The 99,990-nt window shown below is 68.4% G+C and carries 110 protein-coding genes, 3 tRNA genes and 1 other RNA gene; 57 read left to right on the top strand and 57 right to left on the bottom strand.

The window, feature by feature from the left end; all coding sequences use genetic code 11:
* On the top strand, positions 1 to 496 hold a 496-nt coding region (locus ACK4SE_RS11840), incomplete at its 5' end, for a hypothetical protein (protein ID WP_409692840.1).
* A gap of 213 nt (positions 497 to 709) precedes the next feature.
* Here the strand turns inward: ACK4SE_RS11840 and ACK4SE_RS11835 are convergent.
* Positions 710 to 1,168 carry a hypothetical protein gene (locus ACK4SE_RS11835; RefSeq protein ID WP_409692838.1) on the bottom strand — a complete coding sequence of 153 codons (459 nt, stop codon included), beginning with the start codon at positions 1,166 to 1,168 and terminating at the stop codon, positions 710 to 712.
* Positions 1,169 to 1,341: 173 nt separating this feature from the next.
* Between ACK4SE_RS11835 and ACK4SE_RS11830 the strand changes: the two genes are divergently transcribed.
* Entirely contained in the window at positions 1,342 to 1,980 is a 639-nt protein-coding gene (locus ACK4SE_RS11830) for a DedA family protein (RefSeq protein WP_409692835.1), read from the top strand.
* 13 nt (positions 1,981 to 1,993) lie between these two features.
* Here ACK4SE_RS11830 and ACK4SE_RS11825 read toward each other — a convergent pair whose 3' ends face one another.
* From ACK4SE_RS11825 to ACK4SE_RS11810, 4 genes are all read right to left on the bottom strand, one after another.
* Complete coding sequence (locus ACK4SE_RS11825; RefSeq protein WP_409692832.1) at positions 1,994 to 2,383, bottom strand: RidA family protein; 390 nt, start codon at positions 2,381 to 2,383, stop codon at positions 1,994 to 1,996.
* 4 nt (positions 2,384 to 2,387) lie between these two features.
* Positions 2,388 to 3,998 (bottom strand): M28 family peptidase, encoded by a 1,611-nt coding sequence (locus ACK4SE_RS11820; RefSeq protein WP_409692828.1) that lies wholly within the window; start codon positions 3,996 to 3,998, stop codon positions 2,388 to 2,390.
* A 53-nt stretch (positions 3,999 to 4,051) separates the two neighbouring features.
* The gene (locus tag ACK4SE_RS11815; RefSeq protein ID WP_409692826.1) at positions 4,052 to 5,755 is read right to left on the bottom strand and encodes a M28 family metallopeptidase; all 1,704 of its coding nucleotides are present in this window, start codon (positions 5,753 to 5,755) and stop codon (positions 4,052 to 4,054) included.
* A gap of 288 nt (positions 5,756 to 6,043) precedes the next feature.
* Entirely contained in the window at positions 6,044 to 6,829 is a 786-nt protein-coding gene (locus ACK4SE_RS11810) for a thiazole synthase (protein ID WP_409692823.1), read from the bottom strand.
* A gap of 789 nt (positions 6,830 to 7,618) precedes the next feature.
* Here ACK4SE_RS11810 and ACK4SE_RS11805 point away from each other — a divergent pair.
* Entirely contained in the window at positions 7,619 to 8,545 is a 927-nt protein-coding gene (locus ACK4SE_RS11805; protein WP_409692820.1) for an NAD(P)H-dependent flavin oxidoreductase, read from the top strand.
* A gap of 38 nt (positions 8,546 to 8,583) precedes the next feature.
* On the top strand, positions 8,584 to 9,297 hold the full coding sequence (locus tag ACK4SE_RS11800; protein WP_409692817.1) for a TorF family putative porin: 714 nt from the start codon (positions 8,584 to 8,586) through the stop codon (positions 9,295 to 9,297).
* A gap of 15 nt (positions 9,298 to 9,312) precedes the next feature.
* On the opposite strand, the gene ACK4SE_RS11795 is transcribed toward ACK4SE_RS11800, so the two are convergent.
* From ACK4SE_RS11795 to ACK4SE_RS11785, 3 genes are all read right to left on the bottom strand, one after another.
* Positions 9,313 to 9,486 carry a DUF1328 family protein gene (locus ACK4SE_RS11795; RefSeq protein WP_409692814.1) on the bottom strand — a complete coding sequence of 58 codons (174 nt, stop codon included), beginning with the start codon at positions 9,484 to 9,486 and terminating at the stop codon, positions 9,313 to 9,315.
* Between the two features lie 88 nt (positions 9,487 to 9,574).
* Positions 9,575 to 12,106 carry a DNA ligase D gene (gene ligD, locus ACK4SE_RS11790; RefSeq protein WP_409692812.1) on the bottom strand — a complete coding sequence of 844 codons (2,532 nt, stop codon included), beginning with the start codon at positions 12,104 to 12,106 and terminating at the stop codon, positions 9,575 to 9,577.
* Positions 12,107 to 12,183: 77 nt separating this feature from the next.
* Positions 12,184 to 12,257, bottom strand: a tRNA-Gln gene (locus tag ACK4SE_RS11785).
* Positions 12,258 to 12,413: 156 nt separating this feature from the next.
* On the opposite strand from ACK4SE_RS11785, the gene ACK4SE_RS11780 reads away from it, so the two are divergent.
* Positions 12,414 to 12,490 (top strand) — tRNA-Pro (locus tag ACK4SE_RS11780).
* A gap of 61 nt (positions 12,491 to 12,551) precedes the next feature.
* On the opposite strand, the gene ilvC is transcribed toward ACK4SE_RS11780, so the two are convergent.
* Positions 12,552 to 13,568: a ketol-acid reductoisomerase gene (ilvC, locus tag ACK4SE_RS11775; protein ID WP_409692810.1), complete on the bottom strand. Its 1,017-nt coding sequence runs from the start codon at positions 13,566 to 13,568 to the stop codon at positions 12,552 to 12,554.
* Here ilvC and ACK4SE_RS11770 point away from each other — a divergent pair.
* Both ACK4SE_RS11770 and ACK4SE_RS11765 read left to right on the top strand, forming a co-directional pair.
* Complete coding sequence (locus tag ACK4SE_RS11770; protein WP_409692808.1) at positions 13,567 to 14,109, top strand: DUF924 family protein; 543 nt, start codon at positions 13,567 to 13,569, stop codon at positions 14,107 to 14,109. The genes ilvC and ACK4SE_RS11770 overlap by 2 nt on opposite strands.
* A 590-nt stretch (positions 14,110 to 14,699) precedes the next feature.
* On the top strand, positions 14,700 to 16,454 hold the full coding sequence (locus tag ACK4SE_RS11765) for an ATP-binding protein (RefSeq protein ID WP_409692806.1): 1,755 nt from the start codon (positions 14,700 to 14,702) through the stop codon (positions 16,452 to 16,454).
* Positions 16,455 to 16,457: 3 nt separating this feature from the next.
* On the opposite strand, the gene ACK4SE_RS11760 is transcribed toward ACK4SE_RS11765, so the two are convergent.
* Complete coding sequence (locus tag ACK4SE_RS11760; RefSeq protein WP_409692804.1) at positions 16,458 to 16,829, bottom strand: hypothetical protein; 372 nt, start codon at positions 16,827 to 16,829, stop codon at positions 16,458 to 16,460.
* Positions 16,830 to 16,891: 62 nt separating this feature from the next.
* Between ACK4SE_RS11760 and ACK4SE_RS11755 the strand changes: the two genes are divergently transcribed.
* The 5 genes from ACK4SE_RS11755 to ACK4SE_RS11735 are packed head-to-tail and all read left to right on the top strand — an operon-like array spanning position 16,892 to position 19,432.
* Positions 16,892 to 17,755 carry a thymidylate synthase gene (locus tag ACK4SE_RS11755; protein WP_409692801.1) on the top strand — a complete coding sequence of 288 codons (864 nt, stop codon included), beginning with the start codon at positions 16,892 to 16,894 and terminating at the stop codon, positions 17,753 to 17,755.
* A gap of 13 nt (positions 17,756 to 17,768) precedes the next feature.
* Positions 17,769 to 17,993: a DUF2188 domain-containing protein gene (locus ACK4SE_RS11750; protein ID WP_409692798.1), complete on the top strand. Its 225-nt coding sequence runs from the start codon at positions 17,769 to 17,771 to the stop codon at positions 17,991 to 17,993.
* 11 nt (positions 17,994 to 18,004) lie between these two features.
* Positions 18,005 to 18,622, top strand: coding sequence for a hypothetical protein (locus ACK4SE_RS11745; RefSeq protein WP_409692796.1), 618 nt, complete (start codon positions 18,005 to 18,007; stop codon positions 18,620 to 18,622).
* Positions 18,619 to 18,921 (top strand): phosphoribosyl-ATP pyrophosphohydrolase, encoded by a 303-nt coding sequence (locus tag ACK4SE_RS11740; protein WP_409692794.1) that lies wholly within the window; start codon positions 18,619 to 18,621, stop codon positions 18,919 to 18,921. The genes ACK4SE_RS11745 and ACK4SE_RS11740 overlap by 4 nt, the downstream gene beginning before the upstream one ends.
* A gap of 1 nt (position 18,922) precedes the next feature.
* Positions 18,923 to 19,432, top strand: coding sequence for a dihydrofolate reductase (locus ACK4SE_RS11735; RefSeq protein ID WP_409692791.1), 510 nt, complete (start codon positions 18,923 to 18,925; stop codon positions 19,430 to 19,432).
* 3 nt (positions 19,433 to 19,435) lie between these two features.
* Here ACK4SE_RS11735 and ACK4SE_RS11730 read toward each other — a convergent pair whose 3' ends face one another.
* Positions 19,436 to 19,759, bottom strand: a complete 324-nt coding sequence (locus ACK4SE_RS11730; protein WP_409692789.1) for a hypothetical protein — start codon at positions 19,757 to 19,759, stop codon at positions 19,436 to 19,438.
* 213 nt (positions 19,760 to 19,972) lie between these two features.
* Entirely contained in the window at positions 19,973 to 21,070 is a 1,098-nt protein-coding gene (locus tag ACK4SE_RS11725; RefSeq protein WP_409692786.1) for an NADH:flavin oxidoreductase, read from the bottom strand.
* Positions 21,071 to 21,268: 198 nt separating this feature from the next.
* On the opposite strand from ACK4SE_RS11725, the gene ACK4SE_RS11720 reads away from it, so the two are divergent.
* Positions 21,269 to 21,781: a hypothetical protein gene (locus tag ACK4SE_RS11720; RefSeq protein ID WP_409692784.1), complete on the top strand. Its 513-nt coding sequence runs from the start codon at positions 21,269 to 21,271 to the stop codon at positions 21,779 to 21,781.
* A gap of 1 nt (position 21,782) precedes the next feature.
* Here ACK4SE_RS11720 and ACK4SE_RS11715 read toward each other — a convergent pair whose 3' ends face one another.
* Positions 21,783 to 22,853: an Mrp/NBP35 family ATP-binding protein gene (locus tag ACK4SE_RS11715; protein ID WP_409692781.1), complete on the bottom strand. Its 1,071-nt coding sequence runs from the start codon at positions 22,851 to 22,853 to the stop codon at positions 21,783 to 21,785.
* Positions 22,854 to 22,905: 52 nt separating this feature from the next.
* Between ACK4SE_RS11715 and miaA the strand changes: the two genes are divergently transcribed.
* Entirely contained in the window at positions 22,906 to 23,802 is an 897-nt protein-coding gene (miaA, locus tag ACK4SE_RS11710; protein WP_409692778.1) for a tRNA (adenosine(37)-N6)-dimethylallyltransferase MiaA, read from the top strand.
* On the opposite strand, the gene ACK4SE_RS11705 is transcribed toward miaA, so the two are convergent.
* Positions 23,803 to 24,912, bottom strand: coding sequence for a sialidase family protein (locus ACK4SE_RS11705; protein ID WP_409692775.1), 1,110 nt, complete (start codon positions 24,910 to 24,912; stop codon positions 23,803 to 23,805).
* 130 nt (positions 24,913 to 25,042) lie between these two features.
* Between ACK4SE_RS11705 and ACK4SE_RS11700 the strand changes: the two genes are divergently transcribed.
* The 6 genes from ACK4SE_RS11700 (at position 25,043) to ACK4SE_RS11675 (ending at position 28,026) form a co-directional block, all read left to right on the top strand.
* Positions 25,043 to 25,360 carry an autorepressor SdpR family transcription factor gene (locus ACK4SE_RS11700; RefSeq protein WP_409692773.1) on the top strand — a complete coding sequence of 106 codons (318 nt, stop codon included), beginning with the start codon at positions 25,043 to 25,045 and terminating at the stop codon, positions 25,358 to 25,360.
* Positions 25,357 to 25,776, top strand: a complete 420-nt coding sequence (locus ACK4SE_RS11695; protein WP_409692770.1) for a hypothetical protein — start codon at positions 25,357 to 25,359, stop codon at positions 25,774 to 25,776. The genes ACK4SE_RS11700 and ACK4SE_RS11695 overlap by 4 nt, the downstream gene beginning before the upstream one ends.
* Before the next feature lie 10 nt (positions 25,777 to 25,786).
* Positions 25,787 to 26,152: a transfer-messenger RNA gene (gene ssrA / locus ACK4SE_RS11690) on the top strand.
* A gap of 90 nt (positions 26,153 to 26,242) precedes the next feature.
* The gene (locus ACK4SE_RS11685) at positions 26,243 to 26,716 is read left to right on the top strand and encodes an SspB family protein (RefSeq protein ID WP_409692768.1); all 474 of its coding nucleotides are present in this window, start codon (positions 26,243 to 26,245) and stop codon (positions 26,714 to 26,716) included.
* Between the two features lie 88 nt (positions 26,717 to 26,804).
* Complete coding sequence (locus ACK4SE_RS11680) at positions 26,805 to 27,548, top strand: C13 family peptidase (RefSeq protein WP_409692766.1); 744 nt, start codon at positions 26,805 to 26,807, stop codon at positions 27,546 to 27,548.
* A gap of 100 nt (positions 27,549 to 27,648) precedes the next feature.
* Positions 27,649 to 28,026: a GFA family protein gene (locus tag ACK4SE_RS11675; protein WP_409692764.1), complete on the top strand. Its 378-nt coding sequence runs from the start codon at positions 27,649 to 27,651 to the stop codon at positions 28,024 to 28,026.
* A gap of 6 nt (positions 28,027 to 28,032) precedes the next feature.
* Here the strand turns inward: ACK4SE_RS11675 and ACK4SE_RS11670 are convergent, their stop codons facing one another.
* A complete protein-coding gene (locus ACK4SE_RS11670; RefSeq protein ID WP_021696499.1) occupies positions 28,033 to 28,383 on the bottom strand; it encodes a RusA family crossover junction endodeoxyribonuclease in 351 nt (116 codons plus the stop codon).
* A gap of 79 nt (positions 28,384 to 28,462) precedes the next feature.
* Between ACK4SE_RS11670 and fumC the strand changes: the two genes are divergently transcribed.
* From fumC to ACK4SE_RS11650, 4 genes are read left to right on the top strand one after another with little or no spacing between them, the layout of a single operon-like run.
* The gene (gene fumC / locus ACK4SE_RS11665; protein ID WP_409692762.1) at positions 28,463 to 29,866 is read left to right on the top strand and encodes a class II fumarate hydratase; all 1,404 of its coding nucleotides are present in this window, start codon (positions 28,463 to 28,465) and stop codon (positions 29,864 to 29,866) included.
* 44 nt (positions 29,867 to 29,910) lie between these two features.
* The gene (locus ACK4SE_RS11660) at positions 29,911 to 30,159 is read left to right on the top strand and encodes a type II toxin-antitoxin system CcdA family antitoxin (RefSeq protein WP_292106233.1); all 249 of its coding nucleotides are present in this window, start codon (positions 29,911 to 29,913) and stop codon (positions 30,157 to 30,159) included.
* Positions 30,156 to 30,464, top strand: a complete 309-nt coding sequence (locus ACK4SE_RS11655; RefSeq protein WP_409692759.1) for a CcdB family protein — start codon at positions 30,156 to 30,158, stop codon at positions 30,462 to 30,464. The genes ACK4SE_RS11660 and ACK4SE_RS11655 overlap by 4 nt, the downstream gene beginning before the upstream one ends.
* A 4-nt stretch (positions 30,465 to 30,468) precedes the next feature.
* On the top strand, positions 30,469 to 30,651 hold the full coding sequence (locus ACK4SE_RS11650) for a DUF4169 family protein (protein WP_409692756.1): 183 nt from the start codon (positions 30,469 to 30,471) through the stop codon (positions 30,649 to 30,651).
* Here the strand turns inward: ACK4SE_RS11650 and ACK4SE_RS11645 are convergent.
* Positions 30,648 to 31,541 carry a DMT family transporter gene (locus ACK4SE_RS11645; protein ID WP_409692753.1) on the bottom strand — a complete coding sequence of 298 codons (894 nt, stop codon included), beginning with the start codon at positions 31,539 to 31,541 and terminating at the stop codon, positions 30,648 to 30,650. The two genes, ACK4SE_RS11650 and ACK4SE_RS11645, sit on opposite strands and share 4 nt — an antisense overlap.
* 137 nt (positions 31,542 to 31,678) lie before the next feature.
* Between ACK4SE_RS11645 and ACK4SE_RS11640 the strand changes: the two genes are divergently transcribed.
* Positions 31,679 to 32,086, top strand: a complete 408-nt coding sequence (locus ACK4SE_RS11640) for a YbaY family lipoprotein (protein WP_409692750.1) — start codon at positions 31,679 to 31,681, stop codon at positions 32,084 to 32,086.
* Positions 32,087 to 32,311, top strand: a complete 225-nt coding sequence (locus tag ACK4SE_RS11635) for a ribbon-helix-helix domain-containing protein (protein WP_409692747.1) — start codon at positions 32,087 to 32,089, stop codon at positions 32,309 to 32,311.
* Between the two features lie 50 nt (positions 32,312 to 32,361).
* On the opposite strand, the gene ACK4SE_RS11630 is transcribed toward ACK4SE_RS11635, so the two are convergent.
* Both ACK4SE_RS11630 and ACK4SE_RS11625 read right to left on the bottom strand, forming a co-directional pair.
* Positions 32,362 to 32,676 (bottom strand): hypothetical protein, encoded by a 315-nt coding sequence (locus tag ACK4SE_RS11630; RefSeq protein WP_409692744.1) that lies wholly within the window; start codon positions 32,674 to 32,676, stop codon positions 32,362 to 32,364.
* Positions 32,677 to 32,688: 12 nt separating this feature from the next.
* Positions 32,689 to 32,865, bottom strand: a complete 177-nt coding sequence (locus ACK4SE_RS11625; RefSeq protein WP_409692741.1) for a hypothetical protein — start codon at positions 32,863 to 32,865, stop codon at positions 32,689 to 32,691.
* A 138-nt stretch (positions 32,866 to 33,003) separates the two neighbouring features.
* Here ACK4SE_RS11625 and ACK4SE_RS11620 point away from each other — a divergent pair, with 138 nt between their 5' ends.
* Positions 33,004 to 35,334 carry an ATP-dependent helicase gene (locus tag ACK4SE_RS11620; protein ID WP_409692738.1) on the top strand — a complete coding sequence of 777 codons (2,331 nt, stop codon included), beginning with the start codon at positions 33,004 to 33,006 and terminating at the stop codon, positions 35,332 to 35,334.
* Here ACK4SE_RS11620 and ACK4SE_RS11615 read toward each other — a convergent pair whose 3' ends face one another.
* The gene (locus tag ACK4SE_RS11615; RefSeq protein WP_409692735.1) at positions 35,335 to 36,099 is read right to left on the bottom strand and encodes a hypothetical protein; all 765 of its coding nucleotides are present in this window, start codon (positions 36,097 to 36,099) and stop codon (positions 35,335 to 35,337) included.
* 40 nt (positions 36,100 to 36,139) lie between these two features.
* Between ACK4SE_RS11615 and ACK4SE_RS11610 the strand changes: the two genes are divergently transcribed.
* From ACK4SE_RS11610 to ACK4SE_RS11585, 6 genes are all read left to right on the top strand, one after another.
* Positions 36,140 to 36,472: a hypothetical protein gene (locus ACK4SE_RS11610; RefSeq protein WP_409692732.1), complete on the top strand. Its 333-nt coding sequence runs from the start codon at positions 36,140 to 36,142 to the stop codon at positions 36,470 to 36,472.
* Between the two features lie 254 nt (positions 36,473 to 36,726).
* Positions 36,727 to 38,016 carry an O-antigen ligase family protein gene (locus tag ACK4SE_RS11605; RefSeq protein WP_409692730.1) on the top strand — a complete coding sequence of 430 codons (1,290 nt, stop codon included), beginning with the start codon at positions 36,727 to 36,729 and terminating at the stop codon, positions 38,014 to 38,016.
* Positions 38,017 to 38,079: 63 nt separating this feature from the next.
* Complete coding sequence (parE, locus tag ACK4SE_RS11600; RefSeq protein WP_409692727.1) at positions 38,080 to 40,155, top strand: DNA topoisomerase IV subunit B; 2,076 nt, start codon at positions 38,080 to 38,082, stop codon at positions 40,153 to 40,155.
* 23 nt (positions 40,156 to 40,178) lie between these two features.
* Positions 40,179 to 40,394: an AbrB/MazE/SpoVT family DNA-binding domain-containing protein gene (locus ACK4SE_RS11595; RefSeq protein ID WP_409692724.1), complete on the top strand. Its 216-nt coding sequence runs from the start codon at positions 40,179 to 40,181 to the stop codon at positions 40,392 to 40,394.
* Complete coding sequence (locus tag ACK4SE_RS11590; protein WP_409692722.1) at positions 40,327 to 40,740, top strand: type II toxin-antitoxin system PemK/MazF family toxin; 414 nt, start codon at positions 40,327 to 40,329, stop codon at positions 40,738 to 40,740. Before ACK4SE_RS11595 ends, ACK4SE_RS11590 begins: the two co-directional genes overlap by 68 nt.
* Positions 40,737 to 41,600: an SMP-30/gluconolactonase/LRE family protein gene (locus ACK4SE_RS11585; protein WP_409692719.1), complete on the top strand. Its 864-nt coding sequence runs from the start codon at positions 40,737 to 40,739 to the stop codon at positions 41,598 to 41,600. Before ACK4SE_RS11590 ends, ACK4SE_RS11585 begins: the two co-directional genes overlap by 4 nt.
* Before the next feature lie 3 nt (positions 41,601 to 41,603).
* Here ACK4SE_RS11585 and ACK4SE_RS11580 read toward each other — a convergent pair whose 3' ends face one another.
* Positions 41,604 to 42,206 carry a hypothetical protein gene (locus tag ACK4SE_RS11580; RefSeq protein ID WP_409692716.1) on the bottom strand — a complete coding sequence of 201 codons (603 nt, stop codon included), beginning with the start codon at positions 42,204 to 42,206 and terminating at the stop codon, positions 41,604 to 41,606.
* Positions 42,207 to 42,359: 153 nt separating this feature from the next.
* Between ACK4SE_RS11580 and rpmG the strand changes: the two genes are divergently transcribed.
* Entirely contained in the window at positions 42,360 to 42,527 is a 168-nt protein-coding gene (rpmG, locus tag ACK4SE_RS11575; RefSeq protein ID WP_370235175.1) for a 50S ribosomal protein L33, read from the top strand.
* An 82-nt stretch (positions 42,528 to 42,609) separates the two neighbouring features.
* Here rpmG and ACK4SE_RS11570 read toward each other — a convergent pair whose 3' ends face one another.
* Both ACK4SE_RS11570 and ACK4SE_RS11565 read right to left on the bottom strand, forming a co-directional pair.
* Positions 42,610 to 43,971, bottom strand: coding sequence for a PleD family two-component system response regulator (locus ACK4SE_RS11570; RefSeq protein WP_409692713.1), 1,362 nt, complete (start codon positions 43,969 to 43,971; stop codon positions 42,610 to 42,612).
* 12 nt (positions 43,972 to 43,983) lie between these two features.
* The gene (locus ACK4SE_RS11565) at positions 43,984 to 44,349 is read right to left on the bottom strand and encodes a response regulator (protein WP_292105212.1); all 366 of its coding nucleotides are present in this window, start codon (positions 44,347 to 44,349) and stop codon (positions 43,984 to 43,986) included.
* A 129-nt stretch (positions 44,350 to 44,478) separates the two neighbouring features.
* On the opposite strand from ACK4SE_RS11565, the gene ACK4SE_RS11560 reads away from it, so the two are divergent.
* The 5 genes from ACK4SE_RS11560 to ACK4SE_RS11540 all read left to right on the top strand — a co-directional run bounded on the left by ACK4SE_RS11560 (position 44,479) and on the right by ACK4SE_RS11540 (position 47,979).
* Complete coding sequence (locus ACK4SE_RS11560; protein WP_409692853.1) at positions 44,479 to 45,774, top strand: DNA polymerase IV; 1,296 nt, start codon at positions 44,479 to 44,481, stop codon at positions 45,772 to 45,774.
* Entirely contained in the window at positions 45,771 to 46,229 is a 459-nt protein-coding gene (locus ACK4SE_RS11555; RefSeq protein WP_409692710.1) for a RidA family protein, read from the top strand. The genes ACK4SE_RS11560 and ACK4SE_RS11555 overlap by 4 nt, the downstream gene beginning before the upstream one ends.
* Positions 46,226 to 47,383 (top strand): GNAT family N-acetyltransferase, encoded by a 1,158-nt coding sequence (locus ACK4SE_RS11550; protein WP_409692708.1) that lies wholly within the window; start codon positions 46,226 to 46,228, stop codon positions 47,381 to 47,383. Before ACK4SE_RS11555 ends, ACK4SE_RS11550 begins: the two co-directional genes overlap by 4 nt.
* 32 nt (positions 47,384 to 47,415) lie before the next feature.
* Positions 47,416 to 47,853 (top strand): HIT family protein, encoded by a 438-nt coding sequence (locus ACK4SE_RS11545; RefSeq protein ID WP_409692705.1) that lies wholly within the window; start codon positions 47,416 to 47,418, stop codon positions 47,851 to 47,853.
* Positions 47,854 to 47,903: 50 nt separating this feature from the next.
* Positions 47,904 to 47,979, top strand: a tRNA-Thr gene (locus ACK4SE_RS11540).
* A gap of 10 nt (positions 47,980 to 47,989) precedes the next feature.
* Here the strand turns inward: ACK4SE_RS11540 and ACK4SE_RS11535 are convergent.
* The gene (locus ACK4SE_RS11535) at positions 47,990 to 48,151 is read right to left on the bottom strand and encodes a hypothetical protein (protein WP_409692702.1); all 162 of its coding nucleotides are present in this window, start codon (positions 48,149 to 48,151) and stop codon (positions 47,990 to 47,992) included.
* Positions 48,152 to 48,313: 162 nt separating this feature from the next.
* Between ACK4SE_RS11535 and ACK4SE_RS11530 the strand changes: the two genes are divergently transcribed.
* Entirely contained in the window at positions 48,314 to 48,817 is a 504-nt protein-coding gene (locus ACK4SE_RS11530) for a c-type cytochrome (RefSeq protein ID WP_409692699.1), read from the top strand.
* A gap of 51 nt (positions 48,818 to 48,868) precedes the next feature.
* Here the strand turns inward: ACK4SE_RS11530 and ACK4SE_RS11525 are convergent, their stop codons facing one another.
* The 4 genes from ACK4SE_RS11525 to ACK4SE_RS11510 form a co-directional block, all read right to left on the bottom strand.
* Complete coding sequence (locus tag ACK4SE_RS11525) at positions 48,869 to 52,012, bottom strand: efflux RND transporter permease subunit (RefSeq protein WP_409692850.1); 3,144 nt, start codon at positions 52,010 to 52,012, stop codon at positions 48,869 to 48,871.
* Positions 52,012 to 53,190, bottom strand: a complete 1,179-nt coding sequence (locus ACK4SE_RS11520; protein ID WP_409692697.1) for an efflux RND transporter periplasmic adaptor subunit — start codon at positions 53,188 to 53,190, stop codon at positions 52,012 to 52,014. Before ACK4SE_RS11520 ends, ACK4SE_RS11525 begins: the two co-directional genes overlap by 1 nt.
* An 86-nt stretch (positions 53,191 to 53,276) precedes the next feature.
* Positions 53,277 to 54,014 carry a hypothetical protein gene (locus ACK4SE_RS11515; RefSeq protein ID WP_409692694.1) on the bottom strand — a complete coding sequence of 246 codons (738 nt, stop codon included), beginning with the start codon at positions 54,012 to 54,014 and terminating at the stop codon, positions 53,277 to 53,279.
* An 11-nt stretch (positions 54,015 to 54,025) separates the two neighbouring features.
* Complete coding sequence (locus ACK4SE_RS11510) at positions 54,026 to 54,790, bottom strand: class II aldolase/adducin family protein (protein WP_409692691.1); 765 nt, start codon at positions 54,788 to 54,790, stop codon at positions 54,026 to 54,028.
* 149 nt (positions 54,791 to 54,939) lie between these two features.
* Here ACK4SE_RS11510 and ACK4SE_RS11505 point away from each other — a divergent pair, with 149 nt between their 5' ends.
* From ACK4SE_RS11505 to ACK4SE_RS11495, 3 genes are read left to right on the top strand one after another with little or no spacing between them, the layout of a single operon-like run.
* Positions 54,940 to 56,043: a DUF2336 domain-containing protein gene (locus ACK4SE_RS11505; protein WP_409692688.1), complete on the top strand. Its 1,104-nt coding sequence runs from the start codon at positions 54,940 to 54,942 to the stop codon at positions 56,041 to 56,043.
* 49 nt (positions 56,044 to 56,092) lie between these two features.
* Positions 56,093 to 56,872, top strand: coding sequence for an NAD kinase (locus ACK4SE_RS11500; protein ID WP_409692687.1), 780 nt, complete (start codon positions 56,093 to 56,095; stop codon positions 56,870 to 56,872).
* 60 nt (positions 56,873 to 56,932) lie between these two features.
* Entirely contained in the window at positions 56,933 to 57,409 is a 477-nt protein-coding gene (locus ACK4SE_RS11495) for an Hpt domain-containing protein (RefSeq protein ID WP_409692685.1), read from the top strand.
* 7 nt (positions 57,410 to 57,416) lie between these two features.
* Here the strand turns inward: ACK4SE_RS11495 and ACK4SE_RS11490 are convergent, their stop codons facing one another.
* Together ACK4SE_RS11490 and ACK4SE_RS11485 are read right to left on the bottom strand one after the other, a co-directional pair.
* Positions 57,417 to 58,556 (bottom strand): DUF2336 domain-containing protein, encoded by a 1,140-nt coding sequence (locus tag ACK4SE_RS11490; protein WP_409692683.1) that lies wholly within the window; start codon positions 58,554 to 58,556, stop codon positions 57,417 to 57,419.
* A gap of 95 nt (positions 58,557 to 58,651) precedes the next feature.
* Complete coding sequence (locus ACK4SE_RS11485) at positions 58,652 to 59,446, bottom strand: transglycosylase SLT domain-containing protein (protein WP_409692682.1); 795 nt, start codon at positions 59,444 to 59,446, stop codon at positions 58,652 to 58,654.
* Between the two features lie 270 nt (positions 59,447 to 59,716).
* Here ACK4SE_RS11485 and ACK4SE_RS11480 point away from each other — a divergent pair, with 270 nt between their 5' ends.
* Positions 59,717 to 60,442 carry a TonB family protein gene (locus tag ACK4SE_RS11480; RefSeq protein ID WP_409692679.1) on the top strand — a complete coding sequence of 242 codons (726 nt, stop codon included), beginning with the start codon at positions 59,717 to 59,719 and terminating at the stop codon, positions 60,440 to 60,442.
* Here ACK4SE_RS11480 and ACK4SE_RS11475 read toward each other — a convergent pair.
* Together ACK4SE_RS11475 and ACK4SE_RS11470 are read right to left on the bottom strand one after the other, a co-directional pair.
* Positions 60,439 to 61,446 (bottom strand): NAD(P)/FAD-dependent oxidoreductase, encoded by a 1,008-nt coding sequence (locus tag ACK4SE_RS11475; protein WP_409692677.1) that lies wholly within the window; start codon positions 61,444 to 61,446, stop codon positions 60,439 to 60,441. The genes ACK4SE_RS11480 and ACK4SE_RS11475 overlap by 4 nt on opposite strands.
* A gap of 35 nt (positions 61,447 to 61,481) precedes the next feature.
* Positions 61,482 to 63,317 carry a phosphoenolpyruvate carboxykinase (GTP) gene (locus tag ACK4SE_RS11470; RefSeq protein ID WP_409692848.1) on the bottom strand — a complete coding sequence of 612 codons (1,836 nt, stop codon included), beginning with the start codon at positions 63,315 to 63,317 and terminating at the stop codon, positions 61,482 to 61,484.
* A 225-nt stretch (positions 63,318 to 63,542) separates the two neighbouring features.
* Here ACK4SE_RS11470 and ACK4SE_RS11465 point away from each other — a divergent pair, with 225 nt between their 5' ends.
* On the top strand, positions 63,543 to 64,166 hold the full coding sequence (locus ACK4SE_RS11465) for a DUF938 domain-containing protein (RefSeq protein ID WP_409692674.1): 624 nt from the start codon (positions 63,543 to 63,545) through the stop codon (positions 64,164 to 64,166).
* On the opposite strand, the gene ACK4SE_RS11460 is transcribed toward ACK4SE_RS11465, so the two are convergent.
* Entirely contained in the window at positions 64,163 to 64,666 is a 504-nt protein-coding gene (locus tag ACK4SE_RS11460; RefSeq protein WP_409692672.1) for a hypothetical protein, read from the bottom strand. The genes ACK4SE_RS11465 and ACK4SE_RS11460 overlap by 4 nt on opposite strands.
* 246 nt (positions 64,667 to 64,912) lie before the next feature.
* Between ACK4SE_RS11460 and ACK4SE_RS11455 the strand changes: the two genes are divergently transcribed.
* The gene (locus tag ACK4SE_RS11455) at positions 64,913 to 65,686 is read left to right on the top strand and encodes a pseudouridine synthase (RefSeq protein WP_409692669.1); all 774 of its coding nucleotides are present in this window, start codon (positions 64,913 to 64,915) and stop codon (positions 65,684 to 65,686) included.
* Here ACK4SE_RS11455 and ACK4SE_RS11450 read toward each other — a convergent pair.
* The 9 genes from ACK4SE_RS11450 to pyrE all read right to left on the bottom strand — a co-directional run bounded on the left by ACK4SE_RS11450 (position 65,680) and on the right by pyrE (position 74,261).
* The gene (locus ACK4SE_RS11450) at positions 65,680 to 66,708 is read right to left on the bottom strand and encodes a M48 family metallopeptidase (protein ID WP_409692666.1); all 1,029 of its coding nucleotides are present in this window, start codon (positions 66,706 to 66,708) and stop codon (positions 65,680 to 65,682) included. The two genes, ACK4SE_RS11455 and ACK4SE_RS11450, sit on opposite strands and share 7 nt — an antisense overlap.
* A gap of 6 nt (positions 66,709 to 66,714) precedes the next feature.
* The gene (locus ACK4SE_RS11445; protein ID WP_409692664.1) at positions 66,715 to 67,284 is read right to left on the bottom strand and encodes a LemA family protein; all 570 of its coding nucleotides are present in this window, start codon (positions 67,282 to 67,284) and stop codon (positions 66,715 to 66,717) included.
* 99 nt (positions 67,285 to 67,383) lie between these two features.
* Positions 67,384 to 69,582: a DNA topoisomerase IV subunit A gene (gene parC / locus ACK4SE_RS11440; RefSeq protein ID WP_409692662.1), complete on the bottom strand. Its 2,199-nt coding sequence runs from the start codon at positions 69,580 to 69,582 to the stop codon at positions 67,384 to 67,386.
* 68 nt (positions 69,583 to 69,650) lie between these two features.
* Positions 69,651 to 70,601, bottom strand: a complete 951-nt coding sequence (gene era / locus ACK4SE_RS11435; protein WP_409692659.1) for a GTPase Era — start codon at positions 70,599 to 70,601, stop codon at positions 69,651 to 69,653.
* Positions 70,598 to 71,305 (bottom strand): ribonuclease III, encoded by a 708-nt coding sequence (gene rnc, locus ACK4SE_RS11430; protein WP_409692656.1) that lies wholly within the window; start codon positions 71,303 to 71,305, stop codon positions 70,598 to 70,600. The genes era and rnc overlap by 4 nt, the downstream gene beginning before the upstream one ends.
* Positions 71,306 to 71,309: 4 nt before the next feature.
* Positions 71,310 to 72,191 (bottom strand): signal peptidase I, encoded by an 882-nt coding sequence (gene lepB, locus ACK4SE_RS11425; protein WP_409692846.1) that lies wholly within the window; start codon positions 72,189 to 72,191, stop codon positions 71,310 to 71,312.
* A gap of 242 nt (positions 72,192 to 72,433) precedes the next feature.
* Complete coding sequence (acpS, locus tag ACK4SE_RS11420; RefSeq protein WP_409692653.1) at positions 72,434 to 72,859, bottom strand: holo-ACP synthase; 426 nt, start codon at positions 72,857 to 72,859, stop codon at positions 72,434 to 72,436.
* The gene (locus ACK4SE_RS11415) at positions 72,856 to 73,611 is read right to left on the bottom strand and encodes a pyridoxine 5'-phosphate synthase (protein WP_409692650.1); all 756 of its coding nucleotides are present in this window, start codon (positions 73,609 to 73,611) and stop codon (positions 72,856 to 72,858) included. Before ACK4SE_RS11415 ends, acpS begins: the two co-directional genes overlap by 4 nt.
* 62 nt (positions 73,612 to 73,673) lie before the next feature.
* Positions 73,674 to 74,261: an orotate phosphoribosyltransferase gene (pyrE, locus tag ACK4SE_RS11410; RefSeq protein ID WP_409692647.1), complete on the bottom strand. Its 588-nt coding sequence runs from the start codon at positions 74,259 to 74,261 to the stop codon at positions 73,674 to 73,676.
* A gap of 116 nt (positions 74,262 to 74,377) precedes the next feature.
* On the opposite strand from pyrE, the gene ACK4SE_RS11405 reads away from it, so the two are divergent.
* Positions 74,378 to 74,878: a hypothetical protein gene (locus ACK4SE_RS11405; RefSeq protein WP_409692644.1), complete on the top strand. Its 501-nt coding sequence runs from the start codon at positions 74,378 to 74,380 to the stop codon at positions 74,876 to 74,878.
* Between the two features lie 23 nt (positions 74,879 to 74,901).
* Here ACK4SE_RS11405 and ACK4SE_RS11400 read toward each other — a convergent pair whose 3' ends face one another.
* The 3 genes from ACK4SE_RS11400 to folK form a co-directional block, all read right to left on the bottom strand.
* A complete protein-coding gene (locus ACK4SE_RS11400) occupies positions 74,902 to 77,058 on the bottom strand; it encodes a RelA/SpoT family protein (protein WP_409692843.1) in 2,157 nt (718 codons plus the stop codon).
* Positions 77,059 to 77,180: 122 nt separating this feature from the next.
* Positions 77,181 to 77,540: a DNA-directed RNA polymerase subunit omega gene (gene rpoZ, locus ACK4SE_RS11395; protein ID WP_021698448.1), complete on the bottom strand. Its 360-nt coding sequence runs from the start codon at positions 77,538 to 77,540 to the stop codon at positions 77,181 to 77,183.
* 92 nt (positions 77,541 to 77,632) lie between these two features.
* Complete coding sequence (gene folK, locus ACK4SE_RS11390) at positions 77,633 to 78,187, bottom strand: 2-amino-4-hydroxy-6-hydroxymethyldihydropteridine diphosphokinase (RefSeq protein WP_409692641.1); 555 nt, start codon at positions 78,185 to 78,187, stop codon at positions 77,633 to 77,635.
* On the opposite strand from folK, the gene ACK4SE_RS11385 reads away from it, so the two are divergent.
* The 3 genes from ACK4SE_RS11385 to ACK4SE_RS11375 all read left to right on the top strand — a co-directional run bounded on the left by ACK4SE_RS11385 (position 78,186) and on the right by ACK4SE_RS11375 (position 79,622).
* Positions 78,186 to 78,725: an NYN domain-containing protein gene (locus tag ACK4SE_RS11385; RefSeq protein ID WP_409692638.1), complete on the top strand. Its 540-nt coding sequence runs from the start codon at positions 78,186 to 78,188 to the stop codon at positions 78,723 to 78,725. The two genes, folK and ACK4SE_RS11385, sit on opposite strands and share 2 nt — an antisense overlap.
* Positions 78,722 to 79,369, top strand: a complete 648-nt coding sequence (locus ACK4SE_RS11380) for a uracil-DNA glycosylase (protein WP_409692635.1) — start codon at positions 78,722 to 78,724, stop codon at positions 79,367 to 79,369. The genes ACK4SE_RS11385 and ACK4SE_RS11380 overlap by 4 nt, the downstream gene beginning before the upstream one ends.
* A 61-nt stretch (positions 79,370 to 79,430) precedes the next feature.
* Entirely contained in the window at positions 79,431 to 79,622 is a 192-nt protein-coding gene (locus ACK4SE_RS11375; protein WP_409692632.1) for a hypothetical protein, read from the top strand.
* 140 nt (positions 79,623 to 79,762) lie between these two features.
* On the opposite strand, the gene smpB is transcribed toward ACK4SE_RS11375, so the two are convergent.
* Together smpB and dapA are read right to left on the bottom strand one after the other, a co-directional pair.
* On the bottom strand, positions 79,763 to 80,227 hold the full coding sequence (gene smpB, locus ACK4SE_RS11370) for an SsrA-binding protein SmpB (protein ID WP_409692630.1): 465 nt from the start codon (positions 80,225 to 80,227) through the stop codon (positions 79,763 to 79,765).
* Positions 80,227 to 81,114 (bottom strand): 4-hydroxy-tetrahydrodipicolinate synthase, encoded by an 888-nt coding sequence (gene dapA / locus ACK4SE_RS11365; RefSeq protein WP_409692628.1) that lies wholly within the window; start codon positions 81,112 to 81,114, stop codon positions 80,227 to 80,229. The genes smpB and dapA overlap by 1 nt, the downstream gene beginning before the upstream one ends.
* 111 nt (positions 81,115 to 81,225) lie before the next feature.
* Between dapA and ACK4SE_RS11360 the strand changes: the two genes are divergently transcribed.
* Together ACK4SE_RS11360 and ACK4SE_RS11355 are read left to right on the top strand one after the other, a co-directional pair.
* On the top strand, positions 81,226 to 83,271 hold the full coding sequence (locus ACK4SE_RS11360) for a transglycosylase SLT domain-containing protein (protein WP_409692625.1): 2,046 nt from the start codon (positions 81,226 to 81,228) through the stop codon (positions 83,269 to 83,271).
* A gap of 147 nt (positions 83,272 to 83,418) precedes the next feature.
* The gene (locus ACK4SE_RS11355) at positions 83,419 to 84,633 is read left to right on the top strand and encodes a hypothetical protein (RefSeq protein WP_409692622.1); all 1,215 of its coding nucleotides are present in this window, start codon (positions 83,419 to 83,421) and stop codon (positions 84,631 to 84,633) included.
* Between the two features lie 127 nt (positions 84,634 to 84,760).
* Here the strand turns inward: ACK4SE_RS11355 and ACK4SE_RS11350 are convergent, their stop codons facing one another.
* On the bottom strand, positions 84,761 to 85,252 hold the full coding sequence (locus ACK4SE_RS11350; protein WP_409692619.1) for a CC0125/CC1285 family lipoprotein: 492 nt from the start codon (positions 85,250 to 85,252) through the stop codon (positions 84,761 to 84,763).
* Positions 85,253 to 85,330: 78 nt separating this feature from the next.
* On the opposite strand from ACK4SE_RS11350, the gene ACK4SE_RS11345 reads away from it, so the two are divergent.
* Positions 85,331 to 86,488, top strand: a complete 1,158-nt coding sequence (locus ACK4SE_RS11345; protein ID WP_409692617.1) for a bifunctional 2-C-methyl-D-erythritol 4-phosphate cytidylyltransferase/2-C-methyl-D-erythritol 2,4-cyclodiphosphate synthase — start codon at positions 85,331 to 85,333, stop codon at positions 86,486 to 86,488.
* Here the strand turns inward: ACK4SE_RS11345 and ACK4SE_RS11340 are convergent.
* Positions 86,454 to 88,751: a spermidine synthase gene (locus ACK4SE_RS11340; protein ID WP_409692614.1), complete on the bottom strand. Its 2,298-nt coding sequence runs from the start codon at positions 88,749 to 88,751 to the stop codon at positions 86,454 to 86,456. The two genes, ACK4SE_RS11345 and ACK4SE_RS11340, sit on opposite strands and share 35 nt — an antisense overlap.
* A 148-nt stretch (positions 88,752 to 88,899) precedes the next feature.
* Here ACK4SE_RS11340 and ACK4SE_RS11335 point away from each other — a divergent pair, with 148 nt between their 5' ends.
* A complete protein-coding gene (locus ACK4SE_RS11335) occupies positions 88,900 to 89,391 on the top strand; it encodes a CinA family protein (RefSeq protein WP_409692611.1) in 492 nt (163 codons plus the stop codon).
* Here the strand turns inward: ACK4SE_RS11335 and ACK4SE_RS11330 are convergent.
* Positions 89,363 to 89,998, bottom strand: a complete 636-nt coding sequence (locus ACK4SE_RS11330; RefSeq protein ID WP_409692608.1) for a hypothetical protein — start codon at positions 89,996 to 89,998, stop codon at positions 89,363 to 89,365. The two genes, ACK4SE_RS11335 and ACK4SE_RS11330, sit on opposite strands and share 29 nt — an antisense overlap.
* Between ACK4SE_RS11330 and ACK4SE_RS11325 the strand changes: the two genes are divergently transcribed.
* Positions 89,997 to 90,287: a sulfurtransferase TusA family protein gene (locus tag ACK4SE_RS11325; protein WP_409692605.1), complete on the top strand. Its 291-nt coding sequence runs from the start codon at positions 89,997 to 89,999 to the stop codon at positions 90,285 to 90,287. The two genes, ACK4SE_RS11330 and ACK4SE_RS11325, sit on opposite strands and share 2 nt — an antisense overlap.
* On the opposite strand, the gene ACK4SE_RS11320 is transcribed toward ACK4SE_RS11325, so the two are convergent.
* A complete protein-coding gene (locus tag ACK4SE_RS11320; RefSeq protein WP_409692603.1) occupies positions 90,253 to 91,179 on the bottom strand; it encodes a YihY/virulence factor BrkB family protein in 927 nt (308 codons plus the stop codon). The genes ACK4SE_RS11325 and ACK4SE_RS11320 overlap by 35 nt on opposite strands.
* A 269-nt stretch (positions 91,180 to 91,448) precedes the next feature.
* On the opposite strand from ACK4SE_RS11320, the gene ACK4SE_RS11315 reads away from it, so the two are divergent.
* A complete protein-coding gene (locus ACK4SE_RS11315; RefSeq protein WP_409692600.1) occupies positions 91,449 to 92,744 on the top strand; it encodes a diguanylate cyclase domain-containing protein in 1,296 nt (431 codons plus the stop codon).
* A 598-nt stretch (positions 92,745 to 93,342) separates the two neighbouring features.
* On the opposite strand, the gene phhA is transcribed toward ACK4SE_RS11315, so the two are convergent.
* Both phhA and hspQ read right to left on the bottom strand, forming a co-directional pair.
* A complete protein-coding gene (gene phhA / locus ACK4SE_RS11310) occupies positions 93,343 to 94,224 on the bottom strand; it encodes a phenylalanine 4-monooxygenase (protein ID WP_409692597.1) in 882 nt (293 codons plus the stop codon).
* A 59-nt stretch (positions 94,225 to 94,283) separates the two neighbouring features.
* Positions 94,284 to 94,589: a heat shock protein HspQ gene (hspQ, locus tag ACK4SE_RS11305; protein WP_409692595.1), complete on the bottom strand. Its 306-nt coding sequence runs from the start codon at positions 94,587 to 94,589 to the stop codon at positions 94,284 to 94,286.
* A 143-nt stretch (positions 94,590 to 94,732) separates the two neighbouring features.
* Here hspQ and ACK4SE_RS11300 point away from each other — a divergent pair, with 143 nt between their 5' ends.
* Positions 94,733 to 95,797: a Ppx/GppA phosphatase family protein gene (locus ACK4SE_RS11300; RefSeq protein WP_409692592.1), complete on the top strand. Its 1,065-nt coding sequence runs from the start codon at positions 94,733 to 94,735 to the stop codon at positions 95,795 to 95,797.
* Here ACK4SE_RS11300 and ACK4SE_RS11295 read toward each other — a convergent pair.
* The 5 genes from ACK4SE_RS11295 to ACK4SE_RS11275 form a co-directional block, all read right to left on the bottom strand.
* On the bottom strand, positions 95,794 to 96,672 hold the full coding sequence (locus ACK4SE_RS11295; RefSeq protein ID WP_409692589.1) for a peptidylprolyl isomerase: 879 nt from the start codon (positions 96,670 to 96,672) through the stop codon (positions 95,794 to 95,796). The two genes, ACK4SE_RS11300 and ACK4SE_RS11295, sit on opposite strands and share 4 nt — an antisense overlap.
* A gap of 14 nt (positions 96,673 to 96,686) precedes the next feature.
* A complete protein-coding gene (locus ACK4SE_RS11290; protein WP_409692586.1) occupies positions 96,687 to 97,535 on the bottom strand; it encodes a peptidylprolyl isomerase in 849 nt (282 codons plus the stop codon).
* Positions 97,532 to 98,017, bottom strand: coding sequence for a pantetheine-phosphate adenylyltransferase (gene coaD, locus ACK4SE_RS11285; RefSeq protein WP_409692584.1), 486 nt, complete (start codon positions 98,015 to 98,017; stop codon positions 97,532 to 97,534). The genes ACK4SE_RS11290 and coaD overlap by 4 nt, the downstream gene beginning before the upstream one ends.
* A 55-nt stretch (positions 98,018 to 98,072) precedes the next feature.
* Positions 98,073 to 98,885: an aminotransferase class IV gene (locus ACK4SE_RS11280; RefSeq protein ID WP_409692582.1), complete on the bottom strand. Its 813-nt coding sequence runs from the start codon at positions 98,883 to 98,885 to the stop codon at positions 98,073 to 98,075.
* 13 nt (positions 98,886 to 98,898) lie between these two features.
* Positions 98,899 to 99,990: DNA gyrase C-terminal beta-propeller domain-containing protein (locus ACK4SE_RS11275; protein WP_409692579.1), on the bottom strand; the 1,092-nt coding region annotated here is incomplete at its 5' end.

Raw genomic sequence — 99,990 nt, 5'->3', positions numbered from 1 at the left:
CCGCTATGAGGAAATGGAGGCCCGTGAAGCCCGCATGGAGCGCGAGGCCGCCGACCGCCGCGCGGCCGAAGCGGCGGCCAATGAGGAGCCCCTTGTCATCCCGCAAGCGCCCTCAGGCGCTATCCGGGACGTTGCACCCCCGTTGCACTGTTTTTCAGCCCCGGAGTCTCACCAACCGGCGCCTGACGACGACGATCGGATGGACGACGCCGATGACCCCGCCCGCGACCTGCTGCGCCTCAGCACCCAACTGGCCGCCGTCGCCCGACAGGTCGAAAAGGCCGCCCGCGAGGCGGAAGACAGACTCCGGTTGCACCGTTTTTCGCCTTCGGAGTCCAACGCCGCCCCCGAAACGAACGACAGGCTGACCCGCCTCGCCGCCGGGCTGGACGCCTTGTCCGGCCAGGCCGAACGCGCCCTCACGGACGAGGTCCTTGCACTGCAATTGCACTGTTTCTCGCGTCCGGAGTCTCACACCCCGGGACCGGAGCCGTGACCCGATAACCCCGTCACCCTCCGGCTTGACCGGAGGGTCCAGACGCGCCGACAGGGCCGGCAAACCACAATCGCCAGGGAATCTGGATTCCCCGGTCAAGCCGGGGAATGACGGAGGGGGGAGGTTGCCCGCCGTCCCGGCTCTCCGCTTCGCTCCGGCCGGGATGACAAGAGGGGGCGCTTCGCTTCAACCGCGATGACGGGGAGTCCCCGCTCAAGCCCCGTCCAGGGATTCCGCCGGGGCCGGACCGCAGCGCACCAGTTGCACCGGCTCGCCGCTCCGGTCCGCCCAGGTCAGGGTCAGGCGGTCCGCGACCACCCGCATGTTGACCTGCTCGCGGCTGGTCATGCCCTCGGCCTCGCAGGCCAGGCTGGCGTCATAGCTGTCGCCCCTCTGCTGGATGGCGGTGATGTCGCAGCGGTTCTCGTAGCCCTCGAAGCGCTCGGCCGTGATGCGGACGGGAACCTGATCGGTCGTGGCCGCTGTATTGCCGCACCACGCGGCTTGTGCGGCCCAGGTTCCCACGAAGGTCTCCGGCCCCTGGCCCGGCTGGATCGGCACGGTGGGATTGATGGTCGGCGCCTCGGTCACCGGCTCGGCCGGTTCGGTCGGCGGATTGGTCCGCTCTCCACACGCGGTCAGGGCCAGGGCGGCGGCGGTGAGCATCAGCATGTTTCTCATGGCGGACAGAACGCGCGCGCGCCCTGTTCGTTTCCGCAGGGGACCAGACCGCCGCACCTGCGACACACCGTCGCCCGGATTGTCACAATTCGGCTGTCGCTCTGTGGTCTGAGGGCCCAAATCGCCTATATCGGGCGCCTGTCCCCCACGCTCCGGAGTTGCTGTTGGAAGACCTGATCGCCGACCTGAACACGTTCGTGCAGGAGCACGTCATGTGGGCCGCCCCGATTCTGGGTCTGATCACCTTCGGCGAATCGCTGGTGTTCATCGGCGCCTTCTTCCCGGCCACGGCCCTGATGGTCACCGCCGGCGGCCTGATCGGCGCGGGCATCCTGAACCCGGTGCCGGTGCTGCTGTGGTGCATCGGCGGAGCGGTGGCGGGCGACGCCGTGTCCTACTGGATCGGCCGCCGCGTCGGCCCCAGCGCCTGGCGCCACCCCTGGCTGAAGAAGCACCGCCGCCCCCTGGCCCGGGCCCGGCTGTTCTTCCGCCACTATGGCGTGGCCTCCATCTTCCTGTGCCGCTTCATGGGCCCGGTGCGCGCCTTCGTGCCCCTGATCGCCGGCATGACGACCATGAACCAGACCAAATTCCAGCTGGCCAATTTCTTCTCGGCCGTGGTCTGGGTGCCGGTGATGATCGCTCCCGGCTGGCTGGTGGCCGCGGGCCTGACCCAGTTCGGCAGCCTCGACGACCACCTGCACACCATCGGCATCGTCGCCACGGTCGCCCTGGTCGTCACCGCCGCCACCCTGATCGCCTGGAAGCTGATCAGCCGCAAACTGATCCGCGAAGGGGCCTAGAGCCGATTTTGGGCTAGGCCGCCGCCACCGCCTCGATCTCCACCAGCCAGGCCTCGTCGAAGATGCCGGTGATGATGACGGTCAGGGCGGGCTGGCGATGCTCCAGCACCTCCAGCCGCACGGCCCGGTTCTCCAGCGCATACGCCCGGTCCGACAGGAAGGTCGTGACCTTGACCAGATTATCCAGCGTCATGTCCGCCGCCCGCAGTTGCGCCTCGATATTGGCCCAGCACTGGCGGCACTGTTCGGTGAAGTCCGGCGACAGGCCGCCGTCCGGCCCGACCGGGATCTGGCCGGACAGGTACAGCCAGCGGGTCGCGCCCGTCACCTCCACCGCCTGCGGATAGCCGCCCTGCACAGGCGGCGAGCCGTCGCCGGTCATGGGGGTCAGGCGCGCCGCCATGGCCCTACTCCCGCGCCGCGTCGCTGCGGGCCCGCACCGGGCCGAACTCCGAGGCCGGCTTCCACCCGGGCCAGCGGTCGCTGTCCGCCAGGTCGACCGTCAGCCGGTACAGCAGGGTCAGGTTCTCCACCGCCGAGGTGAAGTCCAGGTCCGCGCTCCACTCGTCGCTGGGCTGGTGATAGTCGCTGCGGAACTTGGCCTGATAGGCCCGCAGGCCCACCTCGCGGCCGCCCTCGACCAGGTCCACCCCGTGCCACGGCATCAGGGCCGGCACTCCCGCCCGCGCGAAGGCGAAGTGGTCCGAGCGGAAATAGAAGCCCTGCTCCGGCTGGCCGTCGTCGGTGACATAGCGGCCTTCGGCCTCGGCCAGCGCCTGCAACTCGTCCTCCAGCGTGTTCTGGCCCAGCCCGAAGATGGGCAGGTCCCGGGTCGGCGCCGACAGGGGCAGCATGTCGATGTTGATGTTGGCGACCGTGGTCTCCAGCAGATAAACCGGATTGGCCGCATACCAGAACGCGCCCAGCAGGCCCTGCTCCTCGGCCGTCACGTGCAGGAACACGATCGACCGCTCGAACGGCCCGGCGGCCTTCAGCTCGCGCGCCATCTCCACCAGCCCGACGGTGCCCGAGGCGTTGTCCCAGGCGCCGTTGTAGATGTGGTCGCCCTCGCCGCCCTCGCCCACGCCCACATGGTCCCAGTGGGCCGAGAACACGATGGTCTCCTCCGGCCGCTCCGTCCCCGGAAGGCGGGCCAGCAGGTTCCATGACCGCTGGGTCTCCACCGTCTCCTCGGCGTCCACGTCCAGGGTCACGCCTTCCAGCGCCACGGCGCGGAAGGCCCCCCCGTCCACATCGCCAGTCAGGTCTTCAAGGCTACGCCCCGCCGCCTCGGCCCACTGGCCGAATGTCGCCGCCAGCACCGCGCCGGTGAACTCCAGGTCGTCATTGCCCGGCGACAGGGTGCGCTGGCGATCATTGAACTGGGCCCGCCGCGCCCATGCCGGCTCGTCCGCCGTGGCGTCCACCAGGGTCAGCACGCCCACGGCCCCGCGCCGGTAGGCTTCCGCCGCCTTGGCGGAGTCGCTGGCGTGAGCGGTGCGGTAGTCGCCGTTGAACAGCGCCCCGTCCGGCTCGCCCGCCATGACCACCACCACGGCGCCCTCGACGTCGATGTCGCCGTAGTCGTCCCAGTTCCGCTCCGGCGCATGGATGCCATAGCCGGCGAACACCACCGGCGCGCCGCTGACCTGGGCTCGCCCGTCATTGGACGCCGCCCGCAACAGGAGGCCCTCCGACAGCGCATGAACCGCCCCGCCCGCGCGCCAGGCCGCCGTCGCCGGGCGCACCGGGTCATAGCGGCTCAAGTCCACAGGCTGCAGCCACGCCCCGTCCGCCCCGCCGGGCTCCAGCCCCAGCATCTCGTAGCGCGCCTGCAGCCAGCCCAGGGTCAGGCCTTCGCCGATCTCGCCCGGATAGCGCCCGGCGAAGGCGTCGGCGCTGATGCTGCGCACGCCCTGCGACAGGCGCTCGGCGGAGAAGTCCTGGCCCTGCGCAGGCAGGGCGGCGAGCAGCAGGGCGGCGGCGGCCAAGCGGCCGGTGATCTGGAAGGGGGTCACGGACACTCTCTCGACAAGCGGGCGGCCGGTTCGACCCGGCCGCCCCTCACCTTCTACCGGCGCGCGGCGGCGCTTTCGGCCCGCACCGGACCGAACTCGGAGCCGGCGTTCCACTCGGGCCAGTCACGGCTGTTGGCCAGACGGGCGCCCACTTCGTACCAGATCTCCATGTCCTCGAGCATGCCCGCATAGTCGAAGTCCGGCGACCACTCGTCACCCGCCTGGTGATAGCGGGTGCGGCCGTATTCAGCCCGCGCGTCGATGCGCGGCTGGATCGGTTCGTCGCGGAAGGTGGCGCCCCCGCCCGCATAGATCATCGGCACGCCGCGCTTCACGAACGGGAAGTGGTCCGAGCGGAAATAGCCGCCCGCCTCGGGACGGGGATCGGGCGTCACGGTGCGGTTCAGCCCTGCGGCCGCCTGGGCCACATAGTCGTCCAGCTGCGACTGGCCGTGCCCCGTCACCGCGATGTCGGTGGTGCGGCCATAGACATTGGTGCTGTCGATATTGATGCCCGCCACCATGGTCTCGAGCGGATAGAGCGGATTGGCCGAATAGAACTCGGCCCCCAGCAGCCCGCTCTCCTCGGCGGTGAAGCCCATGAACACCACCGACCGCTCCGGGCGCGGCCCGGCGCCGAAGCGGCGCGCGATCTCGATGATCGCCGCGATGCCCGAGGCGTTGTCCACAGCGCCGTTGAACACCTCGCGCTGTCCGCTGGCGTCCGGCTCGCCCATGCCCAGGTGATCCCAGTGCCCGCCGTACAGGATGGTCTCGTCCGGCCGGGTCGATCCCCGCAGCACGCCGATCACATTGTCGGTGCGGATGGCCGACGACGCCACATTGAAGCTGACGTCCAGCCCCGCGTTCGCCAGCACCACCGGCTGGAAGTCGCGGCTGCGCGCGGCGACCTTGAGGGCCTCGAAGTCCTGACCGGCCCGCTGGAACAGCTCCACCGCCACGTCGCGCTGGATCCAGGCTTCCACCGGGATGCGCACCGCCTGAGGGTCTTCGTGCTGGATATCGAACTGCGGCCCGCCCCACGAGTTGCGCACCGTGGCCCAGCCGTAGGAGGCCGGCGCCGTCTCGTGCACGATCAGCACGCCCGCCGCGCCCCGCCGCGCCGCTTCCTCGTACTTGTAGGTCCAGCGACCGTAATAGGTCATGGCCCGGCCGCCGAAGGTGTTCAGCTCCGGCTGTTCGAAGTCCGCGTCATTGATCAGGACCACCAGCACCTTGCCGGCCACGTCCACGTCCTTGAAGTCGTCCCACTGACGCTCCGGCGCCGTGGTCCCGTAGCCCACGAACACCAGCTCCGCGTCCGCCAGATTGACCGCCCCGCCCTGCGCCGGACGTCGGGTCGAGATCGCCACCTGTTCGCCCTGGGTCATGGGCAGGATCCAGTCGCCCACGCTCAGGGCCGCCTGCACATTGGACGCCTCGAACCGGTTCAGGGTCACCGTCTGGGTCCAGCCGCCATTCTCGCCGCCGGGCGCCAGACCTGCGGCCCGGAACTGTTCGGTGATGTAGGCCACGGTCCGCTGCTCGCCCACTTCGCCCTGGCCGATGCCGCGGCCTTCGAAGCTGTCGTCCGCCATGGTGCGGATGTGATCGGACACCCGCTGGGCCTCGAACGCCACGGTCTCGGCGGAGGCGACGGACTGCGCCCCGTCGATGGTGGCGCAGGCGCCGAGCGAAAGCGGCAGGGCGAGCGCGGCGCTCGCCATCAGGACAGTGGCGAAACGGACAGGACGCATGAAGAACCTCGGGTGCGATTTCAGGATTGCGCGCACCCTATCCAGCGTATGTCGCGGTGTCGATGCACCAGCCCCCTCTCCCGCTGGGAGAGGGCTGCGCGCAGCGGAGAGCGAAGCGAGCCGCTCCTTCGCGCGCAGGGTGAGGGTCGTATGCGTCCTGGCGGAACACCGAACCCCGTCGTCGGATCGGCTCCGCCGCGCCTTCCTCCACCCCCGCGCCAGAACGAAGCCGCTTTCGCGCCTTCGTGCGCGGGTTCCCCCTTCTCCCACCGGGAGAAGGATCTGAAATCAGATCAACCCCGCCAGCGGCGACGACGGGTCCGCATACATCCGCTTCTTCATCCGTCCGGCCAGATAGGCCTCACGCCCGGCGATCACCGCGTGCTTCATGGCCCGGGCCATGCGGATCGGCTCGCGCGCCTCGGCGATGGCGGTGTTCATCAGCACCCCGTCGCAGCCCAGTTCCATGGCCACCGCCGCGTCCGAGGCCGTGCCCACGCCCGCGTCCACCAGCACTGGCACCGAGGACTGCTCCACGATCAGGTGAATGTTGATCGGGTTCTGCACCCCCAGCCCCGAGCCGATGGGCGCCCCCAGCGGCATGATCGCCACCGCCCCGGCGTCCTCCAGCTTGCGGGCATAGACCGGATCGTCGGTGCAATAGACCATCACCTCGAACCCCTCGGCCGTCAGCAGCTTCAGCGACCGCAGCGTCTCCTCCATGTCGGGGAACAGGGTCCGGGGATCCGACAGCACCTCCAGCTTGACCAGGGTCCAGCCGCCCGCCTCGCGCGCCAGCCGCAGGGTCCGCACCGCGTCCTCGCCGGTGAAACACCCGGCGGTGTTGGGCAGGTAGGTGTAGCGCGTCGGATCCAGAAAGTCGGTCAGCACCGGCTGGCCCGGATCGGTCAGGTTCACCCGCCGCACCGCCACGGTCACGATTTCGGCCCCCGCCGCCTCCGCCGCCGCGGCGTTGGTGGCGTAGTCCTTGTACTTGCCCGTCCCCACGATCAGGCGCGAGGAGAAGGTCCGTCCGGCGACGGTCCAGGTGTCGGTCTGTGCGGTCTGGGTCATGCCGGACACCTACGCATCCCCGGCTGTCCGGAAAAGGGCCTGTAACGCATTTTGCCCGGGCGGCGTGCGCCTCCCTTCTCCCCTTGCGGGAGAAGGTGTCATGCGGAGCATGACGGATGAGGGGTGAATCACGGTGTCGGCCGGTTTCACGCCGCACGCCCGCGGTTCGGTCTGTCGCGCGGAGCATTTGAACAAGCGCTCGTCGGAATGATCGGCGTTTCACCCCTCATCCGACCCGCTTCGCGGGCCACCTTCTCCAGCAAGGGGAGAAGGAAAATGGGGGACAAACCGCGCCCATATCCCCGCATTTTTCGAGGCCAATGCATTGGCGGACAAGGCTTCGCGAAAAATCTTCGTCCATTTTTCCGACCGCGTTCGCGGCGCCCGTATGCTTCTCCCATCCCGTCGCACGGGAGGGGCGCTCGGCCGGCGACCTTGCGGCGGCGGGCTGTGATCGAGCGGGACTGAGCGGCGGGGCGGATTACTCGCCGGGTCCAGGATGCGGAGCGCTGTCCGCACCTGCCCGTCCGGGGCCTAAACACCGGCTAGCGCCTAAGACGCGTGCCCACCGGGGGCTCCAGCCAAACGATTACGCGGGGCGTCAGCCTTCGTCGAAACGGTATTTGTCTATCCTTACACCGGGCGATGGCCCGGCGCCCCGCTCCCTTCCCGCTAACCCGTAACGACGGGCGCCTTGGCGTGCGCGCTGTTCTCCTGCACCGTCGCCGCGCATTGCTTTCCGCCGCGACACCCCGCTATGCGTAGCGAAACGAAACTCAGGAGACGCCCGTGGCCATTCCCGCTTCGCTGGACAAGAACCTCACCCTCCCCGTCATCGCCGCACCCATGTTTCTGGTGTCCGGTCCGGATCTGGTGGTCGAGACGTGCAACGCTGGCATGATCGGCACCTTCCCGTCCCTGAACCAGCGCACCACCGAGGGCTATCGGGACTGGCTTGTGGAGATCAAGGAGCGGTTGAAGCCCGACGCCGCCCCCTTCGGCGTCAACCACATCGTCCACCCCACCAACCCGCGCCTGATGGCCGACATGATGGTGTCGGTGGAGCATCAGGTGCCGCTGATCATCACCTCCCTGGGCGCGGTGCGCGACGTGGTGGATGCGGTGCACGGCTACGGCGGCGTGGTGTTCCACGACATCGCCAATGTGCGTCATGCGCGCAAGGCGGCCGAGGCGGGCGTCGACGGCCTGATCCTGGTGGCCAACGGCGCCGGCGGTCACGCCGGGGTGGTGAACCCCTTCGCCCTCGTCAACGAGGTGCGCTCCTTCTTCGACGGGACCATCATCCTGTCGGGCTGTCTCTCCACGGGCCAGGACGTGGCCGGCGCCCTGATGATGGGCGCCGACTTCGCCTACATGGGCACCCGCTTCATCGCCACGACCGAAAGCCTGGCCCAGCAGGAATACAAGCAGATGGTGGTGGACTCCGGCGCCTCGGACGTCACCTACACCCCGGCGGTGTCCGGCATTCCGGCCAATTTCCTCACCCCCTCGCTGGTCGCCAACGGCATCGATCCCAAGTCCCTGCCCGAGCACAAGCTGGACATGGGCGAGGAAGCGCGGGCCTGGAAAACGGTCTGGTCCGCGGGTCAGGGCGCGGGCGGGGTGCATGACATCCCGGCCACATCCGAATTAATCCGTAGACTGAATGACGAATTCGCGTCGGCGTGTGATGATTTCGCCCGAAAGCGGGGGTAAGGGCGGCGTCACACCGCCACCAGACCCAGAGTCGCCCGATGCTCCGTCGCCCCATGCTCCGCACCGCTCTTCTGGCCGCCGCCGTCGTCGGCCTGTCCGCCACCGCTGTCTCGGCCCAGGACGGCGGATTCAGCCTGCCTGACGGCTTCGGCGTGGAAATCGGCGCCGGCACCGACAACCGGGCCAAGGCCATCTCCAAGACCAGCGGGGATGCCTACGCCTACGGGATCGTGGACTGGGTCGCCAGCGACCAGTTCTATGTCTCGGGCTCGGTCGAGGGTGTGGATTCCAACGGGGCGGATTGGGAAACGAAGGTTCTGGTGGGCTGGACGCCGCAGGTCGCCGGCTTCGATCTGGACCTCAACGCCGCCCACAAGTGGCTGGTCGACCCCATCCCCGGCACGGACAACGGCGCCTGGGAGTTCACCGCCAATGTGTCGCGCTCCATCGGCCCGGCCAGCGCGCGGGTTCAGTACCAGTATTCGACGGACGCCCTCGGGCCGACCGGCAGCTTCAGCTGGGTCGAGGCCCGCCTGGGCTGGGAGTTCACCCCGCGCCTCGAAGGCACGGCGGCGGTGGGGCGCCGCGAACAGCGCAACAGCGTCGACTACACAGGCTGGAACGTCGGCGTGACCTACGCCCTGACCCCGAACCTGGATCTGGACGTCCGCTACCACGACACCGACGTCGATCTGCCCGCCGACAACAAGTACGACGACGCCGTGGTGGCCGAGATCAGACTGGCGTTCTGATCCCGGCCAGCCCGGTCAGGTGACCTTCTTGGCCACCGTGTAGCCCAGCACCAGCAGCACCACGAACACCACCACGGCGGCGATGGCGAGGAACTGGGCGATCCCGGCGGCGGCGCCGGCGATGCCGGTGAATCCGGCAAGCCCGGCCACAATGGCGATAACGGCGAAAATCAGCGCCCACTTCAGCATGTCATTCTCCTTTTTGAAGGTGGGAAAACGGGGTGCGGTCATGGCCGTTCCCTCGCCGGGGAAACACCTGTTCACGAAACCGCGACCTTCACTCGACCCCGACCTTCTTCAGCAGGGGCCGAAGCGAGATCTCGCCCTTCCTGAAGTCCTTCCATGGATCGGGCTTCTTCAGCAGGGCCGGCGCCGTGCGCAGGGTGAAGGCCTTCGGGTCCAGCCCCCTCCTCACCTGCCCCCACGACAGGGGAAAGGCGATGGTCGCCCCCGGCCGCGCCCGCGCTGACCAGGGCGCCGCCGCCGTCGCCATGCGCCCGTTGCGCAGATAGTCCAGGAAGATCTTCCCGCCCCGCGCCTTCTTGGACAGGGTGGTGGTGTAGCGGTCCGGGGCCGCGTCCCTGACCTGCTCGCACACCGCCTTGGCGAAGGCCTTGGCCTGATCCCACTCCACCCGGCTGCGCCCGTCCGCCTTGATGGGCGTCACCACATGCAGCCCCTTGCCGCCGGTGGTCTTGACGAAGGGGTTCAGGCCCAGCGCCTCCAGCGTCGCCTTCACGTCCTTCGCGGCGGCGATGACGTCCTCGAAATCCAGCCCCTCGTCGGGGTCCAGATCGAAGGTCAGCTGCTCGGGCGTCTCCGGATCCCCGGGCTTGCAGCCCCACGGGTGCAGCTCGATGCCCCCCGACTGGGCGATGGCCACAAGCCCGCCCACGTCCGACGCCGCCAGATAGGGGTTCCGCTGCTTCACATCGATCAGCTTCAGGCGGGGACTCGACCCCGCCATGGCGTGGCGCTGGAAGAAGGTCTCCCCCTCGATCCCGTCCGGCGCCCGGATGATCGAGGTGGGCCGGTCCGCCACATGTGGCAGGATGCGCTCGGCCGCCATCTCCACGTAGCGCGCCAGATCGGCCTTGGTGATCGCCGCCTCGCCGTCGTGGGCGGGCCACAGCGGCTTGTCGGGGTTGGAGATGGTCACGCCCGCCACCACCACCTTGCCCTTGGCGCTGACCGTCTTCGACGGCGGCTGGGGTGCGTCGGTCACGTCCTTCGGCGCCTTGTCCTCGCGCAGGCCCTTGTAGGCCGCATGGCGCAGGGTCCCGCTCTCGGTGAAGCCGCCATGCTCGATCTCGGCCACCAGCACCGGCTTGACCCAGTGGATCTCCCGCCCGCCCTTCGGCGCCGCCTTGCCCGCGAACGGACTGTCGTCCGACGCCTCAGCCTTCAACGCCGGGACCAGCACCCTGGTCAGCGCCTCGCTGTAGCCCGTGCCCACCCGGCCCAGATAACGCAGCCCCTTGCCGTCCTTCACCCCCACCAGCAGCGAGCGGAACCGCGTCCCCTTCTCCGACGACCAGCCGCCGATGACCACCTCGTCCCGGCCCCGGCATTTGGACTTCACCCAGCTGGCCTGCCGCCCCGCCCGGTACGGCGCGTCCAGCTTCTTGGAGATCACCCCTTCCAGATCCATGCGGCAGGCGCTGTCCAGCACCGCCTGACCGGTGGTGGCGAAATGCTCCACGAACCGCAGGCTGGGCCCCGCCTTGCCGGCCCGATCCACATAGGCCTGCAGCCGCGCCTTGCGTTTGGCCAGAGGCAGGTCCTGCAGGTCCTCCGCCCCCTCGAACATCAGGTCGAAGGCGAAATAGATCAGCTCGTCCGTGCGCTCCTCGGAAATGGCCGTCTGCAGCGCCGAGAAGTCCGGCATGTGATCGTCGTCCAGGGCGCACAGCTCCCCGTCGATGACCCCGTCCGGCCAGCCCGCAGCCTGCTTCGCCAGCGCCGGAAATTTGGCCGACCAGTCCAGCCCGCTGCGGGTGTAGAGCTTCGCCTTGCCCCCGCCCACCGCCACCTGGATGCGGTAGCCGTCGAACTTGATCTCGTGGGCCCAGCCCGACGCGCCCGGCGGATTGTCCACCACCTTGCACAGCTGGATCGGCGTGAAGGCCGGCGGGCCCTTGCCCGTGCTCGTCTGTCCCTTCGAGACCTTCGGCTTGGGCGGAGCCTTGCGACTGGTCGGCTTTGAGGACGTCCATTCCGCATCGCCGCCCGCGATCTCCGCCAGACTGCGGCCCGTGGTGACCGAGGCGTCGATCTCGGCCAGGGCGTCGCCCTCGCCGTCCACGGCGTGCTCGTCCTTCTCCTTGATCAGCAGCCAGTTGTTGCGCTTGGTGGGCCGCCCCCGATCCGACTTCAGCCGGATCAGCGCCCAGCCGCCCTTGAGCCGCTCGCCTTCGAGGTTCAGCTTGACCACGCCCTTGTCGAAGGCCGCGTCCAGATCCTCGTCCTGCGGCGTCCAGACGCCCTCGTCCCACATCTGCACCGTGCCGGCGCCGTAGTTGCCGGCGGGAATCGTGCCCTCGAACCCGCCGTAGTTCATGGGGTGGTCCTCCACCTCCACGGCCAGCCGCTTGACCGACGGATCGCGCGACGGCGCCTTGGTCACCGCCCAGGACTTCAGCACCCCGTCGTGTTCGATGCGGAAATCATAGTGCAGCCGCGTGGCCGCATGACGCTGGACCAGATAGCGCAGCCCGGCCCTGGACCGCGCCGCCTTCTTGCCTTTCGGCTCGGGCGTCGCCCCGAAGTTCCGCTTGGCCTGATAGGTCTTGAGCTCGCCGCGCGCCATGGCCGCCCGTCCTCCGTCATCCGTCCGGACAGCGGAACGCGCCACGGGCCGATTCGCTCAGGCGGGGGAGAGGCCGATGGCTGGGGAACTAGGACTCGAACCTAGAATGACGGTACCAAAAACCGTAGTGTTACCATTACACCATTCCCCAGCAGGATCGGCGCGGCCCGGCGGGGAACGCCGGGGAGGCGGTCGAATACGCCAAGGCGTTTTCGGATGCAACACCGCTTTTGACGGCTTTTTCGCAGCGGCGAAGAACGGCGCTTGCGGGGGCCGGGGCGCGTGGTTATAAGCCGCGTCCTCAAGTCGGAGTGTGGCTCAGTCTGGTAGAGCACCGCGTTCGGGACGCGGGGGTCGCAGGTTCGAATCCTGCCACTCCGACCATTATCCCTGCCCTACCGCGCGGCGCGCGGTGCCTCGCTGCTTGAGGGCACGGTATTCCCGTTTATTCCCTGGCTTTGGCGGCGACCGTGTTCAGGTGCGCGCCGACGGCCTCGATGGGCCGTTCGCCAAGCGCCTTGCGGCGCGCCAGCAGCTCGGGCGAGCCGGCGTCATAATCCGTCATCAGGCGGCGCACGAAGGCGCCGTCGCGGACCTCGGCCAAAACCGCGTCCATGGCCTTGCGCGAGGCGTCGTTGATGACGCGCGGGCCGGTCAGATAGGCCCCGTATTCGGCGGTGTTGGAGATGCGGGCGAAGGCCCCGGCGATGCCGCGCTCGAATATCAGGTCGGTGACCAGCTTGACCTCGTAGAAGCACTCGAACCACGCCACCTCGGGCGGGTAGCCGGCGTCCACCAGTTTCATGAAGGCCTGGTCGATCAGTTCGCCGACGCCGCCGCACAGGACCACCTGTTCGCCGAACAGGTCGCTTTCGCACTCGTCCTTCATGGTGGTCTCGAGGATGCCCTTGCGGCCACAGCCCAGCGCCGCGGCGTAGGACAGGCCCAGCCCCCTCGCCTGCCCCGTGGCGTCCTGATGCACGGCGAACAGGCAGAAGACGCCGTCGCCCTGTTCGTAGATCTCGCGGATGCGCGGGCCGATGCCCTTGGGCGAGGCCAGAATCACATCCACGTCCGGCGGCGGCTGGATCAGACCGAATCGCACCGACAGGCCGTGGGCGAACACCAGCGCCGTGCCCGGCCGCACGTGGGGCGCCAGTTCGTCGGCCCACAGGTCGCGGTGGGCCTCGTCGGAGACCATGACGGCCAGCACCTCGGCCCACGCCGCAGCCTCGGACGCCGTGACCACCTGAAAGCCGTCGGCCTCGGCCCTCGCCCGGGTAGCGGAGCCGGGTTTGAGCGCCACGCGGATATCGGCGACGCCGGAGTCGCGCAGGTTGAGGGCGTGGGTGCGACCCTGACTGCCGTAGCCGATCACGGCGACCTTGCGGGCGCGGATGATCGACAGATCACAGTCGCGGTCATGGAAAACGGGCAAAGGCGTGCTTAGGTGTCCAGTCATGAGCACAGACATAACCCCTTCCGCCGTCGTCGCCTTCTGGAAAGAGGCCGGTCCCGAAAAGTGGTTCGCAAAGGACGACGCCTTCGACGCCGAGTTCCGCCGCCGCTTCCATGATGCCCACGTCGCCGCCGCCCGGCGCGAACTGGACGGCTGGATGGACACCCCCGAGGGCGCCCTGGCCCTGCTGATCCTGCTGGACCAGTTCCCCCGCAACAGCTTCCGCGGCACGGCCCATTCCTTCGCCACCGACCCGCTGGGCCTGATGTTCGCGGAGCAGGCGGTCGAGCGTGGGCTTCACGAGGCGTTCGACTTCCCCCTGCGCAACTTCATGCTGCTGCCGTTCCAGCATTCGGAGCGGCGGGAAGATCAGGACCGCTACATGGCGCTGGCGGCCGGGGACGCCGAGGCCGAGAAATGGGGCCGTGTTCACCGGGACATCATCGTGAAGTTCGGACGCTTTCCCCATAGAAATCCGGAACTTGGTCGGACAACCTCCCCCGATGAGCAGGCCTTTCTGGACGATGGCGGCTTCGGCAGCTGAGTTAGACTCAACGCGCAAAAAACAGTGCAAGTGGCGTGCAACTTTCCCTCTCCCAGTGGGAGAGGGCTGCGCGCAGCGGGGTGCGTGAGCAGCCCGCTTCTTCCGCGCGCAGGGTGAGGGTCGGGTGGCCGCCCTTTGAAACAGACGACCCTTAACCCCCGCGCCAGAACCTTCGCGCTCCGCGCTCCGGTGCGCGGGGCCCCCTTCTCCCATCGGGAGAAGGAAAAACAGTGCAACTGGAGTGCAACGGCGCGTCCGCGAAACCTCCTTGTCATCCCGGCCGGCGCGAAGCGGAGAGCCGGGACCGGACCGCTCTCTCCCGTCTCCCCCTGTTCACGCCCCATTTTAGCGCCCGCGCCACGCGTGAGCGCAAAAAGGCGGTGGTCCGACGTCAAACCCTTATCCCCTGCGGCATTGGCGCGCTGAAATGCGGGATTGTTCGGCGCTGCGGGGGGTTTTCCGCAGCAGAGGTCAAGGCCGGGCGGCGGTAACCTTGTCACGAAAGGAGTTGTCAACCGAGGTCTTGATAGCTGCGCGCGGTGAGGTCCGTGTAAATGTCAGCGTCCGATTTTCGTCTTCTGGCGCGGCCCATGCCCCTGCGACCGGGCGGCCCCATGCCCGACCGGTTTCAGGTCACCCTCGCCGCCATGCGCACAGAGGCGTGGTTGCTGTACGGCGCCTGGGGCGTGGCCGGTCTGGTCCTGGCCATGCTGGGTCACTGGCAGATCGGGCTGATCACCAGTCTGGCGGGCGCTGCGGCGGACATCCTGTTTCAGCGGCGGTTGAAAATCCTGTCCCGCGCGGCCCCCATGGCGCCGGAGGCCGGCATCGCACGACTGACGCCCATCGTCGCCATTCGCTTCAGTCTGGGCGTCGCCGGGGCGCTGATCATCATCATCACCGATCACGGCCCCGCCACCATGGCGGCGGTCATGATGCTTCAGGCCTGGTCGATCTGCGTGGCGCTGGCCCAGTTCTGCGCCGTGCCCCGGTTGTTCTATGTGGCCATCACGCCGCCGCTGGTGACGGTGGCCGTGTCCATGTGGCCCTATCTGTCAGGGCCGAGCGGTCCGGCCCTGCTGCTGTCCCTGTCGCTGCTGGTCCTGATGCTCGCCGTCATCGGCCGGCAGGTCGGCAAGGTCTGGGAGGCCTGGAGCGCCTCATGGGCCCAGAACGCCAGCCTGATCGAGGACCTGAAGGACGCCCGACGGGCGGCCGATGCGGCGTCCCAGGCCAAGTCCACCTTTCTGGCGACCATGAGCCACGAGGTGCGCACCCCCCTGAACGGCATCCTCGGCATGTCCCAGGTCATGGCCCTGCATCCGCTCGATCCCGACCAGCGCGAGCGGGTGAAAGTCATTCAGCGGTCCGGCGAGGCGCTGCTGGGCACACTGAACGCGGTGCTTGATCTGTCACGCATCGAGGCCGGACGGCTGGAGCTGGTGGAGGGCCATATCGAACCGGCCGTCCTGATCGCCGACAGCGTCCAGGCCTTTGAAGCGGCGGCCGACCTCAAGGGCGTGCGTCTGTCCGCCCGGTGCGAGGACTCGGCGGACGGGGTGTTCAGGGGCGATCCGATCCGGGTGCGTCAGATCGTCGACAATCTGGTGGGCAATGCGGTGAAATTCACCGAGACCGGCCGGATCGACGTCCACGCCGGCATCGAGGCGCACCAACTGGTCATCACGGTGACCGATACCGGCTGCGGGGTGGGCGAACGCGATCTCGAGCGCATTTTCAGCCCGTTCGAGCAGGCGGAAGGCGCCGCGCTGACTCACAAGCAGGGCTCGGGCCTCGGCCTGAGCATCGCGCGGGATTTCGCGGCCCTGATGGGGGGCTCCCTGGGCGCCGAGAGCCAGCCGGGTCAGGGCAGCGTGTTTCGCCTGACCCTTCCGGCCATGCCGACACAGGCGCCGGGAAAGGCGACGCCTGTCGCACCGCCCGACAAGCCAGCGTCCTTCGCCGTGCTGGTGGCCGAGGACAATCCGACCAACCGCCTCGTCATCTCCAGCCTGCTTCAGCATCTGGGGGCCGAGGTGGAGATGGTGGAGAACGGGCGTCAGGCGATCGAGCGGCTGATGACCCGGGAATTCGATTTCGTGCTGATGGACGTGCAGATGCCCGTGATGGACGGGCTGAGCGCCACGCGGGCCATCCGCAACGGCGAGGCGGGACCGACCGCCAAAGAGGCCGTCATCATCGGCGTCACGGGCAACGCCATGACCCATCAGCAGGCGGAGTGTCTGGCGGCGGGCATGTCGGCGGTGGTGCCCAAGCCCATCGAGCTGTCCACCCTGGTTCAGACGCTCAACGCGCTGGCGCCCGCCCCGGCGGACCGGCCCTAGCGCTCAGAGACCGTTTTCGGACGCCCAGCGGTCGACGGCGCGGCGGGCGGCGAACAGGCTCATGCCGGGGTTGGCGGCGCGAACGGCGTCGGCGGCCTCGTTGCGGGAGCCCTGACGGGCGTGGTGTTTGGCGGCGCCGGGCAGGTCCGCCTCCTCCACCGCCACGCCGCCGGCTTCATAGCGACGGGCGCGCTCCACCGTGTTGTCGGCGCGGATGTTGCGGCGTCGGCGGTTGCCGATGCGCTGGGGATCCTTGCGGGTGTGGGATCGGCCCATCAGGTAGCCGAACAGGAACATCGCCGTCAGGGCGACGATCGACACCAGATTGATGTTCGCGACCAGGGTTTCCAAAGCGTCCACAAGCGCCTCCGTCATGTTGTGCATCAAGGGTACAGGAGGCTAACCCCCCACACCGCGAATCGGTTCTGTATGGCGTCATGAACGCCCTGGCCGCCATCGCAGACCCTGAAGCCCGCACCGGCGTCTCGCCGGCGCCCGCCGACCATCCCGAGTTCCAGTATCTTGGGCTGCTGGCCGACATTCTGCAAAACGGCGTCGAGCGGGGCGACCGCACGGGCACCGGCACGCTGGGGGTGTTCGGGCGCCAGATGCGGTTCGACCTGTCGAAGGGGTTTCCCCTTCTGACCACCAAGAAGCTGCACTTGCGCTCCATCCTGGTGGAGCTGCTGTGGTTCCTGCGCGGCGAGACCAACATCGCCTGGCTGAAGGACAACGGGGTCAGCATCTGGGACGAATGGGCCGACGCCCAGGGCGAGCTGGGCCCGGTATACGGCAAGCAGTGGCGGTCGTGGTCCGCGCCGGACGGGCGGGTCATCGACCAGATCACCCGCGTGGTCGAAAGCCTGAAGACCAACCCCAACAGCCGGCGCCACATCGTCACCGCCTGGAACCCGGCGGACGTGGACGACATGGCCCTGCCGCCCTGTCACTGTCTGTTCCAGTTCTTCGTGGCGGACGGAAAACTGAGCTGCCAGCTGTACCAGCGGTCGGCCGACGTGTTCCTGGGGGTGCCGTTCAACATCGCCTCCTACGCCCTTATGACCCTGATGATGGCGCAGGTGACGGGGCTGAAGCCGGGCGAGTTCGTGCACACCTTCGGCGACGCGCACCTGTATCTGAACCATCTGGATCAGGCGCGGCTGCAGCTGACCCGCGAGCCGCGCGACCTGCCGACCATGACCCTCGCGCCCCGGGATGACCTGTTCGCCTTCGGACGGGAGGACTTCGCGCTTGAGGGCTATGATCCGTGGCCCCATATTAAGGCGGCGGTGGCGGTTTAGAGGAGCGACGGACATGGCGATCGGCAAGCATGTGGTTCCCCGGCCCAACGGCGAATGGGCGGTTCGCAACAGCGGCGCATCGCGGGCCACCAAGGTTTTCGAGACCCAGAAGGAAGCGATTGCGTTCGGACGCGACGCGGCCCGCAAGGATGGCGTCGAATTCTATGTCCACCGCAAGGATGGGACGATCAGGGAGCGCGACAGCTATGGTCGCGATCCTCACCCGCCCCGGGGCTAGGATTCAGGGTCTTGGCGTTCGAGAAGAACGTCTTCATCAATTGCCCGTTCGATAACGACTACCTGTCGTTGCTGCGGCCCATCGTGTTCTGCGTCTACCGGCTGGGCTTTCAGCCGCGGATCGCGTCGGAGCGGCTGGATGGCGGCGAACCCCGGATCGAGAAGATCATAGAACTGATTGAAAGCTCCAAATACGCCATCCACGACCTGTCCCGAATGAAGGCGCGGAAGGCCGGCGAGCTGTTTCGTCTCAACATGCCGCTGGAACTGGGCCTCGACATCGGCTGCAAGCGGTTCAGGGACGATCACTGCACAGGCAAGAAGTGTCTGATCCTGGAGACCGAACGCTATCGGTATCAGGCCGCGCTGTCGGACCTGTCGAACTCCGACATCGCGGCCCATGGCGACGATCCGCTGGAAGCGTTCACCGCCGTGCGTGACTGGCTGGATCAGGAAGCGCGGCTTGACGCTGATGGGCCGGCCCGTCTGTGGGACCAGTTCACCGATTTCATGGCCGACAACGACGATACGCTGGTGGCGCGCGGCTTTTCGCGGAAAGACATTGATCGCCTTCCCATCTCGACCCTGATGAGAAGCATGGAAACCTGGATCGTGGAGCATCCCCTATGACCCTGGACGAGCTGTCCGCCTCGGTCCTGCGCATTTCCGACATCTACGCCCGGGAACATGGCATCGAGCGCGACCGGGACTGGGCGCTGCTGAAGATGCAGGAGGAGCTGGGCGAGCTGACGGCCGAGCATCTGCGGATGAGCGGGCGGGCGCGGGGCGCTGCCGATCACGACAAGCTGGGTGATGAGGCGGCGGACGTGCTGGGCATGCTGCTGATCTATTGCGACAAGGCCGGCATCAACATCGAGGACGCCATGCGGCGCAAATGGCTGAAATGGCTGGAACAGGACGCGGCCTGACATGATTCCCCTGTCCCTCGTGGTGGCCCGGGCCCGGAACGGCGTGATCGGGCGTGACGGCGACCTGCCGTGGCGGCTGCGGTCCGACCTGAAGCGGTTCAAGCAGATCACCCTGTCCAAGCCCTGCATCATGGGGCGCAAGACGTGGGACAGCCTGCCGCTGCGGCCCCTGCCCGGCCGGCTGAATCTGGTGCTGACGCGGGATTCCTCGTTCGAGGCCACGGGGGCGGTGGCGTGCGAGAGCTTCTTCGAGGCGGTCGAGATCGCCGCCGAACAGGCCGAGGAGGAAGGCGCCGAGGCGATCTGCGTGATCGGCGGGGTGGCGCTGTTCGAACTGGCCCTGCCCCGCGCCAGACGGCTGTACATCACCGAGGTGGATGCAGAACCCGAGGGCGACGCGGTTTTCCCGGCCTTTGACGAGAGCGCCTTTGTGGAAGTGGCGTCAGAGCGCCATGAGCCGGGCGAGGCGGACGATCACGCCTTCACCTTCCGGGTGCTGGAGCGGCGCTAGAACCTACAGACAGGGCGCCCAGGGGCGGGAGTGGCGCGGGGCGTCGCCGCAGCGGGCGATCAGGGCGAGCTTGAGCTGGGCGGCGGACAGGCGCGCCAGCGAGCCGAGGGCGAACATCATCAGGGCCAGGAAGGCCAGCAGGGCGCCGATGGAGATGCGGTCGGCCACGTCATGGCCGCCGACGCCGAACCCGCCCAGCGCCAGGGCGGCGCCCAGCAGGCCCAGCGTGCCGCCGAGGGCGACGATCCAGGTCATGCGCCAGACGAACAGCGTCAGCAGGCCGACGCGGGGCCGGTTCGCCAGATTTTCGATCAATTTCGGATCCATCGTCCGCCCCTCCTGAAGGCCAGTATCGCTCAAGATCGAACAATGATCCGTGAACGACGCCGGCGACGCCTGAATTCAGATAGGAAGCGGCGGAAAAAAGGCCAGAGGCTTACGGTGCGGTAATGCGCGGACGGTGCGCCGCTGCCGTCCTTCCGGCGGGGATGCGGCGCTGTGGCGGCGGCCCGTTGACGGGTCGGGTCCTGCGGCCCGGGCCTAGCTCAGCGTCATCATCGCCGACCGTTCGAAATCCTTCAGCTCGTCCAGCCGGCCGTCGCGGATCTTCTCGACCCAGTGCGGATCGGCCAGCAGGGCGCGACCGACGGCGACGAGGTCGAACTCGTCGGCCTCGAGCCGTTTGATCAGGCCGTCCAGCGAGGCCGGCTTCGAGCCGGCGCCGCCGAAGGCCGCGATGAACTCGCCGTCGAGACCCACCGACCCGACGGTGATGGTCGGCAGGCCGGTGATCTTCTTCGTCCAGCCGGCGAAATTCAGGTCCGACCCCTCGAACTCCGGCTCCCAGAAGCGACGCTGCGAGCAATGGAAGACGTCGACGCCGGCCTCGATCAGGGGAGTGAGCCACTGCTCCAGTTCGGCGGGGGTCCGGGCGTTCTTCGCGGTGAAGTCCTGCGACTTCCACTGCGACAGGCGCAGGATCAGGGCCATGTCGGGGCCGACGCCCTCGCGCACGGCCCGGACCACCTCGGCGCCGAAGCGGGCGCGGTCGGCGATGGTCCCGCCGCCCCAGCGGTCGTCACGGTCGTTGAGGCCGGACCAGAAGAACTGGTCGATCAGATAGCCGTGGGCGCCGTGGATCTCGACGGCGTCGAAGCCGAGCTCGCGCGTGGCGCGGGCCGAGCGGCCGAAGGCGGCGATGGTGTCGGCGATGTCCTCGTCGGTCATCGGCTCCAGCTTGCGGTTGCCCGGGGCGGTGAAGCCCGAGGGGCTGTCGACCTTGCCGAGCGGGGTCCAGTCCTCGCCCTGGCCGCGGGCCGAGCCCACGTGCCAGAGCTGGGGCGCGATCAGGCCGCCGGCGGCGTGGACTTCCTCGACGACCTTTTTCCATTCGGGCAGGGCCTCGCCGTGGAAGACGGGGACCTTGGGGTCGTTGCGGGCGGCGGGGCGTTCGACGACCGTGCCCTCGGTGATGATGAGCCCCACCTGCCCCTCAGCGCGGCGGCGGTAGTAGCCGGCGACGTCGCTGGTCGGGACGCCGCCCGGGGAGAAGGACCGCGTCATCGGCGCCATGACGATGCGGTTGGGCATCTTCAGGGACTTGACCTGGAAGGGGCGGAACAGGGCGTCGACGGACATGGGCGGCTCGAGCTGAGTGACTGGAACCGTCAAGGTGGCGATTAGAGTTGCGTTTGGAAACCCTCGAGGGCGCGTTTCTCCACAATCCAGGCGGATCGCGCCCGGGCGACCGGGACGCCGGGCCCGTTTCCCCGGGCGCGGCTTCGTGCCACTGTCGAGGACGCCCGGGGGATGGGGCGGGCGTCCGGGGGATCCGACATGGGTGTTTTCAACTGGCTGACCGGCAGCCGGGCGGCGCCGGCGAGTGTGGCGCGCGAGCCGGCGGCGGCGCTGCGCAAGCGGCTGATGGCGCTGAATCGCCCCACCTCGCCGATCGTGATCCGCGACGGCAAGCGCGAGGGGGTGGACCTGGTCGCCGAATGGAAGATCGTCGACGCCAAATGGTACGAGGTCTTCGCCAAGGCCGGCATTCAGCGCGTCTTCAAGGTGCTGATGAAGTTCGACGAGGCGAACGGCGTCGTGCGCTCGGGCGATCAGGCATGGTCGGTGGAATGGCGGGCGGGGACGCCCGACCTGAGCCTGGCGGGCTCGGCGTTCCGGGGGCAGTCGTGGGAAAAGAGCTTCGAGACCGTCTACGCCTTCCGTGAGGACGGCTCGTGGGGCGAGGTGTACAGCTACAAATTCAACACCGGCGAGCTCAAGGGACCGCTGCGCAAGGCCGTGGCCGAAGCGGGCTGGGGCTGGAAGGGCGTGGCGTTCGGGAAGCTGTGAGCTAGACGCCGAGGACGTCCGCGAGCCGGGCCGCAACGACGGCGAAGCGGCGCGCGGCGAGGCCCTCGGGCTCTGAGGTGACCAGCGGGCGACCCGCGTCGCCGGACTCGCGCACGCCGGCGTCCAGAGGAATATCGCCGAGGAAGGGCACGCCGAGGCGGGCGGCCTCGGCCTCGGCCCCGCCGCGGCCGAAGACGTCGCCGGACATGTTCTCGATCAGGCCGAGGGTGGGGACATTGACCCGGTCGAACAGGGTTTTTGCGCGGCGTGCGTCGGCCAGCGCCACTTCCTGGGGCGTGGAGACGATGACGGCGCCGTCCAGGGGAGTCTTCTGGATCAGGGTCAGCTGCACGTCGCCGGTGCCGGGCGGCAGATCGATCACCAGCACGTCCAGCGGTTCGCTTTCCGTGCCCCAGCGCGTCTGGGTCAGCATCTGGGTGATGGCCTGGCTGGCCATGGGGCCGCGCCAGATCATAGCGTCGTCCGCAGCCATCAGCAGGCCCACGGACATGGCCTTCAGGCCCCAGGCCTCGTGCGGGACCATGGCGCCGTCCTCATAGGCGGGCTTGCCGGAGATCCCCAGCATGGTGGGGGCCGAGGGGCCGTACACATCGGCGTCCAGCAGACCCACACGCAGCCCCCGCGCGGCCAGGGCGCAGGCCAGGTTCACCGCCACCGTGGACTTGCCCACCCCGCCCTTGCCGCTGGCCACCGCCAGCACGCGGCGCACATGGGCGGGACGGTCGGTGGGGACCGGCGCCTTTGCACGCCCCTGATCGGCGGCCTGTGGCGACAGGCCGGCGGTGCGGCGGCGCGGCGGGGTCGCCACGGCCTCGGCGGTCAGGACCACGGAGACGCGGGCCATGCCGGGGATGGCCTTCAGCGCCGCCTCGGCCGCGTCGCGGACGGGGGCGTACAGCACGGTGTCGCCGGCCGGAACCTCCAGCGCGAACCCGGCGCGGTCGTCGGCCACCACCAGCCCCTGCACCAGCCCGGCGGCCATCAACCCCTGCCCGCTTTTGGGGTCGATCACGGCGTCGAGGGCGGCGATGACGGCGGCGCGGTCGGGCAAGGAGTCTCTCCGGCGGGTTGCTTACGGGGCGTGCGTCGTCATATCGGGTGTCATGGCCCAGAACCAAGCGCCGATCGCCCCCGTCACCCTGATCGGGGGCGCCACCGCCTCGGGCAAGTCCCGTCTGGCGCTGGATCTGGCGCGGGCGAGCGGCGCGGTGATCGTCAACGCCGACAGCCAGCAACTGTATGCGGATCTGCGCGTCCTGACCGCCCGACCGGAGCCGGACGAGACGGCGCAGGCCGAACACCGGCTGTACGGCGTGGCCGATGCGGCCGACGCCTGGTCGGTGGGCAAGTGGCTGCGGGCGGCTGAGGCCTTGCTGAACGAATACGGCCCCGCCCGGCGGCCGGTGATCTTCGTGGGCGGCACGGGTCTTTACTTCAACGCCCTGACGCGGGGACTGGCCGACGTGCCGCCGGTGCCGCCGGAGGTGCGCGCGGCGCTGGACGTGCGGTTCGCCGCGGAGGGCGAGGCGGCGTTCCGGCGCGCGCTGGCCCAAGTCGATGCGCCCTCTGAAGCCGCTATCGAGACGGGTGACCGGCAACGGCTGGTGCGGGCGCTCGCGGTGGCGCAGGTGGCGGGGCGGCCCCTGTCGGCCCTGCGTGCCGAGACGCGCCCGGTTCTGGCGCCCGGCCGGTACGAGGCCATGGTGGTGGAGCCGGACCGAAAGGCGCTGTACGCCGCGTGCGACACGCGAGTTTCGGTGATGATGGCCAACGGGGCGCTGGAGGAAGTCCGCGCCCTGATGGCGCGGGATCTGCCCACCGGCCTGCCGATCATGAAGGCGGTGGGGGTGCGCGAGCTGGGCGCGCATCTGCGAGGCGAGTTGTCGCTGGATGATGCGCTGGACATCATGCGCCAGGCCACCCGCAACTACGCCAAGCGCCAGCTGACCTGGTTCAGAAACCAGGCGCCGGACTGGCGGCGGGTCCTTCCGCCGGCCTGATCAGACCAGTTGCGACGGATCCACCACCACATGGCGGATGCGGGTGCGGTCGTGGGTGTAGGTGACGTGGACCCGGCCGTCCGACGCCTGGATCACCGCAGGATAGGCGTAGCCGGCGGCAACGGGATCGCTCTCCAGCGTCAGCACATTGCGCCACGCCAGGCCGTCGTCCGACAGCCCGACATTCAGTGGGTAGCGCGGTCCCCGGCCCGGGCGAGCCGGCTCGTGGCCCGCATGGTTGTAGATCATCAGGTGCCGGCCATCGGCCAGGGTCACGGCATCCGTGCCCGAGTTCGGATTGGGCAGGTCGACGGCGCCGATGGCGCCCCAGGTCTGGCCGCCGTCGTGGGACCACGCTGAGGCCAGCGCGCCCTGACGCGCCCGCGCCAGGGCCTGGAGGGCGCCGTCGGGGTGGATGAGAATGCTGGGCTGGATGGCGTCGATGTTGAGGGGGCTTTCGACCGGCTCGGTCAGGGTCCAGGTGCGGCCCTGATCGCGGCTGATCTCGAAATGCAGCCGCCAGCCCGCGCCGTGATGAGCACCCATGCCCTCGCCCGCCTCGGTGCTGGACGGCGAAATCCAGCTTCCGTCCGACAGCACTACAGGCTTGTTCTTGATCGGCCCGAGCACGCCGTCCGGCAGGCGGCGCGGGGCGGTCCATGTGCGGCCGCCGTCCGCAGAGGTGATGACCATGCCCCACCAGCTGAAGGGGTCAGGCCCGACCTTGTAGAACAGGATCAGGTCCCCGCCCGGTGGCTGGAACAGGACCGGGTTCCAGGTGGGATGGCGTGTTCCGTCGGCCTGCACGCCGTCCGCCACCTGCACGCCCTCGCCCCAGGCGCCGTTCTCGAACCGGGCGAACCAGATACAGACGTCCGGGTGCTTTTCGTGGGTGCCGCCGAACCAGGACGCGGCCAGGGCCCCGTCGGCGGTCTCGACGATGGTGGACGCATGGCACTGGGGATAGGGCGCCTGCTCGTAGATGAAGCCCGACCGAAGGACCGGCCCTGTCCCTTCTTGGTCGCGCCGTTCAGCGCGCGCCGCAATCGCTGACAGGCTCGCCCCTGTCGCCAGACCGATGCCCAGCGCCCTGCGCGTCAAATTGCTCATGCCCGCGATCCTTCCCGAAATCAGATTTGTTCGATGGTCACCGGCGAAGCGACCCGGGTCAATGACGGCGCCCGGCGTGGGGCTTCACTTCGGTGTTGACATATTTCGATGATTAGCTAATTATCGATTCATGAGCTCAGTCTTCAAAGCCCTAGCCGACCCGACCCGCCGCAAGGTGCTGGAGCTGCTGCGCGTCCAGCCCATGACGGCCGGGGAGCTATGCGAACATTTCCCGGTCTCCAAGCCTACCATGTCGGCCCACTTCAACGTCCTGAAGGAAGCCGACCTGATCGACGCCAGCAAACAGGGCACGACCATCACCTACCGGATCAAGCTGTCGGTTCTGGAGGACGCCCTGCTGGGCTTCGCCCAGGCGCTGGGCATCGGTCCGGACGCTGATCCCGCCAAGGCGGATCGAAACACGCCTGAACAAGGAACAGGATCATGAAACGCTTCATTCCCTTCATCTTGCTCGCCGCCGCCTTTCTCGGTGCGGCTGCGGGCCTGAAATACGCCGAAAGCGTCGGCATGGTCGGCGACGACATGGCCCAGCGGGTCGTCCAGGTGATGATCGGCCTGATGCTGGCCGGGTTCGCCAATGTAACGCCCAAACGGCTCGGTCCCCAGCGCATGTCGCGCGAGGCCGAGGCGCGGATGCAGACGGCCCGCCGGATCGGCGGCTGGTCGCTGACCCTGGCGGGGCTGGCCCACGCCGCACTATGGGCCTTCGCGCCGACCGACTTCGCCGTGATCGCCACCATGATCGTGGTGGGCTCTGGCCTTGTCATCACCATCGGCTACGCCATCTGGGCCTGTCGCAAAATGGGCCCCCTGCCGCCGTCCGAAGCGACCAACGGCTCGTGAGCCCGACGCCCCTCTTGGAAGCCCGCCCCTGATCGCCTATATTGGGGGTGTCCGGGTTCGCCCGGACTATAGCGATAAACGCGCTTGTAATAAGCGGACCGGACCCGGGTGCGATTCCCGGCGGCTCCACCATCTTTCTCCCCGCGTTATCGGCGGAGGCAGCATGGGGCCGACTAGCATCGACGGACGTGTAAAGAGGATTGCTTTCGCTCGTCCTGGCCCACCGTATCGGGCCTTTATCTAAATGCGAACGATAACTTCGCTGAGGAATACGCTGTCGCCGCGTAATGCGGTTCCGGCATTTCCGACCTAAGTCCTGAGGGTTCAGATCCTCAGGCGGGGCCCGGGAGGCGCCTGGCAACAGAAGCCTCCCACTTTACCCTGAATTGAACTTTCGCCGCGCCGCCGCCGCCGCTATCACTCCGCGACGGGGTCACGCTGACCCTTTCGGGTTTGCGGAGACGATATGGCTGAGACGCCGGTGCGCGACGAGATGGGCTATGAGGCCATGGCCCAGAACGCCCTGAGGGGCGTCGTGCGCGCGGCGCTCGAGCGGGCCGCCATGCCCGAGGGCCTGCCGGGCGAGCACCATTTCTACATCACCTTCAAGACCCGGGCGAAGGGCGTGTCCGTCCCGCCGGACGTGTCCGAGAAGTACCCGGATGAGATCACCGTGGTGATGCAGCACCAGTACTGGGACCTGACCATCGACGACGAGGGCTTTTCCGTGCTGCTGAAGTTCGGCGGCCAGCCCAAGAAGCTGGTGACGCCGTGGACGGCCGTGGTGCGCTTCTATGACCCCAGCGTGCAGTTCCTGCTGCAGTTCGAGGCGCCGGAGATGCCGACCGAGCCGGAGCCGGAGGAAAAGCCGGAGACGCCGGCGCCCCCCGTGGACGACGGCCCCAAGGTCGTGTCGCTGGACCAGTTCCGCAAGAAATAGGCCGACGCCGCCCGGCGCCGCCGATTGTTCCTCTTTCCATCCGCGCCGCCGTTGCTAGGGTGAGGCGGCTGGAGGGGACGGGATGCGGGTGTTTCGCTGTCTTTCGATCATGCTTTGCGCCCTGGCCCTGACCGCGCCGGGGGCGACGGCCCGGTCGGGCGACTTCGCCGGCTGGTCCGCCGTGATCATCGCCGGGGACTGGACCGACAGCCGCGGACGCCCGATCCAGGCCTTCGACAACGCCCTGCGCGACCTGACCGCAGCCTTTCAACAGGCGGGCTTCGACCCGGATCTGACGGCGGCCTATTCCCTGCGTCCCGACGGCGGCGTCAGCGTCCGCGCCGCGATCGAGGGCGCCACGGCGGTCGCGCGGCGGGGAAGCGGCGGCTGCCTGGTCTATTTCACCTCCCACGGCGCGCCCGGCCACATCGTGTTCGGACCGGAGGAGCAGCTGGAGCCGGGGCGGATGAACGCCCTGATCGGCGGCTGGTGTGGCCAGCGGCCCACCGTGGTGGTGGTGTCCGCCTGCTTCTCCGGCGGCTTCATGGGCGCCCTGTCGCGGCCAAACCGGATGATCGTGACCGCGGCGCACGCCGAGCGAACCTCCTTCGGCTGCAGCGAGGATTCCGACTATCCCTATTTCGACGGGTGCGTGATCCAGTCGCTGGACGCGGCCACGGACTTCATCGCCCTGGCCGGCGAGACCCGCCGGTGCGTGGCCGAGCGCGAACGGGTCGAGGGGCTGACGCCGCCGTCCGAACCCCAGGTCTTCATCGGCGGGACCATGCAACTGCTGCTGCCCACCCTGCGGTTCGAGCGACCGTCGGGCTGACCGGTTTTCGCTTGTTCAACGGTGAGGCTCATGCGAACATATCAGGAACATTGATCTGACGGGAGGGATGACGATGCCGAGCGGTGGATGCCATTGCGGCGTGGTTCGCTATGAGATGCCGGCGGAGGTGGCGCACCATACCCTGTGTCACTGCACCGACTGCCGAAAGGCCAGCGGCGCGCCGGCGGTGGCCTGGGCCATGGCGGCGGCGGGTCAGGTGACGATCACGGGCGCGCCCCTCACCTACGCTTCATCGGAGCATGGACGGCGCCTGTTCTGCGGCGCCTGCGGCACCAGCCTTTTCTATACCAATGAGGCGGTGTTCCCCGGCATGATCGACGTGCAGAGCGCGACCCTGGACGATCCGGATGCGATTCCGCTGGGGGCCCAGATCCAGACGGCCGAGCGGATCGGCTGGATGGGCCATCTGGACGACCTGCCCGCGTTCGAGCGGTATCCGGGACCGCCGGAAAGCTGACGCCGATCAGCGGGGCCGCACGGCGATGGTGATGCGCTCGCGCTCGCCTTCGTGCCGCTCCACCAGCAGACGGGCCACCTGGGCGTCGTCGTGGAACAGATAGCCCTTGATGGCGTCCAGCAGGGCCTTGGCCAGATTGTCCAGGTCGATGTGCGGCGGCTCGCCCACGTGCTCCATGCGGATGTCCACGGCGAAGTCGCCCCACGACGGGCGCGAGGACCATTCCTTGCGCATGAACTCATAGACCAGCGGCTTGTAGTATTTGGCCTGGGTGGTCAGGCCGTCGATCATGATCTCGACCGCGTCGCCCCGCTCGCGGGCGCGCACCTTGCCGGTTCCGATCCAGTCCTGATCCATGGTGTCCTCGGCTTGCCCCCTGCGGTCTGCGTGCTACACCGCCGCGCACCTTCCCGCCATGCCTGAACACGAGCGCATCATGACCCAGAACCGCCCCGACACCCGGACAGAATCCGATACCTTCGGTCCCATCGAGGTTCAGGCGGACCGCTACTGGGGCGCCCAGGCGCAGCGATCCCTGGGCAATTTCAGGATCGGTTGGGAGAAGCAGCCCCTGCCGATCGTGCGGGCGCTGGGGATCGTCAAGCGCGGCGCCGCCGAGACCAATATGGCGCTGGGCCGGCTGGACAAGGAGCTGGGCAAGGCCATCGTCCAGGCCGCCGACGAGGTGATCGAGGGCAAGCTGAACGACCACTTCCCGCTGGTGGTGTGGCAGACCGGCTCGGGCACCCAGTCCAACATGAACGCCAATGAGGTGATCTCGAACCGCGCCATCGAGATCCTGGGCGGCGAGATGGGCTCGAAAAAGCCGGTCCATCCCAACGACCACGTCAACATGAGCCAGTCGTCCAACGACACCTATCCCACGGCCATGCACGTGGCCTGCGCGGAAGAGGTGGTTCACCGCCTGGTCCCGGCCCTGCAGACCCTGCGCAACGCCCTGAACGACAAGGCCGAGGCGTGGAAGGACATCATCAAGATCGGCCGCACCCACACCCAGGACGCCACGCCCCTGACCCTCGGTCAGGAGTTCAGCGCCTATGTGCAGCAGGTGACCAAGGGCATCGAGCGGATCGAGAGCACCCTGCCCGACCTGATGCAGCTGGCGCAGGGCGGGACGGCGGTGGGCACCGGTCTGAACGCGCCGATCGGTTTCGCTGAGGGCGTGGCGGACAAGATCGCCCAGATCACCGGCCTGCCCTTCACTACGGCGCCTAACAAATTCGAGGCCCTGGCCGCCCACGACGCCATGGTCATGACCCACGGCGCCATCAACACGGTGGCCGCATCGCTGTTCAAGATCGCCAATGACATCCGCTTCCTGGGCTCCGGCCCCCGGGCGGGTCTGGGCGAGCTGGCCCTGCCGGAGAACGAGCCGGGCAGCTCCATCATGCCGGGCAAGGTCAATCCGACCCAGTGCGAGGCCCTGACCCAGGTGTGCGTGCAGGTGTTCGGCAACCACGCGGCGATCACCTTCGCCGGGTCGCAGGGGCATTTCGAGCTGAACGTGTTCAACCCGGTGATGGCCTACAATTTCCTGCAGTCGGTGCGCCTGATGGCGGACGCGGCGGTCAGCTTCACCGACAACTGCGTGGTGGGCATCGAGCCGCGCCGGGACAATATCCAGAAGGGCGTGGAGAACAGCCTGATGCTGGTCACGGCGCTCAACGCCAAGCTGGGCTATGACGCCTGCGCCAAGATCGCCAAGACCGCCCACAAGAACGGCACCACCCTGCGCGAGGAAGCCGTCGGCGGCGGCTATCTGACCAACGAGGAATTCGATGAATGGGTGCGACCCGAGAAGATGATCGCGCCGGGCTGAGGGCGGTTGTAGCGGGCTGCGCCGTTTCCACGTAGTCTGGGCCCATGGGCAAGGTGGACCTGAACATCGGCATCGACCCTGAACTGCTGGCCCAGGCCGAGCGGCTGGGGATCGACGTCGGCGGCATGGACGAGCGGACGCTGCGGCTGCACCTGCAGAAGGTGGACCCCGCCGGCGCCGAAGAACGCGCCAGGCGGTGGGCCGAAGAGAACGCCGAGGCGATCCGGGTGCACAACGAGTTCGTCCGCAAGCACGGGCTGCTGTCGGATCACTTTCGGCCCTGGTGGCTGTGAAACAGTTCGATCTTTATCGAACCCCGTCTGCGCCTCTTCACGAAGTCGCGCCTTATCTCGTCGTCCTGTCCTCTCACTTGTTTGCGGACCTTACCGAGGTCGTCGTCGCGCCCGTGGTCCGGCATGGACAGCTGGAGGCCAGCAGTTTCGACGTGCCGGTTGAATGGAATTCCGAAGCATTCAACGTCAGCGTCATCGGTCTGGCCGCAATCCGCAGCATTCATCTCAGGGATTGCGTCGGCAGTCTCCTCAAACACGAGTTCGACATTCGCCGGGCGCTGGACCGGCTGTTCACGGGGTTCTGAGGCGATGGCGGGCGAGATCATCAATCTGAACAAGGCGCGCAAGGATCGGGCGCGGGCGGAGGCCAAGACGACGGCCGCCGCCAACCGCGCCGCGTTCGGGCGCACCAAGGGCCAGAAGGACGCGGGGCGGATCGAGGCGGAGCGGTTGAAGCGCGATCTGGACGGCGCCAAACGCGAGGATGATTAGGCGGCGGACACCCGCGGCGCCTTGATCAGCAGCATCTGGCCCGCCAGCACCAGGGCCAGCCCGACGAAGGCGGCCGGGCCGAAGCTCGCGCCCTCGAACAGCACCGACACCAGCATGGCCACCGGCGGCGTCAGGGCCGAGATGTAGGACGCCAGAGCATAGCCGCGCGCCCGCGCCAGGGTGAAATACAGCAGGAACGCCACCACCGAGCCCAGCATGGACAGGTGCAGCAGGGACAGCATGTAGCGGGGCGTGAACTCGAACGCCCACTCCACGCCAATGGCCACACCGAAGAGGGCCAGGAACGCCGTGCCGTAGGCCATGGCCCAGGCGGTGGCGGGAATGACCGGGGCGGCAGCGGTCTGGACCTTCCAGGCGAAGACATTGCCCACCGCCGAGGCGCTGACGGCGATCAGGGCGAAGGTCAGGCCGATCATGGCCCGCTGGTCCATGCCGGCGCGCAGCAGTTCCGACGCGAACAGCACCCCAACGCCCAAAATGCCCAGCCCGGCGCCGGCCCACGACAGCCGCGCGGCCTTCTGGCGGGCCACCACGCGAAAGATCACCAGATTGAGGAAGGCCAGGGCGGCGAAGATCACCGCCACCACCGCAGAGGCCACCCGCTCCTCGGCCCAGTAGACGAAGGCGTAGCCGATAGTGAAGACGAACAGCCCCTGCCCCATCAGCGCCAGATGCTGGGCCCGGGTCATCTTCAGGGAGCGGCCGGTCAGGAGACAGCCGGCGAAGATCACCGCCGCCGCGATGCCGAAGCGATAGGTCACCGAGGCCACCGGATCGACCGTGCCCAACTGCAGGGTGATGGCATACCAGGTCGTGCCCCAGATCAGGGCGCAGATGAGGACACAGGCAAGGGCGACGGGACGGGACACGAAAGACGATCTCGAGCGTTTCAGGGGGACGGGGACGCCCCGATAACACCCCGCCCCCGCCGCGTCCCATCACAAGCTGAACCAGAATGTATCCGGCGTCCGATTGCCGCTAGACTGGCCCTGAAGGAGACCTGACCATGCGCCTGAATCCGCTGATGCTCGCCCCCGCCGGAGTCGTTATGGCCCTGGCAGCCTGCGCCACGGCCCCCGCAGACCGGGCCGAGGTGACCGGGACGGCGACCTACCGCGAACGCATCCTGCTGCCGCCCGGTCATGTGCTGACAGTGCGACTGGAAGACGTGAGCCTGGCCGATGCGCCGTCACGGGTGCTGGCCGAACAGGTCACGCCGCTGGAGGGCGGCGCCCCGCCCTACGCGTTCACCCTCGCCTATGACCCGGCTGAAATCCGGCCGGGCCACATCTACACCGTTCGGGCCGAGATCCGGGATGAAGAAGGACGGCTGCGCTTCATCACCGACACCCGCAACGCGGTGATCGACAACGGCGTCGCCCGGATCGACGTGGTTATGGTGTCGGTTCCCTAGGTGTCGACGCTGAAGAAGCGCTCGGTCCTGCTGGCGGGCCACGCCACCTCGGTGGCGCTGGAGCCGGAGTTCTGGGCCGTGCTGGACGAGATCGCGGCCCAAGACGGCCTCACCGCCGCCGGGCTGGTGGCCCGAATCGACGCCGGCCGCGGGCGACGGCCGCTGGCTTCGGCCTGTCGTCTCACGGCTCTGGACTGGCGCGGACGCCATCCCGTCGGGCCATAGCAAAACGCCCCGGCCATGGGGCCGGGGCGTCTTCAGATCAATCGGCGCGACTATTCAGCCGGGGCGGGCGCCGGTTGCGGGGCCGGCGCGTCGGGCAGCGGATTGGCCGGCGGCTCCACATTGGGCATCTCCGGCAGCTGGACATTGATGTCCACGTCGCGGTCTTCCGGGGTCGGCGTCATGGCCCCGCCGGACCACATCACCCAGGCGATGATCGCCACCAGAACCACCAGTCCCCCGACGATGAACGCCAGGCCCGCGCCGCCGGACTTTTTCGGCGGCGGCGGCGGATTGTGATTGTGCACCGTGGTCTGGGCGCGCGGCTCCTGCGGAGGCGTGGCCGGAGGCATGTTCGGATCAGTCATTGGATACTTCCCTTACTCAGCAGCAGGCGCGTTGGGGACGCTGATTTCCACGTCCACGTCGCGGGTCGGGGCTTCGACGGCGCCGCCGCCCGAGAACAGGAACCAGCCGATGATGATGACCACCACCACAAGTCCCCCGACGATGAACGCCAGGCCGGCGTTGCCGCCGCTCTTGCCGTCTTCCGCCATGATTGAATCCTCCCATTGTTTTCTGATGGAGCCGAAACGGAATCCAAGCCTTGCGGTTCCCGACGGTCGCGCTGGCGCGTCGCCGCGTGCTACTTATGTTCTCCCCTTTCGAATCCGCATCAGGCAGCCTTTCGTTTCGTGACCGATCTTCCGTCTCCCCGCATTTCCGACCTGGCCCGCGCCCGCCCGCCCGAGGGCGCCCCGCAGGGCGCCGGCGACTACATGGCCGGGCTCAATCCCGAACAGCGGCTGGCGGTCGAAACCACCGAGGGGCCGGTGCTGGTGCTGGCGGGCGCGGGCACCGGCAAGACGCGGGTGCTGACCACGCGGCTGGCGCACATTCTGGCCACGGGCAAGGCGCGGCCGTGGGAGTTGCTGGTGGTCACCTTCACCAACAAGGCCGCGCGCGAGATGCGCGAGCGGATCACCCATCTGATTGGGCCGTCGGCGGAGGGCCTGCGCTGGCTGGGCACCTTCCACAGCGTGGCCGCCCAGATCCTGCGCCGCCATGCGGAGCTGGTGGGCCTGAAATCCAGCTTCACCATCCTGGACATGGACGATCAGGAACGGGTTCTGAAGCAGCTGCTGGAAGCGGCCAACATCGACACCAAGCGGTGGACGCCCCGGTCCCTGTCCGGGATGATCGACCACTGGAAGAACCGCGGCTGGACCCCGGACACCCTGCCGGCGGGCGAGGACTTCGCCAACGGCAAGGGCAAGGGGCTGTACGCCGCCTATCAGGCGCGGCTGGTTTCGCTGAACGCCTGCGACTTCGGCGACCTGCTGCTGCACAACCTGACCATTCTGGGCAAGAACCCGGATCTGGCCGAGGAGTACCGGCGGCGGTTCAAATACATTCTGGTGGACGAGTATCAGGACACCAACGTGGCCCAGTACCTGTGGCTGCGGCTGCTGTCGTCCTCCACCGGCAACGTCTGCTGCGTCGGCGATGACGACCAGTCCATCTATGGCTGGCGCGGGGCCGAGGTGGACAACATCCTGCGCTTCGAACGGGATTTCCCGGGCGCGAAGGTGATCCGGCTGGAGCGGAACTATCGCTCTACCTCCCACATCCTGGGCGCCGCCTCGGGCCTGATCGAGGCCAACAAGGGCCGTCTGGGCAAGACCCTGTGGACCGAGGCGGACGGCGGCGAGAAGGTGCGGGTGCAGGGCGTCTGGGACGGCGAGGCCGAAAGCCGCCTGATCGCCGACGAGATCGAGACCCAGCGCCGCGCCGGCCGCAACTACAGCGACATCGCCATTCTGGTGCGCGCCTCGTTCCAGATGCGGGCGTTCGAGGAGCGCTTCGTCCTGCTGGCCATCCCCTACACCGTGGTGGGCGGGCCGCGCTTTTTCGAGCGGGCCGAGATCCGCGACGCCCACGCCTATCTGCGGCTGATCCAGTCCGAGGACGACGATCTGGCCTTCGAGCGGATCGTCAACACGCCCAAGCGCGGCATCGGCGACACCTCGGTGCAGAAAATCCTGGCCATCGCCCGCCAGCACAACCTGTCGGCCCTGACCGCCGTGCGCGGCCTGATCAACACGGACGAGTTGCAGGCCCGCACCCGCACGGCCCTGTCCAATTTCGTGCGCGATCTGGACCGCTGGCGGGCCATGGCGGCGACCGTGTCCCATGGCGAGCTGACCGAAACCATTCTGGAGGAAAGCGGCTACACCGACATGCAGCGCGCCGATCGGGCCAGCGGCCAGACCCGGCTGGACAACCTCAAGGAGTTGACCCAGTCCATGCAGGCGTTCGACAGCCTGCAGGCCTATCTGGAGCATGTCTCGCTGGTCATGGATCTGGACCGGGGCGCGGGCGAGGACGCGGTGCAGATCATGACCCTGCACGCCGCCAAGGGGCTGGAGTTCCCGCTGGTGTTCCTGCCGGGCTGGGAGGAAGGGGTGTTCCCGTCCCAGCGCAGCATCGACGAGAAGGGCGAGAAGGGTCTGGAGGAGGAACGGCGCCTGGCCTATGTGGGCGTCACGCGGGCCCGTGAGGACGCGCGCATCAGCTTCGCCGCCAACCGTCTGGTCTATGGCCGCTGGACGTCGCAGTTGCCCAGCCGCTTCGTGGACGAACTGCCCATCGACCATGTGCAGGCCGAGAGCGACACCGGCTATTACGGCGCCGGCCCGGGCCTGAAAGAGGCCAAGTCCCGCTGGGACGACACGCCGGTGTTCGGCGCGGGATACTCCAGCCCCGGCTGGAAGCGGGCCCAGAGCTTCACCGCCTCGACCACGCCGCGCGACCGCATGGCCCGCAACGCCGTCATCGAGGGCAAGGGCCGCCTGATCGCCACGGGGGACCCGAAGGCCTCGTCCAACTGGGCGCGCGGCGAGCGCGTGTTCCACCAGAAGTTCGGCTATGGCGCCATCCGCGCCATCGAGGGCAACAAGCTGGTGGTGGATTTCGAGAAGGCCGGCGAGAAGAAGGTGATCGATACGTTCGTGGAGAAGACCTGATCAGGCCGGGCGCAACGCGGCCAGCAGATCGGGATGTTTGTCGAGATACCGCAAGGCGTCCCGGCGCAGCGACGCGATCTCCGGCTTCAGGTACGGCTCGATGCCTCCATCGTCGCCACGCAGCCGCGCGAATACAGCCAGGGCGAAGGCCCAGCTTCGTGGTGAGAGATAGCCCGAAGATTGCGAGGACCATCCCTGACTGAAGGCGTCGCCGTGCTGGCCGAAGCTGAACGCAGCATTGGCTCCGAACAGACCCAGGCCGGCATAGGCGACCGCAAGGTCGGTCATAAGCTCGTGGGTCTCGTCCTCGACGAGTTCCTTGTGGCTGGCGAGCAGGTAGTGCGCGAGTTCGTGAGCCAGTGTCGTAACCAGATCACCGGGCTGATCAACGAGCTCCGGTGAGTAGGTGATCACCACCCGTCCGTCCGCCTCGACACGGAATGTTCCCGCCGGCGCGTCAACCGCCTCCGTAGACGCGAACTCGGCGATCCGCTCGCCTCCCCGCCGTTCCGTCTGCGCCTCGAGTGAAACGGGCCACGCGTCCATGCCCATGACGGATTTCACGCAGGCGAAGACGTGCTCAGCCCGGGCGTGGCCGGTCGCCTCGGTCGGGGGAAAGAACTCTCGCGTGGGCAGGGCGACGGGCGTTTCCGAAAGAGAGACCTCCGCACCGAGCCGTTGGATCAGAAGCCCCCAAGTCTCGAGGTGCCAGTGCTCTACGTCAGGGTCGAGAAACGTGCCCTTGCCAAACAGCCGCTTCAGCATGAAGCTCCTCCCCTGAACCTGTGAAGAGTTGCACAGGTGGATGCGGCCGACCAGCGGCCACGCTTTCCCGTTAGGCGGCCATTACGATATCGGCTATTCTCCGGTCATGGCAGACGGTGCGCTGAACCTGACCCTGAGCGACTACACGGTCGCCAAGCTGACCAAGAAGGCGGAGGCGCTGGGAGTCACGCCGGAGGTTCTGGCGGCCACCCTGCTGGACCAGCATTTGTTCGACTATGACGACTTCACCTGGACCAACGGGGATCCGCGCGCGCCCTGGGAGCCGGTCGATGAAGCCGGTGCGCGGGATTGGGACGAGGTCCGGCCTGAACTTGAAGTCTACGTCGAAGCCGCTTTCGCACGTCGCAAGTAATTTTCGTCATCCTCGGGCTTGTCCCGAGGACCCATTTGTCCACCTTGCGAAAGGTGGGTGCGGTAGGCGGATATCGCCTCCTCCGACGCTCACAGACTGCTGAACCATGGATCCTCGGGACAAGCCCGAGGATGACGGTGGGTGTGGCGGGATAAGCCAATCCTTAACGCCCAGCGCGCAACCTTCCCCGCGTGACTCACATACCCGCCTCGCCCCCGCACAGGACGCCGCCGCCCGGCTATCGGGAGCCGGCCATGTGGGAGCGCGTGGCCTCGATCGGGCTGCTGATCATGCTGTCGGGCGCCATCCTGGGGCCGGTGTTCGCGCCGTCCAGCGGCGGGGGCGCGGACTCCAGCCTGCTGCGGCTGATGTGGCTGCCGGCCTATGTGGCGATCCTCGGCCTGATGGCGTCCCGCTACGAGGCCATGGCGCGGCTGTGGTTTCCGCTGCTGCTGCTGCTTCTGCTGGCGCTGCTGGCCTATGCGTCGCGCTACTGGTCCCTGGCCCCGGAAATCACCATCCGGCGGGTGATCGCCCTGGTCATGAGCACCTTCTTTGCGGTCTATCTGGCCGCCGCCTGGCCGGGGCGGAGACTGCCGGTGCTGCTGACCCAGACGGCGCTGATCCTGGCGGTGCTGAGCCTGATCTTCGTGGTCGCCCTGCCCTCCATCGGCATTCACCAGGACGTCAACGCCGGGCTGTGGCGCGGGGTCTGGTACGAGAAGAACACCATGGGCTGGGTCATGGTGGCCGGCGCGGTGGCCGCCGCCGCCGTGCTTGCCTCGCCGGGACCGCACCGACGGCTGGCCATGGTCGCCTTTCCCTTCTGCGTGCTGATGATCCTGGGCACCCAGTCCAAGACCGCCCTGCTGTGTCTGATGGCCGCCTGCGGGGTGATCGGCGGGCTGTGGGTGCTGAGAAAGATCGGCCCGGCCCTGGCCGTGGCGGGGGTCTGGACCGGCGTGGTCGCCGTAGCGGCGCTGGTGGGCGTGCTGGTCGCCGCGCCGGAGTTCATCCTCGAGGCCCTGGGCAAGGACCCGTCCCTGACCGGCCGCACCGAGATCTGGGAGGCCATCGGCCGGTTCAGCGAGCAGCGGCCCATGACCGGCTACGGCTACGCCGCCTTCTGGGGCCTGCATTCGGACCCGGCCAACTATATCCGCGTGCAGAACCAGTGGGACGTGCCCTCGGCCCACCAGGGCTGGCTGGAGGTGCTGATCCAGCTGGGCTGGATCGGGGTGTGGTCGGTGGGCGCGGTGGTGGTGGTGGGCGTCATGGGCAGCTTCCTGCGCCTGCCGGTGGCCGGTCGTCAGGAAGGCTTCTGGGCGGCAGGCTATCTGGCCGCCTTCCTGCTGCTGAGCCTGTCGGAAAGCGTGCTGCTGCGGCATCAGGATCTGCCGTGGGTGCTGTTCATGGCGGTTCTGGCGCGGGCGTTTGCGCCCCTGACGCCGCCCGAGGTGATCGACGAGCCGAGACGACGCGCCGCCGCCAGACGGCCGGCGGCGAGGCCCCTGCCCGCCCATGCCCGGGCGCTGAACCACTGACGCTTGCTACCCGGGGCGGCGGGGCTTAGCTGATCGCTCCCCGAATCGCGGCAAGACTGGCGCATGACTTCTCCCGCTTCCCTGTTTGACGACCTCCCCGATCCCGCCCCCAAGGCGGACAAGCCCGAACTGAAGGTTCAGGCCCCCGTCGCGCCCGAGGCCGTGGCCGCGCCGGTGGAGCCGCATCCAGCCCCCACGGGCGGGGCGGCCAACGCCTACTCCGCCTCGTCCATCGAGGTGCTGGAGGGGCTGGAGCCGGTGCGCAAGCGGCCCGGCATGTACATCGGCGGCACCGACGAGCGCGCCCTGCACCACCTGTTCGCCGAGGTGCTGGACAACGCCATGGACGAGGCGGTGGCCCGCCACGCCAAACTGATCACTGTCGATCTGGACGCCGAGGGCTTCCTGTCGGTGCGCGACGACGGCCGGGGCATCCCGGTGGACCCGCATCCCAAGCATCCGGGCAAGTCGGCGCTGGAAGTGGTCATGACCGTGCTGCACTCGGGCGGCAAGTTTTCCGGCAAAGCCTATGAGACCTCAGGCGGTTTGCATGGCGTGGGCGTGTCGGTGGTCAACGCCCTGTCCGAGCGGCTCGACGTGACCGTCTGGCGCGACGGGCACGAATGGCGCCAGTCGTTCAGCCGGGGCCACCCGCTGGGCCCCATCGAACAGCTCGGGACCAGCCGCAAGAAGGGCACCCTGATCCGCTTCCGCCCCGATGACGAGATCTTCGGCCACGGGGCGGCGTTCAAGCCCGCGCGCCTGTACCGCATGACGCGGTCCAAGGCCTATCTGTTCCGGGGCGTGGAGATCCGCTGGACCTGCGCGCCGGAACGGATCACCGACGCCACGCCCGCCGAGGCGACCCTGCACTTCCCCGGCGGCCTGGCCGACGCCCTGGCCGAGCGCATCGGCGAGATCGACACCGTCACCCCCGCCTTCGCCGGCCGGGTGGAAAAGAAGGGCGAGGCCGGGGCCGTGGAATGGGCCGTGACCTGGTCGCCCATCGGCTTCGGCGACGCCGACAGCTTCGTCTCGTCCTACTGCAACACCGTGCCGACGCCCGACGGCGGCACCCACGAGGCGGGCTTCCGCGCTGCCCTGGTCAAGGGCCTGAAGGCCTATGGCGAGATGTCGGGCGAGAAGCGCGCGGGCCTGATCACCGCCGAGGACGTGATCGCCAACGCCGGGGCCATGGTCTCGGTGTTCATCCGCAATCCCGAGTTTCAGGGCCAGACCAAGGACCGCCTGTCCTCGCCCGACGGCCAGCGTCTGACCGAACAGCTGGTGCGCGATCCGTTCGATCACTGGCTGACCGAAAGCCCCAAACAGGCCTCGACCCTGCTGGGCTTCGTCATCGACCGGGCCGAGGACCGTCTGCGCCGCCGCAAGGACAAGGAAGTCCAGCGCGCCGCCGCCACGCGCAAGCTCCGCCTGCCCGGCAAGCTGTCGGACTGCTCGCGTCAGGCGGCGGCCGGCACCGAGCTGTTCATCGTCGAGGGCGACTCGGCCGGCGGCTCTGCCAAACAGGCGCGGGACCGCACCACCCAGGCCATCCTGCCCCTGCGCGGCAAGATCCTGAACGTGGCGTCGGCCACCGCCGACAAGCTGCGCCAGAACGTGGAACTGACCGACCTGATGCTGGCGCTGGGGGTGCAGGCGGGCAGCCGGTTCAGCGTCGATGACCTGCGTTACGAGCGCATCGTCATCATGACCGACGCCGACGTGGACGGGGCGCACATCGCCGCCCTTCTGATCACCTTCTTCTACCGCTCCATGCCGGACCTGATCCGCCAGGGCCGCCTGTTCATGGCCCTGCCCCCGCTGTACCGGATCAGCGCGGGGCCGCTCAGCGACTACGCCCGTGACGACGCCCACCGCGACGAACTGCTGGCCACCACCTTCAAGGGCAAGAAGGTCGAGATCGGCCGCTTCAAGGGTCTGGGCGAGATGATGGCCGCCCAGCTCAAGGAGACCACCATGGATCCGAAGAAGCGCACCCTGGCCCGCGTCACCCTGCCAGAGAGCGAGGACGAGATCATGGATCTGGTCGAACGCCTGATGGGCAGGAAGGCCGAGGCCCGCTTCGACTTCATCCAACAGAACGCGCGGTTCGCGGTGGCGGAGCTTGACGTCTAACAAGTAAGGATTATCCTTACATCATGATCACCAGCCGTCTCACCAGCAAAGCCCAGACGACCATTCCCCAGGCTGTTCGCAACGCCCTGGGTCTGAAGGAAGGCGATGAACTGGCCTACGAGATCAAGGACGGGCGCGTGACCCTGATCAAGGCTCGAGCGCCGGTTCAGGATGACCCCTTCACAACGTTTGACGAGTGGGACGGGGAAGCGGATCGCCGGGCTTATGCCGGTCTTTGAGCCCGGCGACATCGTCCGGGCTCCCTTTCCCTACACGGATCGGAACACCGAGCAGCACCGACCTGCGCTGGTGATTTCTGGCATGCCATTGGGCCCCGGGGGTCGGCTGATCTGGATACTGATGATCACAAGCGCCGAAAACCGACCATGGGACGGCGATGTGTCTTTTGGCGACAACTACGGCGAGGCCGGCTTGCCGGCGCCGTCGGTGATCAGAACCGCAAAGATCGCCACTGTTGAAGCCGAACGTCTCTCGCCCCTCGGGCGGGCCCCGCAAGCTGTCTTGAGTGCAGTTCGTCGACGCCTGAACGCTATCGTGACCCTTCCCCCCGGAGATCAGCCATGAAGACCCTCGCCCGCCTAGTCCTGCCCGCCGCCCTGACCCTGGCGGCACCGGCCGCCGCGCAGCAGGTGATCGCCGACGTCGGCTTCGAGAACTCCGAGGCGGTCCGGTATGACGCGGCGGATGATCGCTACATCGTCGCCAATCTGGGTCCGCGCGGGCCCGGGAACGACGGCTTCGTCTCGCTGGTGTCGCCCGAGGGCGTGGTGCTGGAGCTGAAATGGATCGAGGGCGGCGTCGACGGCGTCAGCCTGCACGAGCCGCTGGGCCTGTTCATCCGGGGCGACGAGATCCACGTGGCGGACCAGAAGGCCATCCGGGTGTTCGACCGGCGCACCGGCGCGCCGCTGCGCACCATCGAGGTGCCGGACGCGGTGCGTCTGAACGACCTGTACGTCACCGAGGCGGGCGTCGCCTATGTCACCGATTCGGGGACCGACAACGACCACGGCGCCCTGTACCGCATCCAGCCGGACGGGACGGTGGAGACGTTCGTCGCGCGGTCGGCGGACCTGCACCGGGTCAACGGGGTCGCGGTGACGGCGGAGGGTCTGGTGGTGCATGGGGGCCTGCTGTCGGACGTGCTGACCTTCCGTGATGCGCAGACCGGCGCGGTGGTGCGGGAAATGATCCTTCCCACCGGCCGCATCGACGGCATCGTCGCCCTGGCCGACGGCGGCCTGCTGGTGGCCAGCCAGAATGGCCACAACGTCTATCATGTGAGCGCCGAAGGCGAGGCCCGGGCGGTGGCGGGCGATATCGCTGTGCCCGCCGCCATTGGCTACGATACCCTCCGCGGGCATCTGCTGGTTCCCCAGATCGTGGCCTCGTCCGTGACGATCGTCGAGATCGACGTGGAGTAGCCCCTACTCCTCAAGCGGCTCGGTCAGGTCGAAGGCGACGCGCAGCAGGCGGTTCTCGCGGGCCAGTTCATAGACATAGGTATCGCCGGGGTTCACCTCGACGGCCCAGACGTTGGTGGTCGAGACCTGGGCGTCAGTGCGGTTGAACAGGTCGATGGAGAACTGATCCACCGGGAATTCCTGGCGGGTCGCCGTGCCCTCGGTCGCCGTGTCGCCGCCATACCAGTGCAGGGTGTGCTCCGTACCGTCGGGGTCGCGGTGGTCGTGCTTCAGCGTCAGGCCGCCGTCGTCGTTGCGGGTGATGACCCAGGTGCGGCTGTGATCCTCGCCCACCCAGAACGGGATGCGAATCTCGCTATCCGAACAGTCGCGCACATGCATCAGCAGGCGCTGGGCGCGGAAATCGGCATCCACAGGGTCGTCGGTGATGACCTCACCCTCGAACCGCTGGCCGCACAGTTCGGTCAGATTGGCGAAGAAGGCGTCCTGGGCGTCGGCCGTGTCGGTGGCCGGAGCCTCGTCATTGGCCGGCTGCGAGCACGCGGCGATGGCCAGGGCGGACAGGATGGCGACGGGGGCGCTGAAGGCCTTGAGGGTCATGTTCATGGTCGACCACCGTAACGGCCAAGCCGTCCCGCACAAGGAAAACCGCTCATGTCCCACCCGCCGTTGACTTTGGCGCGGGCCTGAGTATGTTCCGCCGCTCCGATTTTCGCGGCCGCGACTCACGTTTCGACCGCTTGCTCCAAGGTAGTCCCGATGGCCAAACCGGCTTCCATCAAGATCCGCCTGAATTCCACGGCGGACACCGGCTTCTTCTACGTCACCAAGAAGAACGCGCGCACCATGACCGAGAAGATGGTCGTCCGTAAGTACGACCCGGTCGTGAAGAAGCACGTCGAATTCAAGGAAGGCAAGATCAAGTAATCACTTGATCTGCGGCCAGAATTGAAAACGCCCGGTCGGCCGACCGGGCGTTTTGCTTTGCCTGCCGTTCGGGCGCCCGACCTTAGGCCGCGCGGGCGATGACCCGGTCGCGGCCCGAGCTCTTGGCCTCGTAGAGCGCCTCGTCGGCCCGCTTCAGCAGGGCCTCGGGCGTGTCATAGGGGCCGTTGGTCGCCGCCACGCCCGCCGAAATGGTCACCGTCAGCAGTTCCCGGCCGCCCATGATGCGGAAGGGCTCGCCCCCGATGTCCCGGCGGATACGGTCCGCCACCCGCTCGGCGGCATCGAGAGAGGCGCCGGGCATGACCACCACGAACTCCTCGCCGCCATAGCGGCATGGCAGGTCGATGGCCCGCACATTGGTGGCCAGACGCACGGCGAACTCGCGCAGCACCTCGTCGCCCGCATCGTGGCCGAAGCCGTCGTTGACCGCCTTGAAGTGGTCGATGTCCAGAACCATCACCGCCGCCGGCTCTCCCCCGCGCGAGGCGCGGTTGGCCAGGGCCTGCAGCTGGGTCGTCATGTAGCGCCGGTTGTGAAGGCCGGTCAGAGCGTCGGTGACGGCCATCTCCAGGCTGTGGTCCAGCTTGTCGCGCAGGAAATCGGTGTAGCGCTTGCGCCGGATCTGGGTGCGGGCGCGGGCGGCCAGTTCCTGGGCGTCCACCGGCCGGGTCAGCACGTCGTTGACGCCCAGCTCCAGCGCCTTGACCAGGCGCGTGCGGTCTTCGGGCTCGATGATGATCAACAGGGGCAGGTGCCGGCTGGCTTCGGCCGAGCGGATGTGGGCCGCCAGGCGCAGGCCGTCGAAACTGTCAGCCGCCGCATTGATGATCATCAGGTCGACCGGACCGCGCGAGGCCATCAGGGCGTTGCCGGCGTCGGACTCGATCACCGGACGATGCTCTTCCTTGAGCTGGTCGAAGATCTTGTTCGCCTGCCGCTCGTTGTCGTCCACGATCAGAACGCGGCCGCCGATGCCGCGCATGCGGGCGGAACCCTCCTCAAGGCCCAGCCGGCGTCCGGACTCCTCGCGCTCGCGCAGTTCGTCCATGACCAGCTTGAGCCGGCTCAGCGAGCGGACGCGGGCGAACAGCACCACGTCGTCGATGGGCTTGGTGACAAAGTCGTCAGCGCCGGCTTCCAGACCCTTGATGCGGTCCTCACGGCCATCCAGGGCGGTGACCATGACCACCGGGATGTGGCGCGTGACGGGGTCGGCTTTCAGCCTGCGGCAGGTCTCGAACCCGTCCATGCCGGGCATCATGACGTCCAGCAGGATGATGTCGGGTTGATCGCGAGCCGCGATCTCGAGCGCGGTGGGGCCGTCCGAGCATTTCAGGACGTCGTAGTACTCGATCGTCAGCTTGGCCTCGAGCACGCGGACGTTCGCCTCGACGTCATCGACCACCAGAATGCGCGCGGTCATAGGCCTGCCCCGTTACGACACATACCGTTTCACAGTGTCCAGAAAGCCCATCACCGAGATGGGCTTGGAGATATACGCTTCGCACCCCCCCTCGCGGATGCGTTCCTCGTCGCCTTTCATGGCGAAGGCGGTGACGGCGACCACGGGGATATGGGCCAGGTCCTCGTCCTCCTTGAGCCATTTGGTGACTTCAAGCCCGGAGATCTCGGGCAGCTGGATGTCCATGAGGATCAGGTCGGGGCGATGCTCGCGCGCCAGGGCCAGCGCCTGCAGGCCCTCGCGGGTCTGCAGCGTCTCATAACCCTGAGAATCGAGCAGATCATGAAAGAGCTTCATGTTCAGCTCGTTATCCTCGACGATGAGGACTTTCTTGGACATCATCACCGACCGGTCTGTTCCCTGCCGAGACGCTTCGGCCGCCCTATATGGTCAGGAACGGCCCGCATCTTGTTGAGCGCCACTATGGCCGGGCATCCTTAAGTTGGCGTGAAGGGCGAACACCGGGCGATGAAGGCCATCTGCCGCGACTGTCTGTGGACCGGCGACCGGGCGGTATCGCGCTGCCCGCCGTGCGGGTCGCCGCGCGTGGTGGTTCACGAGGAACTGGCCAGCCTGACCATCGCCCACCTGGACTGCGACGCCTTCTACGCGTCGGTGGAAAAGCGCGACCGGCCCGAACTGCGCGACAAGCCGGTGATCGTGGGCGGCGGCAAGCGGGGCGTGGTGTCCACCGCCTGCTATGTGGCGCGGCTGTACGGCGTCGGGTCGGCCATGCCCATGTTCAAGGCCCTGAAGGCCTGCCCCGAAGCCGTTGTGATCAAACCGGACTTCACCAAGTACAAGCATGAGAGCGGCCGCATCCTGGGCGCGCTGGCGACCCTGACGCCCCTGATCCAGACCCTGTCGCTGGACGAGGCCTGGGCCGACCTGTCGGGCACCGAGCGCCTGAACGGCGGGCCGCCCGCGTTCCAGCTGATCCGGCTGCAGAAGCAGATCGAGGAGGAGACCGGCCTGACCGTGTCCATCGGTCTGGCGCCCAACCGGTTCCTGGCCAAGATCGCGTCGGAGCTGGACAAGCCGCGGGGTTTCTCGGTGATCGGGGCGGCGGAGGCGAAAAGCCTGCTGGCCGACAAGCCGGTGACCATCCTGCCCGGCGTGGGCAAGGTGTTCTCGAAGAGCCTGCGCAGCGACGGCTACGCCACCGTGGGTGATCTGGCCCGGGCGGCGGTGAAGGATCTGGTGCGCCGCTACGGAGAGTCCGGCCTGCGCCTGTACGATCTGGCGCACGCCCGTGACGCCCGGCCAGTGAACCCGGACCACGACCGGAAGGGCATGAGCGCGGAGACCACCTTCAACGATGACCTGAGCACCCTTGAATCGCTGGAGGCCGAGTTGTGGCCCCTGTGCGAGAAGCTGGCGGCCAAGGCGCGCCGGGACGGGGTCGCCAGCCGGGTGATCGTGCTGAAGCTGCGCGCCAACGACTTTCGCCTCTATACGCGGCGGCGCACCGTGCCCGACCCGATCCAGACCGCGCGCGGCCTGTTCGCCGTGGGTCGCGAACTGCTGAAGCCCGAGATCGGCCGTCCGTGGCGCCTGATCGGCATCGGCATGGCCGACATCGTGGACGCCGAGGACGCCCCCGCCGGACTGTTCGCCCATGACCAGACGCGCGCCCTGAAGACCGAAACCACCATCGACGCCCTGAGGGAAAAGTTCGGCGCGGGGGCCGTCGTGGCCGGGCGGGCGTTGAAGCCGGGCGACGGGACGTCTAAATCCCGTGCAAAGCCTCAGGAGCCCTCATGACCATCGAAGCCCGCCTCAAAGACCTCGGTATCGACCTGCCGAAGCCCGCAGCCGCCGTGGCCAACTATGTGCCCTTCGTGCGCGCCGGCAATCTGGTCCACATCTCGGGTCAGCTGTCGAACGACGCCAGTGGCGGCATCAAGGGCACGGTCGGCGACGACGTGGATCTGGAGACCGCGGTGGCCGGCGCGCGCCTGTGCGGCATCAATCTGGTGGCCCAGATCAAGGCCGCCTGCGACGGCGATCTGGAGCGGGTGGTGCGCATCGTCAAACTGGGCGGCTTCGTCCAGGCGGCGGGCGACTTCATCGAAATTCCCAAGGTCATCAACGGCTGTTCCGACCTGATGGTGGATGTGTTCGGCGACGCGGGCCGCCACGCCCGCTCGGCTGTCGGCGTCTATCGCCTGCCGCTGGGCTTCGCCGTCGAGGTGGACGCCGTCGTCGAGGTGCGGTGAGCACCGACGCCGACTTCATCCTGAAGGTCCACGGCCGCATCGCCCATGTCGGCCGCGACGCCTGGGACGCCTGCGCGGCGCCCACGGGCGACCCGTTCGTGAGCTTTGACTTCCTGGACGCCTGCGAGAACGCGGGCTGTGCGGTGGAGGCGCAGGGCTGGGGCCCGCGCCATCTGTCCCTGCATGGGCCGGACGACGCCGTGCTGGGCGTCATGCCGCTCTATCTGAAGGGCCACAGCCAGGGCGAATACGTGTTCGACCACGCCTGGGCCGACGCCTACGAGCGGGCGGGCGGGCGCTACTATCCCAAGCTGTTGTCGGCGGTGCCCTTCACGCCGGTGACGGGGCCGCGCCTGCTGAACGCGCCGGAGACCGACGCCGCCACGGTCGGCGTCGCCCTGCTGCAGGGGGCGCGCACCTTGTGCGACCGCACGGGCGCCTCGTCCCTGCACGTGAACTTTCCCTCCGCCGAGCAGTGGCGACGGATGGGCGAGCAGGGCCTGCTGCTGCGGCAGGACATGCAGTACCTCTGGCGCAACGACGGCTACGCGACGTTTGACGACTTTCTGGCCGCCCTCTCCTCCTCGCGGCGCAAGACCATCCGGCGCGAGCGGCGCGAGGCGCAGGCGGGGCTGGACATCCGTGTGCTGACCGGGGGCGAGATCACCGAGGCGCACTGGGACGCCTTCCATGCGTTCTACCTGGACACCGGGGACCGCAAATGGGGCCGGCCCTATCTGAACCGCGCCTTCTTCAGCCTGATCGGCGAGCGCATGCGCGACCGCATCGCGCTGGTCATGGCCTTCGACGGTGAGCGACCCATCGCCGGAGCCCTGAACTTCATCGGCCGCGAGGCCCTGTACGGCCGTCAGTGGGGCGCGCTGGAGGACCGGCCGTTCCTGCATTTCGAGCTGTGCTACTATCAGGCCATCGAATTCGCCATCGCGCGGGGCCTGTCCCGGGTCGAGGCGGGGGCGCAGGGCGAGCACAAGATGGCGCGCGGCTATCTGCCCACGCCGGTCTATTCGGCCCACCACATCGCCGATCCCTTGCTGCGCGAGCCGGTGGCCAATTATCTGGATCAGGAACGCCTCGCCGTCGCCGCCGAGATCGAGGCCATGACGGCGGAATACTCGCCGTTCCGGTCCGCCTGACCTATGCTGAGCGAAACTCCAGGAGCCCGCCCATGAGCCTTCACGGCGCCTATGACCCCGACAACATCTTCGCCAAAATCCTGCGTGGCGAGATCCCGGCGGTGAAGGTGTGGGAGGACGAGCACGTCCTGGCCTTCATGGATGTGTTTCCCCAGTCCGAAGGCCATGTGCTGGTGATCTCGAAGACCTCCACCGCCCGCACCATGCTGGAGATCGAGCCGGAGGCGCTGGCGCGCGTCACCGAGGCGGTGCGGCGGCTGTCGATAGCGGTGGACAAGGCCCTGAAGCCCGACGGGATAACCATCAGCCAGTTCAACGGCGAGGCCGGCGGCCAGACCATCTTCCACCTGCATTTTCATATCGTCCCGCGCTGGGCCGACCGGGCCCTGAAGGGCCACAGCCATGCGCCCATGGCGGAGCCCGAGGCGTTGCGCGCGCTGGCCGACAGGATCGCCGCGAAACTGGATTGATCGGAGGCTTGCGGTCGCGGGCCGCACCCCTCATAACCCCACGCCGAAGCGCCGGTTTAGCTCAGCTGGTAGAGCAGCGGTTTTGTAAACCGAAGGTCGCGGGTTCGATTCCTGCAACCGGCACCATCCTCCTCTGTCAGGGCACCAGACCCCCGGCCTCGCCCACGCCGTCCTGGTCGCGGTCCTCGGGAAGGGGGACGCCGCGGTCCTTGTGCTGGAGCGCGTCGGCTCTTTCGTTGAGGCGCTCGGCGGCTTTTTCGATGTCCTCGTTGCGGCGGTCCACGGGCTGATCGGTCATTGGCGTCTCCATCTGTCCAGAGGTGATGGAAAGCCAATCCATGGCCCGACGCGTGGTTCCGGCGAGGGCGTCGGGCGGCCCGCGACGGCCTGTCGGATTGAAAACCTGTGGGGGGCTGTTAGGTCCTGACAGACGCGATGATCGCGGCGGCGGGAGATGATCATGAGAGCTGTCTGGATATTCTGCCTGGCGGCAGGGCTCGCGGCCTGCGGGTCCGGCGATGACGCCTCGACGGCAGACCGCGGCGCGTCGCCCGAACCCATGACCCCGACGGCTCAGCGTCCGTTGAGCGACGAGGAGCGTGCGGTGATCCTGGCGTCCCTGCCGCTGCCCTACAGCGAAGCCGATACCGAGAACGGCCGTCGCGTGTTCGCGCGGTGCCGGTCGTGCCATACCCTGCCCGAGGGCGGGCCGAACATGACCGGACCGAACCTGTGGGGCGTGTTCGGGCGTCAGGCCGGATCGGTTGAGGGCTACAACTATTCCCCGGCCCTGCGCGAGGCCGATTTCGCCTGGACGGCGGAACAGCTGGACGAATGGCTGAACAACCCGCGCAGCTTCCTGCCCGGCAACAAGATGGCGTTCGCCGGCGTGCGCGACGAGACCGACCGGCGCGACCTGATCGGCTGGCTGAAACTCGAGACCGGCTACAGCCCCGAGGCCTGAAATCAGCGCCTTCCGGCCAACGCCGGGATCAACGCCCCATCAGCAAACCCGCTACTCCGCCGCGTGCTTGAGGCCGTCGTTGGCGGCGATTTCCTGGGCTTCCCATTCCTCGATCTTGCGTGCCGTGTACTCCGGCGAGCGGGTGAAGCGCGCCAGGGCGCCGTAGATCACCGGCACCACGAACAGGGTCAGCAGGGTCGCGAACAGGGCGCCGGAGAAGATCACCACGCCGATGGTCTGGCGGCTGGCGGCGCCGGCCCCCTGCCACAGCACCAGCGGCAGGGCGCCGAAGGCGGTGGCGATGGAGGTCATGATGATCGGGCGCAGACGCAGGGCCGAGGCCTCGACGATGGCTTCCTTGACCGTTCGTCCCTGATCCCGCAGCTGGTTGGCGAACTCCACGATGAGGATGCCGTTCTTGGCCGCCACCCCGATCAGGATGATCAGGCCGATCTGGGAATAGATGTTCAGGCTGGAGCCGGCCATGACCAGGCCGAACAGCCCTCCGGCTGCGGCCAGGGGCACGGTCAGCATGATCACCGCCGGGGTGATCCAGCTCTCGAACTGGGCGGCCAGCACCAGGAACACCAGCACGAGCGCCAGGCCGAAGGCCAGGGCAACCGCGCCGCCCGCCTCGGACTGATCCCGCGCCGCGCCGCCCCAGCGGATGGTGGCGATGCCCTGCGGCTGCTGGGCGGCCTGCTCCTCGAACCATTCCACCGCGTCGGTGATGGTGTAGCCGGGGTTCAGATCGGCGCTGAGGGTGATCTCGCGCTGACGATCCAGACGACGGCGGTCGGGCGTGTCGCCCGAGGTCTGGGTCTGGACCACAGACGACAGCGGCACCAGCTGGCCGGAGCCCGTGGTCACATACAGGCTGCGCAGGTCGTCGATGCTGGTCCGGTTCTCGCGCGCGGTCTGCAGGATGACGTCGTACTCCTGCCCGTCGCGAATGTAGGTGGTGGCGCGGCGTGATCCGAACATCGTCTCCAGCGTCCGGCCGATATCCTGTGAGGACACGCCGAGGGCGGCCGCCTGCTGCGGATCCACATCGACCAGAAGACGCGGGGCGTTCGGCTCGTAGTTCAGGCGCGGGCGAGACAGACCCGGGTTATCCAGCGACGCGTTCATGATGGGCTGGACCCACTCATAGAGCCGCTCGTATTCGGCTCCGACCATGATGAACTCGACGGAGTTGCCGCCGCCCGCGCCGCGCTGGAAGGAGCCCGGCGTGGAGGCGTTGACCTGGGCGCCGGTCTGGTTGCGCAGATTGCGGTTCAGTTCCTGGGCGATCTCATCGGCGGAACGGTCGCGGTCGCCCCAGTCGGCAAGGGCCAGGATGGCGTTGCCGCCGCTGAACCCGCCGCCCCAGCCGGGGGCCGAGATCATGTAGGAGGCCGCCTCGCCGGACTGATGGTACTGGGCCAGTTGGGGCTCAAGCCCCAGCATGATGTCGCGGGTGTAGTTGAAGCCGGCGCCCTCGGGGCCCTGCACCCGCACCATCACGCGGCCGCGGTCCTCGTTCGGCACCAGCTCATTGGGCAGACTCATGAACATGACCGCAGAGCCGATCATGATCAGGACAATCACCACACCCACGCCCGCCACCGCAAGCCGGGCGCCCAGAAGCCCCTCGAGCGACGCCTGATAGGAGCGCTTCAGCGCGTCCATGCCGGCGTCGACCTTGCGCGCCAGCCAGCCCTGCCCCGATGCCGGGCGCAGAATCTTGGACGCCATCATGGGCGACAGGCTCAGCGCCAGGAAGGCGGAGAAGAAGATGGCCGCGGTGATGGCCACCGCCAGCTCCACGAACAGGCGGCCCACATAGCCGGGCAGGAACATCAGCGGCGCGAACACCGCCATCAGCACGACCGTGGTGGCGACAACGGCGAAGAACACCTGACGCGCGCCCCGCTCGGCGCCCACCAGCGGCGGCTCGCCATGGTCGATACGGCGCTGGATGTTCTCGGTCACGACGATGGCGTCGTCCACCACCAGGCCGATGGCGAGCACCAGAGCCAGCAGCGTCAGCAGGTTCAGCGAGAAGCCGAACGGGGCCAGGATGATGAAGGTGGCCAGCAGGCAGATGGGCGCCACAACCGACGGAATCAGCGCGGCCCGCAGCGTGCCCAGGAAAATGAAATTGACCAGCGCCACCAGCGCCAGGGCGATGCCGATGGTGATCCACACCTCATCAATGGCGTGCTTGGTGAAGACCGAATTGTCGGAGCCCACGACCAGCTCGCTGCCCTCGGGCAGACCGGGCTGGACCTCTGCCAGCAAGGCCTGGACGCCCTCCGAGATTTCGAGGTCATTGGCCTGCGACTGACGCGTGATGGCCAGACCGATCTGGTCCAGGCCGTTGCCCCGGAAGACGCGGCGATCCTCGGCGGGGGCCTCCTCGACCCGGGCGATGTCGCCGAGACGCGTGACATAGGTCCCCTCGCCCGAGCCCGAGGCGCTGACGGGCAGGTTGGCGAACTCGGCGGGAGTCGAGTAGTTGCGCGCCACGCGGACCGTGTAGTCCTTGTCCACGGACTCCAGTGTCCCGGCCGGGAGCTCGATGTTCTGGCGGGTCAGGGCGGATTCCACATCCGACACGGTCAGGCCCCGCGCGCCAAGGGCGGCGGCGTCCAGCCAGATGCGCATGCTGTACTCCTGGTCGCCGTAGATCTGCACCGCCGCGACCCCGGGCACCACCGAGAAGCGGTCCACCAGATAGCGGTCCGCGTAGTCGGTCAGCTCCAGCCGGTTCATGGTCTCCGACCGCAGGAACAGGATCATGATGGGCTGACCGTCGGTGTCGGCCTTGGCCACCTCCGGCGAGTCCGCCTGATCCGGCAGACTGCCCAGCACGCGCGAGATGCGGTCGCGCACATCATTGGCCGCGTCATCGATGTTGCGGTCCAGAGAGAACTCGATGGACACGCGCGAGCGGCCATCGCGGCTGGACGAGGTGACGCGTTCGATGCCCTGGATGCCGGCGATGCGCTGTTCGATCGGCTCGGTGATCCGGCTCTCGATCACCTCTGCCGAGGCGCCCGCATAGTTGGTGCTGACCGAGACGATGGGCGGATCCACGTCGGGCAGCTCGCGCACCGGCAGGAAGAAGAACGCCGCCGCGCCGATGACGCACAGCACGATGGCCGCGACAGCGGCGAAGACCGGGCGACGGACGGCGACGTCGGAAAGCATCATGGGGCGGAGGTCCGGGTGACGGCGGCGCCGTCAGGCGTGGTCCGGGACACTGCCGGGGTGGCGCCGGCCTCGGCGACCTGAACCGCCGCGCCGGGCTGAATGCGGTTGAGTCCCGAGCTTATCACCCGGTCGCCCACATCCACGCCCTGAACGATCTCGACCATGCCGTCCTCGACGACGCCGGCCTGAACCTCGATGCGCTGGGCGGTGCTGCGCTCCCCGTCCGAGGCGATGCGATAGACGAAGGCGCCCGAGCCTTCATACTGGACAGCCGCCTCGGGCACCGCAGGGGCGGAGCGTTCGCCCTGGGCCACCGAAACGCGCATGCTCATGCCCGGACGGATGGACAGGTCGGGATTGGGAAACTCGGCCCGCGCGGTCAGGGCGCGCGTCTGCGGATCGATGCGGGTGTCCAGATCGGCGATGCGTCCGGAGAACTCGCGCCCCGGATAGGCGTCGGCCCGGGCCGTGATGGCCACGCCGGGCCGCAGCATGGGCAGGTAGCGCTCGGGCACCTGGAAATCCACCCGCACGACCGAGACGTCGTCCAGGGTGGCGATCACTGTGCCCGGGTTCACCAGCGTTCCGGGGGTCACGGTAGTGAGACCCAGAACGCCCGCGAAGGGCGCGCGGATCATGCGCTCGCCGCGTCGGGCTTGGGCGCCTTCCAGCGCAGCCTGGGCGGTCTCGAAATCGGTGCGGGCCTGTTCGGCCGTGACGCGCGGGGCGATGCCGCGCTCGGCGAGGCTTTCCCATCGTTCCATGTCGCGGCGGGCCTGACGCAGTCTCGCCTCGGCCTCGATGATGCCGGCGTCCTGCTCGTCGGCGCGCAGCTCCACCAGCGGCGCACCTGCGGCCACCCGCTGACCGTCCGAGAAGAAGACCCGGGTGATCAGTTCGGTGGTGGCGGAGGTGATGTCCACGGACCGGCGGCCGCGCGCCACGCCCAGAACCTCGAAACTGTCGCTGAAGGCCCGATCGATAACGCGAATCTCGGCGACTTCCTGGGCGCCGCGCGCGCCGCCGGGCCCGCCCGGTCCACCGCCCTCCTCGCCCGCGAAAGCCATGCGCAGCACAACCGCCAACACCATGAGGGCGACGGCGGCGGCGGCCGCGAACAGAAAGAAGTGTCGTTTCAGCACAATGACCAGTCCGGTGGAGCGGGGAGACGGCAAGCCCTTATCGGCCTGGCCCGTGGAGGCAAGCCCGATTCCGTTAACGTGATGAAGTTACGAAATCCGTCGCTCGCGGATGCGCTTTATCAGAACCGACGCCACACAGCCAGAATCGGCCCGCGGGACTCCGGGACGTTCCGACCGGCGACGGTCTGACGCCAGCCGGCCTGAAAACTCCACGCGCCCGAGGTGCGCACCACCGACGTCTCCAGATTGGCCCACTCACTGCCCTGTTCGCTGCGTCCGGCGAACACCTGATTGAGCACGCTCCAGCCCGGCGCCAGCTCGGCGCCCGCTGTCAGGTCCAGCCGCGTTTCGTCCGGCAGGCCATCGCGCAGCCGCCGCGCCGCCTGCACCTCGAGAAAGGCGCCGCGCCATGGGAACGAGCGCCCGGCCAGCACGCGCAGGTCCCAGTCGCTGTCCCCGGCGCCCGGCGGGGCATACACGGCGTTGCGCGTATCCCCGCCCCATGCATGGCCCGCATACACGCTGAGCACGGCCCAGTCGTCGCGCCAGACGTTAACCCGCACGCCCAGCTCCACCGGTCCGCGGCCCTGATAGTCGATGAAGGCGTCCTCACCGTCCTGCCAATCGCCCTTGAGCTGCAGGGTGATCCGGTCGGTCAGGCCGTGCTCCACGAACAGGCCCAGCACCTGATCGACCTGCTCCGCCGCCAGCGGCGTCCGGCCGCCGGCCAGGTCGAAACCGTCACTGGCCCGCATGCTCTCGACCTTGAGGATGACCTGGGTCTCGCCCTTGGGCGTGGGCCACGCGCCCGCGTGGACCGTGAGCGGCGTCAGGGCCGCCAGGGCCGCCGCCGCCATGACGACCCTGATCAGGCGTCGTATCCCGGTGAGCGCCGGTCCAGCTGGCGCAAGGCGCCGGGCCACGCCAGCGACGAGATGAAGCCGATCGCCTGCCCCTGCTCCCTCGTTTCCGCCTGGGCCGCGTCAGGAGCGGTCAGAACGCCGTCGCGCCCCGCGCTGAGGGCGCCGATCTGCTGACGACAGGCGCGCTCCAGGAAGAAAATTCCCACCCACGCCGCCGCCGCCGTCGCCCCCACCGCCATGGTGCCGTGGTTGCGCAGCAGCATCAGGGACTTGTCGCCCAGATCAGCCACCAGACGCTCACGCTCGTCGTGGTTCAGGGCCAGGCCCTCATAGCCGTGATAGGCCACCTGATGCTGCAGCAGACAGGCGTTCTGGCTGAGGGGCAGCAAGCCCTCCTTCTGCGCCGCCACCGCCACGCCCGCGTCGGTGTGCAGATGGATGACGAATTTCGCGTCCTCGCGCGCGGCGTGAACCGCCGAATGGATGGTGAACCCCGCCGGATTGATGAAGTTCGTGGTCTCCTGGACCACGTTGCCGTCCAGATCGACCTTGACCAGCAGCGAGGCGGTCATCTCTTCGAAATAGTAGCCGTAGGGGTTGATCAGGAAATGGTGCTCGGGCCCCGGCACGCGGGCGGAGATGTGGGTGAAGATCATGTCGTCCCACCCGTGCAGGGCGACCAGCCGGTACAGCGCAGCGAGTTCCACCCGGACCTGCCATTCCGCCTCGGAAACCTTTGACCTCAACGAAGTCGATGCGCCGTCGGCCATGACCGTCTCCCAAAGCAACTTCCAGACGCGGCAACGTCGCGCCATGCACCGCGAGCGTCAAGGTTAGCGGCGCGTTAACCCCGCTTTCACCCCCTAACGGCAAAGCTGATCCGCGGTGGAATCGCCGCCGAACCCCCGAGAGACGCGCCGTGGCCCCTGCCCTGTCCAGCATGAAACCCGCCGCCGGCGATCTCCTGTCGCTGGCCCGCAGCCGCGACGCGGCGGACCAGCAGCGGTTGCTCAGGGGCGTGGCGGCCATGTGCGAGGCCAGCCCGCCGCAACCGGGCGATCCATCTCATGCCCTGCTCAGCGAAATCTTTCTGGTCCTTGCCGCCGGGGCCGAGCGCGATATCCGCCGGACCCTCTCCGAATGCCTCGCCGGGGCCGACTGGGCGCCCCCGGCCCTGATCCACACCCTCGCGATCGACGAGATCGAGATCGCCCGTCCCGTCATCGCCGCCAGCCCGCTGCTCAAGGACCAGGAACTGCTGAAAATCCTGGTGGAATGCACGATCGAACACCAGATCGAGGTCGCGCGGCGTCCTCGCATAAGCGGCCGGGTCGCCGACGCCATCATCGAGGGCGGCGAGCCCGCCGTGATGACGGCCCTGGCCGCCAACCGCACCGCCGAGGTGAGCGAAGCCGCGGTTCGCAGGCTGGTCGAGGCCTCGCAGCGCATCGCCGCCCTGCGCGCGCCGCTGGTCCGCCATCCGGCCATGAACGATCAACTGGCGCAGCAACTGTACGGCTGGGTCGGCCAGGCCCTGCGGGAGGCGCTTCAGGAGCGTTTTCGCGTGGACGCGCCGGCCCTCAGCGGCGCCATCGACGAGGCCGTGCGCGCGGCCTACGCCCGCAAGGGCGAAGCGGGCCCCGCCCCTCTGGACGAGGACCCGGCCCGGGACGAAATGGAGCGACGCCTCGTGGCCAAGATGGACGCCTCCGGTCAGTTGCGACCAGGCTACCTGATCCGCGCGATACGCGAAGGGCGGCTGAGCCTGTTCGAACATGCTCTGGCCACGCTCGGCGGGTTCCCGCTGGCCCAGGTGCGTGATGCGGTGCGCGCTGACCACCCCGAGGCCCTACGACTGGCCTGCGCAGCGGTGGGTATCGATCGCGCTGTTTTCCCTGCCATGCTGGACGAGGTTCGCAAGCTCAGCGGCGGCCTGCCGACCGGCGAACTGCGCAAGCCGCGGTTCATGGAGCGTACCGGGGAAAGCGCGGCGCGGGCGTTTCGCGCCTACCGCGCCGCCTGATTGGTCATGAGCGTTTGACTTCCCGCCCCGCGTCCGCTTGCACTGGGGTGTGAGCACCCTTCCTTCCTCTCCGCGTATCGCCTTCGTCGCCAGCGACCGGCCCGACGCCCTCGCCGCGCGCGACGCGCTGGTGACACGGTACGACTCCGTCGCGTTGAAGGACGCCGACGTGGTGGTCGCCCTGGGCGGCGACGGCTTCATGCTCGAAATGCTGCACGCCCGGATCGAGCAGCCCGCCCCGGTGTTCGGGATGAACCGCGGGTCGGTCGGCTTCCTGATGAACGAGTACGTCGAGGACGGTCTGCTCGAACGCCTGTCCAGGGCGGTCAGCACGATCATCCATCCGCTCGAGATGCGGGCCTGGACCAGCGAGGATCAGATGCAGTCCGGCCTGGCCATCAACGAGGTTTCGTTGCTGCGTCAGACCCGCCAGAGCGCCAAGCTCCGCATTCTCGTGGACGGCCGGGTGCGTCTCGATGAACTGAGCTGCGACGGCGCGCTGGTGGCCACCCCCGCCGGATCGACCGCCTACAACCTGTCGGCCCACGGCCCGATCATTCCGCTGAACTCCAGGATGCTGGCCCTGACGCCGATCAGCGCCTTTCGCCCCCGCCGCTGGCGCGGCGCCCTGTTGCCGCACGACTCCGAGGTCTGCTTCGAGATCCTGGAGGCGGACAAGCGGCCCGTCAGCGCCGTGGCGGACAATTTCGAGGTCCGGCGGGTGCGGAAGGTCGAGGTGCGCGAACGGCGTGACATCACCCTGACCATGCTGTTCGACGCCGACCGCTCCTTCGAGGAACGGGTCCTCGCCGAGCAATTCACCGCCTGAGTCACGGCTTCTTAAACCTGACCCGTGATAATGCGGCCCATTGCCCCTGGAGTCTTCGCCGTGAACAAGTCCGCACAGGTCATTCAGCCGTCCAACACGCTGCGCCAGAAAGTGGGTGGGGGATTCGGCGGAATTGACGCCGGGGCCATCGCCAAGGCCGAGGAAGCCCTCGCCGCCATGGCTGACCAGTTCGGCGCCTGGCTGCAGGACGAGATCGTCAAGCTGGACGCGTCCTGGGCCGCCATCCAGGCCGAAGGCTACACGCCGGCCACAGCGGAATCCCTGTATTTTCGCGCCCATGACCTGAAGGGGCTGGGCGGCACCTATCAGTATCCCCTGGTCACCCGGCTGGCGGGTTCGTTCTGCCGGCTGCTGGATGATCCCACGGCGCGCATGAGCACGCCGACGGCGCTGCTGGAAGCCCACGTCATGGCCATCAAGGCTGTGGTGCGCGACAAGATCCAGACGGACGAGCATCCGGTCGGCCGCGCGCTCGCCGAGGAGCTTGAGGCCAAGGTCGCCGCCTACAAGGGCTGAACCGGCTCTACGCCGCGTTGGCGGCCAGCATTTCCGTTTCCGGGGTCCGGTCCAGGCGCTCAAGAAGATAGGTCAGATCCTCGCGGCCGGTGTTCGGACGCTGGGTCAGAAACCGCTCCAGCATCCGCTGCTGGAACCGTTCCCCGCTCAGCATGACGCCTTCGGCCTGCATGCCGCGCCAGGTGTCGACCCCGGCCCGGAAGGCCTGGAACAGGCGTGGAGGAAGACCCGCCCGATCATAGATCGCCTTCAGCCCCAGCGGCCCCGCATCGTGGATCATCAGCCACGAGCGGTCATGGGACACCCCGGCCAGCTCCGACAATCCATGCTCGAAGAAGGCCATCTGCCCACGGGCCAGCCCGCGCAGCAAAAGGGACGGGCTCAGCGCCTTTCGCGCGTTCAAGGTGGCCACGAAGCCCGCCATATCCGCCGACGCGCCCGCCTGATCGATCAGATCGACCGTGGCCCGCTCGCGCGTGAAGCTGGCCAGTTGAATGGCCACTTCGGGCGCCAGGGCGTGACGGCTGACCAGATGCTGGCGCACCGCCTCGCTGGCCAGGCCGATCAGCTTTTCCGTGATCGCCATGGGCAGGACCGGCCGATAGGCCAAAGCGGCCACCAGTTCCGGAGACGCGCCGAACCGCTGAATGGCCCGGCCCATCGCGCTCTCGGACAGGTCCGCGTTGTCATTGGCCGCGAGGGTGCGAACCGCCAGTTCCCCCGCCTCGGCGGCGATGATGTCGGCCACGTCGCGCGACACCTTCGGTCGCCCGGCCACCGCCACCTGGCGCGCCGATGACCCGCTGCGCAGGATCTCGATCAGGTCTTCGTCAGCGAATGCGGGCGAACAACCGATGATGGGCATGGCTACGCTGTCCACGTCCCGGGCCAGGCGCCGCGCCACATCGCGGGGCAGCAGGTCCGAGGATTTGAGGGTCACCGCCAGGGCCCGGCGGACCATCTCGGACACATCTCCGGCCAGAACCCGGAGGATCTTCTCGGCGGCGGCGCGGTCCGGATCGCTCAGATCAGCCCGGTCGATGGCGCGGCACAACTTGTGCGCCGCGGTCGCTCGCTCGTCGTCATCGCCGCTCTTGATCAGGCAATGCAGGTCCAGGTCGGTCAGGTGGGCGCGAGAGGCGGTCATGCGGGCTTCCGAAAGTCAGGCCCCGAGGATGTGTCCGTTATCCTTAAGGTCGCGTTTACCGTAACGGCCGGATCGGACTTTCGATCGCCGTTCGCTCAAGTCTGGCGCGATTCCTCCGGCGGCGCGAACGCCTTGAGGAAGGTGCTGGCCTCCCCTTCTCCCTGGGTCCCCAGCAGCATGTTCAGCAGGCTCTGGTCCTGGGCCAGACGGTCCATGCGCGCGGCGATCATGCGGTCTCGATCGCTCAGTTGCGGCGCCGACGGCTGCGGCGTTCCGACGGCCGGCTGGTCGCCGGCCGTGCGTTGCAGGTTCGCGTGCACCTCGGCCACCGTCGCCGGACGGCCGCCGCGATAGAAGATCGACCGGTTCGCCGCTGCCGCCTGGGGGAACAGCGCCGCCGCCGAGGCCGCCGGCCGCGTGGCCATGGCCTCCATCAGGGTCGCGGCGCCCGCCGGCCCCAGGAAGTGCGCGGCGTAGAGATCGCCGCCACCGGGCTCGCGCCCCGTGCGGCCGCGAAGATAGGCGGCGTTGGACGCCGCCAGTTCGGCGGCCATCACCGAGGCCGCATGCGGGTCGAAGCGAAGGTCCATGACCACGTTGCGGGCCGAGCCCTGCACCCGCCAGCGTCCGTCCGAGCCGCGATGGATCAGGTCGGCGTACTGGCCGTACCCATGCCGATGCCCGTTCTGCTTAAGCGTGGCCAACCAGGTCTGTTCGATGAACTGGAACAGGCCCGCCGCCGTCGAGGTGCGCGCCTGCGCCTGCGGATTCATCGCGCTTTCGCGCCGCGCCGTGCGCATCAGAAAATCGAAGTCCACGCCGGTCGCGCTGGAGGCGCGCCGAATGGCCGCCTCCACGCCGCCCGATGAGGGAATCGATCCAATGCTCATAAGATTGACGGTCGTTTACGTTGGTTAACGAAACCCTAAACTTCGTTAACGAGGTCTGACCATCCACAGATCACTGGAATCCGCATCACAGAGTGCTGATCACCCTTCGCCGCAAAGTCGCCACAACCCAGGCGCGACACTTCGTTCGTCGGACGTCGGTCTCCGGCTTTCCGACCTGGACACGAGAGCCTGATTCATGGCCTCGGCGAAATCGTGACGCGGTTCCGCTTCAGCCGGTCAGGCTCCCGCAAACAAAGGGAGTGGACGGCGATGATGATGAAGCTCGCAGGCGGGCCCGGTTCGGTTCATCCGCTGGATTTCAACAACCGCAAGCGGCCGGTTCCGCGCTGGGTCTGGCTGGCGGTCGGCGCCTCGCTGATGGTGCACGGCGCCGCCGGAGTGTGGCTGTACCAGCAACGGTTCGAACTGCGGGCTGAAGCGAATCCCGAACCGCCGATCACGGTCCTGGAGATGCAACCGCGCGTTCGCCCGCCCGACCCCGCAATCGCCCAGACCCCGCAGCCGCCCACGGCCGTCCATAACCCGGCGCCCAATCAGGTCGAGCCGATCGAAACCGCCCCGTTCACGCCGCCGGACATCCCGGTCACGGGTCTGGCGTTCGAACCGGTGTTCGTTCCCGCCACACCGGGCCCGGTTCAGGACGCCGCGCCGGCGCAGTCCATCCCGGCGGCAGCCCCCGGCGTGATCACCAATCCGCGCTGGATCGCCCGCCCGACCGCCGATCAGATGGCGCGAGCCTATCCGGATCGCGCCCTGCGTGACGGGACCGAGGGCTCCGCCACCCTGCAATGTTCGGTGACGGCGCGGGGCAGCCTGACCGGCTGCTCAGTGATGTCGGAAACGCCCGGTGGACAGGGCTTCGGGCGGGCCGCCATGCAGCTGTCGCGGCACTTCCGCCTCAGCCCCCGTACGGTGGACGGCCAGGCGGTGGAGGGCGCCCTGGTCACCATCCCCCTCACCTTCCAGCTAAACTAGAAGCGCAAAGGATCGAAGGCGGCCGAAAAAGCCGTCTTCGGTTCGCCCGTCACGGCCGCGGTCACGGTCCGGGCCACCGCGGGCGCCAGCAGCCAGCCGTTGCGGCGCGGCGCCAGGGCGGCGAACAGCCCCTCCCCCAGCGCCCCGGCCATGGGCAGGCCGTCGGGAGACGCCCCGCGCACGCCCACGCGGGTCCGTCGCACGCCGATGGACGTCAGGTCGAAGAACCGCCCCGCCGACTGGATCATGCGCTTGGCCTGAACGGAATCGGGCGCCAGGTCGCGACGGTCGAAATCCATGCTGGCGCCCACCATGACTCCGTCGATCATCGGGGCCACATAGGCCCCCGGCCCGCGCCGCATCCGCTCCACCGTCAGAGCGAAGACCTGCTCCAGCTGGCCCCGGATGGGCCGGATCAGGCCGACGATACGGGCGGCCTCGGGCGTTAGCCCCGGGATCGGGGCCTCTGGGCCCGTCGCCAGAATCACCGTCCGCGCGCTGATCACCTCGCCGGACTGAAGCCGCGCCTCCCACCGCGCGCCATGCTGCGTCAGTTCCGCGACGCGGCTGGTCGCCATGGCGAGACCCGGAAACGCCTTCAGGGCCACCATGGCCGGCCCGGCGTCCACCCGCCAGTCGTCAGGGGTGAAGGCGACCCCATTGTCGACCCAGGCGGCAAAGCCCAGATTCAACAGCCTTTCGCCGACCGCCGCCGCATCGGGTCCGCACCATTGCGAGCCTTCGGCCGAAACCGACACACCGATATGCTCGGCGAACTCAGGCCACAGGTCCCGCGCGTCGCGCATCAGCTCGGCCCGCTCCCGCGACACGTTCTCCAGCGCGCATTCCAGGGCCGGCGCGATCATGCCCGCGGCCACGGACGAGGCGTTGTCGCCGCCCGGGTCGACCACCGTCACCCGGCGTCCGCGGCGGATCAATTCGACCGCCGTTGTCAGGCCCAGAACGCCCGCGCCGATGATGATGATTTCTCTTGAGGATGACACGCGCCGTCATTGACCGGCGCGCGCCCTTTTTCAAGCTATTCGGCCGCCATCCGCGCCGCCCGCGCCCGATCCAGCCGTTTGGTGAGGGCCTCGTGCTGTCGCCACAGCGCCCCGGGCAGCCGGTCGCCGAACGGCTCGAAGAAAGCCGGGATCAGGGCCGCCTCCTCGCTCCAGACCTCGGGGTCCACGTCCAGCAGGGCATCCAGCTGCGCCTCGGTCAGATCGAGGCCGTCCAGATCCAGCGCATCCGCCGTCGGCACACGCCCCACCGGCGTATCGACGGCCTCGGCCTCGCCTTCCAGCCGCCGCGTGATCCACTTCAGCACCCGCACATTGTCGCCGAAGCCGGGCCAGATGAAGCGGCCGCCCTGATCCTTGCGGAACCAGTTGACGAAGAAGATGCGCGGCAGCTTCGCCGCGTCCGCCCGCTCGCCCAGCGCCAGCCAGTGGGCGAAATAGTCACCCATGTTGTAGCCGCAGAACGGAAGCATGGCGAAGGGATCGCGACGCAGTTCGCCGACCCGGTTCTCGGCCGCCGCCGTGCCTTCGGACGCTACGGTGGAGCCCATGAACACGCCGTGCTCCCAGTCGAAGGCCTCGGTCACCAGCGGCACCGCGCTGGCCCGGCGCCCGCCGAACAGGATGGCCGAGATCGGCACGCCCGCAGGGTCTTCCCATTCCGGTGCGATGGTCGGGCACTGGTCGGCCGGGGCGGCGAAACGCGAGTTGGGGTGCGCCGCCGGTTCGCCGGATGCCGGATCGTAGGGTCGCCCCTTCCAGTCGGTCAGGCCCTCGGGCGCGTCCCTGGTCAGACCCTCCCACCACACGTCGTTATCGGCGGTCAGGGCCACATTGGTGAAGACGGTGTTTTTCGTCAGGGTGGCGAGGGCGTTCTGGTTGGTATTGCGGCTGGTGCCCGGGGCCACGCCGAAGAAGCCGGCCTCCGGGTTCACCGCATACAGCCGCCCGTCGTCGCCAAAGCGCATCCAGGCGATGTCGTCGCCCACGGTCTCGGCCTTCCAGCCCTCCAGCGTCGGTTGCAGCATGGCCAGATTGGTCTTGCCGCAGGCGCTGGGGAAGGCGGCGGCCACATAGTGCACGCGCCCCCCGGGATCGGTCAGCTTCAGGATCAGCATGTGCTCGGCCAGCCAGCCCTCGTCGCGGGCCATGACCGAGGCGATACGCAGGGCGTAGCATTTCTTGCCCAGCAGGGCGTTGCCGCCATAGCCGGAGCCATAGGACCAGATCTCCCGCGTCTCGGGGAAGTGGACGATCCACTTGTCGTCATTGCAGGGCCACGGCACATCCGCCTGCCCGTCGGCCAGCGGCGCGCCCAGCGCATGGACGGCGGGCACAAAGGTCCCGTCCTCGCCCAGTTGATCCAGCGCGGCCTGGCCCATGCGGGTCATGATCGGCATGGACAGGGCCACATAGCCGCTGTCGGTGATCTCCACGCCCAGGGCGCTGATCTTCGAGCCCAGCGGCCCCATGCAGAACGGCGCCACATACAGGGTGCGGCCCGCCATGCAGCCGTCGAACAGGCCGTTCAGGCGCTCGCGCATTCCGGCCGGGTCGGACCAATTGTTGGTGGGTCCGGCGTCGGCCTCGTCTTGCGAGCAGATGAAGGTGCGGCTCTCGACCCGGGCCACGTCCTTCGGGTCCGAGGCCGCATAGTAGCAGCCGGGCCGGGTTTCGGGGTTCAGCGGCCGCAGGGTGCCGCGCGCCACCAGATCGGCAGCGATGGCGTCGGCCTCGGCCTGGGACCCGTCGCACCAGTGCACCCGGTCCGGCCGGGTCAGGGCGGCGATTTCGGCCACCCAGGCGATCAGGCCACGGTGGTTCGTCGGGGCGGCGTCGAGCCCCGGAATCATGTTGGTATTCAAGGCACGTCTCCCTGAGCTTCCTCAGGCCCGGCGATCTGTCGCCGCCGTGGCCTCACGGCGATCACGCCGTGTTACAGGATGGCAGAAACACCCCTTCCGACGCGGCGTCAACTGGCGCAAGAATCCACCCCTTTGTGGCCATGGAAGGCAGCGCTGCGGGCTTTTCCGTTCGCGGGACGGCGCGTCGGCGGCTAATCAGGGATCATGCAGACCATGGATTCCCTCGCCGCCCTGCCCGACGGCGCAGCGTCCTCGCCGGCGGCGGGCCGCAACGCCGGGCCGATCCAGAGCGTGCTCAAGGCGCACCTGCCCGCGCGCGGCCGCGTGCTGGAGATCGCGGCGGGCAGCGGGGAGCACGCCCTCGCCTTCGCTCGCGCCCTGCCCGATCTGGACTGGACGCCCAGCGACCCGTCGGAAGATGCGCGGACCAGCATCGCGGCGTGGCGGGAGACGGCCGGACTGGACAATCTGCAGGCCCCGCTGGCCGTCGACGCCGCCGATCCGTCCACGTGGCCGGACGGCCCCTTCCACGCCGTGGTCTGCATCAACATGGTCCACATCAGCCCGTGGGCCGCCACCGAGGGCCTGATGGGCGGTGCGGCCCGGGCGCTGGTCCCGGGGGGCCTGCTGTACCTGTACGGGCCATGGCGCGAGGCCGACGTTCCACTGGCGCCGTCCAACGCGGACTTCGACCAGAATCTGCAAGCCCGCAACCCCGAGTGGGGATTGCGGGCTCTGGAAGACGTCTCGCAGCTGGCGCGGGATCACGGCCTGCACCTGACCCTGCGGGTCGAGATGCCGGCCAACAATCTGAGTCTGCTGTTCCGCAAGGTTTAACCCAGCGTCTGGGCCACCAGGCTCAGCTGTTCGCGGGTCATCAGCGGGGTCGCACCCTCGCTGTCGATGACCGCGCCCGGCGCGTCGGCCAAGGTGGCCGGATCGATGTCCATGGCGCGGGCCGCCTGCGCGACGCCTTCACCGAAAGCCAGAACCGTGATGCCGTTGGCGCGCGCCGTGGTGATCATGGTGGCCACCTTTTCCTCGGCGGCGGAGTCCGGGGCGCCGCCCGGAATGATCAGGCCGGCCATGGAGCCATCCTCGATATCGCTCATCTTGGCGGTCGGCAGCACCGTCACGCCGCCGACGGACATGCTCGCGTCTCCGGTGGAGATGGGGGCCATGGAGATGCCTTCGTACTGCATCAGCTGCTCGACATCGCCCAGCGGACCGAAGTCCATCGAGCGGCGCATGGCCAGGCCCACACGGGCGCGAATGGGTGCACGGCGAAATCCGCCACGGGGTTTTCCAGATTTACCGGCGTTGTATTGAGCGTTCATGCTTCTCCTGAAAGGTTGATCTCAAGTCGACGGACAGCACGACGCCGTCCATTTCCTCACGCTTCGCGTCAAAGACACGAAAATGACGGCGCGAGCCGCCGCCGCGTCAGGCGCGGGGCGGGACAAGGCGATCCGTCATGTGGATGAGGTCTGTTACAGGTCTTTGGCCCTTGGGGTCAACCGCACAGCCTTGCCGTCGGGCCCGCGCGCCGCCAAAAGAAGGCCTTCCCGCTTCACGGACCGACCATGGCCTTCACCCGCACCTACGACGGCGACGAACCCGTCCGGATCAACAAGTGGCTGGGCCAGACCGGCGTCTGCTCGCGCCGCGAGGCCGAGGGCCTGATCGGCCAGGGGCTGGTGCGCATCGACGGCGAGGTGGTCACCGACGCCGGCCGCAAGATCGAGCAGGGCCAGACCCTGACCCTCAGCGACGACGCCGAGGCCGAACTGGCGGCGGGCGTCACCATCGTCCTGCACAAGCCCGTCGGCTATGTCTCGGGCCAGCCGGAGCCGGGCAAGATTCCGGCCGTGCGCCTGCTGACCGGCGCCAATCGCATGGGCGCAGGGCAGACCCCGGCGAAGGACGCCTCCCTGCCCCCCATCGGCCGGCTGGACGAGGACTCCCGGGGTCTGCTGCTGCTGTCCACCGACGGCGTCGTGGCCAAGGCGGTCATCGGGCCGCAGTCCGAGCTGGACAAGGAGTATCTGGTCACCGTCCGGGGCCCGATCACCGAGCGCAAGCTCAGCCTGCTGCGGCACGGTCTGGAGCTGGACGACCGCCAGTTGAAACCCGCCCGCGTCACCGTGGTGCAGGGCCAGACGATGCGCTTCATCCTGACCGAAGGCCGCAATCGCCAGATCCGGCGCATGTGCGATCTGGTGGAGCTGCGCGTCACCGATCTGCACCGCACCCGCATCGGACCGCTGGCGCTGGGCGACCTGCCGGAGGGCAGATGGCGCATGCTGACGGCGGACGAGCGCGCGGCGCTGATCAGCGGCTCAGGCGCGGCTCAGTAGGTCGGCGGCACGGCGGTGGCGGGCGCGCCGCGCGGCGCCACAGGCGGCAGGTCCCGGCCGCCCGCAAACCGCACCAGGGCGTCGATGCGCTTCTCGATGGGCGGGTGGGTGGCGAACAGGCCCGCGAAGCCGGCGCCCTTCTCCTGATTGTCCAGGAACATGCCGCGCAGTTCGTCAGGCGCCTCGATCTTCGACTGTCCCGACACCTTGCGCAGGGCCGAGATCATGGCGTCGGGGTTCTTGGTCAGTTCGGCCGCGCCCGCATCGGCCACATATTCGCGGGTGCGCGACAGCATCATGCGGATCACCGCCGCCAGCACGAAGCCGATCACCGCGATGGCGATGCCGATGAGGATCAGCGGCCCGGCGTTCTTGTTGTTGCCGCCCCGGCCGCCACGCGAGAAGAACAGGCCCCGGAACACCAGTTCCGCCATGACGCTGATGATGCCCGCGAAGATCGAGGCGATCACCATGGTCCGCACGTCCTTGTTGATGACGTGGGTCAGTTCGTGGGCGAGCACCGCCTCCATTTCGTCACGGTCCAGGGCGCCCATCAGGCCGCGGGTGACGGTGACGGAATAGCGCCCCTCGTGCAGGCCCGAAGCGTAGGCGTTCAGCTCGGGCCGCTCGATGATACGCAGGGTCGGTGTGCGCAAGCCGCGCGAGATGGAGAGGTTTTCCAGCTGATTGTAGAGCTCGGGCTCGTCGCGCCGCTCGACCTTCTTCGCGCCGGTCATGGCGTCGATCATGGCCTGGCTACCGACGTAGGAAATGGCGAACCAGATGGCCGCGACCACCAGGGCAGTGGGCACGGTCCAGCCCAGCATCGACCCAGCGAGGGCCATGTCGTCGCCCAGCGTGCCGCCGGAGTTCGGTATGACCCCGAACCCCATCAGCACCAGCTGGAGCCCGTACAGAATCACCACCAGCAGCACGGGGAAACCCGCGAGCAGCATGATCGAGCGCGTATTGTTGGCCCAGATGTGGGTCTTGAGCCCGACGGCCTGACCGTAAAACGCCATGGGTCTCTAGAACTTCACCTGCGGCGGCGCGGCGTTCATGGCCGCGCGGTCCGCTTCGCCCAGATCGAAGAAGGGCTTGTCCGAGGCGAAGCCCACGAGACCGGCGAACAGCACGGTCGGGAACTGGCGGCGCACGGCGTTGAACTCGGCCACGGCGCTGTTGAAGAAGCGGCGGGCGGCGGCCAGCTTATTCTCGATGTCCGAAAGCTCGTTCTGGAGCTGCAGGAAGTTGGTGCTGGCCTTCAGGTCCGGATAGGCCTCAGCCACCGCGAACAGACGCCCGAGGGCGGCGGTCAGCATGTTCTCGGCCTGGACCTTCTCATTGACGCTGCCGGCGCCCTGGGCGGCGGCGCGGGCCTGGGTGACGGCCTCCAGCGTGCCGCGCTCGTGACCCGCATAGCCCTTCACGGCCTCGACCAGATTGGGGATCAGGTCCTGACGCTGGCGCAGTTGCACGTCGATGTCGGCGAACGACTGATCGGCGGCCTGATCCAGCGCCACCAGCCGGTTGTAGGCGCCGACGACGAGAAACAGCAGTACGACGACGATGACGCCGATAACGATCCAGGTGACCATGAAGTCCTCCTTATCCTAGAGCGCCACTATCGCGCGGATGAGGGCCTGACCCCAAGTGAAATCGGGGTCAGGAACGGGATTGTCAGATCGGCCGAGGACCTAGCGGAACTTCCTAAGCCCCCTCGGCCCCTGACGACCGGCGGCGGCGCGCTTGCCCAGCCAGTCGCGCCAGTCGGGCCAGTTGCGGCGGCGGTCGCCCCCGTCGCGCCAGTCGGGGCCTTCCTCGGCGTTGAACACGGTGATGTCCGCCAGACCGCCCTGCTTGTAGGTCTGCAGCTTGAAGCCCTTGCCGCGCGCCATCTCCGGCAGTTCCTCCAGCGGGAACACCAGCGCCTTGATGTTGTCGCCGATCACCGCCACGTGGTCGCCGGCGATGCGCAGGCACGCGGCCATGTCGCCGTTCAGCACCTGCTTGCCGCCGCGCTTCTGGGCCAGGGCGTCGTCCTCCCCCGTGACGAATCCATAGCCTGCCTTTGACGCCACCAGCAGCTTGCCGCCCGGCTGGTGCGCCAGCACGGTCACGATGCCCGCGCTCTCGTCCAGATCGATCATCAGGCGCAGCGGCTCGCCGTGCCCGCGCCCGGACGGCAGCTTGTCGGCGCCGAGGGTGAAGATTCGCCCGTCCGACGCCGCCACCAGCAGCTTGTCGGTGGTGAAGGCGGGCACGAGGAAGGCCAGGTCGTCGCCTTCCTTGAACTTCAGCTCGGACGGATCGTCCACCTTGCCACGAGCGGCGCGGATCCACCCGCGCTCGGACAGGATGACGGTGATGGCCTCCCGGGGGATGAAGGCGTCAATGGACACCTCGCTGACGTCGGGCGCATCGCCCATGGTGGTGCGGCGCGGCGAGATCAGGGCCTTGCGCACGTCCTGCAGGCCCAGCGCCAGCAGCCTGGTCTGCTTGGCCGGCGAGGCGATCATGGCCTTCAGGCCCGCCAGCTCCTCGGTGAGTTCGTCGAACTCCTTCTGGATGGTCATCTCCTCCAGCCGCGCCAGCTGACGCAGGCGGGTGTCGAGGATGAAGTCGGCCTGCAGCTCGCTCAGGGCGAAGCGTTCGATCAGCCGGGCCTTGGGCTGGTCCTCCTCGCGGACGATGCGGATAACCTCGTCCAGATTGAGGAAGACGGTCTTGAGGCCTTCCAACAGGTGCAGGCGTTTCTCGATGCGTTCCTGCCGCCACTGCCCGCGCCGGATCAGCACCTCGCGACGGTGATCGAGGAAGGCGACCAGACAGGCCTTCAGCCCCAGCACGCCCGGGGTGCCGGTGGCGTCCAGCACGTTCATGTTGATGGGGAAGCGCACCTCGAGGTCGGAGAGCTTGAACAGGCTCTCCATCAGCACCTCGGGCTCCACCGTACGGGACTTGGGCTCGAGGATCAGGCGGATGTCCTCGGCGGACTCGTCGCGCACGTCCGCCAGCAAGGGGGCTTTCTTGTTCTCGATCAGATCGGCCAGAGCCTCGATCAGCTTGGACTTCTGCACCTGATACGGCATCTCGGTGACGACCACGCGCCACATGCCCCGGCCCAGATCCTCGGTCTCCCAGCGGGCGCGCAATCGCACCCCGCCCCGGCCGGTCTGGTACGCGTCGAGGATCGAGGCGGCGGACTCCACCGCCACGCCGCCGGTGGGGAAGTCGGGGCCGGGCACGATGGCCACCAGTTCCTCGGTGGTGGTCTCGGGCGCTTCCAGCAGCTTGAGGCAGGCGTCGATCAGTTCGGCGGCGTTGTGCGGCGGGATCGAGGTGGCCATGCCCACGGCGATGCCTGACGAGCCGTTGGCCAGCAGGTTCGGGAACCCGGCGGGCAGGACGATGGGCTCCTCGTCCTGATCGTCATAGGTGGGGCGGAAATCGACCGCGTTCTCGCCGATGCCCTCCAGCAGCAGCTGGGCCGCCGCCGTCAGCTTGCACTCGGTGTAGCGCATGGCCGCGGCGCTATCGCCGTCGATGTTGCCGAAATTGCCCTGTCCGTCCACCAGCGGATAGCGCTGGGCGAAGTCCTGGGCCAGGCGCACCAGCGCCTCATAGATCGAGGCGTCGCCGTGGGGGTGGTAGCCGCCCATCACCTCGCCCACCACCTTGGCGCATTTGCGCGCCGCGGCCTGGGGGTTCAGGCGCATCTGGTGCATGGCGTACAGAATGCGCCGGTGCACCGGCTTGAACCCGTCGCGCACGTCCGGCAGCGCCCGGTTGGTAATGGTCGACAGGGCATAGGCCAGGTAGCGGCGGCTGAGCGCCTCGCCCAGGGGCTCGTCGACGATGCGGCCGCCCTCGGGCGGCGGAGTGTGAACAGTCATGGGCCGTCGAATCAGGGATGTGAGGCGCGAAGTCTAGCCCGGATGCCGGGTTATCCCCCCACGGATCCCTAGACGTCGAAGTCCAGCCCGAACTGCGCATACAGGGCCCGGGAGTCCTGCCACTTCGGATCGACCTTGACCGTGATGAACAGGTGGACGGGGCGGTCCATCAGTTCGGTCAGCTCCTCGCGCGCCTTCTGGCCGATCCATTTCAGGGTGTGGCCGCCCTTGCCCAGGATGATGGGGCGCTGGCTGTCGCGCTCCACATAGACGGTCTGTTCGATGCGCGCCGAGCCGTCGGGCTTTTCCTCAAAGGCGGTGGTCTCCACCGCGGCCGAATAGGGCAGTTCCTCGTGCACCCGCAGGTACAGCTTCTCGCGGGTGATCTCGGCGGCCAGCACGCGCAGGGGCACGTCGGCGCTCTGGTCTTCCGGATACAGCCACACGCCTTCGGGCATCAGGGCCGCCAGCCGGGCCTTGAGGTCATCCACCCCCGAGCCGTCGGCGGCCGAGATCATGAACACCTCGGAATAGACTCCCAGGTCGTACAGTTCCTGGGACACGCCCAGCATGGCGTCGCGGCGCACGCCGTCGATCTTGTTCAGGGCCAGGATGGCGGTGGCGCCAGTGGCCTTGAGGTTCTCGGCGATGGCGCGGGTGTCCTCGATCTGGCGGTGGTCGGCGGCGGAGCCTTCGCGGGCGGCCACCGCGATCTCGGCCGCCACATCCACCAGATGCACCACCGCGTCCGCGTCCTGGGCCCCGCCCCAGGCCGAGGCGACCATGGCCCGGTCCAGACGGCGGCGCGGCTTGAAGATGCCGGGGGTGTCCACCAGTACGATCTGGCTCTGCTCATGGATCGCAATGCCGCGCACCGGGAAGCGCGTCGTCTGGACCTTCTGGGTGACGATGGAGACCTTCGACCCCGTCAGCCGGTTCACCAGCGTGGACTTGCCGGCGTTGGGCGCGCCGATGATGGCGGCGAAGCCCGCGCGGGGGGTGGGTGTGGTCTCGGTCAAATGACGCCTTCTCGGTTCAACAGGGCGACAGCGGCCGCCTTTTCCGCCTCCTGACGCGAACGCCCCTGCGCGGTCAAGGGTTCAAGCCCCTCGATCGACACCTGCACGGTGAATGTGGGGGCGTGGTCCGAGCCGGTGCGACTGATCACCACATAGGACGGCAGCGGCCGCCCTTGCGCCTGCGACCACTCCTGAAGCGCGGATTTGGGGTTGGCGAGGCCGGGCGTGGACGGCGCGGCCAGCTCATCGGCCCAGGCCCGTTCGAACACCGTGCGGGCGGCCTCGACGCCGCCGTCCAGCCACACGGCGGCCAGAACCGCCTCCATGGCGTCGGCCACGATGCCGTCCTTGCGTCGCCCGCCGGTCTTGGTCTCGCCGGGCGACAACCGCAGGGCCTCGCCCAGGTTCAGCCGATGGCCCACCCGGGCGCAGGCGGACTTGTCCACCAGACTGTGCAGGCGCGACGACAGCTGCCCCTCGTCGGCTTCGGGAAAATCGCGGCACAGGCGGTCGGCCACCAGCAGGCCCAGCACCCGGTCGCCCAGGAACTCCATCCGCTGATTGTCCGGCACGGGCTTGCCGTGGGGCATGCCCCCCTCCCCCACGCTGGCGTGGGTCAGGGCCCGGTCCAGCAGGGCGCGGTCGGAAAAGTCGTGGCCGAGGCGGCGCTGAAGCTCTGCGACCGCCTCGGTTCGGGCGTTCATGGGATCAGTTCAGCCCTTTGAAGAAGCGGCTGGGTCGCAGATTGGCGAACCAGCTGACCGGGTTGAGCAGCGAGGCGCCCGGCTCCCACGAGAAGAGCACGATCTGGGCCTTGCCGACGAGATTCTCCTCCGGAACCAGGCCCACGTCGGCGCGGCTGTCGATGGAATTGTCGCGGTTGTCGCCCATCATGAAGTAGTAGCCCGCCGGCACCTCGAACACCTGGGTGTCGTCCAGATCGAAGCCACGTCCGAAGTCCTGGATGCGGAAGGTGCGGCCCTCGGGCAGGGTCTCTTCGATCTGGGCCGCGTCCATGGGTCCGAACGGGCCGTCGATGCGCAGCGATCCGGCCGGGGTGTTCTGCAGCGCCTCGCCGTTGATGTGCAGCTGGCCGCCGATCATCTGGACCCGGTCGCCCGGCAGGCCGATGACGCGCTTGATGTAGTCGGTGCGGTTGTCCTGGGGCAGTTTGAACACCACCACGTCGCCGCGCGCCGGCTGCGAGCCGAAGATGCGGCCCTCAAACAGCGGCGGGCTCCACGGCATGGCGTGGCGGCTGTAGCCATAGTTCCACTTGGACACGACGATGTAGTCGCCCTCGTAGAGATTTGGCTCCATGGACGCCGACGGAATGGTGAAGGGCTGGAACAGCAGCACCCGCAGCACCAGGGCGATGGCCAGGGCGTAGACAATGGTCTTGATGACCTCGACCGTCTCGTTCTGGGGCTTTTTGGTCCGCACGGGCTTGCCTTGCGAGCGGGCGGGACGATCCACGGGCTCGTCCTCGAAGGGCGCGTCGCCCTTGTCGCTCCAGATGGGGCGCGGCGGACTCTGGCTGGTCCCGGCGACAGCGGAAACCGTCGTGGCCCCGGCGGCGGCGGCAGCCATCATGGCCTGATCGGGCGTTTCCGGTTCGGCGGGATGAGCGGGCGGAACCGGCGCTTGCGCCGCATCGTCCATCGGCGGCTGCGTCTCGGCGAGTTCGGGCGCGGAAGCCGTTTCGGCTTCGCCGGCAGAGGGCTGGTCTTCGGCAGGGGCGTCAGCCGCGATCGCGGCGTCTTCGTCCCGGTCCGGCTTTTCGTTGTCTGTCATCGGTTTTCACGCCCATCCCCGCCGCTTGACGCGGTCGTTCAGGCGCCTTCGGTAATGGTTGACGGGGTTGCGGGCAAGGCTTCGATCACCACGAACGCCAGGGCGTAAGGGTGTTCATCAGACAGCGTGAGGTGAATTCGAGGTTCGTGGCCGGGCGGAGTCAGGCGCGCCAGATGCGCCGCTGCATGGCCGGTCAGGGCCAGGGTCGGCTGGCCCGAGGGCAGGTTCACCACTCCCATGTCGCGCCAGTAGACGTCGCGCCGCATGCCGGTGCCGAGCGCCTTGGCGCAGGCCTCCTTGGCCGAGAACCGCTTGGCGTAGCTCCAGGACGCATCGGGCTTGCGATCCGAGCGGGTGCGCTCGATCTGCGTGAAACAGCGCTGCTTGAAGCGGTCGCCGAACCGCTCCAGCGACGCCTCGATGCGCCGGATGTCGGTCATGTCGGCCCCGATGCCGATGATCACAGGCCCCGCGCCTCGTCCATAAGCCCGCGCATCTTCGCTATGGCGGGCGCCAGACCCACGAAAATGGCCTCTCCGATCAGGAAATGGCCGATGTTCAGCTCCACCACCTCGGGAATGGCGGCGATGGGCGTGACGGTGTCATAGTCGATTCCGTGGCCGGCATGGACCTCAAGCCCCAGCGCCGTGGCCTGCGCCGCGCCCGCCCGCAGAGCGGCCAGTTCGGCCTCGGCCTCGTCAGCGCGGCCCTCGCGCACGGCGTCGCAATAGGCGCCGGTGTGCAGTTCGACCACCGCCGCGCCCGTGCGATGGGCGGCGGCGATCTGTTCGGGGTCGGGCCCGATGAACAGGGACACCCGAGATCCGGCGTCGTTCAGCTGGGCCACGAAGGGCGTGATCCAGTTGTGGCCGCCCACCACGTCCAGGCCGCCCTCGGTGGTGCGTTCCTCGCGCTTTTCAGGCACCAGACAGACGGCGCGCGGGCGATGGTGGAGGGCGATGGCCAGCATCTCCTGGGTGACCGCCATCTCCAGATTGAGCGGCCGCGCCTGCTCGCGCAGCAGGTCGGTCAGGCTGTCGATGTCGCCGTCCGAGATATGGCGGCGGTCCTCGCGCAGATGGGCGGTGATGCCATCGGCCCCCGCCTCCAGCGCCTCACGCGCCGCGCGCACGGGATCGGGATGAACGCCGCCCCGCGCGTTCCGCACGGTGGCCACATGGTCGATGTTGACGCCCAGGCGGACCCGCTCGGCCATCGCTCGTTCTCCTCGCCCTATGCGGGCCATGTCCTGTCAGTCCGTCGCGAGTGCGGACTCTTTCAAGATTTCGCCAGACGACGGCTGCCCGGATCCTCAACCGGCACGGCGGCCAGTTCCGGCGGCAGGGCGTCGGCGGGGTATGCGGGCACGTCCAGGGTGGCCAGGGCGATCAGAGGGACGCCCACATCGGCGCGGCCGCCCGACCGGTCCACGATGCAGGCGGCGGCGACCACCTCGCCCCCCGCCTTCTGGATGGCGGCGATGCATTCGCGCGACGACAGGCCGGTGGTGACGATGTCCTCAACCATCACGACCTTTTCGCCCGGCTCCACCGAGAAGCCCCGGCGCAGGCGGAACTCCCCGCCCTCGCGCTCCACATACATGGACGGCACGCCCAGATGCCGTGCGGTCTCATAGCCCGGAATGATGCCGCCCACAGCGGGTGATATGGCCACGTCCACCGGGCCCACGGCGGCCGTCACCTTCTCCGCCAGGGCCTTGCACAGGCGGGCGCAGCGGTCGGCGTTCATGAACACCAGGTTCTTCTGCAGGAACACCGGACTGTGCAGCCCCGAGGACAGCACGAAATGGCCTTCGCGCAGGGCACCGGCGGCTCGGAATTCTTCAAGGACGTCGTCGGAGGTCATGGCGTTGCGCTTAGCGACTGGCCCGGCGCGGCGCAACGCCGACGTCCATCAAAGGCGCTTGACTCAGAGAACGCGGCTATACAACCCTGACGGCCCGGGCGCCTCAGGAGGACTGAATGTTCATTCCCAAATGGGTGCTCGCCATCCTGCTGGTGGTCGTGCTGGCCCTGACGGCGTGGGCCGTGATGGTCGCCTCCGGCCGGAACCCCCTGCCCTTCCCCGATCCCGGTTCACGCATCTTCGTCGCCTCGTCCGTCAGCGGCAAGGACGCCGTCGTCGATTTGCTCGCGCAACACGGCGTCGCTCAGAGGCTTCAGGCGGATTCAGGCGGGGTCAGCCGGACGATCATGATGGACGGCACCATCATCAACCATTCGCCCCCCTCGGTGATGGAGCAGGTGGGCTCCGCGCCCGCCTGCATCGGTCTGGTGGCCGATGATCCCGCCGCCGCCGCAGACGAGGCCGCCAGCTTCCTGCGGGAACGCGGCTTTACGGCCGACGTCGTTGCGGACGTGGAGCCGGGCATGCCGGTGGTGTTCGTCCTGACCGACGCCCTGGCCGGCAGCTGCATCAACTTTCGTCGGCATGTGATCCACATGATGCGCCGGCCTGAGTAGGGGCCGTCCAGGCGCCGGGCCGATCAGCCCCGCGCCCGCTCCACCGTGTCCACGCTGGGGTTGGCGCGCAGGGCGGCGATGATCTGGGTGGCGTGGCGGGCGTCGGCCACCTCCACATCGATCTCCATGTCGAAGAAGTCCTGCTGACGGTGCGTCATGTTCAGGTTCAGGATGTTCCCGCCAGCCTCGCCGATGACCGTGGCTACCTGGCCCAGCACGCCCGGCGCGTTGCGCATGGTGGCGACCAGACGGGTGGAGGCCACGGCGTCCTGCTCGGCCTGGGGCGTCCACTGCAGATCGGTCCAGACCGTGTCATCATCGGCGAAATCGGCCAGGCTGTTGCAGTCGATCGTGTGGACGGTCAGGCCCTTGTCGGGCTCGATGATGCCGACGATGCGGTCGCCCGGCACCGGCGAGCAGCAGGCCCCGAAGTGGATGCTGACCCCCGGGCGCAGGCCGCCGCCGCGCACATAGAGGCGCGCGTCCGAACCGCTTTCGATGCGCTTCTTCTCGACCGGCTCGGGCCCGGACGCCTTCAGCTTGGGAAACAGGATGCCCACGACCTTGCCCGCCTGGGTCTGCCCCCGGCCGATCTGTTCGAACAGGTCCTCGGTGTGCTCGATGGCCAGGGTCTCGAGCGCCGGCTTCAGCGAGACGTCCTTCAGCGCCTTGTCCACGCGTCCCAGCGCCTGATCCAGCGCGGCGCGGCCCAGCTTCTGGAACTCCTCGCGCTCGGACAGGCGGATATGGCGGCGAATGGCCGAGCGGGCGCGACCGGTGACGGTCAGCGAGCGCCAGTCGGAGGGAATGTCGGGCTTGGCCCCGCGGATGACCTCCACCACGTCCCCGTTCTGAAGCGGCGTGCGCATGGGCTTGAGCTCACCGTTGATCTTCACGCCCACGGCGCTGTCGCCCACCTCGGTGTGGACGGCGTAGGCGAAGTCCAGCGCCATGGCCCCGCGCGGCAGGGTGATCAGCGACCCCTTGGGCGTGAAGACGAAGACCTGGTCCAGGTACATCTCCAGCTTGGCGTGCTCGACCCAGTCCTCGCCGCCCTCGCCGTGCTCGATCACCTGCACCAGATGGCGCAGGGTCAGCAGGGGATCGCGCCCCCCGCCCTCTTCCATGGCCTCGCGGTCGAAGCCGTAGGACTTGTTCTTGTAGCGCCAGTGGGCGGCCACGCCCTCCTCGGCCACGCGGTCCATGGCCTCGGTGCGGATCTGCATCTCGATACGCAGGCCCGACGGCCCGACCACCGTGGTGTGCAGGCTGCGGTAATTGTTGGATTTGGGCGTGGAGATCAGGTCCTTGAACCGCTCCGGCACCATGGGCCAGGCCCGGTGGACCACACCCAGCGCACGGTAACAGTCGTCCTCGCTCTCCACGAGCACACGAAAGCCGTAGATGTCGGACAGGGCCGAAAAGCCCAGCGCCTTCCTCTGCAGCTTGCGCCAGATGGAATAGGGCGTCTTCTCGCGACCGAACACGCGGGCCTTGATGCCCGCCTCCTCCAGCACCGTCTGGACCTCGCGGGCCACGCCCTGGACGGCGCGGCCGTGCTCGAGGCGGAGCGCCTCCAGCCGCCGCTCGATGGCGGTGCGGGCGGTCGGGTTCAGGTGCTCGAAGGCGAGCTCCTCGAGCTCCGACGCGATGCGATGGATGCCGATGGACCGGCCCAGCGGCGCATAGACCTCCAGCGTCTCGCGGCTGATACGCTCGCGCTTCTCGGGCTTCACGAACTCCAGGGTGCGCATGTTGTGCAGGCGGTCGGCCAGCTTGACCAGCAGCACCCGCACGTCCTTGGAGATGGCGAGAATGAATTTGCGCAGGTTCTCGGCCTGACGCGTGTGCTCGGCCTGCAGTTCCAGCCGGGACAGCTTGGTGACACCCTCCACCAGACCGGCCACCTCCTCGCCGAACATGGCGGCGATGTCGTCGCGGGTGGCCGAGGTATCCTCCACCACGTCGTGCAGCAGGGCGGTGACGATGGTGGCGGTGTCCAGCCGGAAATCGGTCAGGATGCCGGCCACCTGGATGGGATGGGCGAAGTAGGGATCGCCCGAGGCCCGCATCTGCGAGCCGTGCATCTTCATGGCGTAGACATAGGCCCGGTTCAGCAGGCCCTCGTCGGCGGTGGGGTCATAGGCCTTGACCGCGTCCACCAGCTCCAGTTGGCGCATGACACGCGAACGGGCCGGGGCGGGTTTCGCCACGGCCCGTTCAGGGCTTGCAGTATCCGGACCCGGCGTGGACGCCTGGGCACGCGCCGGGGAAATGATCACTCCGTCGGCTGGCGCGGGTGTCAGTAGCGATCCTCCTGGCCACCGTCGCGGTCGCTCTGCAGGGCGCGAATCAGCTCCTGCTCGGCCATGTTCATGTGCTGGGGTTCGGCCAGCAGGGCCACGGTCTCGGCCTCGTCCTCGGCTTCGGTGCGCTCATCCACGCGCTGCAGCGTGGTGATGAGGTTTTCCTGCAGATCGTCCGGCACCACGGTGTCGTCGGCCAGCTCACGAAGCGCCACAACGGGGTTCTTGTCGTTGTCGCGGTCGATGGTCAGGGCGGCGCCGTTCGAGATGCCGCGCGCGCGGTGACCGGCCAGCAGGACCAGGCCAAAGCGGTTCGGAACCTTCTCGATGCAGTCTTCGACGGTGACGCGGGCCATGAATATCCTCGGAGGGGCTTGGGGAGAACCGGGGAAAATAGAGGGTTCAGCGTGGCAAATCAATGGCGCGTGACGTGCGGAATGTCGCGACGTCAGCCGATCGGCCGCGCGTCTGTCCCCACGGCGCAGGTTTCCGCCAGCACCCTGGCCGTCTTGCCCGCCGTCGGATGCACCCACTCCGGGGCGATCTCGGCCAGCGGCCCCATCACGAACAGGCGCTCGGCCGCGCGGGGATGGGGCAGGATCAGGCCGTCCAGGTCCCCGTTAAGTCGCCCAAAGGCGATCAGATCCAGATCCAGGGTGCGCGGGGCGTTGGTGCGCTGACGTTCGCGTCCGAACGTCTCCTCAAGCCGGCCCAGCGTCGCCATCAGGGCGTGGGGATCATGGGCGGTGGAGACGATCACGACGCCGTTGACGAAGGGCGGGTCCGACGGGTCAGGCCAGGCGGCGGAGCGCCACCACGACGATCGCGCCAGAATGTCGATGCCCTCCGCCCGGAAACGCGCGATCGCGGCCTCAAGGAGATCGACGCAGGACGGCCAGACCCCCTTGTCATTCGACCCCAGTGCGATCACCACTGCATCGTCGCCGTCGACACGGATGTCCGGATCGACGGACGGCTCCATATTCTGCGGATTTTCAGTCATGCATTTCTATCCGACGGATCGCATCGCGCTGTTCATAGACGGCGCCAATCTGTATTCGGCCGCCAGGTCCCTGAACGTGGACATGGACTTCAAAAAGCTGATCGAGTTCTTCCGGTCAAATGGCGTTCTGGTTCGCGCCTACTATTACACGGCGATTGTCGAGGGCGAAGAGTATTCACCGATCCGTCCTCTGGTGGACTGGCTGGACTACAACGGCTTCACCATGGTGACCAAGCCCGTCAAGCGCTACACCGACGCCTCGGGCCACACCCGCACCAAGGGCAACATGGATGTGGAGATCGCCGTGGACATGATGACCCTGGCCCCCGCCATCGACCACGCCGTGCTGTTCTCCGGCGACGGCGACTTCCGGCGGCTGGTGGAAGCCGTCCAGGACAAGGGCGTGCGGGTCAGCGTGGTCTCGACCCTCAAGACCCAGCCTCCCCAGGCCGCAGACGAACTGCGCCGCGTCGCGGACCAGTTCGTGGACCTGTCCGACCTGATGGACGTATTCGGACGCCCGGGCCGCGAGGCATGAAGGCTCTGATCCCGGAGCCGCCCGCCAAATGCCCCCTGTGTCCCCGACTGGTGGAGTACAGGGCCGAGAATGAGGCCCAGAACCCCGACTGGTTCAACGGGGCGGCGCCGTCGTTCGGCGATCCCGAGGCGCGGCTGCTGGTCGTGGGTCTGGCGCCCGGCCGCACCGGCGCGAACCGCACCGGACGGCCCTTCACCGGAGATCACGCAGGCTGGCTGCTGTACGAGACCTTGATCAGGACCGGCTTCGCACGCAGCCAGTACGACGCCCGCCCTGACGACGGCCTGCAGCTGGTCGACTGCATGATCACCAACGCCGTCCGCTGCGCCCCGCCCGGCAACAAGCCCCTGCCGATCGAGGAAAAGACCTGCCGCCCGTTCCTGATCGACCGGCTGGCCGCCCTGCCCCGCCTGAAGGTGATCGTGACCCTCGGCGACGTGTCCCGGCGCAATGTTCTGAAGACGCTGGGCCTGCCTGCCTCAGCGGCCCCCGCGGGTCACGGGGTCGAGGCTGAGGTGGGGCCCTACCGTCTGATCAACAGCTATCACTGCTCCCGGCTGAACACGAACACCGGCCGCCTGACCCCGGCCATGTTCGAGGATGTGTTCAAAAGGGCACGCCAGGCGCTCGACATCACGACCTGAGCCGACGCCGGGAACGCGAATCAGCCGTTTCCGTTTAGGTCGCGCTGATGGAGCAACGGACATGATTGGCAATCAACGCACCTTTACGCGCAAGGAAAAACGCGTCGCCCTGACCGCCCTTGCGGCGGCCATTCTGGTAGTGGCGGCGATTACGCTGCTGAACCCGAAACCCTACCTCGGCGCCTATGAAGGCAGCCGCGGGTTTGACGCCCCGGCCGGGGTGACCGACGCCCTGCCCATCGGCGCCGGCTGATCCGGAGCATGATCGTTTCGGGCGGAACCGCGCAGCGGTTCCGGCCGAAGCGTGAATCATGCTCTCGCTTTAATCTGGAGCCTGATTCACGGCATCAGTGGAATCGCGAAGCGATTCCACTTCAACCGATCAGGCTCCGGTCAGCCCTTGTCGCGCATCAGGCGGGCCTTGTCCCGCTGCCAGTCGCGCTCGGCGACCGCTTCACGCTTGTCGTGGTTCTTCTTGCCCTTGGCCAGGGCGATCTCGAGCTTGGCCTTGCCCTTTTCGTTCAGATACAGCCGCACCGGTATGATGGTGCGGCCTTCGCGCTGGACGGCCCCGATCAGCTTGTCGATCTGCTTCCTGTGCAGCAGCAGCTTCCGGTGACGTCGCGGCTCATGGTTGAAGCGGTTGGCCTGCTTGTAGGGCGGGATGTCGGAATTGACCAAAACGATCTCGCGCCCCTCCACCGCCGCATAGGACTCCGCGATATTGGCCCGGCCGTCGCGCAGCGCCTTGATCTCGGTGCCCAGTAGGGCGATGCCCGCCTCCATGTAGTCCTCGAGGAAGTAGTCGAAGCGGGCGCGGCGGTTCTCGGCGATGGTCTTGGTGGGCTTCTCGGCCATCAGATCAGCCCCGCCGTTCGCATGGCCTCGTCGATGGCGGGCTTCACCGCATCGTTGCAGGGGACCAGCGGCAGGCGCAGGTCCTCGCCGCACAGGCCCAGCCGCGCCAGGGCGTATTTGGCCGGCGCCGGGGACGCGTCCAGGAACAGGGCCCGGTGCAGGGCGATCAGCCGGTCCTGCCACAGCCGCGCGCTTTCCAGATCGCCGCTCATGACCGCGTCGTACAGGGCCACCATGCCCTCGGGCGCCACGTTCGACGTGACCGAGATCACTCCGTGACCCCCGTGGGCCATGTAACCCAGCCAGCTCGGGTCGTCTCCAGAGATCAGGGCGAACCCATCCATGGCCGTGGCCGCGCGCATGCGGCTGATCCGGCCCATGTCGCCGGTGGCGTCCTTGATGCCGACGATGTTGGGATGGGCCGCCAGCCGCTCCACCGTCTCGTTGGCCAGATCCACGCCCGTCCGTGCGGGCACGTTGTAGAGCAGCACCGGCAGTTGCACCGCTTCTGCCACGGCGTGGAAATGCTGGAACAGGCCCTCCTGACTGGGCCGGTTGTAGTAGGGCGTGACGATCAGGGCGCCGTCCGCGCCGACCGCCTTGGCGCGCCGGGCCAGATCTATGGCCTTGTCGGTGGCCGAGGCGCCCGCCCCGGCGATGACGCGCACGCGCCCGGCGGCCACGTTCACGCACAGTTCAACCACCCTGTGGTGCTCTTCGGGATGGAGCGTCGCGCTCTCGCCCGTGGTGCCCATGGGCACCAGACCCTGCACGCCGGCGGCGATCTGACGCTCCACCAGGGCGGTGAAGGCGGCTTCGTCCACCTTTCCGTCACGAAGAGGTGTGATCAGGGCGGTGATGACGCCCTTGAACAGGGGAGCAGTCATGTCGGATAGCAGTCCAGGCGTGAAAAATGAGGCGGCGAGCGCCTTGATGGACAACGGGAATAGGTCGCCACGGCGACCGCCGCAACACTGATGATGGGACCAGGACTTATCATGTTCGTACAACTGATCGCAGCTCTGCTGGCTTCTGGCATGGCGCAGCCGGTGCCCTATGAGCAGGTGGCGAGCCAGCCTGCGGTCACCCGCACCTATCAGGGCGCCGCCTCCATCAGCGCGTCGGACATGGCCCTGTTCCGTGAGGGACTGGCCGCCGCCAGGGCCCGTGACGTGATCCGCGCCCAGGACGCCGCCGCCCGCATCAGCGATCCGACGGCGCGCAAGCTGGTGGAGTGGGCCCTGATCGACACGGCCGGCGACCAGCTCAGCTACGCCGCCCTCGCCGCAGCCAACGCCGGCATGGCCGACTGGCCCCGTTACGACACCCGACGCGCCCACGGGGAAGTGGCGCTGGAGCGCGCCGCCATGCCCGCCGACGGGGTGCTGTCCTTCTTCGGCCAGACCCAGCCGGCCACCGTTCAGGGCGCCCTGGCGCTGGCCGGGGCTCTGGAGCAGGCCGGCCGCACCGAGGAAGCCCGCACCCTGGTCCGCACCTGGTGGCGTGACCAGTCGTTCGAGGCGCCCGAGCAGCAGCGCATGCTGGACCGCTTCGGCCGTTACCTGACCCAGGACGACCACGACACCCGCCTGTCCATGCTGCTGCTGGGTCCCCACGGCCCGGCCACCTCCCAGATGCTCAATCTGGCCTCGGCCGAGCGCCGCGCCATCGCCAGCGCCCACATGACCCTGCGCAGCGCCTACGCCCCGGACACGGTCGTCGCCGGCCTGTCCATGAGCCACGCCCAGGATCCGGGCATCGTTCTGGAGCGCGTTCGTCTGCTGCGGTCCCAGAGCCGACAGTCCGAAGCCTACGCGCTGCTGCAATACCTGCCGCCCGCCCCCAGCCACACCTCGGGCCAGAACACCCTGTGGACCGAGCGGCGCAACTATTTCCTGGACGCCCTGCAGGTCCGCAACTGGCAGGCGGCCTACAACTCCATGGCCGGTCACGGCTTCCAGCGCGGCGAGCGGGCGGTCGACGCCGAGTTCTTCGCCGGCTGGGTCGCCCTGACCCGCCTGAACGATCCGGCCACAGCGGCGCGCCATTTCGAGGCGCTGCGCCAGATGTCCTCCACCCCGATCACCCAGGGCCGGGCCCTGTACTGGCTGGGCCGTGCGGCCGAGGCTGCGGGGGACACGCAAGGGGCCCAGCGGTGGTACGCCCAGGGCGGCCAGCACATCCAGAGCTTCTACGGCCAGCTGGCCGCCGAGAAGGCCGGCCAGACCACCATCACCCTGCCGGGCGATCCCGACCCCACCGACGCCGACCGCGCGCGGTTCGAGGCGCTGGAGCTGGTGCGCGCGGCGCGCATCGTGGCCGAGGCGGGCGAAGGCGGCCTCTTCAACACCTTCGTCTATCATGCTGATGACATCGTCGAGGGCCCCATGGAGCTGGCCCAGCTGATCGACATGTCGCGCGGCTACGGCGAGTGGTTCACTTCCATGATGATCGGCCGCGCCGCCAGCCAGCGGGGCTTCCTGCTGCCCGAGCGTCAGTATCCGATCCAGATCCCCACCGCCGTGCCCGGCGCGGCGCCCATCGAGTTCACCCTGGCCATCACCCGCCAGGAAAGCAGCTTCGACCCCCGCGCCCGCTCCCATGCCGACGCGCGCGGCATGATGCAGTTCCTGCCCGCCACCGCCTCGGCCGTGGCGCGCCGCATGGGCCTGCCTTACAGCCCCGAGCGCCTGTGGGAGGCCGACTACAACATGCAGCTGGGCAGCTATCATCTGCAGGAGCTGTCCGACCGCTTCGGCGGGTCGTGGCTGCTGTCCACGGTGGGCTACAACGCCGGCCCGGGCCGGGCGCCTCAGTGGACCGCCCGCTGCGGCGATCCGCGCGGCGGCGCGACGTTCCCGCCGGACTTCATCGAGTGCGTCCCCTTCACCGAGACGCGCAATTACATGATGCGGGTGATGGAGAACGTGCAGATCTACCGCGCCCGTCTGAACGGCGGCACGGGGCCGCTGCGGCTGTCCGAGGATCTGGCGCGCGGGACCGGCTACAGCGCCGGGCCCCAGCCCTATCAGCCGGGTCAGTAGGCCCGGGCGGCCTATCATAAAGTTCACTTGCCCACCCCACGCCGGGCGATAGGGTTAATGCGGGTTCGCGCCTGAGGCGAAGCCGCATGGTCGTGCGCGCGCTTTCAGCATAGAACCCGTTGAGCGAACGGGGTTTGGGGATCAGTCATGTCGCAACAGGAGCCGCACGCGCCCGCCGCGCCGCCGCCGGAACCGGCGACTGAGCCCACGGCTCATCCCATGGCGCAACCGACGCCGGTCATGGCGGCCCCCGCCTCCGCCCCACCGCCAGGCGCGGCCGATCTGCCGGATCGCAGCGTTCCCCATCCCGTGCGCGAGCCCGACGCCGAACGCACGCGCTCCCGTGAGGGCATCGACCGGCCGATTCAGGAAAGCGAGTATTTCTCCAACGATCCCGAAGCGATCCAGCACATCTCGGATCACATCGACGAGTATTTCAACCAGCCGCTGGACATCTTTCCCTTCTGGGAGAGCGATGGAAAGCCGGACCGTTTCCACGTCCTGTTCCATCGCCAGATCCAGGAACGCTTTCCGGTGGACTCGGACATGCGCGGGCGCATCCACCGCTATGGACGCTCGGTGTTCCGGCGGCTGTGCACCCATGTGGCCATCAAGCGGATGAACCAGGCCCTGGCCCTGATCGCCTTCACCCTGCTGGCCACCCTGGGGCCGACCTGGTTCACCGACTGGACCGGCACGACCGCCGGGGGCGTCGCCATGGCCGCCATCGCCATGGCCCTTACGGTGGGGCTGTACTGGGGTCTGAACGCTATCCTGTTCACCCAGTACCGCTTCCGGCTGGAGAACGACTCCTACGAACTCTCTCGCGAGATCGTCCAGCGCACGCGCGAGCTGCAGAACCTGTTCACCAACGCCCGCGCCGTGGCCGACCAGGCCGAGACCCAGTTCCAGACCGACGGCAAGGGCTGGGGGCAGCGCGCCATGTACCTGACCCGCCTGACCATGTGGCTGGGCGCACGCATGGAGTACCTGGAGAAATTCGTCCAGATGGAGCTGTGGCGGGTGCGGCGCGAGCGCTACTGGATGCGCTGGTTCAGCCGCTTCATGACGCCGCTGGTGTTCCTGCTCTGGCTCTGGCTGTTCGCCATGCAGGCCGTGCTTGGGGTCAACGAGACGGAATTCCGCATCCTGCAGGGCCTGGCCATCGCGCTCGGGGCCGGGGTGTCATGGATGTCCTATTTCCTGTGGCAGACGCCGGTGGCCGCCATCCAGGACAAGCTGGGGATCGAAGGCTGGGTCCGCTACGCCTCGCTGGATGTCGACAACGCCGTGGCCGACCAGGTGCGCCGCGACAAGGAGCGCCTGGTGGAATACCGCAACCTGACGCGAGGGCGAGTTTAGGGTCTGTCCCTGTAAATCAGTCCACCTGCCGAGACTGCTTTTCGCCGTAGTCCCTCGGGACAAGCCCGAGGGACTACGGCATATTGAAATCAATGAACTATTTTAGCGCGACTTGCAGGTATAGGACCTAATAACGCGCCCCCAGCGAGTCCCGCACGCTGCGGGCGTCATAGACTTCCGGACGGTTGGGACGCGGGCCGGCGCCGGTGCGGATTTCCATCACCGTCGAGGTCGGTTGCTCGCCGGAGATGTTCAGGCCCACGCCGACACCGACGCCCGAGGTGCGGTAGCCGCCATAGCTTCCAGACCCGCCGCCGATCGAGACGCTGGGCCGGACACCGCCCTGGCTGGCGCGCCCGTCGATCCAGCGCTGGGTCACTTCGAACCACTCATCGCCGTTCTGAAGCGTCAGCTCGGCCGCGCGCAGCAGGGCGTAGTCCGCGACCGGGCCGGGATCGCCCACACCGCGATAGGTCACCCGCCAGCGATCGCTCTCGATGCGCTGTTCCGAATACCCCTGCCCGGAATCGCCCATCTGCGGCCCATAGGGCGACAGGCTGGCGCAGGCGGCCACCAGCAAGGCGGCGGCGGACGCGACGACGACAAACGGACGGATCATGGCGGACTCCCTCTTTCACAGCACAAAGCGAACGACGTGATCGATTGTTCCGACCCGCATTTGCTCTAGAAGACCGGCATGTCTTTTTCAGCGATCGTGGTGGCGGCGGGTTCGGGTTCGCGCGCGGGCGGCCCCAAGCAGTGGCGCGCTCTGGGCGGACGGCCCCTGCTGGCCTGGTCGGTGGGCGCGCTGCTGGATGCCGGCGCGGGTGAGGTGATCGTGGTCGCGCCTGCGGGCGGCGAGGATCAGGTCGCCGAAGCCCTGACCGGCCTCTCGGGCTGGCGCAGCGTGGCGGGCGGCGCCACGCGCGCGACCTCGGTTCAGGCCGGACTGGCCGCCCTGTCCGCGCCGGACGATGCGCCGGTCCTGATCCACGACGCGGCTCGGCCGTTCCTGACCGCCGATCACATCACCCGCCTGCTGGATGCGTTGGAGGGGGCGGACGCCGCCCTGCTGGCCCTGCCCGTGCCCGACACCCTCAAACGCCAGGGCGCTGACGGCCTCGTCGCCGCGACCGAGCCGCGCGACGGCCTTTGGCGGGCCCAGACCCCTCAGGCCGCACGTCTGAAGACCTTCCGCGACGCCTGGGCCGTCTGGCCGGCCGGCGAGAACCCCACCGACGACGCGGCGGTGGTGGAGCGCGCGGGCGGGACCGTGCGTCTCGTCCCCGGCGACCCGCGCCTGATGAAGCTGACCTACCCGGAGGATTTCGCCCTGGCTCAACAGATGATCGCGCGCGAGACCCGCATCGGGCAGGGCTATGACGTGCACCGCTGGGGCCCCGGCGACACCGCCTGGCTGTGCGGCGTGGCCATCCCCCACACACAGGCGCTGGTGGGCCATTCCGACGCTGACGCCGGGCTGCACGCCCTGACCGACGCCATCCTGGGCGCCATGGGCGACGGCGACATCGGCGACCACTTCCCGCCCAGCGATTCTCAATGGAAGGGCGCGGCCTCCGACCAGTTCCTGGTCCACGCGCTGGAGCGCATGCGCGCCCGAGGCGGCCGCATCGTCAATGTGGACGTGACGCTCATCTGCGAGCAGCCGAAGATCAAGCCGCACCGGCTGGCCATGCGCGAGCGGCTGGCGGCGCTGCTGGACGTCCCGCTGGACGCCGTCAGCGTCAAGGCCACCACCAGCGAGGGTCTGGGTTTCACCGGCCGTCAGGAAGGCCTGGCCGCCCAGGCGGTGGTGTCGATCACCCTCCCCGCGAGAACCGCATCTCCCGCATGATCGCGCCGACCACGTTCACATAGTCGTCGGTCCAGGCCCGCACATCGTTCGGCGCGATGGTCTTCCAGCGCGGATCGTTCTCGAACAGAGCCATGCCCGCCTCTGTCGGCGACAGGATCAGGGCCTCGGTGGACGCCTCGGCCATGACCGGCAGACCGTCGCGTTCCACGAAGATCTGATGCCGGTCAAAGGCGCCCAGCTGCCGCGCGGCGTTCACCGTGGGCATGGCCAGCTCCAGATGGCGGTTGGACAGGTGCAGGATCACCACCCCGTCGTCCTTCACCACCCGCAGATACTCCGCGATGGCCTCGCGGGTCAGCAGGTGGGTCGGAATGGCGTCGGACGAGAAGGCGTCCACCAGCAGCAGGTCGAACCGGTTGTCCGGCTCACGCGCCAGGGTCAGGCGGGCGTCGCCCAGCACGGTAGCCACCGGCCCCTGGGCGCAGTCGCTGATGTAGGTGAACCAGCGCGGATCACGGGCCACCCGATCCACCATGGGATCGATCTCGAAGAAGGTGATGTCGTCGGCCGGGCGGCGATAGCCCGCCATGGCGCCGGCCCCCAGGCCGATCACCCCCATGGACACCGCAGGTCGATCGATCTGGACCGCGTCGGCGACCTGGCCGATGGGGGTGGAGGGCGCGTAATAGAGCGCCGGCTTGCACGCCTCCACCGGATCAAGGGCCTGGGCCCCGTGCAGGGTGGTGCCGTGCATCATCATGTGCACCATGCCGCCCATGCCGGGATCATTGAACTCCGCCACCCGCATGACGCCGAAGAAGCTGCGCTCGGTGTAGCGGAAGTCGTACCGCTCGGCCACGTGGTGGGCCGACAGGCTGATCATGGTCAGGGCCGCAGCGAACAGCACCGCCCGGTCCCGCAGCAGGAAGGCGCAGATGCCGGCCGCCAGGAACGCCAGCCGTGACGCCGACAACGCCGTGTCCCATCCGACCATCGCCAGCAGTTCGGGATTTGTCCTGAGCGCCGCGTAAAGCATCGGCGGCCCCACGGTCAGGGGCAGGATCGCCAGTAACAGCGCCCATTGCGTCCGGGTGAAGCGCCCCTGCCCCCACGGCCGCAGCAGGGCCGTCAGGATCAGCACCAGCGGATATTCCCGCACCACGTCGAACACCACCGGCGCGATCAGGGCGCTGAAGATTCCGCCCAGCACCCCGCCCAGCGACAGCAGCAGATAGAACTCGGTCAGCCGGTCCGGCGGCGGCCGTCGCGCGGCCAGCAACTGGTGACACATCAGGGCGGTGAAGAAGAAGGCTGCGATGTGGACCAGGAACATGAAGGCCCAGTCGCCGCTCTGGAACGGCATCATGCCGATCATCGAGGAGACCAGCGCCGCCTGCACCAGGAAGGTCGCCGGCATGGGAATCCACGGCCGCGCCTGGAAGGCGATGACGAAGGTCAGCAGATACAGCGCCAGCGGGATGACCCACAGGAACGGCGCCGAGGCCACGTCCGTCGACAGGTGCGCCGTCACCCCCAGCATCAGGCTGGACGGCGCGGCGGCCAGCAGCACCCACAACCCCCGCGTCCGCCATGAAATCGGCGAGGTGGCCGCCAGCGGCGCCGCCCCGCCCGCCTGCCCGCGCCGTTTCCACACGGCGAACAGCAGAAGCACCACCAGCGCGGCGAACAGGCCGTAACCGACGCTCCAGCCGATACGCTGCCCCGACAGCGTCAGGAACGGCTCGATCAGCACCGGATAGGACAACAGCGCCAGGAAGCTGCCCAGATTGCTGGCGGCGTACAGAACATACGGGTTCTTGCCGTCCGGCTCGTTGACCCGGACCCGCGCGTACCAGGCCTGCATCAGCGGCGCGGTGGCCGACAACACCGCGAACGGCGCGCCGATGGACGCGGCCAGGGTCAGCAGCAGCCAGGTGATGGGCGCGCCGGGGTCCGGTTCGCCGAACACCCCGCTCACCTGCAGCGGCAGGAACAGGGCCGCGATGACCAGCAGCACCAGATGCACGATCACCTGCGCCTGCAGCGATCGGATGCGCTGAAGCAGGTGGGCGTAGCCGTAGCCGGCCAGCAGCGCGCCCTGGAAGAACACCATGGAGGTGTTCCACACCGCCGGCGACCCGCCCAGCGACGGCAGGATCAGCTTGGTGACCATGGGCTGGACCACGAACACCAGGGCGGCGCTCATGAACACCGTCAGACCGAACAGGACCGGGATCACCGGATCGTTCAGGTCACGCAGGCGCGCGCGGACGGGTTCGGCCTCGGTGGTGGTGTCAGTCATCACGTTCCCTGCTGGCGCCCTGAAGCCTGACCGGTTGAAGCGGAATCGCGACGGGATTCAACCGGTCCGGTGAATAAAGCGCTCGCTTAAACCGGAAACCGGGCGTCTTGTCCCGCGTTACCGCGACGCGCCAGCTGATGAGAACGCCATGTTTCCCGCCGACATCGAACCCCTGGCCAAGACCATCACAGACCGCGCTTCCGACGCCGGGATCATGCTGGCCACGGCGGAAAGCTGCACCGCGGGCCTGCTGGTGGCCGCCCTGACCACCGTGTCCGGCTCGGCCAAGGCGGTGGACCGGGGCTTCGTCACCTATTCCAATGAGGCCAAGGCCCAGATGCTGGGAGTCGACCCCCAGTTGATCGCCCTGCGCGGCGCGGTCTCCCGTTCGGTGGCCGAGGCCATGGCCAAAGGCGCGCTGGAGGCGTCGGGCGCCGGGCTGGCGGCGTCGGTCACCGGCGTCGCCGGGCCCACCGGCGGCACGACGGAAAAGCCCGTGGGCCTGGTCCATTTCGCAGTGGCCCATCAGGACGGGCGGCTGATCCACCGCGAGGAACGCTTCGGCGACATCGGCCGCGACAGCGTGCGGCTGGAGTCTGTCCGCACCGCGCTCAGGATGATGGTGGAGATGCTGGCGTAGCCGGGGCGCCGACCGTGCCCCCGATCCCGGGCAGCACCGCCAGCTGATAGTCCGGCGTGGGCGCGAACCAGCTGGGCGCCTGGCGCGCCGGAGTCAGGCTCAGCACCTGATACAGCGGCCGCTGACGCCCGTCCGGGTGCAGCTCCAGGATGATCCCCTCGCGGGTCGCGCACACCGATCCCGCGCGTCCCATGTAGCCGGAATAACGATAGCGCTGGCACGACCGCCCCGCGATGCTCGACGCGCCGACCCGGTTCAACCGCGCCGCGCCGCGCTCGATCACCAGCAGGTCCATGGGCAGGGGCGACATCTGTTCCTCCCGCGGCAGGGGAAAGACGAACGCCACCCGCCCCTGTCCGCCGGCCGTCATGACCGTCAACGAACCGCGCACCCGGTCGGCGATATAGGTCTGGACCAGACCGCCCTGCGCCACCTCGATGCGGCGACGCAGGCCCGACTGGCGGATTTCCACGGGCGTCTCGAACCCGGCCACCCAGACCCGGGCGTGATAGTCCGGCGAAACGCGCGGCGTCTGCGCCTGACCGGGCGCGGCCAGGGCGAAGAAGGCGATCAGCATCGCCGGCAAACTGGACGAGAGACGCACCATGCGTCACACCCTGCCCGGATTCGCCCCCTGCGGAGAGCCCGTGGTCAGTCCTGTCCCCATCATCGTCGACGCGCGCGGCCACCGCTGCCCGGTGCCCAGCTTGCGCCTGCGCAAGGCGCTGGAGATCGCCGCGCCCGGCGCCCGTCTGGTCCTGCTGGCCACCGACCCCATGGTCCGAATCGACGTGCCGCACCTGATGCACGAACTGGGCGGCCGGGTGGTCGAGGTGCGCGAGGACGCCGGCTGGCTCGCCATCACGGTTGAGCGCGGCGACGACTCTGCAGGCTGACGACGCGGGCGTCCGTATCCACCTCGGGCGCGTCCTCGGTCGGCGGCTCGTCCCGACGGCGCAGCACCATCTCCATCTCGGTGACGAAGCCGCCGCCGTAGAAGATGGCGTTGACGTTCCAGGACAGCCAGATCAGCAGCACCACCACCGCGCCGACGGAGCCATAGGTGGCGCCCAGTTCCACGATCTGTTCCACATAGACCACGCACAGCCACGACACCGTGGCCGACAGGACCGTCGCCACCAGCCCGCCCGCGATGGCCGCCCGCCAGGCGACGCGGCTGGAGTGCACCATGGCGTAGCGGTAAAGGCAGGTCAGGCCGATGAACAGACCTGCGGTGGACCACACCCCGTCCAGCCACAGCGAGCTGCCCGTCTCTGACGCGTGGCTGAGGATGCGCGACGTCACCACAGCCCCCGACACCACGGTGAACAGGGTGAAGGCCAGGATCGCCACCACCAGGGCCAGCAGGTTGAAGCGGAAGAAGCCGTGCGGGTCCGGCTCGTCATGAATCAGGTTCAGCCCGGCCAGAAGGGCCTTGAACCCCCGGTGCGCGGCGTAGGCGCCGATAACCAGGGCGATGGCGCTCTGGGTCGAGATGGACCGGGCCGACAGGCCCGTCATGCGCTCGACCTCGTTGATGAAGATGCCTTGCGCCGCCGCCGGCAGCATCTCGGTCAGGGCGGCGGCCTGTTCGGTGGCCTGACCGCTGGACAGCACGATCTTGTAGAAGCCGATCAGGATGGCGATGGCCGGAAACACGGCCAGAAGCGCGAAGAACGAAACGCCGCCCGTATAGAGCATGACGTCACGGCCCCAGCTGCGCTTGAACGCGCGTCCCGCCAGCCGGCCCCAGAAGGCCAGCGAGGTGAAGTCCGTCGATTGGGTCAAACGTGCTCCCCCGCGTCACGGTTAACATGCTCTAGCGCAGATCGCGGCGGTGGATAAGTGCCTTGGGCTCCAATGTCCAATCCCGATCCCGTTGCATGGCAGGGGAGCGGCTCGCTATGGTCCCCGCCAGTTCAGAGCCTGATCGGTGGAGGTGGAATCGCCTCGCGGTTCCACCGATACCGTGAATCAGGCTCTCACTTTTAGACTGGGCCGGAATCGGCCCAGGGGGGTCGCGGCCGAATCCGGCTCGCATGACGGAGATTCCGAGTTTGAGACCCGATCCGCGCGTACTGGTCGTGGCGGCTGACGACGATCTGGCCGGGCCGCTGTGCGCCGGGCTGGACGCCCTCGGCTGGCGCACCCTGACAGCCCGCACGCTGGAGGGCGGCGCGGCGGCCATGGAAGATCTGGCCTTCGAGGCGGCCCTGATCGCCGACCCGGCGCCGGGCGCTCCCGCGGCCCTCAAGGCCCGCGCCCTGCCCCGCATCCTTCCCGTCATGGCCCTGTCGAAGCCGGGCCAGAACGCGCCCGGCGCAGACCTCATCATGACCGGCCCGCCGCACCCGGCCCAGCTGGCCCTGCGGCTCGAGCAACTGGTGCGCGGCGCTGTGGCCGAGGAGGAGTTCGCCCTGCGGCAGGCGACCTTCAGCGCCCGGGGCGCGACGCTGGAGGCGCCCGACCCCTCCAGCAAGCCCCTTCGCGTCCTGGCGGCCGGGGTGGCGGATCGCCGGTTTCTGGCCCTGTCCAACGCGCTGTCGGCCAGCGGGGCCGAGGCCGTGGCCGCCCCGACCCCCTACACCGCCTTCGACTATCTGCATGAAAGCCCCTTCGACGCGGCGGTGCTGTGGGGCGGCGAGGACCACGCGCCCGCCCTGTCCATCGCTGCGGGCATGAAGCGCAACACCCGCCTGTTCCACATTCCGCTGGTGCTCTACCTGCGCCACGTCACCGACCTCAACCTGTCCGAGCTCTACAACCGGGGTTTCGCCGACGTGGCCTCCCCCGACACGCCGGAGCACGAGACCGCCGCGCGCATCGTGGCGCTGGCCCGGGACTTTCGCCGCCAGAAGGCCATCCGCAAGGCGCTGGAGGCGGCGCGCGGCTCGGGCCTGATGGATGCCGACACCGGCCTGTTCACCCGCGACCTGTTCGCCGCCCATCTGGCGCGCGTCGCCGAGGGCGCCCGCGAGCGGGGCCGTCCCCTGTCGGTCTGCGTGCTGCGCGTGGTCTATGGCCGCGAGGTCGCCCTGGCCCGCGAGGGCGGCTGGCTGGACCGCGCCATGCCCCAGATCGGGGCCATGGTGTCGCGCCTTGTGCGGGCCGAGGACACCGCCGCGCGCCTGGCGCCCGAGGTGTTCGCCCTGGCCCTGCCCGCCACCCACGGCGCGGCGGCCCGCCTGACGGCCGAACGGATCGCCGCCGTCATCGGCTGCACCGCCTTCGACGCGGGCCCCGAGCGCCCGCCCTTCGTGGTGGAATTCGAGGTCGGCTCCGCCGAACTGCACCCCGGCGAAAGCCCCGCCTCCCTGCTGGAACGCGCGTCAGCCGCCGTGGGCGCAGGCTGAGCGTAGCCGACGGTTTCACACCCGCTCATCCCGGCGAAGGCCGGGATCCAGATCATAAGGCCGGGAGGCAGAAGGTTTGCACGGCCACCCGGATCACTGACCCTGTCGACGAGACCGTGCATCGGGATCCCGGCCTTCGCCGGGATGAGCGGAAATTGCGGGACGAAGTCCGCCCGACCCCCCGCATTTTTCAGAGCCAATGCATTGGCGGACAAGGCTTCGCGAAAAATCTTCGTCCATTTTTCCGACCGCGTTCGCGGCGCCCGTATGCTTCTCCCATCCCGTCGCACGGGAAGGGCGCTCGGCCGGCGACCTTGCGGCGACGGGCTGTGATCGAGCGGGACTGAGCGGCGGGGCGGATTACTCGCCGGGTCCAGGATGCGGAGCGCTGTCCGCACCTGCCCGTCCGGGGCCTAAACACCGGCTAGCGCCTAAGACGCGTGCCCACCGGGGGCTCTGGAACAACGATTACGCGGGGCGTCAGCCTTCGTCGAAACGGTATTTGTCTATCCTTACACCGGGCGATGGCCCGGCGCCCCGCTCCCTTCCCATCAACCCGCGCTGACGGGCGCTTCAGCGCGCGCGCTCTCCGGCAGGATCACCCCGCCCTGGCGAACCGTCCGCCCCGGGCGGCATAGGCCTGGGAGCCGCGCGTGAAGACCTTGTCCGACGGCAGGATCGCATCGACGGGGATGTCCTGCGCGCCCTTCAGACCCTCATACACGGGCCCGAAGTCCTGCAGCGTCACCTCGCGCAGCTGCTCGATCGACGGAATGACGAAATAGACCTGCTGGAAGTCGTCGATGCGGTACAGGGTCCGCATCACCCGCTCCAGATCAAAGCCCAGACGATTGGGCGACGGATCCTCGAGGCTGAACTGGCTCTCGGTGGACGAGGACACGATGCCGGCGCCGTAGATGCGCAACCCCTCGGGCGTCTCCATCAGGCCGAACTCCACCGTATACCAGTACAGCCGCGCCAGATTGGGCAGCATGCCCAGGCTGGCGGCCCGCTGACCGCCCTTGCCGTAGGCTTCCATGTAGTCGGCGAAGGTCGGGTCGGTCAGCATCGGCACGTGGCCGAACACATCGTGGAAGATGTCCGGCTCCTGCAGATAGTCCAGCTGATCCGGCTTGCGGATGAACTGGCCCGACGGAAAGCGGCGGTTGGCCAGGTGGTCGAAAAATACGTCGTCCGGCACCAGCCCCGGCACGCACACCACCGTCCACCCGGTCAGGGCCTCAAGCTTCTGATTCATCTCGCGGAAATCAGGAATGCCCGAGCCGTGCAGATCCAGGGCCTCCAGCCCCTTCAGGAACACGTCCGCCGCCCGTCCGGGCAGGATCTTCATCTGCCGCTCGTACAGCGTCACCCAGGTCTGATGCTCGACGTCGGTGTAGGACTCCCATGCCTGAGGAATGGTCCAGTCCTCGGCCGCGCCCTCGGGCGGGGTTTCATGGACGTGGGTGAAATCAGACATGCAGCCTCCTCATGATCGGACAAATCTAGTCTGTCCCGGGTCACGAAGGAATACGTGCGTCAGTGGATCGGTTGCGACCGCGGCGCGTGGCGGCCGGCCCGGTCGGTGGTGAACCACTGGGCCTGTTCGGCGGCGCTCAGCGGCTTCAGCTCGCGATTCGCCATCAGGGCGTCCTCCGGCACATAGGCGATGTAGCCGCCGTCATCGCCATAGGCGAACACCTGATAGAACGGCTGATCCGCTCGCGCGTCGTCAAAGGGCACGGCGCAGACCGCGTCCACGTCCACCACCACGCCTTCGAGAGGCTGTTCGCGGTGGCGGACGATCTGGCCGAGGCCGAAACGGGCTGTGCGTTCAATGGACATCCATGAAGGATACGGCTCTCCACCTGAGCGGGATGCCCGCCGTCCTGTTCATCTTTGTGACAGGAAGCGCTTGGCGATCACGGGGGGATGCGCCTAACCTCCCCTTGAACGGGCTGCCGATACGCGCCCACGAAAGGTTGGCCATGCCAGAGGCGGACGGCGCGCGCGGCAAGCGCAGCGCCCGGTCCCCTTCAGGTCGCGAGGCGCCGCTGTATGCTGCGCTGGATCTGGGGACCAACAATTGCCGGTTGCTGATTGCGCGTCCGTCGCGTGACGGCTTCCGCGTGGTGGATTCCTTCTCCCGCATCGTGCGTCTGGGCGAAGGCCTGACACGCACCGGCAATCTCGACGCCGACGCCATGGACCGGGCCTATGAGGCGCTCGCCATCTGCGCCGAGCGGATCACGCGGCGCGGCGTCGACACCCGGCGTGTGCGCGCCGTGGCGACCCAGGCCTGCCGCTCGGCAGACAACGGCGCGATCTTCCTCAAGCGCGTCGGCGACGGCACGGGCCTGGACCTGCGCATCATCCCGCCCGAAGAAGAAGCGCGCCTGTCGGTTCAGGGCTGCCTGAACCTGTTCGACCCTGCCGCGAAGGCCATCGTGGTGGTGGATGTGGGCGGCGGATCCACCGAGGTCTCCTGGCTCCGGCGAGCGGATCGCAACGACGGCAGTTCATTCGAGACGGTCAGCTGGATGTCTGCTCCGCTGGGCGTCGTCACGCTCGCCGAACGCCACCCGGAACCCGACGCCCCCACCGCCGCGTGGTACGAGTCCATGGTGGAGGACATGCACGGACGGCTGGCCGCCCACGAGGGCGCATCCTCGCTGCGGCCCCTGTTCGACGCCGGCGAGGCGCATCTGATCGGCACCTCGGGCGCCATCACCAGCCTGGCGGGCGTCCATCTGGGCCTGACCCGCTACGACCGCAATCTCGTCGACGGCCTGTGGATGACGCGGGACGAATGCACACGCGCCGCCGACCGTCTCAAGGTTCTCGGACCGAAAGGCCGCGCGGCCGAAGCCTGCATCGGGGCGCAGCGGGCCGATCTGGTGCTGGCGGGCGCCGCCATCCTCGAGGCCGTGCAGCGCGCCTGGCCCTGCGAGCGGGTGCGGGTCGCCGACCGCGGCCTGCGCGAGGGCCTTCTGCTCACCGCCATGCGAGAGGGCCGCGAGAACGCCGGACGCCGCCGCCGCCGACGGCGCTAGGTCGAGCCCTGAACGCCCGGGATCGACACATCGGTGGGGGGCTCGAGATCACAGATCGAGAAGTCCGCGCCTCGGGACGCCCGCGTCCGCTCCACCATGGCGGCGAAGGCCGGTGACGCCGTGTCCAGAACCCGCACCACCGGCCGCTGGTCCGCCGGAATGTCCGACGCGACCCGCACGCCGGTCATCACGTCCTGCGGCGCAGCCACGGCGCCCGACGGCTCCTCGCCGGTCTTCATGGCCCGCACCACGTCCAGGCCGGAGACCACCCGGCCCCAGGCGGTGTACCGCTTGTCCAGCGACGGATAGGCCTGACGCATCAGGAAGAACTGACTATTGGCGCTGTCGGGATCGTCGCCGCGCGCCATGCCCGCCACGCCGGGGCAATAGACCCCCCAGGCGTGCACCATGCCGTCATCGGTGCGGCCCATCAGCTCGTCCGGCTGGGTCTGGATCGGCAGGGACCCCAGAAATCCCACCGGTGCGCCCATGGGATCGGCGACCCGGGTGAAGGGCATGGCCGGTCCGCGCCGGAAGGTGAATTCGCCGGTCAGGTCGGGATAGGGGCTCTGCCCGTCGCCCGTGCCCAGCGGATCGCCGGTCTGGGCCATGAACCAGTCGATCACCCGATGCCAGACGATGCCGTCATAGAAGCCGCGCCGGGCCAGCACGCGCATCCGTTCCACATGCGCCGGCGCCGCCAGCGGCGACATCTCCACCAGAATCCGGCCCTGGCTGGTGTCGATCACCAGCAGGTTTTCGGGTGTCACCGTGCGCCAGTCGGTGGCGGCGGCGGCATCCGGCGCCGGCGCCTCCTGGGCCGCTACAGATGTGCCCGCCAGCATGGCGGCGGCGGCGATGATCGACAGGCGCATGGCCCCTCCCCTTATCAACCCTCGATGCGGACCGGCGGAACCACGTCGCAGACGCTCAGACGGTTTCCGCGCTCGGCCACGGCGGCCTGAACGATCTCGGCCATGCGCGGCGAGCGGGCGTCCAGCACCTGGGCGCTGGGCCGTTCGCCCTCGGGCATGTCGGCGGCCAGGCGGGCGTTGAGCATCCGGTCAGGATTGGTGACGGCGCCGTCGTTATCATCCGAGCCGGTCTTCAGCGCCTCGACCACGTCCAGGCCTTCCAGCACCCGGCCGAAGGGCGTGTACTGGCCGTTCAGGGTCGCGCGATAGGCGGTCATGAGAAAGAACTGGCTGTTGCCGCTGTCCGGACTGGCCGAGCGCGCCATGCCCACCACGCCGGGACAGAAATAACCCATGCCGTCCACGCGGTTGTCGGCCGTGATGAACATCTGGGCGTCGGGCTGGGTGCGCACCGGCATGGCGCCGTAAAGACCGAACACTGCGCGCTCCTCGCGCCCCGTCGGGGTCTCAACAAAGGCAGGGCGGCGGCTGCGCCGGAAGGTGAACTCCCCCGCAATATCCGGCAGCTCGCTGCCGCCCGCGCCGGTCCCCGTGGGATCGCCGGTCTGGGCCATGAAGTTGCGGATCACCCGGTGGAAGGCGTGGTTCTGGTAGAACCCCTGACGGGTCAGGGTCTGGATACGCTCCACCGACAGGGGCGCCATGTCCGGCGCCAGCTCCACCAGAATGCGGCCCTTGGTGGTGTCTATGACCCACAGATTCTCGGGCGTCACATCGCGCCAGATCTCGGCGTCCTGCGCCGGGGCGGAAGAGGCGGCGGCCGTCAGGGTGGCGGCGGCCAGCAGGCCGGTCATAAACTTCATGCTTGCAGAACCTTGGCCCGGACGCGCTCGGCCACCCGGGGACTGACGAAACTCTCGATCGCGCCGTCCAGACGGGCGATCTCCTTGACGAGACGGGAGGCGATGGCCTGGTGGCGAGGATCAGCCATCAGAAAGACGGTCTCTATGTCGGCGTTAAGGCGCTGGTTCATGGCCGTCATCTGGAACTCGTATTCGAAGTCCGCCACAGCGCGCAGGCCCCGTACGATGACATTGGCGTTCACGGCTTCGGCGTAGTGCATCAGCAGGGTCGAGAACGGCTCGACCACGATGTCCGCCTTCAGCGGCGCCACCTCGGCGCGCAGCATTTCCACCCGTTCCGCCGTGGTGAACAGCGGGCCCTTGTCGTCGTTCAGGGCCACGCCGATGACCAGCCGGTCCACCAGCTTCATGGCGCGGCCGATGATATCCATGTGCCCGTTGGTCACCGGATCGAAGGTGCCCGGATACAGTCCGATGCGCATAAGGCCCTGATCTCCCCCACGTTCGCCTCGGTCTAGCATCCGAACTTCGCCGAACCTAGAGCGCCTGACAGGGGTTTGATCGCCACGCGTTCTTCACGAGGGCGGTGAGGTCGGGCCGCGCCGCGTACCGCACCGCCCCGATAGCGGCGACCGGCGCCCCGACCGTAGCTGCGTTGACGATGAAGGCGGCGTCGAAGTCGGGCAACTCGGGCAAGGCGATCGGCCGGTGCTCGGTGGCCACGTCCACGGCCTCCAGGCCCCGCTGGATCAGGGCCTGCCCCGTACCCGCCAGCATCGGGCCCTGGGGCCACACCACCGTGTCGTCCTTCAGGAAACCGATGTTCCAGATGCTGCCCTCGGTGATGCGGCCGTTGTCGTCCGCGAACAGGACGTCATCGTGGCCCGCCGCAATGGCCTCCCGCCGTTCCCGGATCAGGCCGAAGGTGGCGACATGCTTCAGGTGCGGGACTTCACGGACATGGCGGGACACGCTCAGCTTCAGCGGACCGGCTGGCTCGGCAGCCGCAGGCCCCGCCATCACCATCACGTCGGGCGCCCCCCGCGCCGACGGATCGCGCACGCTGATCGCGCGGCTGAACAGATTGACCCGCACAGAGGCCGCGCCGGACTGATCCTTCAAGGCCTGACGAATCCAGGCGCGTATCTCGCCCTCGTCCGGCGCCGCGCCGAACAGCTCCAGCCCGGCGTCGCGCAGACGCGCCAGATGCAGGTCCAGCCCCCGCACGCCCCAAAGGCCGTCGGAGCCCTGCTCCGCCTGCATCGAGGTGAAGGCGCCGTAGTTCACCAGCGCCAGATGCAGCAGATCATCCCGCTCCGCCGGCGCGCCGTTGACCAGAAGGGTCAGCATGCCGGGGCCGGGATCACTCTTCGCCGCCTCCGACCTCGCCATCATCCTCGATGGCCGCGATGGCCTCGTCGCCCGCCACTTCCGGCAGGCGCTCCACCGAGACCACGCGCTCGCCGTCGGCGGTGCGGAAGATGGTGACGCCCTGGCTGGACCGGCCGACGATGCGGACCTGGCTGACCGGCGTACGGATCATCTGGCCGCCCGAGGTGACCATCAGCAGTTCGTCGCTGTCCTCCACCGGGAAGGCGGCGGCCAGGCGATTGCCCGCCCGTCCGCCCAGGCCGTGGGCCGTCAGCCCCTGCCCGCCCCGGCCCGTGCGGCGATACTCATAGGCCGAGGATCGCTTGCCGAAGCCGGTGTCGGTGATCGTCAGGATGAACTGCTCGGCGGCGCCCAGTTCGGCGATACGCTCGATGCTGAGGGCGGCGTCGGCCACAGCTTCCTCATCGGCGTCCGGCGTCGGCGTTTCATCCTCGCCGGTGGCGGCGCGGCGCATGGCCGAGGCGTGCTTCACATAGGCGGCGCGTTCTTCCGGCGTGGCGTCCACGCGGCCCAGCACGGCCATGGAGATGACCTCGTCCCCGTCCTGCAGACGGATGCCCCGCACCCCGGTGGAATCCCGCCCCTTGAACACCCGCACGTCGTCGGCCTTGAAGCGGATGGCGCGGCCCAGACCGGTTGTCAGCAGGATGTCGTCGTCGGCGCGGCACAGACCCACGCCCACCATGTGGTCGCCGTCTTCCAGCTTCATGGCGATCTTGCCGGCCCGGTTGACCGTGGCGAAGTCCGACAGCTTGTTGCGGCGCACGTCGCCGGACTTGGTGGCGAACATGATGTCGTAGTCGCCCCAGGCGCTCTCGTCCTCGGGCAGGGGCAGCACATTCATGATGGTGTCGCCCGGCTCGATGGGCAGCAGGTTCACGAACGCCTTGCCGCGCGAGGTCGGCCCGCCCAGCGGCAGGCGCCAGGTCTTGAGCTTGTAGGCCTTGCCGTTGGTGGCGAAGAACAGCACCGGCGTGTGGGTCGAGGCCGAGAACACGCCGACGACGGCATCCTCTTCCTTCATGGTCACGCCCGAACGGCCCTTGCCGCCGCGATGTTGGGT

Origin of the sequence: Brevundimonas sp. (assembly GCF_046293315.1) — a bacterium.
In the GTDB taxonomy this organism is placed as follows: Bacteria; Pseudomonadota; Alphaproteobacteria; order Caulobacterales; family Caulobacteraceae; genus Brevundimonas.
Note: the sequence above shows the minus strand (reverse complement) of the source record. Positions and strands in the feature narration are given on the sequence as shown.

Coding starts and splice junctions, on each gene's coding strand:
- ACK4SE_RS11835 (WP_409692838.1), bottom strand. CDS start 1,168: ATGCTGATGCTCACCGCCGCCGCCCTGGCCCTGACCGCGTGTGGAGAG.
- ACK4SE_RS11825 (WP_409692832.1), bottom strand. CDS start 2,383: ATGGCGGCGCGCCTGACCCCCATGACCGGCGACGGCTCGCCGCCTGTG.
- ACK4SE_RS11815 (WP_409692826.1), bottom strand. CDS start 5,755: ATGCGTCCTGTCCGTTTCGCCACTGTCCTGATGGCGAGCGCCGCGCTC.
- ACK4SE_RS11810 (WP_409692823.1), bottom strand. CDS start 6,829: ATGACCCAGACCGCACAGACCGACACCTGGACCGTCGCCGGACGGACC.
- ACK4SE_RS11800 (WP_409692817.1), top strand. CDS start 8,584: ATGCTCCGTCGCCCCATGCTCCGCACCGCTCTTCTGGCCGCCGCCGTC.
- ACK4SE_RS11795 (WP_409692814.1), bottom strand. CDS start 9,486: ATGCTGAAGTGGGCGCTGATTTTCGCCGTTATCGCCATTGTGGCCGGG.
- ligD (WP_409692812.1), bottom strand. CDS start 12,106: ATGGCGCGCGGCGAGCTCAAGACCTATCAGGCCAAGCGGAACTTCGGG.
- ACK4SE_RS11770 (WP_409692808.1), top strand. CDS start 13,567: ATGAGCACAGACATAACCCCTTCCGCCGTCGTCGCCTTCTGGAAAGAG.
- ilvC (WP_409692810.1), bottom strand. CDS start 13,568: ATGACTGGACACCTAAGCACGCCTTTGCCCGTTTTCCATGACCGCGAC.
- ACK4SE_RS11765 (WP_409692806.1), top strand. CDS start 14,700: ATGCCCCTGCGACCGGGCGGCCCCATGCCCGACCGGTTTCAGGTCACC.
- ACK4SE_RS11760 (WP_409692804.1), bottom strand. CDS start 16,829: ATGACGGAGGCGCTTGTGGACGCTTTGGAAACCCTGGTCGCGAACATC.
- ACK4SE_RS11755 (WP_409692801.1), top strand. CDS start 16,892: ATGAACGCCCTGGCCGCCATCGCAGACCCTGAAGCCCGCACCGGCGTC.
- ACK4SE_RS11750 (WP_409692798.1), top strand. CDS start 17,769: ATGGCGATCGGCAAGCATGTGGTTCCCCGGCCCAACGGCGAATGGGCG.
- ACK4SE_RS11740 (WP_409692794.1), top strand. CDS start 18,619: ATGACCCTGGACGAGCTGTCCGCCTCGGTCCTGCGCATTTCCGACATC.
- ACK4SE_RS11735 (WP_409692791.1), top strand. CDS start 18,923: ATGATTCCCCTGTCCCTCGTGGTGGCCCGGGCCCGGAACGGCGTGATC.
- ACK4SE_RS11730 (WP_409692789.1), bottom strand. CDS start 19,759: ATGGATCCGAAATTGATCGAAAATCTGGCGAACCGGCCCCGCGTCGGC.
- ACK4SE_RS11725 (WP_409692786.1), bottom strand. CDS start 21,070: ATGTCCGTCGACGCCCTGTTCCGCCCCTTCCAGGTCAAGTCCCTGAAG.
- ACK4SE_RS11720 (WP_409692784.1), top strand. CDS start 21,269: ATGGGTGTTTTCAACTGGCTGACCGGCAGCCGGGCGGCGCCGGCGAGT.
- miaA (WP_409692778.1), top strand. CDS start 22,906: ATGGCCCAGAACCAAGCGCCGATCGCCCCCGTCACCCTGATCGGGGGC.
- ACK4SE_RS11705 (WP_409692775.1), bottom strand. CDS start 24,912: ATGAGCAATTTGACGCGCAGGGCGCTGGGCATCGGTCTGGCGACAGGG.
- ACK4SE_RS11700 (WP_409692773.1), top strand. CDS start 25,043: ATGAGCTCAGTCTTCAAAGCCCTAGCCGACCCGACCCGCCGCAAGGTG.
- ACK4SE_RS11695 (WP_409692770.1), top strand. CDS start 25,357: ATGAAACGCTTCATTCCCTTCATCTTGCTCGCCGCCGCCTTTCTCGGT.
- ACK4SE_RS11685 (WP_409692768.1), top strand. CDS start 26,243: ATGGCTGAGACGCCGGTGCGCGACGAGATGGGCTATGAGGCCATGGCC.
- ACK4SE_RS11670 (WP_021696499.1), bottom strand. CDS start 28,383: ATGGATCAGGACTGGATCGGAACCGGCAAGGTGCGCGCCCGCGAGCGG.
- fumC (WP_409692762.1), top strand. CDS start 28,463: ATGACCCAGAACCGCCCCGACACCCGGACAGAATCCGATACCTTCGGT.
- ACK4SE_RS11660 (WP_292106233.1), top strand. CDS start 29,911: ATGGGCAAGGTGGACCTGAACATCGGCATCGACCCTGAACTGCTGGCC.
- ACK4SE_RS11650 (WP_409692756.1), top strand. CDS start 30,469: ATGGCGGGCGAGATCATCAATCTGAACAAGGCGCGCAAGGATCGGGCG.
- ACK4SE_RS11640 (WP_409692750.1), top strand. CDS start 31,679: ATGCGCCTGAATCCGCTGATGCTCGCCCCCGCCGGAGTCGTTATGGCC.
- ACK4SE_RS11630 (WP_409692744.1), bottom strand. CDS start 32,676: ATGACTGATCCGAACATGCCTCCGGCCACGCCTCCGCAGGAGCCGCGC.
- ACK4SE_RS11625 (WP_409692741.1), bottom strand. CDS start 32,865: ATGGCGGAAGACGGCAAGAGCGGCGGCAACGCCGGCCTGGCGTTCATC.
- ACK4SE_RS11615 (WP_409692735.1), bottom strand. CDS start 36,099: ATGCTGAAGCGGCTGTTTGGCAAGGGCACGTTTCTCGACCCTGACGTA.
- ACK4SE_RS11610 (WP_409692732.1), top strand. CDS start 36,140: ATGCGGCCGACCAGCGGCCACGCTTTCCCGTTAGGCGGCCATTACGAT.
- ACK4SE_RS11605 (WP_409692730.1), top strand. CDS start 36,727: ATGTGGGAGCGCGTGGCCTCGATCGGGCTGCTGATCATGCTGTCGGGC.
- parE (WP_409692727.1), top strand. CDS start 38,080: ATGACTTCTCCCGCTTCCCTGTTTGACGACCTCCCCGATCCCGCCCCC.
- ACK4SE_RS11595 (WP_409692724.1), top strand. CDS start 40,179: ATGATCACCAGCCGTCTCACCAGCAAAGCCCAGACGACCATTCCCCAG.
- ACK4SE_RS11590 (WP_409692722.1), top strand. CDS start 40,327: ATGACCCCTTCACAACGTTTGACGAGTGGGACGGGGAAGCGGATCGCC.
- ACK4SE_RS11585 (WP_409692719.1), top strand. CDS start 40,737: ATGAAGACCCTCGCCCGCCTAGTCCTGCCCGCCGCCCTGACCCTGGCG.
- ACK4SE_RS11580 (WP_409692716.1), bottom strand. CDS start 42,206: ATGAACATGACCCTCAAGGCCTTCAGCGCCCCCGTCGCCATCCTGTCC.
- rpmG (WP_370235175.1), top strand. CDS start 42,360: ATGGCCAAACCGGCTTCCATCAAGATCCGCCTGAATTCCACGGCGGAC.
- ACK4SE_RS11570 (WP_409692713.1), bottom strand. CDS start 43,971: ATGACCGCGCGCATTCTGGTGGTCGATGACGTCGAGGCGAACGTCCGC.
- ACK4SE_RS11565 (WP_292105212.1), bottom strand. CDS start 44,349: ATGTCCAAGAAAGTCCTCATCGTCGAGGATAACGAGCTGAACATGAAG.
- ACK4SE_RS11560 (WP_409692853.1), top strand. CDS start 44,479: ATGAAGGCCATCTGCCGCGACTGTCTGTGGACCGGCGACCGGGCGGTA.
- ACK4SE_RS11555 (WP_409692710.1), top strand. CDS start 45,771: ATGACCATCGAAGCCCGCCTCAAAGACCTCGGTATCGACCTGCCGAAG.
- ACK4SE_RS11545 (WP_409692705.1), top strand. CDS start 47,416: ATGAGCCTTCACGGCGCCTATGACCCCGACAACATCTTCGCCAAAATC.
- ACK4SE_RS11535 (WP_409692702.1), bottom strand. CDS start 48,151: ATGACCGATCAGCCCGTGGACCGCCGCAACGAGGACATCGAAAAAGCC.
- ACK4SE_RS11530 (WP_409692699.1), top strand. CDS start 48,314: ATGAGAGCTGTCTGGATATTCTGCCTGGCGGCAGGGCTCGCGGCCTGC.
- ACK4SE_RS11525 (WP_409692850.1), bottom strand. CDS start 52,012: ATGCTTTCCGACGTCGCCGTCCGTCGCCCGGTCTTCGCCGCTGTCGCG.
- ACK4SE_RS11515 (WP_409692694.1), bottom strand. CDS start 54,014: ATGGCGGCGGCGGCCCTGGCGGCCCTGACGCCGCTCACGGTCCACGCG.
- ACK4SE_RS11510 (WP_409692691.1), bottom strand. CDS start 54,790: ATGGCCGACGGCGCATCGACTTCGTTGAGGTCAAAGGTTTCCGAGGCG.
- ACK4SE_RS11490 (WP_409692683.1), bottom strand. CDS start 58,556: ATGACCGCCTCTCGCGCCCACCTGACCGACCTGGACCTGCATTGCCTG.
- ACK4SE_RS11485 (WP_409692682.1), bottom strand. CDS start 59,446: ATGAGCATTGGATCGATTCCCTCATCGGGCGGCGTGGAGGCGGCCATT.
- ACK4SE_RS11480 (WP_409692679.1), top strand. CDS start 59,717: ATGATGATGAAGCTCGCAGGCGGGCCCGGTTCGGTTCATCCGCTGGAT.
- ACK4SE_RS11470 (WP_409692848.1), bottom strand. CDS start 63,317: ATGATTCCGGGGCTCGACGCCGCCCCGACGAACCACCGTGGCCTGATC.
- ACK4SE_RS11465 (WP_409692674.1), top strand. CDS start 63,543: ATGGATTCCCTCGCCGCCCTGCCCGACGGCGCAGCGTCCTCGCCGGCG.
- ACK4SE_RS11460 (WP_409692672.1), bottom strand. CDS start 64,666: ATGAACGCTCAATACAACGCCGGTAAATCTGGAAAACCCCGTGGCGGA.
- ACK4SE_RS11455 (WP_409692669.1), top strand. CDS start 64,913: ATGGCCTTCACCCGCACCTACGACGGCGACGAACCCGTCCGGATCAAC.
- ACK4SE_RS11450 (WP_409692666.1), bottom strand. CDS start 66,708: ATGGCGTTTTACGGTCAGGCCGTCGGGCTCAAGACCCACATCTGGGCC.
- ACK4SE_RS11445 (WP_409692664.1), bottom strand. CDS start 67,284: ATGGTCACCTGGATCGTTATCGGCGTCATCGTCGTCGTACTGCTGTTT.
- parC (WP_409692662.1), bottom strand. CDS start 69,582: ATGACTGTTCACACTCCGCCGCCCGAGGGCGGCCGCATCGTCGACGAG.
- rnc (WP_409692656.1), bottom strand. CDS start 71,305: ATGAACGCCCGAACCGAGGCGGTCGCAGAGCTTCAGCGCCGCCTCGGC.
- lepB (WP_409692846.1), bottom strand. CDS start 72,191: ATGGCTGCCGCCGCCGCCGGGGCCACGACGGTTTCCGCTGTCGCCGGG.
- ACK4SE_RS11415 (WP_409692650.1), bottom strand. CDS start 73,611: ATGGCCGAGCGGGTCCGCCTGGGCGTCAACATCGACCATGTGGCCACC.
- pyrE (WP_409692647.1), bottom strand. CDS start 74,261: ATGACCTCCGACGACGTCCTTGAAGAATTCCGAGCCGCCGGTGCCCTG.
- ACK4SE_RS11405 (WP_409692644.1), top strand. CDS start 74,378: ATGTTCATTCCCAAATGGGTGCTCGCCATCCTGCTGGTGGTCGTGCTG.
- ACK4SE_RS11400 (WP_409692843.1), bottom strand. CDS start 77,058: ATGCGCCAACTGGAGCTGGTGGACGCGGTCAAGGCCTATGACCCCACC.
- rpoZ (WP_021698448.1), bottom strand. CDS start 77,540: ATGGCCCGCGTCACCGTCGAAGACTGCATCGAGAAGGTTCCGAACCGC.
- ACK4SE_RS11385 (WP_409692638.1), top strand. CDS start 78,186: ATGCATTTCTATCCGACGGATCGCATCGCGCTGTTCATAGACGGCGCC.
- folK (WP_409692641.1), bottom strand. CDS start 78,187: ATGACTGAAAATCCGCAGAATATGGAGCCGTCCGTCGATCCGGACATC.
- ACK4SE_RS11380 (WP_409692635.1), top strand. CDS start 78,722: ATGAAGGCTCTGATCCCGGAGCCGCCCGCCAAATGCCCCCTGTGTCCC.
- ACK4SE_RS11375 (WP_409692632.1), top strand. CDS start 79,431: ATGATTGGCAATCAACGCACCTTTACGCGCAAGGAAAAACGCGTCGCC.
- smpB (WP_409692630.1), bottom strand. CDS start 80,227: ATGGCCGAGAAGCCCACCAAGACCATCGCCGAGAACCGCCGCGCCCGC.
- dapA (WP_409692628.1), bottom strand. CDS start 81,114: ATGACTGCTCCCCTGTTCAAGGGCGTCATCACCGCCCTGATCACACCT.
- ACK4SE_RS11360 (WP_409692625.1), top strand. CDS start 81,226: ATGTTCGTACAACTGATCGCAGCTCTGCTGGCTTCTGGCATGGCGCAG.
- ACK4SE_RS11355 (WP_409692622.1), top strand. CDS start 83,419: ATGTCGCAACAGGAGCCGCACGCGCCCGCCGCGCCGCCGCCGGAACCG.
- ACK4SE_RS11350 (WP_409692619.1), bottom strand. CDS start 85,252: ATGATCCGTCCGTTTGTCGTCGTCGCGTCCGCCGCCGCCTTGCTGGTG.
- ACK4SE_RS11345 (WP_409692617.1), top strand. CDS start 85,331: ATGTCTTTTTCAGCGATCGTGGTGGCGGCGGGTTCGGGTTCGCGCGCG.
- ACK4SE_RS11340 (WP_409692614.1), bottom strand. CDS start 88,751: ATGACTGACACCACCACCGAGGCCGAACCCGTCCGCGCGCGCCTGCGT.
- ACK4SE_RS11335 (WP_409692611.1), top strand. CDS start 88,900: ATGTTTCCCGCCGACATCGAACCCCTGGCCAAGACCATCACAGACCGC.
- ACK4SE_RS11325 (WP_409692605.1), top strand. CDS start 89,997: ATGCGTCACACCCTGCCCGGATTCGCCCCCTGCGGAGAGCCCGTGGTC.
- ACK4SE_RS11330 (WP_409692608.1), bottom strand. CDS start 89,998: ATGGTGCGTCTCTCGTCCAGTTTGCCGGCGATGCTGATCGCCTTCTTC.
- phhA (WP_409692597.1), bottom strand. CDS start 94,224: ATGTCTGATTTCACCCACGTCCATGAAACCCCGCCCGAGGGCGCGGCC.
- hspQ (WP_409692595.1), bottom strand. CDS start 94,589: ATGTCCATTGAACGCACAGCCCGTTTCGGCCTCGGCCAGATCGTCCGC.
- ACK4SE_RS11300 (WP_409692592.1), top strand. CDS start 94,733: ATGCCAGAGGCGGACGGCGCGCGCGGCAAGCGCAGCGCCCGGTCCCCT.
- ACK4SE_RS11295 (WP_409692589.1), bottom strand. CDS start 96,672: ATGCGCCTGTCGATCATCGCCGCCGCCGCCATGCTGGCGGGCACATCT.
- ACK4SE_RS11290 (WP_409692586.1), bottom strand. CDS start 97,535: ATGAAGTTTATGACCGGCCTGCTGGCCGCCGCCACCCTGACGGCCGCC.
- coaD (WP_409692584.1), bottom strand. CDS start 98,017: ATGCGCATCGGACTGTATCCGGGCACCTTCGATCCGGTGACCAACGGG.
- ACK4SE_RS11280 (WP_409692582.1), bottom strand. CDS start 98,885: ATGCTGACCCTTCTGGTCAACGGCGCGCCGGCGGAGCGGGATGATCTG.